Below are 112549 nucleotides of genomic sequence, written 5' to 3' on the forward strand. Positions count from 1 at the left end.
GTAACGCCATGACACAATTGCAGCCATGCCTTCCGCTTCGGACACCCCACCCCCTGCGCTCGCCCCTGCCCGCCAGGAACCTGTGCTGGACCAGCCTCTGCGCTCGGACGCCAGCCCCCTGCCTGCCTCCATTGCCGGAGCCTTTGCAGCAGCAGCCTATTCCATGCAGCACAGTCTTCAACACGAGGCCGAGCAGACCGCTGCGCCCGAAGAAGAGGACAGCGGTCTGCTGCCTCAGCTCTATGCCAGCCGCCTGAGCCCACGTTCACGCGACTTTTACCTGGCCCAGTTCAAGCGCTTCGATGCACTGGACCGCAGCCTGCCCAGCTGGAACATGGCGGCCGCCTTGCTGACCCTGGCCTGGTGCAGCCTGCATGGTTTATGGCGCGAGGCTGCGAAATACCTGGCAGCCGTCACGGCAACCGCGTTGATCTGGTGGTTTGGCCTGCGCCCGGCTCTGCCCGAGGCCATGGCCCTGGGCCTGGGCATTGCTCTGTGGCTGGTCGCCGTGGCCGTACCCGGCTTGCTGGGCAATGGCTGGTACTGGCGCAAGATCAGGGCCCAGACGCTGCAGGCGATTACGGACGCGCCCAATATGGCCGCCGCCCATGCAGCCTTGCAGGCGCAGGTCGACGCTCCTCGCAACAGAACCGCAGCCATGCTGGTGCTGGCCCTGCCTGTTGCAGCGGCCGCAGGCGCGGGCCTGGCCTTGCTGCCCGCCGAAAATACGGCGCCGCAGCCAAGTGCGGCACCCGCAGCCATCGCCCGGCCCGCTGCCGACAGCGCCACCGGCGCCGCCGCTCCTCGCCCCATGACAAGCCCGGCGCCGGCAGATCCTGCGGCCACCCAGCCCGAAACCCGACCGCCGGAGCCAGTGCCCCCCCCCGCAGCCGGGACGGGCAGCAGCGCCGGCAAAGCGGCGCCCCAGGCCCCTGCCCCGGTGCCAGACAAGACAGCAGTCCTAGCCGAGCCCAGCGACAAGCCGCCGGCAACACAGGCTGACCGGCCTGCGGCAGAGACCAAAGAGCAGCCCGTAAAAGAGGCCTCGAAGGCGGCGCCGCAAGCCAGCTCGGATCTGGTTCCTGGCAAGTTCTATCTGAATCTGGGCGTCTATTCCGAGGCCGGCAATGCCGACAAGGTACTGGCGCAGCTGCAAAAGTCCAGATTGCCTGCGCTGACGCAGAAGATGGCCAGCAACAAGGGAGAAGTCACCCGAGTACGCAGCGGCCCCTTCGAGAGCCGAAAGCGCGCTGAAAAGGCTGCGCGCAAGCTGCAGGCCGCAAATATCGATGCCGGCATCTTTCAAAGTGCAGAAGGCGCCCACAAGCCATAGACCCTGGCGCCGAAATTGACAATCAAAGTGCAATCATTCCCTTTATGGAATTGCGCATGAAGCTATCAAATTTGCGCATTGCTTTGTTGCACCCGCTTGCACATCAAGGCTTGGTCTGGCATGCGCGAGCACCTGGGGGCGCTATGGTGTGGGGCATGAAGCATCGAACACCCACTCTGCATGTCTCCACCCGCCCTTTGCTGGGTATGGCTGCTGCCAGCATGGCTCTGCTGATGGCTGGCTGCGCCAGCAACGGCATGGTCGCAGGCGGCACGGCCGCCCCGGCTGCGCGTCAGCTGCAGGTATGCCACGCGGAACCGGTACAGATCTATATCGGCCACAACACGGTGGCATCGACGCTGGAAACCATCCGCCAGAAATCCGGCTCCTACCTGCTGCGCGTGCTGCGCGAGGGGCAGCCCACAACCATGGAATACAACCAGGAGCGCCTGAACGTCATCACCAATGACGCAGGCAAGATCACGGCGCTGCGCTGCGGCTGAGCACCCACCAGGACTTACAGGAACATTTCCTGCAGGTCGCTCAGAAAGTCAAAGCCGCGTTCGGTAGGAACCACCCGGCCCAGATCGCGGCTGATCAGGCCCTTGGCCTGGGCCTGATCGAGCCCCTTGGCGATGGCCGACATGGGCAGACCCGTGCGCTCCATGAACTCCTGCAAGGCAAAGCCGCCGCGCAGGCGCAGCGCGTTGAGCATGTATTCGAACGGCAGATCGGCACGCTTGACCTCGTTGTCCTGTGCCAGCGGCGTGCCGGCCAGCGCCATGTCCATATAGCGGGCCGGATCGCGAAAACGCACCTGGCGCACGATTCGGTGGGCAAAACTCAGCTTGCTGTGCGCTCCGGCGCCAATGCCCAGATAGTCGCCGAACTGCCAGTAGTTGCTGTTGTGAAAACACTGGTGGCCGTCCTTGGCATAGGCCGAGACTTCATAGCGCTGCATGCCGGCTCTCCGGGTGCTGGCCGTGATCAGGTCCAGCATCTCATAGGCCGTATCGTCCTCGGGCACCAGGGGCGGGTATTTGGCGAAATAGGTGTTTGGCTCGATGGTAAGGTGATAAATCGACAGATGTGGCGGCGCAAACGACAGTGCCGTGTCCACATCGCGCTGCAGATCGAGCAGGCTCTGGCCGGGCAGCGCATACATGAGATCGATATTGAAGGTCTCGAAATTGTCCGCCGCCTCGCGCACCGCAGCCTGGGCCTGCGCCGCGTCGTGCACACGGCCCACAGCCTGCAGATAGCGGTCGTCAAAGCTCTGCACCCCGATTGACAGGCGGTTCACACCGGCCGCACGGAAGGCCTTGAAACGGTCCTTCTCGAAGGTGCCGGGGTTGGCTTCCATGGTGATTTCGCAATCGGGCTCCATGCGCAGGCGCGCGCGCAAACCGGCAATCAGCTTGTCTATGGACTCGGGCGAAAACAGGCTGGGCGTGCCCCCGCCCATGAAGACGCTGTGCACCGTACGTCCCCAGATCAGCGGCAGTGCGCTCTCCAGATCGGCCATCAGCGCATCGATATAGCGATCCTCGGGCAGCGCCCCCCCCTTGGCCCAGGCATGCGAGTTGAAGTCGCAATACGGGCATTTCTTGAGACACCATGGCAGGTGCACATACAGCGACAGCGGCGGCAAACTTCCCAGCTGCAGCGTGCCGGGACGCATGTAGTGCTGAATGTCGCGCTGCACCGCAGCTTCGGCAGTCTCTGTTTGAGGCTGAATGGGGATCATGGGAAATATGCTTTTCTAGCGTAAACAAAACCGACGCCGCTAAAACTAGCACACCCCAACCAGGGGACAGCAAGCAAGGGCCTAGGCAGCCCCGCCGCCCCGCCTCGAGGGCATCGTCCCCTTCCATAGCGCGCAGCGCGTAGAGAGAGGGGCGCCCGGCTAGGGAAGGCGCGGGACCGCCTAGGCAAAGCGCCTCAGGGGGAGTGCGGTCAAAAACCGCTGGTTATAACCATCTCTCTTTCACCATCGCAATCATCTTCCGAGAAGACAGTCCACGATGGCTGTGCGCATGCTTGAGCTCGGGCTCCATCTCGGCAAAGGTCAAGCCCAGCTCGGGGATCAGCAGTACCGGGTCAAAGCCGAAGCCATTGCTGCCACGGCGCTCGGTCGTGAGCAAGGCCTGCACGCGACCTACTGCAATCAGCGGCTCGGGGTCCTTGGGCGAGCGCACGCCCACCAGGGTGCTGACCATGGCGGCACGGCGGTTGGCCACGCCCTGCATCTGCTCGAGCAGCGCACGCACATTGTTGTCGTCGCTTTTCTCGTAGCCGAACTGGGTGCAATAGTAGGCCGTGTCCACACCGGGCAGACCGCCGAAATGATCCACACACATGCCGGCGTCATCCGCAATGGCGGGCAAGCCGGTCTTCTCGGCCGCAAAGCGCGCCTTGGACAGAGCATTCTCTACAAAGGTGCCATAGGGCTCGGGAGCTTCTCCCTCGAACAGATCGCCCTGGCGGATCAGCTCCACGCCCAGCGGGGCAAACATGGCCTGCAACTCGACGAGCTTTCCGCGGTTGTTGGATGCCAGCACAATTTTCATAATAAAAACCCATGGAAGCGCTTATGGCGCTTGCGCAATCAGCTATTGATTCAGTATTTTCAAGCCAGCGCCTATTGCAGCGCGCAACCGTGTTCAGGTCTTGGCTCTCTGGCGCTGCGCCGAACGGCGTATGGCCTCGTTGATTTCGGCAATCGATCGCTCGATGGCCTCGTCGTCGAGTTCATCCTCGCATTCATTGATCGGCCCCACCTGTATCGTGGACTCGAAGCCCTGATCCTCGATCTCCTGTGTGGAGATGGAAGACGGTTCGAAATTATTCGGTGTTTCCCATACCAGTGCCAGCACGGTGACATTGTCGCTGCCGTCTCCGGCTCGCTTGAGTGCCGTATCGACCAGCATGGGCACGAAATGGGCCACTGCCTTGCCATTCATGATCTGGAGAATTTCCGGCGTCGGCACCGCCCCCCAGAGGCCATCGGAGCACAGCATCAGCTGATCGCCCTCCTCAAGCCGCCTTGTCTCGCTCACATCGAAGATGGGCTTGGAAGGCGAGCCCAGGCAGGTGAACAGCACATTGCGGCTGGCCGGCACCAGCGCACCGGAGACCTTGCGCATCTCGCTATAGGAATGATCACGTGTTCGCTCCACGAGCTGCCCGTCGCGCACCCAGTACAGGCGCGAGTCGCCGCAGTGTATCCAGGTCACCTTGCCGTCCTGCAGCACGGCCGCAACCAGCGTGGTGCGCGGCGTGTCCATCATGCCCTTGGTGCTGGCATAGCGCAGGATCTGGCGATGGGCCTGCAGCAGCGCCTCTTCCAGAAACAGGACAGGCTCTTCCAGCATGGGCTTGGCCTTTTGCTGAAAAAGCGTGGAAACCACCTGCAATGCTATCTGGGCGGCCACTTCGCCATCCGGATGCCCGCCCATGCCGTCCGCCAGCACGAACAATGCCGCCTCCCGCGTATAGCAGTAGCCCATGCGGTCTTCATTGAGGGCACGGCCTCCGCGGCGGCTGAGCTGGAAGACGGAAAATTTCATGGTTTGCGATTGCTGTCGGTCACCGCTCCACGTTCGGAGCCGCCGAGTTTCTGAAGATTCTTCCTGGCGTCATGCACCATGTTGTCAAACTGCATGCGCATGCGCTCCTGCATGCTGAGCTTGGTATAGCGACGCTCGCCTTCGCGGCTCAGCTCTTTTTGCAGCGCAAACACCGACTGCGGCCGCGAGAGCGGATCCATGGCCATGCACCACTCCACCACCTCGATCAGATTGTCCGAATACACGCCGCGCAGCTTGTTCAAGGCAAGGGCCAGTCGGTCCTTGTCCTGACGCTGCGGAGCTTCATTGGGCGGTATGCCCTGCATGCAGGCATAGATGCAGGCGCCAATGGCATAGATATCGGTCCAGGGACCCAGCTGGGAATCGCGCCGGTACATCTCAGGGGCAGCAAAGCCCGGCGTGTACATGGGACGAATGAAGTTGCCCTCCTTGGACAGCACTTCACGCGCCGCGCCGAAATCGATCAGCACGGCCTTGTCGTCATTGGTGATGAAGATATTGGCGGGCTTGATGTCCAGATGCAGCATCTTGTGCTGATGCACGATGCGCAGGCCGCGCAGCACCTCGTCAAACAGAGAGCGGATGGTCGACTCCCTGAACACCTTGTCGGCCTTGAGCTCGCGCGCCGTAACGATGAACTCCTGCAGGGTCGCCCCTTCCAGGTAGTTCATCACCATGTAGACGGTTTCGTTTTCGCGAAAGAAGTTCAGCACGCTCACCACGGAGGCGTGGGAAATCTGCGCCAGCGAGCGCCCTTCCTCGAAAAAGCTCTTGAGCCCGAGGCGATACAGGGACAGTTTTTCTGGCGCCACCATGGGCTGCAGTTCGGCAGGCGCCCGAGTGGCAAGCGAAGCCGGCAGGTACTCCTTGATCGCAACCTGCTGGCCATCGGCGTCCAGAGCCAAGTAGACAATCCCGAACCCCCCCGAGGAAATCCTGCGCACCACCCGGTATCCACCTATTGTGCTGCCCGACGGTAGGGGCGCTGGCTTGGTTTTTGTAGACATTTTTTACCGGTAAACCTCAAGGATGATACGAAACCCGGATAATCGGGAAATTGCAAGCATCCATCAAAAGTCCAATGCCAGTTTACAGCATGACCGGATACGCCAGTGCCCAGCACAGCGCATCCGTTGAGGGTGGTCAAGAGTCCCAGTCCAACAGCCGTCTGGGCCTTGAGATCCGCGCGGTCAATAGCCGCTTTCTGGATTTGTCCTTCCGCCTTCCCGACGAACTGCGCGCCCTTGAACCGGCACTGCGCACCTTGCTCACCGCGCGCCTCAAGCGCGGCAAGGTGGAAGTACGAGCCGCCATCGACGTCTCCAGCAACCAATCCCTGCCCATTCCCTCGGCCACCCAGCTGCAACGCCTGGTGACGCTGCAGGACTCGGTTCAGGCCTGGCTGCCCAAGGCACGCGACCTTTCCGTGGCCGATGTGCTGCGCCTGTGCAGCGGCACAGCCACCGCCGACACGGACTGGAGCGAGATCGCTCCGGCCCTGGCCGAACAGGCCATCACCGAGCTGCTCGCGGCTCGCGCCCGCGAGGGTGAGCGCCTGGCCGACATGCTGCTCGACCGCATCAAGCAGCTGCGCGCGCTGGCCAAGACCGCCGTGCCGCTGGTGCCGCAACTGGTGGAACAGCAGCGTCAGAAGTTCCTTGAGCGCTGGAAAGAGGCCATGGCCCTCGGTGAAGGCTCGGTGGCCCCCGAAGCCGCCCAGGACCGTGCCCTGGCCGAAGCCACGGCCTTTGCCATCCGCATCGACGTGGCTGAAGAAGTCACGCGCCTGGGCTCTCACCTCGACGAAATCGAGCGTCTGCTCAAAAAGGGTGGCGACATCGGCAAGCGTCTGGACTTTCTGATCCAGGAATTGCACCGCGAAGCCAACACCCTAGGCTCCAAATCAGCCACGCTGGAGCTGACCCGCATCAGCGTCGACATGAAGGTGCTGATCGAGCAAATGCGCGAACAAGTGCAGAACATCGAGTAAGCAAGCCCTGAGCGTACCTACCCCGTACGCTCGATTCATGCCCAAAGTCATGCCCAAAGTCATGGACCATCCCGGAAATCTATTTGTCGTGTCGGCACCCAGCGGTGCCGGCAAATCCTCTCTGGTACGCGCTCTGCGCGAATTCGACGCACGCGTCTACCCCTCCGTCTCTCACACCACGCGCGCGCCGCGCGGCCAGGAAAAACATGGCCGTGAGTATTACTTCGTCTCGGACGCCGAATTCGACGCCATGGTCGCCAACAACGGCTTTGTCGAATGGGCCAATGTGCACAGCCGCCGCTACGGCACGGCCAAGAGGTCTCTGGAAGAGCGCATCCAGAGCGGCACCGACGTGCTGCTCGAAATCGACTACCAGGGTGCATTGCAGGTCAAACAGGCGTTTCCCAATGCCGTGCTGATCTTCATCCTGCCGCCCAGCTGGGACGAGTTGCGCGCCCGCCTGGAAAATCGCGGCGAGGACGCCCCCGAAGTCATCGAGCTGCGCCTGAAAAACGCCGAAGAGGAAATGGCGCAGGTCGCAAAATTCGACTTCGTTATAATCAACGAACTGTTTGAGAGTGCGCTCTTTGATCTCAAGGCGATCATCCACGCGCAACGCCTCAAATATGCGGCCCAGCGGCGCCTTCGCGCCGACACCTTCGAGTCGCTCAATATCCCTGAATCCAACTGACCGTTCCCGGAGTTCCTGATGGCACGCATTACTGTTGAAGATAGCCTGGAGCAGATCCCCAACCGCTTCCAGCTCGTTTTGGCCGCGACTTATCGCGCCCGCATGCTCAATCAAGGCCATACCCCCAAGATTGAAACCAAGAACAAGGCCAGCGTCACTGCCCTGCGTGAAATCGCAGACGGCAAGGTAGGCCTGGAAATGCTGAAGAAGGTGCCGGGTTGAGCTGTTGCATCGCAGCACCAAAATAGACAATTAAGCACCGCTCGTCGGTGCTTTTTTGTGCCTATCAGCTTGCACTACATACTTGCAGGCTACATTTAAGGAATATGACAGCGGCCCAGAACTCGACGATTGCTCCTTCCTCTACGGCACCGGCCAAGCCTCAGCGCATGCCCGCTGAACAGGCTGCACGTGTGTCGGCTGCTGCTTTTGAGGGCTTGATGGAGCATCTCGGCTACCTGGATGCCGACAGCGCCGAGCGTGTGCGCCAGGCGTATGTCTACGCAGATCAAGCACATACGGATCAGTGGCGCAGCAGTGGAGACCCCTATATCACCCACCCCATCGCGGTCACGGGAATCTGCGCCAACTGGAAGCTCGATGCCCCTGCCCTGATGGCGGCCCTGCTGCATGACTCCATGGAGGATTGCGGCATCACCAAGCTGGATCTGAAGGAGCGCTTTGGCGAGGATGTGGCCGAGCTGGTGGACGGGCTGACCAAGCTGGACAAGCTGCAGTTCAATACCCGCGAGGAAAACCAGGCCGAGTCCTTTCGCAAGATGCTGCTGGCCATGGCACGCGATGTGCGCGTCATCCTGATCAAGCTGGCCGACCGCACCCACAATATGCGCACCATGAGCGACATGCCGCGCAGCAAGTGGGGCCGCATCTCGTCCGAAACGCTGGAGATCTACGCCCCCATCGCTCACCGCCTGGGTCTGAACCAGACCTATCGCGAGCTTCAGGACCTGTCGTTCAAGCATCTGCACCCCTGGCGCTATGCCACGCTGGAAAAAGCCATCGGCCGCTCGCGTACACGCCGCCGTGATCTGGTCCATCGTGTGCAGGATGAAGTCAGCACCGCTTTTGCCACGCACAGCCTGCCGGTTCGCCTGCTGGGCCGCGAGAGCACGCTGTATTCGCTGTACCAGCGCATGCAGAAGAACCAGCTGAGCTTTGCCAAGGTCACCGACATCTACGGCTTTCGCATCATCGTCCCCAAGACGCTGGACTGCTACACGGCCCTCGGGGTGCTGCACCAGAAGTACAAGCCCATGCCGGGCCGCTTCAAGGACTACATCGCCATCGCCAAGAGCAATGGCTACCAGTCGCTGCACACCACGCTGGTCGGCCCCTCCAGCGTCAGCATCGAATTCCAGATTCGAACGGAAGAGATGAACATCGTGGCCGAGGCCGGCGTCGCGGCCCACTGGCTGTACAAGGCGCAGCAAGGTCATGACTCCGAGCATCTGTCCACCCAGTGGCTGCAGTCCCTGCTCGACATCCAGAACGAGACCCGTGACGCGGCGGAGTTCTGGGATCACGTCAAGGTCGATCTCTTTCCCGATGCCGTGTACGTCTTCACGCCCAAGAGCGAGATCATGGCCATGCCGCGCGGCGCCACGGTGGTGGACTTTGCCTATGCCATCCACAGCAAGATCGGGCATCGCACCACGGCAGCCAAGATCAATGACGAAGAAGTGCCGCTGCGCACCGAACTCAAGAGCGGCGATGTGGTGCAGATCATCACCTCCGAGACCTCCACGCCCAATCCGGCCTGGCTGAGCTTTGTGAAAACCGGTCGCGCGCGATCCAAGATCCGCTCCTACCTCAAGAATGCAGCCCAGACCGAAGCCGGTCAGCTCGGAGAAACGCTGCTGGCCCAGGCTCTGCGTGCCGAAGGCATTGACAGCGTACCGTCGCAGGACGATGCCAACAAGAGCGTCTGGGACGAGATTTTGCGCATCACGGGCAACCGCACGCCCGCAGACCTCATGGTCGATATCGGCATGGGCCGCCGCATCGCCTCGCTGGTGGCGGCGCGCATGACCGCCTTCATGACCAAGCAGGGCGTGCGCCCGGATGCCCTGCTCATCACGCAGGAGCGCTTCAACACGCACAACCGCCCCTTCCAGGGCGCGGTCACGCTCAACGGCGACGAGAGCAGTTCGGTCTATTACTCGCACTGCTGCCGCCCCGTGCCGGGCGACCCGATTCTGGGCTACCTGGGCGGTCAGGGCCTGGTCGTGCACCACGCCCACTGCAACAATGCCATCAAGCTGCGCGAAAAGGATGCCGACCGTTTCATCACGGTGGACTGGTCAGACGACATCACGCGCCTGTTCGAAGCGGGAATCGTGGTCACTGTGCAGAACAACAAGGGCGTGCTGGCCCGTGTGGCGGCCGAGCTATCAAACGCCGAAGCCGATATCGTGCGCGTCGAGATGACCGACGAAGCCGCGATCGGCACCACCGATCTGCGCTTTGTCATCTCCGTGCAAAACAGCGTTCAGCTGGAGAATGCGCTGCGCAATCTGCGTCGCCTGCACTCGGTCATTCGCGCCAGCCGCGTCATGGCCTGACTTCTCTCATGCTCCGCAGGGCCGCCGCGGGCGGCCTTTTTCATGGGCGAAAGATTTTGTTGCATTCTGCGGGCGCTATCCCGTCATGCAACAGCCCCCAGGCCACGACAGCAAGCGACAATGGCATTCATGCTCCAAACCGCACCTTCGCTTCTGAATGTCCGTCAGCCGTTGCTGATCACCGCCGTCGCAGCAGCCCTGCTCGCAGGCTGCGCCACCCGGCCCGAACCTCCAGCAGCGGCGGCGTCCGAACCGGTACAGCCTGCCAAAGCAGAGCAAGCCACCGACGAAGCGGCGATGGAAAGCCCCATACAGGCCAGCAACTTCGCGCACTGGAAGCAGGAATTTGCCCCACGCGCACGCGCAGCAGGCATTTCGGAGCGCACGCTGCGCAGCGCATTGGCCGGAGCCAAGCTGCAGCCCAGCATCGTCAAGCTCGACCGCTCACAGCCCGAGTTCACGCGCACGCCCTGGCAGTATCTGGATAGCGCCGTCTCCGCACAGCGCATCAGGACCGGCAAGCTCAAGATGCAGGAATACGCACCCAGTCTGCAAGCGGCCAGCCAGCGATATGGCGTGCCTGCGCCCGTGATTGCAGCCATCTGGGGCATGGAGAGCAATTACGGCAGCAACTTCGGCAGCTTCTCGGCCGTGGATGCACTGGCCACTCTCGCCTTCGACGGCCGCCGTGCCGAATGGGCGCAGAAGGAGCTGATTGCCGCGCTGCGCATCATCGACAACGGCGACATCGACGCCGCCCATATGATCAGCTCCTGGGCCGGCGCCATGGGCAACACCCAGTTTCTGCCCTCGGTCTTCCTGCAATATGCAGTCGATGCCGATGGAGACGGCCGCCGCGACATCTGGGGCTCCATGGCCGATGTGGCCGCATCCACGGCCAACTATCTTGCAAGCTCGGGCTGGAACCCCGGCGAACCCTGGGGTGTGGAAGTGCGCCTGCCAGCCGATTTCGATTACGCGCGCACCGAGCTTTCCACGCGCCAGAACAGCACTGCCTGGGCTGCAGAAGGCGTGCAAAGCGTGAACGGCCAGGCCTTGCCCGCGATGGCAGGAGCCAGCATCATTGCACCGGCCGGTGCCCGTGGTCCGGCCTTCATGGTGGGCAGCAACTTCCGCGCCATCCTGCGCTACAACAACTCCACCAACTATGCACTCGCCGTGGGCCTGCTCGCATCGCAGCTGGCAGGCAATGGAGGCGTCAGCGCCGAATGGCCGCGCGATCTCGGCGCTCTGACGCGTGAGCAGACACGGGCGCTGCAGACCGCCCTGACGCAGCTCGGCTTTGCCACCGGAGCGGCCGACGGCGTGATGGGTCCGGCCACCCGTGCCGGGCTTCGTCAGTACCAGCAGAGCCAGGGTCTGGCGGCAGACGGCTACCCCACGCTGGAGCTGCTGCAGCGCCTGCAGGCTGGCAATCAGTCTCAAAAACAATAGCTTTTAGCGCTTGTTAATCAATGATTTCAATACTGAAGCTATCCGAAATCATTGAAAACCAGGCGAGTACAGCTCACAAAATAAAAGCGCGGCTTCCACACGGAAGCCGCGCTTTTTTGTTGCTCCTGAACTCAGGATCGCGTTGTGGGCTGAGGATAGCTGACGTCCAGAATCTCCAGCATGCGCACGCCGGCCGGCGTGGCCAAGGCCACCTCGTCGCCCACGCGCGCCTTGAGCAGCGCGCGCGAAACCGGGGCAATCCAGCTGACCTGGTTCTGCGAGCTGTCCGCCTCGTCAATGCCCATGATGGTGATGGTGCGCTCCACGCCCTCGTCATCCACGTAGCTGACCGTGGCGCCGAAAAAGACCTGGTCGCTGCCTGAGTGCACGGCAGGGTCGACGACCTCTGCGATTTCCAGTCTCTTGGTAAGAAAGCGAATGCGGCGGTCAATCTCGCGCAGGCGCTTCTTACCATAGAGATAGTCGCCGTTTTCGGAGCGGTCGCCGTTGCTGGCCGCCCAATGCACGATCTCCACGATCTTGGGGCGCTCGTTGTCGATCAGATCCAGCAGCTCGTCCTTGATGCGCTGGTAGCCCTGTGGCGTGATGTAGTTCTTGCCGCCGGCGGGCAATGGCGGCAGAGCTCCGACGTCTTCATCGTCGTCGCCATCCGATTCTTTGGTGAAAGCCTTGCTCATGAGACCGATCTTCACACAGATCCTGGCCTGATCAGGCCAGGGCTCGTCAAAGCCCGGAAACGAAAAAGCCTCAGAACCTTGCAGTTCTGAGGCTTGTCGTTTGGTGCGGCTGGCAGGAATCGAACCCACGACCCCTTGGTTCGTAGCCAAGTACTCTATCCAGCTGAGCTACAGCCGCTAAGCCTCGAATTATATACAGTTTTTGAAGCTCCTCGGTGAAAACCCGGATTTTTCTTCAAATGCACTAAACCACCATCAGTCCGTCAACAGCACACCTGGCAGAAACGAAAAAGCCTCAGAACTTTTCAGTTCTGAGGCTTGTCGTTTGGTGCGGCTGGCAGGAATCGAACCCACGACCCCTTGGTTCGTAGCCAAGTACTCTATCCAGCTGAGCTACAGCCGCTAAGCCTCAAATTATATACATATTCTGGGGCTTGCAGAAAAGTCTCCCAGGATTTTCAAGTTCCGGACGCCGCTGCACGCGTGCAACCACATGAAAAGCCTGATTCCAAGCACATGCATATGCGCTAATCTCGAGCGCTGAAACCGGTCCGCCAGCAAGCTGCTGGCGGCCTCTGCGATGCCTCGGTCATGGACCCCAAGGAACCAGACCCCGCGCGTCAGGGCAGCCGGTCGCTCCAGGCCACCACGGGCTGCGGCAGTGCATTCAGAACCATCAATGACGACAGACAGAAAACAGGCCTCGCCTTCGATTCCTCCATCCGTGGCCATGTGGGAGCAGTTGTTTCGCCGCAGCGCCAGGCCCTCGCTGAGCCTGCAGGGCCAGATTCGCGAAATGCTGGTCGATGCCATCCTCACCGGCATTCTCGCGCCCGGTGATGCCATCCCCTCAAGTCGAGAGCTGGCCAAGCTGCTGGGCGTGGGCCGCATCACCGTGGTCATGGCCTACCAGCAGTTGACCGAAGAGGCCTTTTTGCTGAGCCGCGAGAGAAAAGGCCATTTCATCCACCCCGATGTGCTGCAGGGCCGCACCGCAGAGCGCAACCCCGGCAATGTCAGGAATGCGGACGCCGAGGTGCACACGGACTGGTCTCGCCGCCTGTGGCTGCGCCCCAGCCTGCAGCGCAGCATCGTCAAGGAAGACGACTGGCAGCAGTTCCCCTATCCGTTTCTCTACGGCCAGTTCGACAAGGAGCTGTTTCCCACGGCCGCCTGGCGCGAATGCTGCCTCAAGTCCCTGGGCGTGGTGGACATCCGCATGTGGGCACCCGATCACATCACCCGCGACGACGACAGCCTCATCCAGCAGGTCCAGACCAAGATCCTGCCGCGCCGCGGCGTCTGGGCCTCACCCGACGAAATCATCATCACCGTCGGAGCCCAGCATGCGCTGTACATGGTGGCCGATTTGCTGATGCGCGAGGGCACCTCCATCGGCATCGAAAACCCCTGCTACCCCGATGCGCGCAATATCTTCAGCAGCCGTACCTCTCAGGTCATCCCCATTGGCGTGGATGGCGATGGGCTGCCTATCGTCAATGCCATGCGCAAGCTCGAGTACCTCTACGTCACGCCCAGCCATCAGTGTCCCACCGGCGTCACCATGCCGCTGGAGCGGCGCGAAGCCTTGCTCGAGGCCGCACAGAAGCACGATCTCATCATCATCGAGGACGACTACGAAAGCGAAAGCAGCTTCGACGAACAACCCATCCCGGCACTCAAAAGCCTGGACCGCAACAACCGCGTAATCTATATCGGCAGTCTCTCCAAGAGTCTGGCACCCGGCCTTCGCGTGGGCTATATCGTGGCCCCGCCCGAGCTGATCAAGGAGCTGCGTGCCCTGCGCCGTCTGATGATCCGCCATCCGTCCACCTTCATCCAGCGCACATTGGCCATGTTCATCTCGCTGGGCCACTACGAAGCCCAGTTGCGCCGCCTCGGCCAGGCCCAGAAAGAGCGTCATGCCGAGCTGACGGCAGCCATGGCTCGCTACCTGCCCCAATGCCGCATCACGCCGGTACGCGGCGGCGGCTCGTGCTGGGTGCAACTGCCCGACCATGTGCCCGCGCAGGCACTGGCTCGCCAGGCCGCCGAGCACGGAGTGCTGATCGAGCCCGGCGATGTGTTCTTCACTTCCACTCGCAACACGGGCAACTTCATTCGCCTGGGCTACCAGTCCATTCCTGCGGGACAAATCGCCCAGGGCATCAAGGCCCTGGCAGAAGCCATGCACTGCATGTAGAGGTGCCAAACAAAAAGCCCCGGACTCAGGGTCCGGGGCTTTTGCTGGTCTCATCAATTCTTGCGCAGCTTGGGCGGTGCCAGCTCGTCTAGCAGGCCCTCGGGACTCATTCCGCGCCGCAACGCCTGGCGCACGCGATAGGCAATCAGCAAGATGCACAGGCTGGCCACACCCAGGGCAAGCGGAGTGCGCTGTTCGGGAATGAAGCCCATGGCCACCACGATGGACAGCATGCCCACAATCGCCAGCCAGGTCAGATAAGGGAAGCACCACATGCGCACCTTGAGCAGATGCGGCGCTTCGCGCTCCAGACGCGAGCGCAGGCGCAGCTGGGAGATCGCAATCAGGATATAGACAAAGATGGCAACCGTTCCGTAGGAGTTCACGAGAAAGGCGAACACCTTGTCGGGAGACAGATAGGACATGACGATGGCACCGTAGCCGAACAATGTGGCCACCAGAATCGCGTACACGGGCACGCCATTGCGGCTGACCTGGGCCAGCACCTTCGGTGCATCGCCGCGTCGCGTCAGCGCAAACAGCATGCGCGACGAAGCATAAAGCCCGGAGTTGAGCGCCGACAGCACGGCGGTCAGCACCACTGCATTCATGATCTGGGCAGCGGCCGGCACGCCCATGGCATCGAGAGCGCTGACATAGGGCATGGACATGCCCGTGGAGTTCCATGGCACCAGGCAGGCCACCAGCAGCACCGATCCCACGTAGAACACCAGCACGCGCAGGATGACCGAATTCGTGGCCTTGGCCACGGCCTTCTGAGGCTCGGCGGTTTCAGCCGCCGCAATCGTCACGATCTCCGCGCCGAAATAGAAGCCGGTCGCGGCCACGGCCCCCGTGAGCACCGGAACAATGCCGTTGGGCATGAAGCCGCCGTTCTGGCTCAGATTGGCGACATGCATTCCGCCACTCCCCGGAGTCAGGCCCAGCACATAGACACCGGCGATGAACAGAAACACCACGATGGCCGCCACCTTCACGGAAGCCAGCCAGAACTCGCATTCGCCAAAGGACTTGACCGAGACCAGATTGGTCAGCGTCATCATGACCAGCAGGACCAGGCTGATGCTCCAGGCCGGTACGTCGGGCAGCCAGTAGCGCACCAGCTCTGCCCCCGCCACCGCTTCGATCGCCACGACGATGACCCAGAAATACCAGTACATCCAGCCCGTCAGAAATCCCGCCAGCTGACCCACGGCGGGCCGGTCGCGCCATGCTTCCCGGGCGTACTCGTAAAAGGAGCCCCCTGTCATGGAGCAGGCCATCTCGCCCAGCATGCGCATGACCAGCACCACCAGCAGGCCGGTGATCAGAAAAGAGATGACAGCCGCCGGCCCGGCCGACTTGATGACCACGCCGCTGCCGACGAAGAGCCCGGCACCGATGACGCCGCCCAGGGCAATCATGGTCATGTGCCGCTGCTTGAGACTGTGCGACAGCCCGTCCGGCGACGAATGCGGATTTCCAATCATTTTTGTCTCCTGTCTTGCCGGCCTGGAAATGCCGGTCGCCACGGCTTTATGTATCGGATCGCGCCTTGCTGTTCATGCAGGCCGTTGCCGTGGTCGTTCAGTTATCTGCTTGAAAATTGTCGTGTGAAGCCCTGCGTGCAACACCTCCCACCGTAAGGCAGGAAGGTGTGCACGCAGGCCTGGCGTGTGTCAGGAAAGCGCCACTGGAGGACGATCCTTGCGGTAGGCGTTCTTGACGGCGATCTTGCCGTCGCGGAAGGTGAACACATCGACCATGCGAGCTTCCACACGCAGGCCGTCGGCCTTGGTGCCTTTGAAGGTGCTTTCAGAAACACCGCGCGCGCCCTGGACAAAATGCTCTCCATCCACCCAGGCGGCATCGGGGAAGGCCTGCCAGGCCAGCTGAAAGCCTTCGCGCACGGCCTCGCGGCCCACGAAGCTGCGCCCCATCAGATCAGGGCCGGCAACGGCGTGAAACTCGCATTCGTCGGCCATGAAGTCCATCAATGCGTCAATGTCATGCCGATTCCACGCGTCGGAGAAACGCGCCAGGAACTGGACATCGGGTTGGGATTCTTGCTTGCTCATATGCTCTCCAGATTGCTGTCATGTCATGGGGGCCGACCATCGCAAAAGCGACCCCTTTCGATCGAAAAATGCCTGAAATTCCGATGGCTCATGGTAGGTAGCACTGGCTCCATTTCGTAGGGCCAGTTGCCGGCTATCGTTAAGTCCAAGACCTTGCCGCGCAAGGCGCGGATACCTCGCGAAATGACGGCGGCGCGCACCGAAAAATGCCTTGAGAAAGTCCGCTTCTCCTCTGAGCGCGACGCTCTGCTGCAGCTCTTGCGGATGCAGACCGAAGCCCGTCGGCAAACGCCTCTTCTGCCGCTTCCTTTAGGTGAAAACGATAGGAGAGCATCAACACGCTCAATGCGGTCATCGCCGCCACAGGCGCAGGGAAAGTTCACGGCCACGCCCGCTGGCTGCACGGGTTTCGGTGGGCTCCAATGCATTCCCTGAGGTTGCGACCGACACAGCCAGGTCATTCCGGCCTGAAGCAGGCCTGCCCGACGAGCGCGACTCTATGGGTCGCCCGGTTGGCAAGAGACTCGCCGCAGCCCACCTGCGGCAATCCCGAGATTCGGATGGCCAGGTTTGCATGCTGGCTCCATCAAAACCTGTGCCGTGGCCCTAACCAGCGACACAGGGGGCTGGCTATGCTGCTCTCGACATCGCAAGCAGTGCATCTGCATTGACTTTGCGTCCATCAATTCCATAGCAATAGAGCGCCGCTTCAAACGCAGCCACACCAGGAGACGACCGCCATGAAAGCCGAGGACATCCGCCCCAGCCATCTGAATCCATACGACCCGCAGTACGACCCCCTGGTTGCAAGAAACCCCGGACATGGCGCCGGCTACGCTCCGACCTACTGGGTAGGGACGGCAGGCCGGCCACCCGAGGACGATGGTCCGGTCTGCGGCGACATGGAGGCCGATGTAGTCATCGTGGGCTCGGGCTTCACGGGCCTGTCCACGGCCCTGTTCCTGGCCCGCGAACACGGCATTCGCGCCGTGGTTCTCGAAGCCAACCAGAGCGCCTGGGGCTGCACCAGCCGCAACGGCGGCCAGGGCCAGAATGCCAGCGGCCGCCTCTATCGCTCGCAGTGGATAGAGCGCTGGGGCAAGGACACAGCCCTGAAACTTGATGCGGAAATCCGCGAAGGATTCGACACGTTCAAAAAACTGGTTGCGGAGTTTCCAGAATGCGAGCCGCAGCCGGGAGGGCATTTGTATATTGCCCACCGCGACAGAAAAATGGATTTTCTGCGCAACGAGACCCGCGTCATGCGCGAAGTCTTCGGCTACGACGCCCGCATACTCAGCGTCGACGCAGTGCGCCGCGACTATGTCGACGACGCCGACTGCCGTGGCGCGATGCATGAGCCCGACGGCATTGGCGTGCATCCGCTCAAGCTGGCATTCGGCTATCTGCGCAAGGCCCGCGAGCTGGGAGTGAAGGTGCATCCCGCCAGTCCCGTGCTGGGCATGGAGACACGCAACGGCGTGCATTACCTCCAGACACCGGGCGGCACGGTCAAGGCACGCGCCGTCGGCTTTGCCACCGGCGGCTATACCAGCAACGGCCTGCACCCCAGCCTGCGCTCCAAAATCATGCCGATTCTCTCGAACTCGCTGGTCACCAGGCCCTTGACGCAAGAAGAGCTGGCCGCCACCAATTTCAAGACCACGCAGGTCATCACCGACACCCGTACCCTGCGCTTTTACTACCGCAAGCTGCCCGACAACCGCGTGCAGATCGGCAGCCGCAGCTCGATCACCGGAGCCGATGCGCCCAATCCGGTCCATATGGCCAAGCTGGTCGAGGGCCTGCACCACAAGTTCCCGGCCCTCAAGGGAATCCAGGTGGACTACTCCTGGTGGGGCTGGGTCGATGTAAGCCACGACATGATGCCGCGCATCACCCAGCCCGATCCAAGGGAAAGCGTCTTCTATGCGGTCGGCTATGGCGGCAACGGCGTGTCGTTCTCTGCGCATGCAGGCCGTCGCATGGCCCAGCGCATCGCAGGTCAGAACCTCAAGGCCTTCGAGTTGCCAATCTACAACTCATCGCTCGAATATCCGAATGTGTTCAATATGGTGCGCTCGGAGGCGTTTGCACCATTTCGCCGCATGGGCCAGCGCTTTCTCTACCACTGGTATCACATGAACGACGAGAAGAGCTGACCCTGCCAGCCGCCGTTCGGGCTTCACGCAACGAAAAGCACCTTCCTCGAGGAAGGTGCTTTTTTTCATCCTATCTGCGGATGCGGTACAGCGCACACCCCGGCGCCCCGGCCACAGGAAAACCGCCTCTCTGGCATGCATATTGCGCAAGCATTCATGCCTCTCGGACAGCCCGATCCTCCCGCATCTGTCTGCGATCAGTGAAACCACCTAAGCCCATGCAGACGTCGCAAAAATGCCCTCCACCAGAACCGAGATATCCCGCGCAAGCCGCGCCATGCAAGGCTTTGCAATGCACGGTCGCGGTGCACGCCAATCCATGCTGCACGCACCATCCGGGACCATGCGCGACTGGACCTAACGATTCACATCAACTGGCCCTACTGGCTTCACAAGGTTGCTCACTACGATCCGCTGAGAAAGCTCTTTGAGCCTCGCGATGCGGCTTTCAACCGGTTCAGCCAGAAGCGGGAATGGGAAAACAGTCAGCAAGAGTGAGCACAGCAAGGGTTCTCTGGTCTAAGTCTTCAACCGATATCGCTCTAACCATGGAGAAATTGGCAATGAAAATGCAAAAACGATGGATGCTGAAAGCGGGTGTTGCGACGGCGGCACTGGCCATGACAGGCTTCGCGCTGGCGCAGCAGAAAACCGTGACCTTCGCCAACCAGGACATGCTGGTGCCTCTGCGCCTGGTCATGGAATCGGGTGAAGTGGAAAAGGAGACGGGCTACAAGATCAACTGGCGCATGTTCTCGGGTGGCGGCGACGTGATACGGGCGATGGCCTCGGGCGACGTGCAGATGGGAGAGGTGGGCTCCAGCCCGCTGACCGCAGCGGCCAGCCAGGGGCAGGACATCAAGCTGCTCTGGATCTCTGCAGACATCGCCAGTGCCGAAGCCCTGGTGGCACGCGATGGCGGCGGCATCAGCAGTTTCAAGAGCATGGAGGGCAAGCGCATAGGCGTGCCGTTCGTCTCCACCGCGCACTACCAGCTGGTCGCTGCCCTGGGCAAGGAAGGCGTTGACGCACGCAAGGTCAACATCATGAACATGCGCCCGCCAGAGATTGCCGCAGCCTGGGAGCGCGGCGATATCGACGGCACCTTTGTCTGGGATCCGGTACTGGCCAAGGTCAAGCAAAAGGGCAAGGTGATTGCCACCTCCGGCTCCATTGCGCAGATGGGCTATCCCACCTTCGAGGGCATTGCCGTGAGCAGCAAGTTCGCCCAGGAAAACCCCCAGTTCATGGTGGCGTTCATCAAGGCCCTGAATCGGGCCAGCGCCCAGGTGCGCGACAACCTGGCCACGTGGACTCCCGATTCGCCCGAGATCAAGGCCATTGCCAAATGGAGCAAGGCCGACCCCAAGGACGTGCCCGCAGCCATGGCGCTTTACCGCTTCCCCAGCGCTGAAGAGCAGCTCGGCGTGCAGTGGCTGGAAGGCGGTGCGGCCAAGGCCATGACCAATACCGCAACGTTTCTGAAGTCACAAGGTCGGATTCAGGAGGTCAAGCCCGACTACGCTGCGTACGTGACCAGCAGCTATGTCAAGCAGGCAATCGGCCGCTGACTGCCCGCCCACGACGGCCAGCGCCGTCGTGGCTCCCAGCTTTGTTTCACATAGGAGGGCAATGTCATGCCGACTCTGGATATACGTGACCTGACCGTCAATTACGAGGTCAAGGGCGGACACTTGCAAGCCCTGGCGCCCGTCAACCTGACCATGAACGAAGGCGACTTCGTGGTCGCTCTGGGTGCATCGGGCTGCGGCAAGACAACACTGCTCAACTGCATGGCTGGCTTTCTGGCACCGTCCAGCGGCCAGATCCTGCTGGACGGCAAACCCATTCAGGGCCCCGGAGCCAATCAAGGGGTGGTGTTTCAGAAGCATGCGCTGATGCCATGGCTCAATGTGATCGACAACGTCGCACTGGGATTGCGCATGCGCGGCATGGATCTGAAGGCGCGCACACAGATCGCCGAAGAGAAGCTGGCCCTCGTGGGCTTGCAGAGCTACGCCAGGCGTGCCGTCTATGAACTGTCTGGAGGCATGCAGCAGCGTGTCGGCATTGCCCGTGCGCTGGCCAACGATCCCGCACTGCTGCTGATGGACGAGCCCATGGGTGCACTGGATGCCTTCACGCGCGAGCAGGTTCAGGAAATCCTGCTGCGCGTATGGCATGCCACCCACAAGATGGTGTTCTTCATCACCCACTCGGTGGAAGAGGCGCTGTTTCTCGCCAGCCGGCTGATCGTCATGAGCCCCAGCCCGGGCCGCATCTCCCATGTCTACGACGACATGCCCTTCTGCCATGAGTTTCTGCGCACCGGCGATGCGCGTGCCGTCAAGTCGCGCCCCGACTTCATCAGGATGCGCGAAGAAGTTCTGAGTCTGATTCACCACCGGGAGCCTGCCAATGTCTGAAGCAGTCCAAATCAACCATCTGCCCACCGCGACAGCGCGCGTGCAGCCCAAGGCCACTGCCCCGCAGGCGTCAGGACCGGTGAAGACCAGTCGCTTCAAGACCCCTGGTGAAGGCTCCAGCCTCTCTATCAGCATCGTCACCGTGGCCGTGCTGCTGGCACTGTGGTTCGCCGCCACCAATCTCGGCTGGATCAAGCCCTTGTTCCTGCCCAGCCCGCAGGCGGTGTTCCAGCAGTTCTATGAGTACCTGACCGGGCAGGCCAACGACAAACCGCTGTGGCAGCACTTCTCGGCAAGTCTGCTGCGCGTGACCGTGGCGTTCTGGCTGGCCTTCCTGATTGCGGTTCCGCTGGGCATTGCGATGGGGATGTCACGCATCGCACGCGGCATCTTCGACCCACCCATCGAGTTCTACCGCCCTCTGCCGCCACTGGCCTATCTGCCGCTGATCATCATCTGGTTCGGCATCGATGAAACGCCGAAGATTCTGCTGATCTTCCTGAGCTGCTTTGCGCCCTTGGCCCTGGCGGCCCGCTCGGGCATGCGCAGCGCAGCACAGGAGCAGATCAATGCCGCCTATTCGATGGGTGCGAGCTACTTCCAGGTGATCCGCCATGTGATCTTGCCGGCGGCCCTGCCCGACATTCTGGTGGGCATGCGCATTGCCATCGGCTTTGGCTGGACAACTCTGGTTGCCGCCGAAATGGTGGCAGCGAACGTGGGTCTGGGTCAGATGGTGCTCAACGCCTCGAACTTCCTGCGCACCGACATCGTGATCATGGGCATCATCGTCATCGGTGTGATCGCCTATGTCTTCGACCTGTTCATGCGCTGGGTCGAAAAGCGCCTGGTTCCATGGAAGGGGCGCATGTAAGTCCGGCCGATTCCCCGACGGGGATGTCTGCGGCAAGCAGACAGCGGGCAGGCATTGCGCCTTCCCGCTTTTCTGTTTTCCGTTTTTTCGGCTTTTCGGCTTTTCGGTTTGTTGCCTGGGCTTGCCCGGCCTTGTGCGATACCTGTCGCACCCTCCGTCCGGGTCATCGCCGGCACAGCATCTCGGCCACCGAAAACAGCAAGGCCTCGTCGACATCGTGCTGCAGATCGACAGCAAGCCTTTGACGGTAGAAGACCCCCAGATCCAGCCCGACGCCCAGGGCGCAGACCTTCACGCCGCCCATGCGCTCCTGGGCGGCAAGAACCTGCCGCAGATGCTGATCCAGATAATGCTCGTCATTGGCCTGATGGGTCGCCGTGTCCATGGGACAGCCATCGGAGACCACCAGCAGGATGCGACGCTGCGCGGTCTGGGCGCGCAGTCTCTGGCACGCCCATTCCACGGCCTCGCCGTCTATGCCCTCTCGAAAGATGTCGGGCTTGCGCAGTGCCGCAATGCCATGCCGGGCGTGACGCCAGGGCCTGGCCCCGTCCTTGAAGACAATGTGCAGGCGCTCGTTGAGACGCCCCGGAAACTGGGGCTGGCCCGCGCGCTGCCAAAGGCGGCGCGTTCTGCCGCCATTCCAGGCGTGGGTGGAAAAACCCAGTATCTCCACGCTCGCACCGGCCATCTCCAGCGCCCGCCCCAGCACGTCGAGCAACAGCGACAGGGGCCTGGCAAAGGTTTTCATGGAGCCCGAGCAGTCCATGAGAATGGTGACTGCGGTCTCGTTGACGGGGCGCTGCATCTCGTCCTTGAAAATCGCACGCTGCTGCGGGTCCGTTACCAACAGGGACAGGCGGCTGCCGTCCAGATGGCCTTCCTCCAGTCCGAAGTTCCAGCCATTGCGCTGCGTGCTGGCCAGGCGCTGCTGCAGATAGCGCGCCAGCCTCCCGGCCTGCTGCAATCCCGAGCGCGCCAGCTCCTCGTCCATCTGCTCCCGGAACTGGGCCAGCTGCAACGCGCGGATCAACTCAGCGGCCTGCACTTCCCTATCGAACTCGCGCGTGAAAACCCGGTAGCTTTGCGCGGTGCCGGCCCAGGCCCGGCTGTCGCCGCTTTGCGCCACGGGCATGCCGTCCTGACTCTGGGACTCAAAGTGCAGAGGCAGGGCAAAGCTGCTGCGCCGCCTGGGGCCACCGGCACCGCGCGGCGCATCGTCCTGCGCCGCACGCACCGCCATTCCAACCCAGCGGCTGACGGCCAGGGCAGGCTCGACAAACTGCTGCTGCCGGTCTCTGAAGCGCCGCAGCCCATCCCAGTGCCGGCCCAGCGGGGAAGCCAGGGACATCCGCGTGGACTCCACCAGATCGGCCATGCGCTCAGGTATCTCATGCCCGGTCAGCCGGCTCCAGGCCGTGATGGCCACCGCAAACAGCAAGATGCCCAGGCTGCTTTCCGTGAGGCCGGAATCCATGAAGGCCTGGCACCAGTTCACAAAGCGCTGGCGCATGTTCTCGCGCGCTCCGGGCCAGGCCTCGGGCACCAGGCTCTCCACACGCAATTGCTCGAGCAGCTCGAACACCATGCGCTCCACCGGGTCCTGGGGCAGATGCGACTGGAACAGGGCCTGGTCGCTCCACTGCAGACGCAGTCCCATGCTGTCGAGCAGGCCGCGCTGATCCGTCTGCTGCACCGGCACCTGGCTATGGTGGGCCGCCGCCTGGGGTATGGGCGTGGTGCCGCGATACAGCGTCTGACCGCTCCATTGCAGGCCGGCGTCGCCCGTGATGGCGCGCAGCATGGCTCCGCCCCAGGCCTCCATGCGGGACAGAGACAAGGAGGTGGGCGTCTGCGTGCTCATGCAAGAAACGCCAGCGCTGGTTCTTCGGGCTGCGTCAGCTCCTGGGCAAAGCAGCGCTGGAAATACTCGCTCACGATGGCGCGCTCGGCAGGCTCGCATTTGTTGAGGAAGGACAGCTCGAAGGCCAGCTTCAGGTCATGGAAGATGGAAATGTTCTCAGCCCAGGTGATCACCGTACGCGGAGACATCAGCAAGGACAGATCCCCCACGGCAAAGCCCTTGCGCGTCAGCCCGGCCAGCGCCACCATGGCGTCCACCTTGCGGCGCCCGTCGGCAGTGGCCAGCTGCGGCACGCGCGCCAGCACGATGGCCGCTTCCTCCTGCGGGGGAAGATAGTTCAGGCTGGTGACAAGATTCCAGCGATCGAGCTGGGCATGGTTGAGCTGCTGGGTACCGTGATAGAGCCCGTTGAGATTGCCCTGCCCCAGGGTGTTCATGGTGGCAAACAGCCGAAAGCAGGGATGCGGCTGGATCACCCGCTTCTGATCGAGCAAGGTAAAGCTGCCTTCACGCTCCAGAACCCGCTGGATGACGAACATCACATCGGGGCGTCCGGCGTCGTACTCGTCAAACACCATGGCCACGGGCCGCTGCAGCGCCCAGGGCAGGATGCCCTCCTGAAACTGGGTCACCTGCTTGCCATCCTGCAGCACGATGCTGTCCTTGCCCACCAGATCCAGGCGGCTGATATGGCCGTCCAGATTCACGCGCATGCAGGGCCAGTTCAACCTCGCCGCCACCTGCTCTATATGCGTGGATTTGCCCGTGCCGTGCAGGCCCTGAACGACCACGCGCCGGTTGTGCGCAAAGCCCGCCAGAATGGCTTGCGTCACCCGCGGATTCAGCCGGTAGGCCTTGTCAATGGCGGGAACATGTTCGCCCGGCTCGGCAAAAGCCGGCACGGTCATGTCCGTGTCGATGCCAAATACATCGCGCACGCTGACGGTGCGGGTGGGCTGCAGCTGGCTCAGGTCAGTCATCATCGGCTTCCGGTGGAACGTCATCGTTAATGCGGGCGATCGCCTCGACGGCCGCCTGCAGCTTGGGAAGAAAGGACAGGGCCTTCTCCTTGGAAAAACGCATGATGGGGGCCTGCACGGCAAGCCCCATATTGGAGTTGCCCTGGGGCGCGGGCACCAGCACGCCAAGGCACAGCAAACCGGGCAGGAACTCCTCGTTGTCGAAAGCGTAGCCCTGCGCCCGCACCTGATCGAGCTCCTGGTCCAGCGCCTCGAAGGTCGTCAACGTATTGCCGGTAAACGCTTCCAGCGGCACATTGGCCAGCAGCCGGCGGCGCTGGGCGGGCGACATCTGGCTCAGGAACAGCTTGCCCGTGGCCGAACAGTGTGCAGGCACGCGCGAGCCCGGATGCAGATAAAAGCGCAGCGGCGCCGGCGTCTCCACACGGTCCAGATACAGGACCTCGCTGCCCGAAAAAGCCGTGATGTTGCAGCTCTCTCCGAGCTCGCGCACCAGCTGGGTCAGCACCGCATGCCTTGCACCATGCGTGGTGTTGTTGAGCAACACGTTCTCCGCCAGTCGCATCAGCCGCTGGCCCGTGCCGTAGTGGCGACCGTTGCCATCTCTTTGCAGGATTCCGGCGCTTTCCAGCTGCGCAAGCATGCGGTGCATGGTCGGCTTGGGCAGCCCTGTCTCTTCCACCATGGTCTGCAGGGTGAAGGGCTGGCTCTTCTGCGCCACGGCTTCCAGCAGCGCAAACAAACGCAGATTGGGCGTGTCTCCGTCCAGGCGAGCCGAGGGGGTGTCTTCGCTGTGCTTCATATCGTTGTCGATCATATTAATTTCCATTTTTCGAGTCAATTTATTCCATAAAAAGAAATTTATTTGCACGAAAACAAAAAAATGCCATAGACTGACATCGTTATTTCTTTTTTCGGAACCATAGGTTTCAAATTTTCAAGGAGACAGAGATGGCTGCAACGGACAATCGTAAAGTGGTTGAAGGCGTTCACAAGATGACCCCTTCGGAAGCATTCGTGGAAACCTGCGTCGCCAATGGCGTCAGCGAGATGTTCGGCATCATGGGTTCCGCCTTCATGGATGCCATGGACATCTTCGCCCCCGCAGGCATTCGCCTGATCCCGGTGGTGCATGAACAAGGTGCGGCCCATATGGCCGACGGCTATGCCCGCGTCTCGGGCCGCCACGGCGTGGTGATTGGCCAGAACGGCCCCGGCATCAGCAACTGCGTGACCGGGATTGCCGCAGCCTACTGGGCGCACAGCCCGGTGGTGATCGTGACCCCCGAGACCGGCACCATGGGCATGGGCCTGGGCGGCTTCCAGGAGGCCAATCAGCTGCCCATGTTCCAGGAGTTCACCAAGTACCAGGGCCATGTCTGCAACCCCAAGCGCATGGCCGAGTTCACGGGCCGCGTCTTCGACCGCGCCATGTCCGAGATGGGCCCGACCCAGCTCAATATTCCGCGTGACTACTTCTACGGCGAGATCGAGTGCGAGATTCCCAAGCCCATGCGCGTGGACCGCGGCCATGGCGGCGAAGCCAGCCTGCAAGCCGCCGTGGATCTGCTCAAGACCGCCAAGTTCCCGGTGATCCTGGCCGGCGGTGGCGTGGTCATGGGCGATGCGGTGGAAGAAGCCAGGCAGCTGGCCGAGCGCCTGGGCGCACCCGTGGCCACCGGCTATCTGCGCAACGACGCCTTCCCTGCCAAGCACCCGCTGTGGGCCGGCCCTCTGGGCTACCAGGGCTCCAAGGCCGCCATGAAGCTGATCGCCCAGGCCGACGTGGTGATTGCGCTGGGCTCGCGCATGGGTCCCTTCGGCACCCTGCCCCAGCACGGCATGGACTACTGGCCCAAGACCGCCAAGATCATCCAGATCGAGGCCGATCACACCAATCTGGGCCTGGTCAAGAAGATCGCCGTGGGTATCAACGGCGATGCCAAGGCCGTAGCGGCCGAGCTGAGCAGGCGTCTGGCCGATGTGACGCTGGGCTGTGACGCCACCAAGGCTGCGCGCGCCGACACCATCGCCACGGAAAAGGCCGCCTGGGAGAAGGAGCTCGACGGCTGGACCCACGAGCGCGACCCCTACAGCCTGGACATGATCGAAGAGGCCAAGGGCGAACGCACGCCGACCGGCGGCAGCTATCTGCATCCCCGCCAGGTGCTGCGAGAACTCGAAAAAGCCATGCCGGCGCGCGTCATGGTGTCCACCGACATCGGCAATATCAATTCGGTGGCCAACAGCTATCTGCGCTTCGACGAGCCGCGCAGCTTCTTCGCTCCCATGAGCTTCGGCAACTGCGGCTATGCCCTGCCCACCATCATCGGTGCCAAGTGTGCAGCCCCCGATCGCCCGGCCATTGCCTATGCAGGTGACGGTGCCTGGGGCATGAGCATGATGGAAATCATGACCGCCGTGCGCCACGACATCCCCGTGACCGCCGTGGTGTTCCACAACCGCCAGTGGGGCGCGGAAAAGAAGAACCAGGTGGACTTCTACAACCGCCGCTTCGTGGCCGGCGAGCTGGAGAGCGAAAGCTTCTCCGACATCGCCAAGGCCATGGGTGCCGAAGGCATCGTGGTGGACCATATCGAGGACGTGGGCCCGGCACTGCAAAAGGCCATCGACATGCAGATGAAGGAAGGCAAGACCTGCGTGATCGAGATCATGTGCACACGCGAGCTCGGCGACCCCTTCCGCCGCGACGCCTTGTCCAAGCCCGTGCGCATGCTGGACAAGTACAAAGACTTTGTCTGACACCCCCTGAGGCGCTGCGCGCCTTCCCCCTCGTTGCACGGCGCCTCTCTACCCGCTTCGCGGGGGAGGGGGACGACACCCTCGGTGCGGGGCGGCGCGGCCAGCCCAGGCCCTTCCTCGGTGTCCCTGGGTTGGGCCGCGCCGGTTTCATGCACCTGAGTGAAGCGCAAGGCCCTCGAAAGCCGACTCCCAGACCCCCTGCGTTGCTCACGCCGGGCCCCGTACTTCCCGCAGGAGCGTTCATGACTCCCCCACTCTCACATGCCGTGGCCGCCGACGATGCACCCGCCACGCCGCGTCCCCATCTCCAGCAATTGATCGACCAGGCCCGGGCCCGCGGCCCGATTCCCGTGGCCGTGGCCTACCCCTGCGATGCAGGCTCTGTGCAGGCAGCCATGCAGGCAGCGGAGGCCGGCCTGATCAAGCCCCTGCTGGTAGGGCCGCAGCAGCGCATCGAGGCTGCGGCTCGCTCTGCCGGTCTGGATCTGTCTGCCGCCGAGATCCACTCCACAGCGGACGACGCCCGCATCGCCGCGGCCCAGGCCGCAGCACTGTGCCGCGATGGCCAGGCCCTGGCCCTGATGAAGGGCAGCCTGCACAGCGACGATCTGCTGGGTGCGGCCGTGGCGCGTGAAGCCGGTCTGCGCGGCAGCCGCCGGGCCAGCCATGTCTTCATCATGGACGTCCCCGGCTACGACCGCCCGCTGCTGATGACCGACTGCGTGGTCAACATCTTCCCCAGCCTGATGGAAAAGCGCGACATCGCCCAGAACGCAGTCGATCTGGCCCATGCCATCGGCATAGTCCAGCCACGCGTGGCCCTGCTGTCGGCGGTGGAGACCGTCAACCCGGCCATTCCCGGCACCATCGATGCGGCAGCCCTGTGCAAGATGGCCGACCGCGGCCAGATCACAGGCGGCATATTTGACGGTCCGCTGGCTTACGACAACGCCATCTCCCTGCACTCGGCGCACAACAAGGGCATAGTCTCCGATGTCGCCGGTCGCCCCGATATCTTGCTGGCCCCCAACCTGGAAGCCGGCAACATGATCTACAAGCAACTGGTCTACATGGCCAACGCCGAATGTGCGGGCCTGGTGCTGGGCATGCGCGTGCCCATCGTGCTGACCAGCCGCTCCGACTCGGTGGCCAGCCGCATCGCTTCCTGCGCCCTGGCCGTGCTGGCCAGCTCAGGGATGCAGCCATAGAGCGAGACCTGAGCAAGGCCCGGCCGGACACCACGGTGTCCGGGCCTTTCTGCCAAGCGCATATCTCCCGCAGACGCCAGAAACGAAAAAGCCTCAGAGTATTTCTACTCTGAGGCTTAACGTTTGGTGCGGCTGGCAGGAATCGAACCCACGACCCCTTGGTTCGTAGCCAAGTACTCTATCCAGCTGAGCTACAGCCGCATTGGCGGAGAGGGTGGGATTCGAACCCACGGTACGTTTGCACGTACGCCTGATTTCGAGTCAGGTACATTCGACCACTCTGCCACCTCTCCTGTGTCGAAGCATCTATTGTAGCCTAAAAAATCAGGCCTTCAGCAAAGTTTTGCCGCCCATATACGAAACCAGTGCTTCGGGCACGGTGATCGAGCCGTCGGCGTTCTGATAGTTCTCCAGCACGGCGACCAGCGTACGGCCCACGGCCAGGCCGGAGCCGTTGAGCGTGTGCACCAGCTCGTTCTTGCCCTGCGCATTCTTGAAGCGGGCCTGCATGCGGCGCGCCTGGAAGGCTTCGCAGTTGGAGACCGAGCTGATTTCGCGGTACGTTCCCTGTGCCGGCACCCAGACTTCCAGGTCGTAGGTCTTGGCAGCGCCAAAGCCCATGTCGCCCGTGCACAGGCTCATCACGCGGTATGGCAGGCCGAGCTTCTGCAGCACGGCTTCGGCATGGCCGGTCATTTCTTCCAGCGCTTCATAGCTCTTTTCGGGATGCACGATCTGCACCATCTCGACCTTGTCGAACTGGTGCTGACGGATCAGACCGCGCGTGTCGCGACCGCCGGAGCCGGCTTCGGAACGGAAGCAGGGGCTGTGTGCGGTCAGCTTGATGGGCAGGCGGTCTTCGGCCAGCACTTCATCGCGCACCAGATTCGTCAGGGGCACTTCGGCTGTGGGAATCAGGTACAGAGCCGCGGTATCGGGCAGGGGCTCGGCATCCTGGCCGCCCTTCTGGGCAGCAAACAGATCGCCTTCGAACTTGGGCAGCTGGCCCGTGCCCTTGAGCGAATCGCTGTTGACAATGTATGGCACATAGCATTCGGTGTAGCCATGCTGCTCGGTCTGCAGGTCCAGCATGAACTGGGCCAGCGCACGGTGCAGGCGCGCGATCTGGCCCTGCATCACGGTAAAGCGGGCACCGGAGAGCTTGACGCCGGCTTCGAAGTCCAGGCCGATCGGCGCGCCCAGATCCACGTGATCCTTGATATCGAAGTCGAAATTCCTGGGCGTGCCGAAGCGGCGCACTTCCACATTGCCTTCTTCGTCGGCGCCCACGGGCACGGACTCATGAGGCAGATTGGGCACGGCCGCCAGCATGGCCTGCAGCTCGGTCTGGATCTGGTCCAGGCGTGTGGCCGATTGTTCCAGCTCGGTCTTCATGGCGGCCACTTCGGCCTTGGCGGCTTCGGCGGCATCCTTTTCGCCCTTGCCCATCAACATGCCGATCTGCTTGGACAGCTGGTTGCGCTTGGACTGCAGCTCCTCCGTGCGCGTCTGGATGGACTTGCGTTCGGATTCCAGCGCCTTGAAGGCTTCCACGTTCAGGAAGGCTTGGGGGTTTTTGCGGGTTTGCAGTCGGGCGACGACTGAATCCAGGTCTTTGCGGAGAAGTTGAATGTCGAGCATAGATGGGGATTTTAGAGCGACTGGCCGCACCCGGCCGGTACACGGGGGATGGCAGCAGTCAGCTATCAAAAGCAAAGCGCCTTACGCACGCTATTCATAGATTTTCAGATAAAAATCATCTGAAGTCATTGAATACCATGCGCAAGGCGCTATGAAGTTACAAGCAGTCAGCTTGTCAGAGCTCAATGTCCGGTCTCGGGCGCCTTGCGCACTTCGATCTCCAGGCCCGTGGCCGCATCGATCTTAAGCCCCTTGGGCAGCGGGAACTTGATGGTTTCCTCGATACCGTCCATCTTGCGCACGGCGACGGCCCCCAGCTGCCGGATGCGGGCGATGACCTCGTCGACCAGCACTTCGGGCGCCGAGGCACCGGCCGTCAGGCCCACGCGGGCTGCATCGGCAAACCACTCTTCCCTGAGCTCGAGCGCGTTGTCCACCATATAGGCGGGCGTGCCCAGGCGATCGGCCAGCTCGCGCAGGCGGTTGCTGTTGGAGCTGGTCGGACTGCCGACGACGATGACCAGATCCACCTGAGGTGCCAGCACCTTCACGGCGTCCTGGCGGTTTTGCGTGGCATAGCAGATGTCCTGCTGCTTGGGCTCGCGCACCATTGGAAAGCGCGCCTTGATGGCGGCCTTGATGCCTGCGGCATCATCGACCGACAGCGTGGTCTGCGTCACCACGGCCAGCTTTTCGGTCTGGCGCGGCGCCACCTTGGCCACATCGCCCTCGTCCTCGACCAGGTGAATGCCTTCGGAGAGCTGGCCCATGGTGCCTTCGACCTCGGGATGGCCCTTGTGGCCGATCATGAGAAACTCGTAGCCTTCCTTGGCCAGCTTGGCGACTTCCACATGCACCTTGGTGACCAGCGGGCAGGTCGCATCGAAGATGGCAAAGCCGCGGCGCTCGGCCTCCTGCTGCACGGCCTTGGAGACGCCGTGGGCCGAGAAGATCAGCGTGGCGCCGGGCGGCACTTCGTCCAGCTCCTCGATGAAGATGGCGCCCTTGGCCTTGAGGTCGTTGACCACAAAAGTGTTGTGCACGATCTCGTGGCGCACATAGATGGGCGCACCGAACTTGGCCAGCGCCCGCTCCACGATCTCGATGGCGCGATCCACCCCGGCACAAAAGCCGCGCGGTTCGGCCAGCAGGACTTCCTTGGCTCCCACCATTTCAATACCCCCTGGCGCTACGCACCACTCGCACGGCATGACACTGGCGCGCTTGAAGCGCGGGACGGCGGCACGGGCCGACCGCAGCAAGGGCCGCCCCGCAGCAAAGGCCGTCGTCCCCCTTGAAGGGGGAAGCTGCGCAGCAGCTCAGGGGGTGTGTCATTTCAGAGCACCCCGATCAGCTTCACTTCAAACGTCACGGGCTGGCCGGCCAGCGGGTGGTTGAAGTCGAACAGCACGGCGCCGTCCTCGCGCACCTGCACCACGGCGCCGGCGTAGCTGCCGCTGCCATCGGGCGTGGGGAACTGCACCACATCGCCTGCGGTGTATTGCTCATGCGGGTCGCCGAGCTCGTTCATGAGCTTGCGGGCCACCCACTGCATCATGTCGGGGTTGCGCTCGCCAAAAGCCTCGCCTGCGGGCAGCTCGAAAGTCGTGTGCGTGCCCTCGGCCAGGCCGATCAGCTTGTCTTCCATGGCCGGCGACAGCTCGCCCGCACCCAGCGACAGCGTCGCCGGCTTTTCGTTGAAGGTATTGATCACATCGCCCGCAGGGCCCGCCAGGCGGTAATGCAGCGTGAGAAAAGAGCCTGCCTGCACGACGGGCAGATCCGAAGGGGTTGCGCTTGTGGTCATGAAAGTCCCGATAAACTGGGCTGCATTGTAAGAGCGAGCCTATAACCTCTTCGCCTCTGCGTTGAGATGGCCGGCCCGCCCCTTCCCCGCCTTGTGCAAGCGAGCACTGACACCCATGCCCATCAAAGACCTGCCCCTGGATGCCCAGCCGCGCGAAAAGCTCGCGCAGCGGGGCGCGGCTGCGCTCTCGGATGCCGAGCTGCTGGCGGTCATTCTGCGCACCGGCATGGCCGGCAAGACGGTGCTGCAGATGGCACAGGAGCTGCTGGAGCTGCCCGGTGATCGCCAGGGAGCAGGCGGTCTGGCCGGACTGCTGGCCGCCGACTACCAGGCTTTGACCGCCGTCAAAGGCCTGGGGCCTGCCAAGCGCGCCGAGCTGATGGCCGTGCTGGAGCTGGCCCGGCGAGCCACGGCACAGCAGCTGCGCGAGCGGGAAGTCTTTTCCTCCCCCGAAGCCGTCAAGCACTATCTGCAGCTGCATCTGGCGGCCAGGCCTCACGAGGTGTTTGCCGTGCTGTTTCTGGACAGCCAGAACCGCTTGCTGGCTCTTGAAGAAATGTTTCGCGGTACCTTGACGCAAACTTCCGTCTACCCTCGTGAAGTCGTGCTGCGCGCCCTGCACCATCAGGCCGGCGCGGTGATCCTCGCGCACAATCACCCCAGCGGCAACGTGCAGCCCAGCAGTGCCGACAGCTCTCTGACCACCACGCTCAAGGCCGCCCTGGCCTTGATCGATGTACGCGTGCTCGACCACATCATCGTCGGGCCGGGCGCTGCCTGCTCCATGGCCGAGGAGGGTCTGCTATGAGCCACGCACACCGCTCGCTGCAGGATCTGGCCGGCATCTCCCGCCATCTCAAGCAGCTGCGCGAACAGGCCGAAGCCCTGGCCCTCGCGCAGGCCGAAGCGCGTGCAGCGCGCGAGCGTGAACGCAATCTGTTTGCGCTCAGCGTCGGCAAGGTCACGCCGCTGCGCTCGCGCAACGAAGTCAGCTTTCTGGAGCCGGCGCCCTCGCCGCTGCCGCTGCAGATGGTGCTGGACGAACAGAATGTGCTGCGCGAAGCCATGAGCGACGAGTTCGATGTCAGCACCCTGCTGGACGTGGACGATCAGCTGAGCTTTCGCCGCCCCGGCATCGGTCTGGACGTGACGCGCAAGCTGCGTGGCGGCCACTGGAGCATTCAGCGCCAGCTGGACCTGCACGGCCTGCGCTCGGACGAAGCCCGCGAGGCGCTGGGCCAGTTCATCCGGCTGTCGCACCGCACGGGCGTGCGCTGCGTGCGCATCGTGCACGGCAAGGGCCTGGGCTCGCCGGGCCGCACCCCCGTGCTCAAGGGCAAGGTGCAGCGCTGGCTGGTGCAGAAGAAAGAGGTGCTGGCCTTTGTCCAGGCCCGCCCGGCCGACGGAGGCGCGGGCGCGCTGGTGGTGCTGCTGCAGCCGGGCAAGCGCAAGCTGTTCTAACAGTTTCAGCATCCAATCTGATAGCCACCTGCACCTATGTGCATTGGGTTTCAGACCTGAAACAGCTTATCTTCCCTGCGGCACGGTGTTGAGCGGCAAGGGCAGCGGTCGCATGTCGCGGCCGTAGATGCGACGTATGCGTTCGGGCACCGTGGGGTGGGACTCCAGCCAGTGTTCGAGCCGGCTGGCATGGGGTGTTTCGGCCAGCAGCATGTGCTGCACGATGCGCTTGTCCAGCCCCTGGTGGCTGCGCGTGTCCTGCTGCCAGCTGCCGTACTGCTGCTCGGCCAGCTCACGCTGCGTGAGCACCTTGCGCAGCACACCGCCCAGGCCGTCCTTGCTGCGCGTCCACTGCACGGCACGGGCATCTGCCAGATACTCGCGCTGGCGCGATACGGCAGCCTTGAGCAACTGGCCGCCGAGCCAGCCGACAAAGCCCGCAGCCTGGATGAAGACGCCGAACCATTGCGCAAGGATGCTGTCGCGCTCGCGCAGGGTCTGGCCGAAGTTGTGAATCAGCTCCAGTCCGTAGACCATGCCGGCCAGCTGCATGTTCAGCCGCGTGTCGCCCTCACGCAGATGGGACAGCTCATGCGCTACCAGGCCTTGCATTTCCTCGCGGCTGAGCTGGTCCAGCGCCCCCTGGGTCACGGCAATGACGGCGTCCTGCGCATCCCAGCCCGCCGCAAAGGCATTGATGGCCTCGGCTCGCGCCAGCACCGCGACCTGGGGCGCAGGCCAGTGTGCCGCAATGCACATTTCATGGACGATATTGCACAGTTGCTGCTCGGCCAGCGAGCTGCCGGGTCTGGCCTCGCGCGCTCCTACGCGCTGGGCCAGTTTGCGACCGCCATGGCGCAGCTGGTCCAGCTCTATCCAGCAGCCGCCCAGCACCAGCAGCAAGGTCACGCCGATATTCACCGTCGCAAAGCCCGTGGGGTAGTCCCAGCCGCCGAATACCAGAGTGCCCAGCCACCAGGCCAGCATCAGGCCCAAGTGCACCGATGCCACCACGGCCAGCACGCACAGGCCGAACACCAGCAGCAACCAGCGCGTGCTGCGCCTGGCTTCGCGCTGTCGCTCCCAGAAACGCATGCGCTCAGAACCTGACCTGAGGGACGGCGCGTTCCTGCTCGCTCTGGGTCGAAGCCAGCATGTCCATATGCACAAAACCCACCAACCGCGCCACGATCAGATCAGGGAACTGTCCGGCCTGGTTGTTGAATTCCAGTACCTCGTCGTTATAGGACTGACGCGCAAAACCGATACGGTTCTCGGTGCTGGTGATCTCTTCGCTGAGCTGCTGCATGCGGGCATCGGCCTTGAGCGTGGGATAGGCCTCGGCCAGCGCCATCAGACGGCCTACCTGACCTCCCAGCACCTGCTCCGCAGCCATCAGTGCCCCCATGGCCTGCGCCTTGCCCGGCGACCGACGGGCCTTGTCGGCCGCGCTGACGGCCTCGCCTCGCGCGCGAATCACGGCCTCCAGCGTCTGGGCTTCGTGCTGCATGTAGCCACGGGCGACTTCCACCAGATTGGGTATCAGGTCATGACGGCGCTTGAGCTGCACATCGATCTGCGCAAACGCGTTCTCCACCTGGTTCTTGTGCGTGCGCAAGCGGTTGTAGAGGGCAATTGCCCAGATCACGATCACCACAACCACTGCCAGCGCGATATATGCCGTCATACCCTCTCCCTGAAAATTTCCTCGCATCATAGCCAGTCCCAGAAAAAAGCCGCCGTGGCCTCTGGAGCCACGGCGGCAGCAATTGCGGCAACGCCGCCTACTTGGACAGATCGAGCTGATATTTGCTCATGCCCTTGCCTGAGCCGTCATCGGCCGCGAGAACAGACACTCCCGACAGGCCTGCGGCCTGGGCCACGCTCAAGGCATTGGCTCCGGAGCTGAACACCACCGGACCGGCCGTCGTCACCTTGGCAAAGCGCCAGCTCTTGGCTGCGCCATTGGCCGCCCTGGTGATCTGCGGGTTCTTGCGCACATACTCGATCACCACATCGCGGTTCGCATCGGGCGATGCCCAGATGGCCGACGAGCCGTCGAGCTTGGGGATGAAGCTGGCACCGCTGGTGGCACGGTAGTTGTTGGTGGCGATCACAAACTCCTGCGCCGTATCCATGGGCTTGCCCAGATAGCTCAGGTTCCTGATGCGGCTGCCCAGCGGCTGGGTCACATCGATCTCGTACTGCACGTCGGCAGTGGTGAACATGTCGAAGTTGTAGCCCGGGAAGCTGCTGATCAAGGGCTGCTCGCTCGTCTTGTTCACATCGATCTGGTTGAAGCGCTTGGCTGCAGCTTCCAGCCAGCTCTTGATGTCGGCGCCGTTGACCTTCACCGCGTACACGGTGTTGGGGTAGAGATACAGGTCAGCCGCGTTGTTGATGGCGAGCGAGCCGGCAGCCACATCGGTGAAGTCCTTGCCGCCCTGGAAGCCGGACTTGAACGGCGCACTCACCGACAGCACGGGCAGGCTGGCGTACTGGGGCAGATTGGCCTTGATGTAGCTGGCCACATAGGCCTGCTGTGCCTGGTTGACGATCTGGATCGCACCGGGGTCGCCCACATCGGCAAACAGCGTGCTCATGCGGAAGTCGGTGCTGCCGATGGGCGTCTTCACATAGCTGATGGCCGCCTGGTGCTGTGTCTCGATCAGCGGCGCCACGGCCGGGTCGGCATCCGCAAACACCGCGGCACCTGCGGCATCCTTGTTCTGGATGTTGCGCAGCTCGCTCTTGCTGCCGGTCTTGGCCACACTCCACTTCTTGCCGTCCCATTGCAGCGGCAACTGGATCACGCCCAGAGCCTTGCCCCAGGAGCTGGCCATGACCGCAGGCACGCCGTTGATGGTGCCAGCCTGGTTGTCCACACCGCTCTGGCTGTAGGCCGGCTTGGCCGACAGATCTGGGAACACGCTGTGCTGATGGCCCATGACCATGGCATCTATGCCCGCCACCTTGGACAGATACAGGCCGGGGTTCTCCATGGTGGCCGAATAGGCCGAGCCGTCCAGACCGCCATGCAGCAGCGCCACCACCACATCGGCGCCCTTGGCGCGCAACTCTGGCACGTATTTGCCGGCAGCTTCCACCGCGCCCTCGGTGTAGACCTTGCCTTCGAGATAGCGCTTGTCCCAGTTCATGATGCCCGGCGTGGTGAAGCCGATCACGCCGATCTTGATGGGCAGCCTGACTTCCTTGCCATCGCTGCCCTTGGCCACCATGGTCCGCTCCAACACGGCATAGGGCTGAACCAGCGGCTTCTTGGTCTTGCTGCTGTAGACATTGGCCAGTACGGCCGGATAGCCGTTGCCCGCGCATTTCTGGCTGGCATCCACGCCGTCCACATCCAGGCCTCCGCCCAGCACCTGGTTGAGAAAGGGCAAGCCGTAGTTGAATTCGTGATTGCCCAGCGTGCCCGCGTCAAAGCTCAGCGCACTCATGGCCTTGTACATGGACAGCTGCTGCGTGCAGGGTATGGGCTTTACCTCGGCCTCGTAGTCGGCCAGGGCCGTGCCCTGGATGGTGTCGCCGTTGTCCACCAGCAGCGTGTTGGCAAATTCCTTGCGCGCTGCACGGATCAGCGTGGCCGTGCGCTCGAAGCCATAGGTCTTGTCTTCGGCCAGCTTGAAATAGTCATAGCTGCGCACATTGAAGTGCAGATCCGTGGTCTCCAGAACGGCCAGCGTCGCCGTGGCAGGCTGCGCGCTGACAGGCGTTGTGCTGCTGTCGTCGCTGCCGCCGCAGGCAGCCAGCAATGCTGCACAGCCCACTGCCGTCAGCACATGGCGGCGTTGCTGCAATGCCGAGAAGAAACCGCCCGAGCGCAGCTTTGCGCCAGGCAAATCGAAATCCTGCATGGTTGACCCTGCTTGTTGAAAAACAGGCAGTGTCTACAGGGCTTTTTACAGCGTCATGAAGGAAATTTGACGCTTTGAAGCCAAGGGCAAGAACTCAGGCGCCGCGATTGCGCATCCAGTCCGCCGTGTTCATGAAGCTGGCCTTGAGACGCGTGCGCAAGGCCTCGGGTACTTCGGTCTCGCCCATGGCCTGATCCATGCAGGCCACCCACTGGTCGCGCTCCTGGATGCCAATGGAAAACGGCATATGGCGCATGCGCAGACGCGGATGACCGAAACGATCCTGGTAATAGTCGGGGCCGCCCAGCCAGCCGCAGAGAAACCAGAACAGCTTCTGGCGCGCGTCATCAAGCGTGCTGCCATGGGCGGCGCGCAGCTCCTTGTAGCCAGGCTCCAGATCCATGAGGTCATAGAAACGGGCGACCAGCTGCTGGACTTTGTCTTCGCCACCTATCCATTCGTAGGGGGTCTCAAACGGGGGCTTTTCTTCAATCTGCATGTGTAGCGGCTTTGCGAGTCAGTCCCGATTGTCGGACATGCGGCATGTCCGTACCCGAGCGCAGGAATGCGAAAACCCCAATGGCCGTCAGCACCGTCACGCCGGCCAACACATCGAGCAAGCTGGAAAAGGCCAGGCCATAGGCCTTGAGCAGCTCTGCGGCTGATGCGCCTTGCATCAGCCCCAGTGCTGCCTGCATATTGCCGGTGACCAGCATCTGGGCCACGGCCGAGCCATGCTGCATGGACGGCCAGATGGCCGTCAGCTCCCGCGCCAGCAGCGCTGCCAGCACCGCCCCGACCACGGCCAGGGCAATGCCTTCGCCTGCCACACGCACGGTGCTGAAGATGCCCGTGGCCATGCCGGCACGCTCGCGCGGAACCACCGTCACGGCCAGCCCGTCCATCAGCCCCCAGGGCAGGCCTATGCCCAGACCGATCAGCAGCAGCGGCGCGGCCATCTGCGTCAGGTCCGAGCCGGGGACGCAGCGGCCCAGCCACAGCAAGCCCATGGCACAGACCAGCAGCCCCGCCCCACAGAGCAAGGCAGCCGACAGCCAGCGCGAGAGCCAGCCCGCCAGCAGTGGTACGAACAGCATGGGCAGCGACAGCACGAACATGCGCTGCCCGGCCGCGAGCGGCGCCAGACCTTCCACGCCGATGAAGCGAAGCGGCAGCAACACCAACAGCACCACGAAGGCATAGGCAGGTGCTGTGGCCAGCAGTTGCACGCCGACAAAGCGCGGATAACGGAACAGCGACAGGTCCAGCATGGGGTGGGCGCTGCGGCGCTCGATCAGTACAAAGGCCGCTGCCGCCAGCAGGGCAGCCGCCAGGGGCAGCCATGTGCGGCCATGCGACCAGCCCGTTTCCGGGACTTGCAGCATGCCCCAGGTCAACAGAGCCAGCGCCAGCGTGAACGACAGCGCGCCCGGCAGGTCCAGCCGCTGTGCCTGCGGATTGCGCGATTCCGGCATATGGCGCAGACCCAGCAGCAGCGCCGCGAATGCTGCTGCAGCCGCGCTGAGCATCACGCTGCGCCAGCCCCAGCTCTGCAGCAACCAACCCGACAGCAAGGGTCCGAAGGCGAGTCCCACACCAAAGGAGGTTCCCACGAAACTGAAGGCCCGGGTACGCCAGGCACCATCGTAGGCCTGGGCCAGGCCGGCCGTGCCTGCCGCCAGTGCAGCGGCCGCGCCCAGTCCCTGCAGCGCCCGCAGCAGATTGAAGCCGATGATGGCCTCCCTGCCTTGCAGGCAGACCTGCAGCAGCACGCTGCCCACCACGACGGCCAGCCCCGCAAGAAACACGCGCCGCCGCCCGTAGACATCGGCCAAGGCTCCTGCCGCCATCAGTGTGGCGCCGAAGCTCAGCATGAAGGCATTGGTGACCCAGTTCAGCGCCAGAGGGCTGCCGCCCAGCGCCTCGCGCAGCGCCGGAAGCGCCACGGCCGGCCCGGTAAAGCTCAGCGGCATGGCCAGAGCAGCCAGGCAGACTGATAGCAGCACCCAGGCAGGCGATGCACGGCGAGCGCAAACCGGAAGATCCGCCTGTGGGCAGGATGGAGAAGTGGAGCAGGACATGGAGGACTGGCTTCGTGAATCAATCAGACATGAACGATAAAAGCGCTCCAATCAAACGAAAATAGCGGTAAAACTCCCAACAATCCCAACCCAAGGTTGCCAATCACCATGGACAGCTTCAGCGGACTTGAGTCCTTTGTACGTGCCGCCGATCTTCTGAGCTTTGCCGAGGCAGGCCGCGCGCTTGGCATCTCGGCCTCGGCCGTGGGCAAGAACGTGGCGCGCCTGGAGCAGCAACTGGGCCTGCGCCTGTTCCATCGCACCACACGCCAGGTGCGCCTGACGCAGGAAGGCACTCTGTTTCACGAACGCTGCCGGCGCATTCTCGACGAGCTGCATGATGCACGCGCGGCCATGCAGGCCGCCGCCCAAGCGCCACGCGGCCGGCTGCGTGTGAGCCTGCCCACCATCGGCTACCGTTTTCTGCTGCCCGTGCTGCCCGAATTCCAGGCCCGCTATCCCGAAGTCGAGCTGGATCTGGACTTCAACGACCATCTGGTCGATGTCGTCGAAGCCGGCCTCGATGTGGTCATCCGTAGCGGCGAGCTGGCCGATTCGCGGCTGGTGGCGCGCCGACTCGGACCGTTTCGCTTCATTCTCGCGGCCTCGCCGGCCTATCTGGCCGAACGCGGTCTGCCGCTGACGCCGGCCGACCTTGCCCGACACTCCAGCCTGCGCTATCGCTTTCTGAACAGCGGCAAGCTCGAGGAGTGGACGCTGCCCGGGCTGCCGGCCATGCCCATCTCCCTGGTCTGCAACAACATGGAAGCCATGCTGGGCGCAGCCGTCTCAGGCCTGGGCCTGGCCTATATGCCCGACTTCCTGGCCCGCGACGCACTGGCGCGCGGCGAACTCAGGCAAGTGCTGGCCGAGCAGCTCACGCATAGCGGGCAGTTCTCGGCACTCTGGCCCTCCAGCCGCCAGCTCTCGCCCAAGGTCCGGGCCTTTGTGGACTTTGCGAGCGAGCGGCTGTTCAAGGGCTAGCCTTAGAACGTGCTTACGATCTCTACGCAGCCGCGTTGGTGCGCAATCGGGATGAGTTCGAAGCGATGGCTCGCCGCTTGCACCGGTGTGCAAGCAAGAGTCAGCGCGCAGAAATCGCCCGATTTCGCTCCAACCCTCCGGGACAGTGTCTTTGCGGACGCCCGGTCAGGGACGCCCGGTCAGGGACGCCCGGTCAGGGGCAGTCTGCGGCGTTGCCTCGCCGGCCGCGCGAATCCTCGCAATAGCACGGCTATTGCTGCGGTATCGCGCGCGGGGGGCCGCCCCCTTCCATCCCATCCCGCAAAGCCTCTGTCGCGGCGCGAGGAGATCGTAGGCACGTTCTTATTCCGCCGCCTGGCGCAGCGTGATCATCACGGGGCGGCTGACCACCTCGCGCAACGCCCACCAACCGGCCAGCCAGGCCAGCAATGCGCCCACCAGCGCGCCCGCCAGAGGTACCCACCAGAGCACATTCCATTCGAAATCGAACACCCAGCGCGCCAACGCCCAGCCCACGGCCAGGGCCACGCAGCTGGCCAGAAAGCCGGCCATCAGGCCCACTCCGGCGAGCTCGGCGCTTTGCACCTGCTGCAGCAGGCCCGATCTGGCGCCCACGGCGCGCATGATGGCGTACTCGCGCGCTCTTTCCTCACGGGTGCCGGTGACGGAAGCAAACAGCACGACCAGACCCGCCACCAGCGTGAAGCCGAACAGAAACTCCACGGCGCGTATGACCTGGTCCATCACCTGCTGCACCTGGGCCAGCGTGCTGCTCAGGTCGACATTGGTGATGTTCGGAAACTCATTGACCAGCGCATTGTCAAAGCCCTTGACGTCGGGCGCGCGATAGGCCGCCAGGTAGGTCACGGCCACGTTGTCCAGATGTTGCACGGGATAGATCACAAAGAAGTTGGCGCGCATGGAACTCCAGTCCACCTTGCGCAGACTGGTGATACGGGCTTCGCTCTCCTCGCCGCCGATATCGAAGCGCAGCGTGTCGCCCAGCTTCAGATCCAGGGTCTTGGCAATGCCTTCTTCCATGCTGATCGCGCCCTGCTCGCCCGCCTGCCAGCGGCCTCCCACGATCTGGTTGTGATCGGGCATGGTTTCGGCAGTGGAGATATTGAACTCCCGGTCCACCAGGCGCTTGGCACGGTCCTCCTCATAGTCATCGGGGCTGACGGCCTTGCCGTTGACGGCGATCAGCCGGCCGCGAATCATGGGATACCAGTCATAGCTGTGCACGCCGGCCTTCTTCAGCGCGGCCTGAAAGTCCTGCGCCTGATCGGGCTGGACATTGATGACAAAGCGATCCGGCGCATTCGCCGGCGTGGCCTTGCGCCAGCTGGCAATCAGATCGGTACGCAGCAGCACCAGCAGCACCAGGGCCAGCAGCCCCACGGCCAGCGAGCTGACCTGTACCACGGCATACACGGGTTTGGCCGATACCTGGCGCGTGGCCATGACGAGCCAGCGCGGCGCCGTGCTCTCATTGACCACCTGTCGCAGCAGCTTGACGGCCAGCCAGGCCAGGCCCGCGAACAAGAGCACGGCTACGGCAAAGCCGCCCACTGCAATCAGGCCCAGCTTGATGTCGCGGCTGGCCACCATCAGCAAGGCCGCAAAACCCGTAACGCCCACACCCAGCACCAGCCAAGATGCTGGCTTGAGCGCCCCCAGATCGCGCCGCATCACGCGCAGCGGCGGCACCTGAGCCAGCTGCAGCACGGGCGGCAGGCCAAAAGCCAGCAGCAGGGTCAGCCCCATGCCCATGCCGAACAATGCGGGCCACAGGCTCGCCGCAGGCAGAGCAGACTCGACCAGTCCGGCCAGCAGCCAGACAAACACATGGTGCACGGCCCAGCCCAGCAGCACGCCGGCCGCGCTGGCGGCCAGGGCAATGCTCACGAACTCCACCACATAGGCCAGAGCGATCCGGCGCTGACTCTGGCCGAGCACGCGCAGCATGGCCGACGCATCGAGATGGCTGTTGGCAAAGGCACGCGCGGCCAGTGCCACGGCCACGGCCGAGAGCAGCGCCGAGAGCAGCGCCACCAGACTCAGGAACTTCTCGGCCCTGTCAAGGGTCTGGCGCATCTCCGGGCGGCCGCTTTCCAGCGATTCCACACGCACGCCGTGCAGGCTCTTGGCCAGTTCCTGCGCCCAGTCCAGATAGTCCTGCGCGCCGCGCCCGGCGTCTGCCTGCGCCGCCACGGCCAGCCGGTAGGTGATGCGGCTGGCCGGCTGCACCAGGCGCGTTGCGGGCAGGTCGGCGCTGTTGATCATTACGCGCGGGGCAAAGCTCATGAAGCCCGCGCCGCGATCGGGTTCGATGGCAATGATGTGCGAGATATGAAAGCTCGCATCGCCCAGCAGCAGCCGGTCGCCGAGCTTCAGGCCCAGCGCCTCCAGCAGCGGCGCATCGACCCAGGCATGGCCGCGTTCAGGAATCGCCCGCACTTCCAGGTCTGGCTGGCCCGGTCCCTGATTCAGGTGCAGCATGCCGCGCAACGGGTAGCCGGGGTCCACGCTTTTGAGCGCCACCAGCCGGCTGGCTCCGCCCTGCTCCTGGCTGGAGCGCGCCATGGTCGGAAAGCTGGCCGTGGCCACGGTCTGCAGCCCCTGCTGCTGTGCCTGCTGCACAAAAACCGCGGGGGCAGGATTGTCGCTGACCACCACCACATCGCCGCCCAGCAGCTGACGGGCGTCGCGCTGCAGGCCGGCTTGCAGGCGGTCGGCAAAAAAGCCCACCGAGCTCAGTGCCGCCACGGCCAGCAGCACGGCCACGATGATCAGGCGCAGCTCGCCAGCGCGCAGATCGCGCCAGAGATTGCGCAGTCCCAGAATCCAGACAGATGATGCTTGCATGGTCTACACGATAGCGCAGCGGCCTGGCGCCATGCCAGAACTGCATGGCAATGCCCTGCTTGAGCGGGACGATAATCGATGCCTTCAGACGGAGACCAGAGCGTGGAAGTGATCTTGGTGGTGGCCCTGGGGGCTGCAGTGGCAGGCTTTGTGCAGGGACTGTCGGGCTTTGCCTTCGGCATGGTGGCCATGTCGTTCTGGGCCTGGGTGCTGGAGCCGCAACTGGCAGCCGTACTCTCGGTATTTGGCTCGCTGACGGGACAGATCATTGCGGCCTTCACCGTGCGCCGCGAATTTCACTGGAAGTCGCTGCTGCCGTTTATCGCCGGCGGTCTGGCCGGCATTCCCATGGGCGTGGCCGTGATGCCGCATCTCAATATGGACTGGTTCAAGTTCGGCCTGGGCTGTCTGCTGGTGCTGTGGTGCCCCACCATTCTGCTCAGCGCCCACCTGCCCCGGCTGACGCTGGGCGGTGGCCTGATGGCCCGCCTGAGCGATGTGCTTGCGGGCCTGATCGGTGGCGCCATGGGCGGGCTGGGCGGCTTCAGCGGTACCGTGCCCACACTGTGGTGCACGCTGCGCGGCTTTGAGCGCCATGTGCAGCGCACGGTGATCCAGAATTTCAACCTCTCGGTGCTGGCCGTCACCATGGCCAGCTATCTGGCCACCGGCCTGGTCAAGCCAGCCATGTGGCAATCGTTTGCCGTGGTGCTGCCCGCAGTGCTGGTGCCTGTGATCTTCGGAACCCGCGTCTACAAAGGCGTCAGCGATGCCCGCTTTCGCCAGATCGTGCTGAGCCTGCTGACCTGCTCGGGCATCGCCATGCTGGCGGCGTCCGTGCCGCGGCTGCTCCTTGCACCCTAACGTAAAACTGCCTACGGCAAGGCTGATCACAAGCCACTACCATCTGCGGCATGAATGCCGCGCCTACCGCCCCCACACCTGAACTGACCGCCTTTGCCCACGCCATCCCCAAGATGGAGTTGCACTGCCACCTGCTGGGCACGGTCAGAAAAAACACCTTCATCGAACTGGTGCAGCGCGCCAAGGCGCCGCTGACTGCCGAAGAGATCGAGGCCTTCTACACGCGCGGCGAGAAGCCCGTGGGCGTGCTGCGCGTGCTGCGTGCTCTCGACGAGTGGCTGTTGCAGACGCCGGCCGATCTGGAGCGCATTACCTATGAATATCTGCAGGATGCCGCCGCCCACCATGTGCGCTATGCCGAATTCTTCTGGAACCCCACGGGCACGGTGCAATGCTCTGGCATGAGCTATGCCGCCGCCCAGCAAGCCATCCTGGCCGGTGCCGCAGCTGCGCAAAAGGATTGCGGCATACGCGGCCGCCTGGTGCCGTCGATCGACCGCGAAGCCCCGGCCGAGGCCGCTGTACAGATGGTGCAATGGATGCTGGAAAACCGCCATGACGATGTACCCGGCATCGGCATCGACTACCGCGAAAACGAGCGCCCGCCCGAGCTGTTCGCCGAGGCCTATGCACTGGCGCGTCGCAACGGCCTCAAGACCACGGCCCATGCCAGCGAATTCGGCCTGCCCTGGAACAACCTGCAAACATCCATTGAGACGCTCAAGGTGGACCGCGTCGACCATGGCTACACGGTCATAGACAACCCCGAACTGGCCAAGCGCTGCGCTGATCTGGGCATTGTGTTCACCGTGGTGCCAACCAACTCCTACTATCTGCGCACGCTGGCACCCGAGCGCTGGGCGCTGGACCACCCGATCCGCCAGATGCCTTCCATGGGCATTCGCATCCACCCCAACACCGACGACCCCACGCTGCACCATGTGGACCCCACAGGGGCCTGGACCAAGATGGTCAGCGACTTTGGTTTTTCGAAGGCCGACCTCAGGGACTTCATGCTCAACGGCATCGATGCGGCCTGGGTAGACGAGAGCGAAAAGCGCAGCCTGCGCCGGCAGTGGAGCGACGAGTTCGATGCATTGAGCGGCACACACCACTTCTAACCAAACATCGCCGCATCACTTGTCCATCAAGCGCTCTCAGCTATCAAAATAGATTCAGGCCGGTGTAACACCGGCCTCCTCTCTTAACAACCACCTGCCCTATGCCGTCAGACAAGCCAGCCAGCCTTGAAGAGATTCAGGCTTCCATTGCCAAGCTCAGAGTCACCGAACAGCAGCTCGAAGCCACCGCGCAGAAGTACGAAAGCAAGATGCAGAGCTCAAGGAAGTGGAACTATCTCGCCGTCGCCATGGCCGTGGTGGTCTGCGCCGTGGCCTGGATCAACCAGGCATCGCCCTGGCTGCGCTGGGGCGTGCTGCCCGTGGTGCTCTTCATGGTGCTGTTCTTCGAAGGCATGCGTCGCCTGCTGGGCGTGACCATGCAAAGCAGCATGCGCCAGCTCAAGACCCAGATCCGTACACTGGAAGCCAGGATGGCCGAAGTACAAGCCGCTGCGACAGATCAGCCATGACTGCCGCCAGACCCGTTCGCGTCCTGATGGTCTGCACCGGCAACATCTGCCGCAGCCCCACTGCCCATGGCGTGCTGGAAAAAATGGTGGCCGATGCGGGCCTGCAGGATCTGGTTCAGGTCGACTCGGCCGGCACGCACGGCTATCACGTTGGCGAGGCCCCCGATGCCCGCAGCCAGCAGCATGCACGCCGCCGGGGCTATGACCTCAGCGGGCAGCGTGCGCGGCAGCTGACAAAGCAGGATTTCGACGCTTTCGATCTGGTGCTGGTGATGGACAGCGCCAATGAGGTGGCGGCGCGCCGCCTTGCCACGCCCGCCCAGCAGCAGCGCATGAAGCGGCTGACCGATTACTGCCAGCGCTTTGACGAGCCCGAAGTGCCCGACCCCTACTATGGCGGCGACCGAGGCTTTGAGCATGTGCTCGATCTGATCGAGGACGCCTGCCAGAACCTGCTGCATACCATCGCAAAGAAAAGTCCACGCTAAAAGGAGCATTCCATGGATTTGCCGAAATTTCGTCTCAGCCCCAATGCCTATGCGCTGGATCTGTTTGTGGCCGAAAGCGGTATCTGCTCCTGTTGCGGCCAGGCGCGTGAGCTCAAGTACAACAGCTCTTTTTACAGCCGCGAAGAGCCGGACTATCTCTGCCCCTGGTGCATTGCCGACGGCAGCGCGGCCAAGCGCTATGAGGGCGAATTCAACGACTACCTGGGCATTGAAGGCGTGAGCGCCGAGCCCGACGAACCTGACAGCATCGTCATGGATCGTGTGCTGCTGCTGGAAGTCTGCGAACGCACGCCCAGCTATCACAGCTGGCAGCAGGAGCAATGGCTGGTGCATTGCAACCAGCCCTGTGCCTTTCTCGGCTATACCGACTACGCCGAAATCCAGACCCTGCAGGCCGAGCTGCAAGGTGATATCGCCGACATGCCCGAGCGTTATCTGCAGGCCATCAGCAAGACCGGTGATCCCGTGGGTGGCTATCTGTTTCGCTGTATGGAGTGCGGCACGCACCGGCTGCATACCGATTGCACCTGAGGCATGAACACAGACATCATGCGGGTGGAGTGCAGCCACCATATCGACGCCAGCGAAGCTGATGCCGAAGGCTTTTACGAGTACTACTACGAGTACGACATCTACCGCTTTACGCTGGGCGGCCTGAGCCTGGTGGTGCGCAGCTATAGCGATACCTGCGAGCAAGCCAGCGTGCTGCGACTGGAAGAAGCTGGCAAGTCACGCCCGCTGCAGCCCAAGGATCTGAAAAGGCCTCTTGTCCAACAGGCGCGGGAGCATCTCCAAGGCCTGGGCAAGCAGGAACTGCGCTGGCTCAACCCCAGGCACGCGCGTTACAACCCGCTTTGAGCAAGCCGCTGAAGCGCTCGGGCTACGACACCCCCGCCTCCAGCTCATGACGGCCGCAGACCCCCTGCACCTTGGCGTCCGGGAAACACCAGGCCATGAAGACGCACATCCAAGCAGATCTGGCTGCTGCATGTGCAAGGCTCCAGGTCCATAAATGCATATGGGCTTGCACAAACAAGGGTGCTCCAAGATGGTTTCCCTGAGGCAAAGCGCTTGCTTGGGCCTCGTTTACGCAAGTCGTGATTTGCAAGCTCAGCCTTCCGTTCGGGCTGGCAGCACCGTGCCCCGGCATTCGCCGAAGCCGATGCGGCGCGCGCCTGCACCTTCGCAGTAGGCGCGCAGCACGACGGTATCGCCGTCTTCCAGAAAGCCCCGCGTTTCGCCGTTCGACAGCGTGATGCGGTTCTTGCCGCCCGTGGTCAACTCCAGCAGGGAGCCGCTCTGCGCCAGGGTCGGCCCCGACAGCGTGCCCGACCCCAACAGGTCACCCGCGCGCAGTGCGCAGCCGTTGACGGTGTGGTGGGCCACGAGCTGCGCCACGGTCCAGTACGCGGCCTCGGCGAAGTTGGAGCGGCTGATCACGTCACCCGCATGTCCCTCTATGGCCATGCGCGCCGTCTGCAGCACCACTTCCATCTGGATGGCGATGGCACCGCGCGTGCGGTTGTCGGCAGAGTCCAGGTATGGCAGCGGATCGGGGTCGCCTTCGGGGCGGCTGAACGGCTGGCGGAACGGCTCCAGTGCCTCCATCGTCACCATCCAGGGCGAGACCGTGCTGGCGAAGTTCTTGGACAGGAAAGGACCCAGCGGCTGGTATTCCCAGGCCTGGATGTCGCGTGCGCTCCAGTCGTTGAACAGCGTGATGCCAAAGACATGCTGCTCGGCCTCCCTCATGGACACGGGCACGCCCTGGGCGTTGGGCTGGCCGATGAAGATGCCCAGCTCCAGCTCGATGTCCAGCCGCGCACAGGGTGCCAGCACGGGCTGAGCCGCGTCGGGCGCCTTGGACTGCCCCATTGGACGATGGAAGGACGAGCCGCTGGCCTGCAGCGTGGAGGCTCGGCCGTGGTAGCCGATGGGCACCCATTTGTAATTGGGCAGCAGCGGGTTGTCAGGGCGGAACTGGCGGCCGATTTCGGATGCGTGGTGGATGCCGACGTAGAAGTCGGTGTAGTCACCCACCTCGCAAGGCAGGCCCAGCTCCACGGCAGACTGGGGCAGCAGCGCTGGCTCCCATGCCGACTGCTTGGTGCTGCCCGCGCGCAAGCCTTCGGAAAGCGCCTGGCGCAGGGCCTGGCGCTCTTGCCGCGTGGCCTGCATCAAGCGGTGCATGTCCGCATGGTCGATCAGGCCGGCGGTGCGCAGATCCAGCACCTGGTTGCCGATGGCGACGCCGATACGCCAGCCGCTGGCGCCCGGCGTGCGGAAACGGCCGAAGGGCAGGTTCTGGATGGGGAAGTCGCAACCCGCAGCGTTGGCCGAGACCACCCAGCTCTGGAGCTGGGGGTTCAAGGTTTCATTCAGGACCGCGCTCATTGCCGGAACTCCCTCTCGTGCAGGAAAGCCGCATGCTTGGGCGCACGCTTGGTCTTGCTCCAGTCTTCGAGCATGTCCCATTTCACGGCATCAAGCCTCTTGATCATGGCTTCCTCGTCCGGGTCGGGGCAGGCCAGTTCGACGCGGTGGCCATTGGGGTCGAAGAAGTAGATGGAGTGGAATGCACCATGGTCCGTCACGCCCAGCACATCGACACCATTGGCCTCCAGGTGAGCCTTGAACTCCAGCAGCTCGGCTCGATCCTTCACACGGAAGGCGATGTGTTGCACCCAGGCCGGCGTGTTCGGGTCGCGGCCCATGGGCGGCTGGGTGGGCAGCTCGAAAAAGGCCAGCACATTGCCGTTGCCCGCATCCATGAAGATGTGCATATATGGGTCGGGCGCCTTGGTCGATGGCACCTGGTCCTCGGCAATGGCCAGCACGAAGTCCATCTTCAGCATCTGGTTGTACCAGAGCACGGTTTCCTTGGCGTCCCTGCAGCGGTAGGCCACGTGATGGAAGCGGTCGATCTTCATGGTGCTCACTCCTTGGCGGTGTCGAGCACGCCGCGGTTGATCTGGTCGCGTTCCATGGACTCGAACAGCGCCTTGAAATTGCCCTCGCCGAAGCCTTCGCGGTAGTTGCCCTTGCGCTCGATGAACTCGAAGAACACGGGGCCCAACAGCGGCTCGGAGAAAATCTGCAACAGCAGGCGTGGCTGGCCGCCTTCGGTGGTGCCATCCAGCAAGATGCCACGCGACTGCAGCTCGCCCACGGCCTGGCCGTGGCCGGGCAGGCGCTTGGCGAGGTTCTCGTAATAGATGTCGTTGGGAGCGGTCAGCAGCGGAATGCCGGCCATCTGCAGGCTGTCGATGGCCGTGGGCAGGTCTTCGCACAACAGCGCAATGTGCTGTATGCCCTCGCCGTTGAACTTCATCAGGAATTCCTCGATCTGGCCACCGCCCTGCTTGGCTTCTTCATTCAGAGGAATGCGGATCAGGCCATCAGGCGCAGTCATGGCCTTGGAGGTCAGGCCCGTGTACTCGCCCTGGATGTCGAAGTAGCGGATCTCCTGGAAGTTGAACAGCTTGTTGTAGAAGTCGGCCCAGTAGGCCATGCGGCCGCGGTAGACGTTGTGCGTGAGGTGATCGACGACCTGGAAGCCGTGGCCCTTGGGATTGCGGTCCACACCGGGTAGAAACTCGAAGTCGATGTCGTAGATGGACTTGCCGTCTTCGTAGCGGTCGATCAGGTACAGCGGCGCACCACCGATGCCCTTGATGGCGGGCAGGCGCAGCTCCATGGGGCCGGTGGGAATGTCCACGGGCTGCGCGCCCAGCTCCAGCGCGCGCTTGTAGGCCTTGTGCGCATCCTTGACACGGAAGGCCAGGCCACAGGCACTGGGACCGTGCTCGGCCGTGAAATAGGCCGCCTGGCTCTTGGGCTCGCGGTTGATGATGAAATTGATGCCACCCTGGCGATACAGCACCACGTCCTTGGAGCGATGCTTGGCCACCAGCGTGAAGCCCAGCTTCTCGAACAACGGCTCCAGCACGCCGTCGGCAGGCGAGGCGAACTCGACGAACTCAAAGCCGCACAGGCCCATGGGGTTTTCGAACAAATCGGTCATGACGAGGTTTCCTGCAAAAAAATGAAATTGATGATGGCGCGATCAGGCGGTTTTATCCAGTGCCTGGACTTCGATCTCAACGCCAACGCCGAAAACCAGCTGGGCCTGCACCAGGCTGCGCACGGGATAACTGCCTTCCTTGAAATAGCTGGCGTAGACCTTGTTGAAGGCATCGAAATGAGCCAGGTCGCTGAGCCAGATATTGGCCTTCACCACGTCGTCCAGCGAGCTGCCCACGGCCTCCAGCCGCGCCGCGATAGCCTTGAGCACGGCATGAGTCTGCTCTTCGATGGGGCCGGTAAGCGGGCGCTTGTCCTCGCCGAAGGGGATCTGCCCCGACAGCATCAGAAAGCCGCCTGCGCGGACTGCGGAAGAGAAGGGCATGCCGCCGGGCGCGGGATAAAAGGTTGCAGTGGAGTTCATCGAAGGGCTCTCATGGTTCAGGGGTTACAACAGGCTGGCGCAAAGGTCTGCGCAAGTCCTCATTCACACGACTTACGCAAATCAGGTTCAGGCAAGCGCTTTTCCTCAAAAAAACAGTCCTGGCGCATCCTTGTTTGCGTAAGTCCTCTTTCAATCAAACCGCAGTCTGCACCAGCCGAACGGGCTGGCGAAAAACCATGCGGTACATGGCATAGACCGCCAGCACCCACACCGGAATGGCATAGGCGGAGGCACGTACTCCGGGCGTGAGCAGCATCACGACCACCACCAGCACCATGGCTGCCAGACAGATGTAGTTGGTCAGCGGGAACAGCGGCGCCTTGAAGCTGCGCGGCGTGCCCTTGGCATCATGCAGCTTGCGATAGTTCAGGTGCGAAATGATGATGATGGTCCAGATGATCACCAACGCCGCCGTGATCAACGAGATCAGCAGCTCGATCACGCCGGCAGGCGCCACATAGTTCAGCACCACGCAGAAGGCAGTGACGATGCCGGGGTAGACGATGGCCTTCACGGGCACACCGCGTTTGTTGACTTCACCCAGCGACTTGGGAGCGTTGCCTTCCTGGGCCATGCCATACAGCAGACGGCTGGAGCTGTAGACCATGCTGTTGTAGACCGACAGCGTAGCGGTGAGGATCACGAAATTCAGCATATGCGCAGCCAGGTGCTCGCCCATACCCGAGAACACCAGCACAAAGGGACTGCTGCTGTAGGTGCCGCCACCGGCCTTGAGCTGGGCCACCAGGTCAGTCCAGGGCGTCAGCGACAGCAGCACGGCCATCGAGCCCACATAGAACAGCAGCACGCGCACCATGAGCTGGTTGATCGCCTTGGGAATGACCTTGCGCGGCTCTTCGGTTTCTGCAGCGGCAAAGCCCAGCATTTCCACGCCGCCGAAGGCGAACATGATGAAGGCAAAGGCCATGAACAGCCCCTTGAAGCCGTTCGGCAGGAAACCGCCTTGCGTCCACAGATTGCTGATCGTCTGCGTGGGATTGTGCGTGGTGGACAGCAGGTAGATGCCGGTGGCGATCATCGCCACCACGGCCACGATCTTGATCAGCGCGAACCAGAACTCAAACTCGCCATAGGCCTTGACGTTGATGAAGTTCACGCCGTTGATAAGCACAAAGCAAACGGCTGCCGTCACCCAGACCGGGATATCGGGCCACCAGAACTGGATGAACTTGCCCACCGCGGTCAGCTCCAGCATGCCCACCAGCACATAGAGGGCCACGCAGTTCCAGCCCGACAGGAAACCGGCAAAGCGCCCCACGTAGCGGTTGGCGAAATAGCTGAACGAACCGGCAGAGGGCTCCTCGACCAGCATCTCGCCCAGGAAACGCATGATGAAGAAGATCAGCAGGCCGCCGATGGCATAGCCCAGCAACACGCCAGGGCCGGCCAGCTCGATGATGCCGGCCGATCCCAGAAACAGCCCGGTGCCTATGGTGCCACCCAGCGCAATCAGCTGGATATGGCGGTTCTTGAGCTTGCGCTCCAGATGCCCGTTGGAAGAAGGGGTATGCATGGTTTGTCTCCTGTTATCTATATCTACCTATGCGGATCCGAAAAGCGCTTACTGCTCGGCCCGGCCACGCCACATATCCCATGCCAGCGTGAGTCCCACGCCGACGTCGCGCAGCGGGCGCGGCGGGATGTAGTTGGCAGTGCCCTCGATGAGGAAGTCGTCGATCAGCGGGTTCTTGCGGCCCAGCGCCAGGTCGGCGATGAGCATGCCGGCAGCGGTGTGGCGCACGATGCCCGAGCCGTTGCAGCAGGACGCTGCCCAGGCGTTGTCGCCAATCCGGCCAAAGGCGGGCGCGTGGTTGTGCGAAACCGCCAGCCAGCCCATCCAGAAATGCTCAAGCTCGATGGCCCCGAGTTGTGGAAAGCGGCGGCGCAGCAGCGCCTGATTCATGGCCCTGGCCTTGGCGCGGCGCCCGTCAGTGGTGCGCAAGCTGGGTGAATACTCGAACCCCTGGCGGATCATCAGCCGCCGGTCGTGCGTCAGACGTACCGTGGAACCCGCCACGCCATGCGCGGGTGTCACACCCCAGGCTGCATCCGTTCCCAGCTGGGCGATCTGGGCATCGCTGAGCGGGTGAGTGAGGCTGGCGAACAGCAGAATCGGTACCTGGCGCTCCTGGTAGACGCCGAATGACTGCGAGAAAGCATTGACTGCCAGAATGGCCTTGCGCGCACGGATGCTGCCCTGGGCCGTGCGGACAAAGGGAGCCTCGCCTTCGAGCTTCGCCTCGATGACCGGCGAGTTCTCGAACAGCTGCACCTGGGACGGCAGGCTGTCGGCCAGACCACGCACCAGCGCCGCAGGATTCATGAGGCGCGTGCCCGGCGTGTAGACGGCTGCCGCGTAGTAATCGGAGCCTATGCGCTGGCGCAGCGCATCACGGTCCAGATATTCATGGGACTCCTGCCAGGCATCCAGATTGCGTGCATAAGGCTTGAGCGACTTCTGCGCCACCTCCTCCGTCACCGCCACGTGGTAGCGGCCGCGCTTTTGCCAGCCACAGGAGATGCTGTGCTCAGCCACCGCCCGCTCCAAGGCATCCACGGCAAAGCGGTTGACGCGGATCACGCGGCGGCCCGCCTCCACCGCGGCGTCCGATGGCGCCGAGCTGTGCGGCAGATCGATCGCGAAGCCCGAGTTGCGGCCCGAGGCGTTCTCCCCCACCACGCCCGCATCCACCACGGCGATGGAAGCATCAGGTTGCTGTTGCGCCAGCTGGCGTGCTGCCGCCAGCCCTGCATAGCCGGCGCCCACAATGACCCAGTCCACCGCCACATCGCCCTGCAGCGGCGCCTTCGGCTGACGAGTTCCCAGCAGCGCGCTCCATCCATTGGTGCGGTCGTCGGCGGGAAGGCGGTAAACAGAGCGTGACATGGCGGTTTCCAATAAGAGCCCTCGGAAGCTGACTCGCTCTCCAAGGTCGCTGATGAACAACAATGGAGGCGGAGTCTAAAACATAAAACATTAAACGTTTAATCTTTATTTATCATGGATTACCCGAGGGTGAAATTACCCAGACAGGCCCATCCAGCCATCAGAGCCGGAGCGTGTAGCATCTGGTGTGGTGCGTCATCGACGCCTTATGAATCACACACGCAGCCCATGAATCAAACAGGAAGCAAAACCGCCCCCCGCCGTACCCAGGCAGAACGCAGTCAGACCACCCAGCGCAAGATCATCAAATCCGCCATACGGCTGCTACAGAAAGTTGGGTTTCAGCAGACCAATCTGCAGGAAATTGCGCGTGGCGCCAAAGTCACGCTGGGGGCGGTGCAGCACCAGTTCGGCAGCCGCCAGGCGCTGATGGAGCAGGTGGTCGATGAAATCATGGCGCCGCTGGCGGCTGCGGGCGCAGGCTGGCCCGAAGATGCCGCGCAGCTGCCGCTGGAGCCGCGCGCTCGCGAATTCGTGCGCAGGGCCTGGCAAAGCGTCTATGCCCAACCCAGCTATGTGGCAACCTGGAGCATGTTTTTCGGCTGCAAGAGCACGCCGCTATTCGAGCGCATCAACGCGCACCGCTCCCAGCATGACCCCGCCTCCTTTGAGCACTTCGTGAAGGTTTTCCCGGAAATCGCCGAGCGCCATCCTCAGCCCAGCCACTTTGCATCTGTGGTGTTTGCTGCGCTGCGAGGCCTGGCCGTCATGCGCCTCTTCGAGATCGACGATGCAGCAGCCGAACATCAGTTGGAGGTGATCTCCCAGATGATCGTGAACGCAGGCACGATCAATCAGGCTTGAGCCGCAGGCAGCAGCGGCTTTCGTCCCCTGAACAAGCCAGGCCCATATTCAGCCAAAGCAAATTGAAACGCTTTCTGCAAAAGCGCTTCATGCCATCAAATATGAAGACCGACCTCAGGCTGTTGACCGACGCCCCCAGTTCATCACGGCCGTGCCCAGCACCGCCATGGCACCGCCGAGCACCATGGAGCCTTCAATGCTCTCGCCCAGCAGCAGGGCTGAAAGCAGAACGCCGATCACCGGCACCAGCGTGATATAGCCCGAGGCGGCACCCGCGCCCAGCGATTTGACGCCCGCGAAGTACCAGGCATAGGCCAGGGCCGTGGAGCCATAGGCCATGAAGACCATGGCAGTCCAGGCCGTGCCACTGGCCTGAAATGCCGAAACCAGCCCCTGCAGGCCTTCCAGCACCAGACTGGTGGCCAGAAGCAGCAAGGCACCGAAAATGGAAGTCACGGTGGTCGCAGCCAGCGCATCCACGCCTGCCAGCATGGCACGGCCGATCAGCGTGTAGCAAACCCAGCAGGCCACGCAGCCCAGAATCAGCATCTCGCCCACCCCTACCGTTCCGTTGAGCAATTGCATGGGATCGCCATGCGAGATGACCACCACGGCACCGCAGGCCGCCAACAACATGCCCAGCGCAATGGTGGCGTTGATGCGCTCCTTGAAGAGCCACACGGCGAACGCCAGCGTGACCACCGGATTGAGCGTGATGAGCAGCGCCGCCTTGCCCGCGGGCAGATGCTGCAGACCCGTGAGGAAAAAGCTGGCGTAGCCGAACACCCCGGTCGCGCCTGCGGCAAACATGCCCAGCCAGGTCTTGGCAGACCAGTGCCGGAGAGCCCCCAGCCCGCCCGAGAAATACAGCCAGGGCAGCAACAGGGTCGCGGCCAGCAAAAAGCGCAGCGCCGATGCTGCCAACGGCGGCATATTGAGCGCCAGAATGCGGCCTGCCGGCCAGGAAGCTCCCCACATCAGGGCCATGCCGAGCAGGCGCAGATGTGCGCTCATCAAAGAGCTCTTGACGGATTCGGAAGTCATGAAGATGGCCAATAAAAAAGCCGCGGCCATTCGATCGCGGGCAGCGGCTCAGATCAGGGATCTGAAGACCCAATATACCCGCAACGGGCGCAGAGGCTGCTCTTTTTCAGTGCGCAGCGCTATGTCTGCACATGCCCCAGCATTGCCGCATGCTTGTGCAGCGCGTCGCGCACCAGAGGCCGCAGCTGCGCAGCCTCGGAAGGCTCATTCAAGGCCGCCAGAATCCGAAGCCGCATGCGCGGTTCCCAGAACTTCTGAATATGCTGGGCAACACCGTCGAGCGCTTCCTCATGTTCGGGCATGGCCTCGAAGAACTCGGCTATGCGATTGGCCATGCGGATCAGGTTGCTCACATCCATCACTGACTCCCCATCTCCAGCTGCGCCGCGGCCAGATGACCGAGCTGCTGGTCGTTGAAACGCTTGTAGCCTTGCTGCCAGCTTGAAGGCTGTGCCACGGGCAATACCTGCACGGCCGTCACCTTGTACTCGGGACAGTTGGTGGCCCAGTCCGAGCTGTCGGTGGTGATCACGTTCGCGCCCGACTCGGGGAAATGGAAGGTGGTGTAGACCACACCGGGCTGTATGCGCTCGGTCACCGTGGCGCGCAGCACCGTCTGGCCGGAGCGGCTTTCAATGCCCACCCAGTCGCCATCGCGGATGCCGCGATCCTGTGCGTCATGCGGATGAATCTCGAGTCTGTCTTCACCGTGCCACTGGCTGTTGGCCGTGCGCCGCGTCTGCGCGCCCACGTTGTACTGCGAGAGAATGCGCCCCGTGGTCAGCAGCAGCGGAAAGCGCTGCGTGACCTTTTCATCGGTGGCCACGTACTGCGTGATGATGAAGCGGCCCTTGCCACGCACGAACTGCTCCTTGTGCATGATGGCCGTTCCCGCCTCTTCGGTGCTGTCGTTGCACGGCCACTGCACGCTGCCCAGGCGCTCGATCTTCTCGTAGCTCACGCCTGCGAAAGTGGGGGTCAGCTCCGCAATCTCGGCCATGATTTCGCGCGGATGGCCGTAGTTCATGGGATAACCCAGCGCCTTGGACAGGAGCTGCGTCACCTCCCAGTCGGCATAGCCGGCCAGCGGCTGCATGAGCTGGGTCACGCGCGAGATGCGGCGCTCGGCATTGGTGAAGGTGCCGTCCTTTTCCATGAAGGACGATCCGGGCAGGAACACATGGGCGTACTTGGCGGTTTCGTTGAGGAAGATGTCCTGCACCACCACGCACTCCATGGCCGACAGCGCTGCCGTCACATGCTGGGTGTTCGGGTCGGACTGCACGATGTCCTCGCCCTCGCAGTACAGACCCATGAAGCTGCCTTCCAGCGCGGCCTCGAACATATTGGGAATGCGCAAGCCCGGCTCGGGACTGAGCTTCACACCCCAGGCGCCTTCAAACTCGGCGCGTGTGATGCTGTCCGAGATATGGCGATAGCCCGGCAGCTCATGCGGAAAGCTGCCCATGTCGCAGGAGCCCTGGACATTGTTCTGCCCGCGCAAGGGATTCACGCCCACACCTTCGCGCCCCACATTGCCCGTGGCCATGGCCAGATTGGCAATGCCCATGACCATGGTCGAGCCCTGCGCATGTTCGGTCACGCCCAGGCCGTAGTAGATGGCCGAGTTGACCTGCCTTCCCTGCGGATGATCCATCGCCCCTCGCGCATACAGCCGCGCCGCGCCGCGTACCAGCTCGGGAGCCACGCCGGTGATGTCGGCCGTGGCCTCGGGCGAGTTCTCCGGCCTGGCAACGAACTCCTTCCATTGCGCAAAGGACTTGGCATCGCAGCGCTCGTCAATATAGGCATCGGCCAGCCAGCCCTCAGTGACGATCACATGGGCCAGCGCCGTGATCATGGCCACATTGGTGCCGGGCTTCAGCTGCAGGTGGTAGTCGGCCTTGACATGGGGCGAGTTGACGAGTTCGATCTCGCGCGGGTCGATCACGATCAACCCGGCGCCGGCACGCCGGGCGTCGCCACGCAGCCGCTTTTTCATGCGCGAGCCAAACACAGGGTGCGCCGCCGTGGGATTGGCGCCGATCACCATGATCACATCGGAGTGCTCGACCGACTTGAAGGTCTGCGTGCCTGCCGACGTGCCATAGGTCTGGCCCAGGCCATAGCCCGTTGGCGAGTGACAGACACGCGCACAGGTATCGACATTGTTGTTGCCGAAGGCGGCGCGGATCAGCTTCTGCACCAGATAGGTTTCCTCGTTGGTGCAGCGCGACGAGGTGATGCCGCCAATCGAGTCCCTGCCATGCTTGGCCTGGATGCGGCGGAATTCGCTGGCGGCATGACCAATGGCCTCCTCCCAGCTCACTTCGCGCCAGGGGTCGGTGATCTTTGCGCGGATCATGGGTTGGGTGATGCGGTCCTTGTGCGTGGCATAGCCCCAGGCAAAACGCCCCTTGACGCAGGCATGGCCTTCGTTGGCCTTGCCGTCCTTCCAGGGCACCATGCGCACCACCTGCTCGCCCTTCATCTCGGCCTTGAAGCCGCAGCCCACGCCGCAGTATGCGCAGGTGGTGATCTCGCTGTGCTCGCTCTGGCCCAGCTCGACCACGGTCTTTTCCTGCAAGGTGGCCGTGGGGCAGGCCTGCACGCAGGCACCGCAGCTCACGCAGTCGCTGGCCATGAAGCCGTCGCCCTGGCCTGCCGTGATGCGTGACTCGAAACCGCGCCCGCTGATCGTCAGCGCAAACGTGCCCTGCGTTTCCTCGCAGGCGCGCACGCAGCGATTGCAGACAATGCACTTGCTGGGGTCGTAGTTGAAATAGGGATTGGAGGTATCGACCTCGGCCCTGGCTTCGCCCTTGAAGTGGTTGGCTCCATCCATGCCATAGCGCACCTCGCGCAGACCGACCACTCCGGCCATGTCCTGCAGCTCGCAGTCGCCGTTGGACGAGCAGGTCAGGCAATCGAGCGGGTGGTCGGAGATATAGAGCTCCATCACGCCCTTGCGCAGCTCCTGCAGCTGCGGGCTCTGGGTGCACACCTTCATGCCTGCTTCGGCAGGCGTGGTGCAGGACGCAGGAAAGCCCTTGCGCCCCTCGATCTGCACCAGACACAACCGGCAGGAACCAAAGGGCTCCAGCGAATCCGTGGCACAGAGCCTGGGCACCTTGATGCCGCCATCGACAGCGGCACGCATCAGCGATGTGCCCTTGGGCACGGTGACCTCGCGGCCGTCGATATGCAGCGTGACCAGTTCCTCGGACAGGCTGGCAGGCGTTCCGCAATCGGTGTTCTTCAGATGTTCCAGCATGGCTCTCTCCTCAGGCGGGGTTCACGGTCTGCACGGGCTCGATACCGAAGTCCTGCGGATAATGCTGCAGCGCAGAGCGCACCGGATAGGGGGTCATGCCGCCCATGGCGCACAGGCTGCCGTGCTGCATGGTGTCGCACAGGCTCTCGAGCAGCGCCACATTGGCCGCATGCTCGGCGCCGCCTTGACGCGTGATGCGGTCTATCACCTCCACTCCCCGCGTGGAGCCAATGCGGCAGGGCGTGCATTTGCCGCAGGACTCGATGGCGCAGAACTCCATGGCGTAGCGCGCCAGCTGGGCCATATCGGCGCCGTCGTCATGCACGACCAGACCGCCATGGCCGACCACATTGCCTTTTGCGGCATAGGCTTCATAGTCCAGCGGATCGTCCCAGTCCTCGGGCGCCACATAGCTGCCCAACGGTCCGCCCACCTGAATGGCCTTGACGGGCCGGCCGCTGGCCGTGCCGCAGCCAAAATCCTGCACCAGCTCGCGCAGCGTAAGACCGAAGGCCTTTTCCACCAGGCCGCCTTGCGCAATATTGCCTGCCAGCTGGAACGGCAGCGTGCCACGCGAGCGACCCATGCCATAGCCCTGATAGAAGGCCGCGCCCCTGGCCAGGATGATGGGCACGGTCGCCAGCGTGATCACATTGTTGATCACCGTGGGCTTGCCGAACAGGCCTTCGATCGCGGGCAGCGGCGGCTTGGCACGCACAATGCCGCGCTTGCCTTCGATGCTCTCCAGCATGGCGGTCTCCTCGCCGCAGACATAGCTGCCCGCACCCTTGCGCACCTGCAGATAGAACGCCTTGCCGCTGCCGGCCACATTGCTGCCCAGCCAGCCCGCGGCACTGGCACGTGCAATCGCCTCGTTCAGCACCTCAATCGCATGCGGATATTCGCTGCGTACATAGATATAGCCCTGCGTCGCGCCGGCGGCCAGACCAGCGATCGCCATGCCCTCGATCAGGCAGAACGGGTCGCCCTCCATCAGCAAACGGTCGGCGAACGTGCCCGAATCGCCTTCGTCGGCATTGCAGGCAATGTATTTCTGCGGCTCGGGTGTAGCCGCAACGGTCTTCCATTTGATCCCCGCCGGAAATGCCGCCCCGCCGCGACCGCGCAGGCCGGAGTCCAGCACCTGCTGGACGATGGCTTCTGGCGCCATGGCCGCAGCGGCCCTGAGGCCTTGCCAGCCGCCATGGGCCTCGTAGTCCCGCAGGCTCAGCGGATCGACGATGCCCACGCGCGCAAAAGTCAGGCGCTCCTGGCGTGCCAGATAAGGGATTTGTTCGGTCAGCCCATGGCATAGCGCATGGGGCCGTCCCTGCAGCATGCCGGCATCCAGCAGACCCGACACATCAGCCACCTGAACCGGGCCGTAGGCCACGCGGCCCTGTGCAGTCTCGACCTCGACCAGGGTCTCCAGCCACAGCAAGCCGCGCGAGCCATTGCGTACCAGCTCCACCGCCAGGCCTCGCGCCGCGCACTCATGCTGCAGCGCCTGGGCCACGGCATCCGCGCCCACGGCCAGGGCTGCGGCATCGCGCGGCACATAGATGCGCGTGGCAGGAACAGCTTCACTTTCGATAGCTGGCTGCGTTTCATCGGCCTTGGTTTCAAGTTGGTTCTGCTGAATTTCCTCCAGCAGGGCATCAAACCGGTCCGCAGTCATTTGCGCATGGACTTTGCTCTCGTCGACCATCACGGCCGGCGACTGGGCACACAGCCCCAGGCAGTAAACCGGCTCAAGCGTCACGCTGCCATCGGCGCTCGTTCCATGGGCCTGGCAGCCCAGTGCCTCTTGCGCATGGGCGAACAGTGCATCGCCGCCACGCGACTTGCAGGCTTCGGCCCGGCAGATCTGGATCAGCGTCCTGCCGTGCGGCTGCTCGCGCAAATGCGGGTAATAGCTGACAACACCATGGACCTCGGCACGCGAAAGATTCAGGGCCTCGGCAATGACTGGCACAGCGGCACGCGGGATAAAGCCCAGCGCATTCTGCAGAGAGTGCAGCAGCTCGATCAGTGAACCGGGGCGCGATGCATGCTCGGCAATGGCGTGCTCGAGGGCTTCGCGTTCATGGCCACCGAGTGCAGAACCGGCACTGGCGGCTCCGTCGAAGGTGATGGGAATGATCTTCCCTTGAATGGCTGGCATGGGTGTCCCAACTGGCTTTCATTGTGGAAGCGAGGCGGCCTGTTCCGCAGACGCTTTGTCTCTCCTGCCATTTCAAGCCCTGACCGGCAAGCCGTCAAATTCATATTCCTGATTGCACCATTCAATGCGCGAATGAGCTGGCACCCTGCGCCGATGTACTCTCAAGCCCCGCTGCTCCTCCTTGCTGCACGTGCTGCTTTGACGCGGTTTTGCAGCGTCTCGCCCATAGACCTGGCTTGTCGCAAATCACGGTAATTGGCGTGATTTTTGGTAAGCTCCAACGCATCATGATTCACCAGCCATCAGCCATGACGTCACAGGATGGCTATCACTTCTCGGACCAGATCGGCCATCTGCTGCGACGCGTCTATCAAAGGCATGCCGCGCTTTTCCAGCAGTACATTCCTGACTCTCAGCTCACGGCGGCGCAATTCGTGGTGCTGTGCTCCGTGCGTGACAACAAAGGCAGCTCGCTGGCCGACATCGTCAAGGCCACGGTGATCGACCAGGCCACCATACGCGGCGTGGTGGACCGGCTCAAGCAGCGCGAACTGGTGCAGGTGGAGCATGACCGCATAGACCGGCGCAAGGTCGTCATCAACCTCACCGAAGCCGGTCAGGATCTGGTGCACGACATGGAGCCCTTTGCCAAGCAGATCACCGAAAGCACATACGGCAAGCTCAATCCTGCGGAGCGTCTGGCGCTGGATTTCCTGCTCAGGAAGATGCTGGAAGGCAGCGACTCCGAATGAGCTGCTGCGGCCCCAAAAAAGCAAAGGCCAGAAGGAGCAATCCTTCTGGCCTTTTTGCTGAGCCGGCCGCTCAGACCGTCATCAGTCCAGCGCCCGGTTGCGCGACTCCACGTCCACCGCCCAGATCGACAGCGCACCACCGACCAGCATCGCCGACAGCACGGCCAGAGCCATGGTGAAGTGGGTGGCCATGATGGGCGCAATGATGGCCGGGGCGAACAGGCCACCGAAACGCGCCACGGCCCCCGCCATGCCCATGCCGCTGGCGCGCAGGTCGGTCGGGTAGACCTCGGGCGTGAAGGCATACAACGCGCCCCAGGTGCCCAGCAGCGAGAAGCTCATCAGCAGCGTCGATCCGATCACCACGAAGGGCGAGGAGCCCAGGCTGTAGAGCATGCAGCCCACGGCACTGAGCAGCAGAAACCCGATCAGCGTAGGCTTGCGGCCCCAGCGTTCCACGCCATAAGCCGACAGCGCAAATCCGGGCAGTTGCACCAGCGCCAGCACCACCAGGAAGACCTGGCCACGCATGAAGGCAAAGCCTTCGCTGCTGAGCTTGACGGGCAGGTAGACAAAGACGCCGTAGTAGGCGATGGAGATCAGCGCCCAGGCCAGGAACAGCGAGAAGCTGCGACGGCGCAGATCCTGCGAGAACAGGGCGAAAAGAGACTTGCGCTCCTGCTTTTCAGGCTGCAGGGCCGGGATGTCGACCGTGTTTCCGTTGACCTTGGCCACCCGTTGCAGCACCTTGCGCGCCTCTTCGGACTTGCCGTTGCGGTTCAGGTACATGGGCGATTCGGGGATGTAGAAGCGCAGCACCACGCCGATCAGCGCCGGCAGTCCGGTCACGAAAAAGATCACGCGCCAGGCATCCTCGCCCCAATATACGGCCACCAGCGCCAGGATGGCCAGGAAGATGGTGCCCACGGCCCAGAACGACTCCAGCAGCACCAGCCAGCGGCCACGGCGGTCGCTGGGCAGGAACTCGGCCATCATGGTGTAGTCCACGGGCAGCGTGCCGCCCACGCCGATGCCTGTGATGAAGCGAAGCACCAGCAGCCAGGCGAACTCTGGCGCAAAGGCCGAAGCCACCCCCGCAAGGGCGTCGATCACCACGGCCATCATCAGCACCGGGCGGCGGCCTATGCGGTCTGCCAGTCTGCCGAAGACGAAGGCACCGATCAGCATGCCGATGAAGAAGAAGGTGCCGGTCTGCAGCGCCTCGGGCACAGTCTTGCCGAAAGTCTTGGCAATGGACGGCGCACTGAAACCAATGGACAGCACCTGCATGGCGTCCGCCAGCCAGACCAGGCCGAAGATCACGAACAGCCGATACTGAAACTTGCCCACACCCGCAGTCTGGATGCCTTTTTCCACTGAAATATATGTAGATGACATGCAGGAACTCCTTTTTTAGCCATCGCAATTGTTGAATCTGTCTTTCTTGCAAGCACCGCCATTCGGCCCCGGCCTATTCGTGCAGTGCTTTCCACCCATCACACATCCAGAGCGAACCACTCCCTCGGCGCCATTTCCATGGACCGATGAAAAAGATTCCAGATGTCGGTATCTGCATTCAGGCGATGGGCACAGTCCACACGGTCGGCATATCGATAGCTCCGTCCGTGGCTGTCCATCCCCTGTCCCCAGCATCAGATGTCCGGACCCAGACCCTGGAGAGATTCCAGGGCAAGAGATCCATATCCGCGGCATCGCCCGTGCCGCCGCCCATTGCAGCCCCTAGGGCGCATGCGCCTGCACCTGCGCGCGCAGCCGCTTAATCGTCTTCGTATCGTCTGGCCAAGCTTTCTCCTCCGGTGCAAATCGTTGACGCAAATATCCGAGCAGGTCCGCAATCTGCCTGTCGTCCAGGCTGTCCCTGAAGCCGGGCATATAGCCCAGCGCGTCGTCGGCTGGTGTCTGGATGCCGTTCAGGATGACCTGGAGCAGGTTGTCCGGGCTTGCTGCATGCAGGTTGGTGTTCAGCCCCAGCAGCGGCTTGACGCCGAACAATGTGGGACCGCTGCCCGCCTCATGGCAGACCGCGCAGGCGTTCTGGTAGATACGCTCGCCATTGACCTGACGCTCCATCGCCGGGGCCGGCGTGGCCACGGGGGCGGCCACCGTTGTAGCAAGAGGAGCGACGGGCGCGGCCTGGGCCGGTGCGGACTGCGCATCCTGGCCCGGCAGCTCCATCAGATAAGTGGTCATGGCGCGCACATCGGCTTCAGGCAACTGGGCCAGGCCGTGGATGACGGGCGCCATGGGGCCTGCCGCCACGCCATGGCGGGCCGAGAAGCCGGTGCGCAGGTACTGGTAAAGCTCCTCACGGCTCCAGGGCAGCTTGCCGCCGGCCAGATGGTTGAGCGCGGGGGCGCTCCAGCCTTCGGCCTCGCCACCGCCCAGGTAGTGAATGCCGCTTTTTTCGGCACCCAGCGCATTGCGCGGCGAGTGGCAGGCCGCGCAATGCCCCGCGCCTTCGACCAGGTAGGCGCCCCGGTTCCATTCGGCACTGCGCGCGAGATCGGCCTTGAAAGGCGTGGCGTCGTGGAACAGCAGGTTCCAGCCCGCCATGGCCGGGCGCAGCTTGTAGGGGAAGGCCAGCTGCGTCTCGGGCGCCTTGGCCTTCACGGCGGGCTGGGACATCAGGTAGCCGTAGAGGGCCTGCAGATCGCCATCGCTGAGCTTGGCGAAGGCCGTGTACGGGAAGGCCGGATACAGCTGACGCCCATCCTGGTGGATGCCGTGACGCATGGCGCGCTCGAAGGCCGCGTAGGACCAGCGGCCGATGCCGGTTTCCTTGTCGGGTGTGATGTTGGTGGAGTAGATGGTGCCGAACGGCGTCTCCAGCCCCAAGCCGCCGGCATTGGCCGCGCCGCCCGGGGCGGTGTGGCAGACCACGCAGTCGCCCGCAGCGGCCACCAGGCGGCCTCGCTCCAGGGCCTGCGGCGAGTACAGGGAAACGTCGGGCCCGTCGGTCAGCGGCAGGGCTGGCTTCAGTGGCCAGGCCATGGCGGCCATGCCGGCAAGGCCTGCGGCGCCTGCGGCCAGCCAGCCCCAGCCGCGCCCGGGCTTTGCCATGGAGGGCCTGCCCGCCACATCGCCCGCCAGCGCCAGGCGCAGCTGCTCGGGCTGGAAGGGCACTTCGCGCAGGCGTACGCCTGTTGCATGGCGGATGGCATTGGCAATGGCGGCGGCGGCGGGCAGCGTGGCCACGCCATCCAGCGCCAGATCGCCCTGGCGGATGACCGAGACATCGCCGGGCGCATGCTGCGCCAGGTCGGAGCCGGGCTTGGCGATCACATCGAAAGAAGCAGCAGAAGCTGTGGACCCTGCCCAGTCGTCAAAAGCGGGCACCGTGCCCAGCAGCCGGCGCGCATCGGCCAGCAATTGCGGGTCCTGCTGGACGATCTCGGGCCGCGTGCTGGCGGCCTGTACCGCCTGCAGGCTGCGACTGTCATGGCCGGCCACGACACGGATCACTTCGATCTCGCCCGTTTGCGGGTGCACGGCCACCTCGGCCACCCAGGCGCTCCAGGCATGCAGGTCGGCGCCTTGAGCATCCAGAGTCTGCAGCTGGGCAGTGGCGAAGCCCCGCCCCAGCAGGCGGCCACCGGCGTCCGGCTCGCAGGTGTCTTGCCGCGACGCCTGCGCACGATCGGCCACCTGCTGCGCCAGATCGCGCACCGGGCCTTCGGGCAGGTGCTGCAGACGCCATTGCAGCGGATCATGTCCCTGGGCCAGGGCCTGCTCATGCCAATCGCTTTCGCTCACGAAGATCTGGGCCGCATTCAGATCCTCAACACCGGCATGCCGCAGGCTGGCCAAGCCCTTGCGCTCGCGCACTTCGCCGGCATCGAGCACAGTGGCCAGCGCGACGGCATGCGTCAGATCGGGCTGACTCAACAGGCGCGCCATGCTGGGGCGCACAGCCCAGGGGGTGTCGGACAGCAGGTAGGGATGCGGCGATGCATTGCCTGCATGGGCCTGCACTGTCGTGCCGGCTTCAAGCGCCTGCGAAGACCGCAACTCCACGCGCAGCACGAGATCGCGGCTTTCGCCGATCCCCGCAGCCCCGACCTCGCAGGCCACGCTGACGGGCCGACCCACGGCATGTGACAACAGCACCGCGTCGGCGGCCGCATCCATGAGATCCAGCGGGTGCAGGCTGCCAGCCCCCGTCGTCGGCAGACTGAACAGCCGCAACGCGGATTCGGGCCATTGCAGCAGCGCGGCCAGTTCGCGGCCAATCATCTGCTGCACGTCGGCGCCGCAGGGCGGCAACCAGATGCTGGCATGGCCCTCCAGGCACCACGCGACCACGCGCGCAGGGCCTGCAGATCCGGCGTCCGCAGCGGCCATGCGCCAGACATAGCGGCCCGCATCCGGAGACTCGGAGGAATGAGGGACGGGGCGGGCCGCCAAGGCCGCATGCGCGTCAAGCCAGACCGGTGCCAGGCCGGCAAGCGCCTGCCGCGCATGGACGGGTGCCACGGCCACCACGCCCAGAAAATGTTCACGCTGCACGGCGGCCACCACGCCAGCCATGGCCTGCGCCTGGTCCAGCCTCGCATGGGTGGGCACGCTGCCCTGGTAGCGCAGCCCGTCCCAGGCCGCGACAGGCGGGCGCAGCGTCAGGCCGTGCAGCAGGTCGGAAGGCAGGGCTGGGATGTTGTCGGCCGCGTTCATGGCTGGACCTCGCCCGTGCCGGAAGACGGAAAGCTCCGGGGTGCCTGCAGCGCGGCCCGTTCCGCACGCAGCTGCACGGCGCGCAGGGCTGCCTGCATGATTTCCACATGCGTTCCGCAGCGGCACAGGTTGTGGTGCAGCTCGTTGCGCAGTTCCTGCTCGGTGGGGTTCGGGTTGCGACGCAGCAAGGCCTCCACCGTCATGATCATGCCGCTCAGGCAGTAGCCACACTGGGCGGCCTGGCAGTCGATGAAGGCCTGCTGCGTGGGGCCAGGGCACTGGCGCGAGCCCAGACCTTCCAGCGTGGTCACTTCTCGGCCCACAACCGCCTTCACGGGAATCACACAGGAACGTGCGGCCACGCCGTCGATCAGCACCGTGCAGGCGCCGCACTCGCCCAGGCCGCAGCCGTACTTGGGCCCGTTCAGCTCCAGATCATTGCGCAGCACATGCAGCAGCGCCGTCCCGGGAGCTGCCGGTACCTCGCATGCGCGAGCGTTGACCTGCAGGGGAATGCGGTGGGTAAGACTGCTTGAGTGGACTGGGATTTCCATGGGACGAGGCTCTTGCAACTGCGGTTCAGGATGTCGGCGTTCTGCCGCCGGACAGGAGAGGGAGTCTCCCCTGCCCAGCTGGGCTGCGAGTATCAGGCAGTTGCCCTGACCTTGGGCTCGACCAGGGGCGCGTTGAACACGTCATAGCCGAAGCACCAGGACGGATCTTCGTTGGTTCGCAGCCAGGTGTTGTCGTGCGAGATGCGCTGCACCTTGCTGGCCCGCTCGGCGCGGTTGGCTTCATACAGCGCGAAGGCCAGTTCATGGTTGTGCGCGCCAACTTCCTTGAGGCAGCGCGCCAGCATGGCGCCGTCCTCGATGGCCATGGCCGCGCCCTGGGCCATGTGGGGCTTCATGGGATGGCAGGCATCGCCCAGCAGCACCAGGCGGCCACGGCTCCACAGCGGCAGCGGATCGCGTTCGAGCAGCGACCACTTGGTCACTTCCACGGTGGCGTCAATCAGCGCCTGAACTGTAGGGTGCCAGCCCGAGAAGGCCTCGCGCATCTCTTCCTTGCTGCTTTCCAGCCAGCGGTCGTTGAGGTCCCACTTCTCGACAGGCACGCCGGTCACGTAGTACAGCTCGTCGGCCTTGCCGGTAACGAAGTAGGTCATCATGTGGCGGTCATCGCTCCACCACTTCACGCAGGCGTCGAAGGGCAGCATGCCGGCCTTGACCTCGGGCGTGGGGAATACGGCACGGTGGGCCAGGTAGCCCGCGTACTTGGGCAGCTCGGGGCCCAGGAGTTCCTCGCGGATGCGGGAGTTCACGCCGTCGGCGCCGATAACGATGTCGGCCTCTTCGGTCGTGCCGTCGGCGAAGTGCATGACCACCACGTTGCCGCGGTCCTCCACCTTGGTGAGGAACTTGCCGTAGGCCATCACGCTGTCGGGCAGGGCCTCGACCAGCAGCGCATGGAAGTCGCCACGGTGCACGGTCAGGTAGCTGGCGCCGTATTCCTTGACGGCGTAGTCGCCCAGAGGGATCTGGGCCAGCACGTCGCCGGTCTGCCAGTGGCGGCTGTACCAGTAGTCAGGGTGGGAGCCCTGCTCGTTGAGCGCGTCCTCGATGCCAATGCGGCGCAGGATCTTCATCACATTGGGTCCGACGTGGATGCCGGCTCCCAGGCGAGAGAAGCTGGGCGCCTGCTCATAGACGCGGACATTGAAGCCTTCCTGGAGCAGCAGCTTGGCAGCAGCGGCCCCGCCGAGACCGGCACCGACAACGGCGATTCGAGGGGATTGAGACACAGTTTTTCTCCTTGCAGGAATGTTGAAAGCCAGACGGGGCAACCGTTGCTTCGGCGCGTCCATGAATGCTTAAAAGCAGGAAGCGTGCCAGGCAACAAAACGCTTAATTCAGGCGTATACACTTAAATTTTCAAAAATCATGCATGCACCATGGAGCGGCAGAATAAATTGGAATTCACCATTTTTGGTGCAATTTCCGCACCAAATAAGTACAAACACCGAGAAAACTCTCATTTGCAAGTCGGCATATCTTTTGCAAGAATAAAGCGTACACACTCAGTTGATTCTGATCAGAAACCCTCAAAACTCTGCAAAGGCAAGTCATGACCAAAACGTTCCGCATCGGCCAGATCGTCCCCAGCTCCAACACCACCATGGAGACCGAAGTGCCGGCCATGCTGCAGGCCCACTCCGCACTGCGCCCACAGGACCGCTTCACCTTCCACTCCAGCCGCATGCGCATGAAGAAGGTACAAAAGGAAGAGCTGGCTGCCATGGACGCCGAGAGCGACCGCTGCGCGCTGGAGCTGAGCGATGCGCGGGTCGACGTACTGGGCTATGCCTGCCTGGTGGCCATCATGGCCATGGGCAAGGGCTACCACCGTGTCTCGCAGCAGCGCCTGACCGAGCGCACGGCCAGCAATGGCGCCATCGCCCCGGTGATCACCAGCGCCGGCGCGCTGGTGGAGGCGCTCAAGGTCATGGGCGCCAAGAAGATTGCATTGGTGGCGCCCTACATGATTCCGCTGACCCGGCTGGTCATGGACTACGTGGCCGCCGAAGGCTTCGAAATCGTGGACTGGCGTGCGCTGGAGATCCCCGACAACCTGGACGTGGGTCGCCATGACCCCGCCAAGCTGCCCGGCATCGTGGCCGACATGAACTACGCCGATGCCGATGTGATCGTGCTATCCGCCTGCGTGCAGATGCCCTCGCTGCCAGCCGTGGCCCAGGTCGAGGCCGAAACCGGCAAGCCCGTGCTGACCGCCTCCATCGCCACCACCTACGCCATCCTCAAGGAACTGGGTCTGGACCCCGTGGTGCCGGGCGCGGGCGCGCTGCTGTCGGGCGCCTATCCCTACGACAGCGGCACCAGCGCAGCCAAGGCCTGAGGAACACACGCATGACCAGCCACTCCAGCACCCCCAGCACATTCCGCTACGGCGGCAACGTCCACGCCAACGGCATCCGCCAGCACTACCTGCGCTACGGCGGCGCCGAGGACGAACGCGCACAGCGCGACGCCGTCATCCTGATCCCCGGCATCACCAGCCCGGCCGTGACCTGGGGCTTCGTGGCCGAGCACCTGGGCCGCCAGTTCGACACCTATGTGCTCGATGTGCGCGGGCGCGGCCTGTCCTCGTCCGGCCCGGGCCTGGACTACAGCCTCGATGCCCAGGCCGCAGACGTGGCCGCCTTCGCCCAGGCCCTGGGCCTGCAGCGCTGGGCGCTGGTCGGCCACTCCATGGGCGGGCGCATCGCCGTGCGCGCCGCACGCAGCCAGCCGGCCGGGCTCACGCGCCTGGTCATCGTCGATCCGCCGGTCTCCGGCCCAGGCCGCCGCGCCTACCCGGCCGCCCTGCCCTGGTATGTGGACTCCATCCGCCAGGCCACGCTGGGCATGGATGCCGAGGCCATGCGCGCCTTCTGCCCCACCTGGACCGAAGAGCAGCGCCAGCTGCGCGCCCAGTGGCTGCACACCTGCCACGAGCCCGCCATCGTGCAAAGCTTCGAGGACTTCGGCCGTGACGACATCCATGCCGATCTGCCCCGCATCCAGCACCCGCTGCTGCTGGTCACGGCCGAGCGCGGCGACGTGGTGCGCAGCAAGGACGTGGCCGAGTGGCAGGGCCTGGCCCCCCAGACCGAGCATGTACGCGTGCCCAATGCCGGCCACATGATTCCCTGGGACAACGAGGCCGGGTTCTACGTGGCCTTGGGCGATTTCCTCGGCGCGCGGGTGGACTGAATGTCCAACCGCAGCCCACTCCCATCCATCGCGACACCAAGGAGCCGACCATGTCCGTCAGCGATATCGATCTGATCCACGCCTGGAAGCAGGTGCTCACGCTGTCCCGGCTCGAAGCCGGCCAGACCGTCACCGTGCTCACGGGCGCCGACACGCACCCACAGACGCTGCGCTGCGCCATTGCCGCCTCCAGCGAAATGGGGGCGCGCGTCAACCGCCTGGACCTGCCGCCCGTCAATGCCGAAAAATCACTGAGCCGGGACTCGCTGGCCTACCTGGGGACGACGCCGCTGACCGGCAATCCCGCCGCCATCGCCGCGCTCAAGGCCAGCGACCTGGTGCTGGACCTGATGACGCTGCTGTTCTCGCCCGAGCAGCACGAGATCCTGCAGACCGGCACCAAGATCCTGCTGGCCGTGGAGCCGCCCGAGGTGCTGTGCCGCCTGGTACCCACCGAAGGCGACCGCGCGCGCGTTCAGGCCGCGGCAAAGCTGATCGAGGCGGCCGGGCAGATGCACATCACATCCGCGGCGGGCACCGACCTGCGCTGCCGCCTGGGCAGCTTCCCGGCCATCTGCGAATACGGCTTCGTGGACCAGCCCGGCCGCTGGGACCACTGGCCCAGCGGCTTCGTGCTGACCTGGCCCGACGAGGGCGAGAGCAACGGCCGCGTGATCCTGGACCGGGGCGACATCCTGCTGCCCATGAAGGACTACGTGACCGAGCCCATCGAACTCGTCATCGAAAAGGGCTACGTCACGCGCATCAGCGGCGGCCTGCAGGCCGACATCCTCAAGGAGTACATGGCCTCCTACGAGGACCCCGAGGCCTACGCCGTCTCCCACATCGGCTGGGGCCTGCAGCCGCGCGCCCACTGGTCCATGCTGGCCCACTACAACAAGGAAACCCACATCGGCATGGACGCCCGCGCCTTCGAGGGCAACTTCCTGTGGTCCATGGGTCCCAACAACGAGGCCGGCGGCAGCCGCACCACGGCCTGCCACATCGACATCCCCATGCGCCACTGCTCGGTGGCGCTGGACGGCAAGCCCACCGTCATCGACGGCGTGGTGCAGGACGAGGAAGGACTGGCGCGCGCCGCCAAAAGGTCCAAGCAAGGAAAGGACATCGCATGACTACGGCAACCACCAACGCGCAGAGCATCCCCACCAAGGGCGTGCAGGGCGACATCTCCGCCTACGCACGCCAGGGCTTCGGCACGCCGCTGCCGCTCAAGGCCCCCTTCGGCCTGCTCATCATCGACTTCGTCAACGGCTTTGCCGACCCGGCCGTCTTCGGCGGCGGCAACATCCACGAAGCCATAGTCCAGACGCAGCACCTGCTGGCCCATGCGCGCGAGCGTGGCTGGCCCGTGGCGCACAGCCGCATCGTGTTCTCGGACGACGATGCCGACCACAACATCTTCTGCCTGAAGGTGCCCGGCATGCTGACGCTGAAGGAAGACAGCCACCACAGCGCCATCGTGCCCGAGCTGGCCCCGGCCGCTGGCGAATACGTGGTGCGCAAGAGCACGCCCTCGGCCTTCTTCGGCACCATGCTCGCCCCCTGGCTGGCCCAGCGCGGCGTGCAGACCCTGCTGGTGGCAGGCTGCGTGACCAGCGGCTGCGTGCGCGCCAGCGTGGTCGATGCCATGCAGTCGGGCTTTCGCCCGCTGGTGGTGGCCGACTGCTGCGGCGACCGCGCCCTGGGCCCGCACGAGGCCAACCTGTTCGACATGGCCCAGAAGTACGCGGCCGTGATGCCGCTGAGCCAGGCCATCGCCGACACCGACGCCCTCTGCGCAGGCTGATCCCACCGCGCCAACGCGCCTATGGGGCCGGCCCTGCGCAGCCGGCCCCGGAGTGCATAACATGCACAGGGCACGCCTGAAAGCGTGCCTGCGAAGAACACTACCCCATGAACCTGCCCCAGCCCCAAGCCCTGCATGCGCAGTTGCTCACGCGCGCCGACACCCTGCTCGTGGTGCGCCAGCCCGTGGCGCCGCCGCTCCCTGCACCCGGCCAGCCCGGCACGGCCACCGACTATGTACAGTCCACGCCCGAAATCTTCGTCGCCGTACTGGCCGACGACAGTGCCCCGCAGGGCTGGCGCGCCCTGGCCTTCAACGGCCATGTGGACCTGGGTACGGGCATACGCACGGCGCTGGCGCAGGTCGTGGCGGAAGAACTCGAAGTGCCTTTGGCGCGCCTGGACATGGTGCTGGGCCACACGGCCGCCGCCCCCAACCAGGGCCCGACCATTGCCAGCGCCAGCATCCAGATCTCGGCCGTGCCGCTGCGCCGCGCCGCCGCCCAGGCGCGCGAGCAGCTGCTGGAGCTGGCCGCGCAGCAATGGAACGTGGCGGCGGACCGGCTCCAGGCACGGGATGGCACGGTGCGCTTTGCCGATGGCAGCGATGCCCGCGAACTCGGCTATGGCGATCTGCTGCGCGGCCAGCAATTGCAGCTGACGCTGGCCCCGCCCGATCAGGAAGTGAAGCTCAAGCCCGCCAGCGAATACCGGCTCGTCGGCCGTGGCGCGGCGCGCGTGGACATTCCCGCCAAGGCCACGGGCGAACTGAGCTTTGTCCATGATGTGCGCGTGCCCGGCATGCGCCATGGCCGCGTAATCCGCCCTCCGCACCCGGGCCGCGACGGCGGCAGCTTCATCGGCCGCTGCCTGGTAGCCGTGGAGCGGGACTCCGTGGCCCACCTGCCCGGCAACGTACAGGTGGTCACCGAAGGTGACTTCGTCGGCGTGGTCGCCGACCGCGAGGAACAGGCCATTGCCGCCATGCGCGCGCTGCGCGTGCAATGGCAGGCCGTGCCGCCGGCGCCCGATCTGTCTGACCTGGCAAGCCTGGTAGGTGCCATCCGCGCCAACCCTGCCCAGCACCGCTCCCTGGTAGAGCAAGGACCCGTGGATGACGCCTTCACTGGCGCAGCCACCGTGCTGCGCCGCAGCTATGTCTGGCCCTACCAGATGCATGCCTCCATCGGCCCATCCTGCGCCGTGGCTGATTTCAGCGAGGGCCGCCTCAAGCTCTGGGCCGGCACGCAGAACCCCCACATGCTGCGCACCGACCTGGATCGCCTGCTGCAACTGGGCGAGGAGCGGATCGAGATCGTGCGCCTGGAAGCCGCGGGCTGCTATGGCCGAAACTGCGCCGACGACGTCTGCGCCGACGCCGCCCTGCTGTCCATGGCCGTGGGCGCGCCCGTGCGCGTGCAGCTCACGCGCGAGCAGGAGCACCAGTGGGAGCCCAAGGGCACGGCCCAGCTCATGGATGTGAGTGCTGCCATCGACGCCCGGGGCGAGCTGCTGGCCTACGACTTTGCCGTACGTTACCCCTCCAACGACGCGCCACTGCTGGCCCTGCTGCTCACGGGCCGCATACCGGGCCAGCCACGCACGCTGGAGATGGGCGACCGCACGGCCGTGCCGCCCTACCGCTATGCCAGCCAGCGCATCGCCTGCCATGACATGGCACCCATCGTGCGTTCGTCCTGGCTACGCGGCGTCTCGGCCCTGCCCAACTCCTTTGCCCACGACTGCATGATCGACGAGCTGGCCCACGCGGCCGGCGCCGACCCCGTGGACTACCGCGTTCGCCATCTGGACGATCCGCGCGCCGTCGAGCTGATCAATGCCACAGCCCGCCGTGCGCAATGGCAGCAAGGCCATCGCGGAAACCGGGGACAGCCCGGCGCCGACGGCCTGCTGCACGGGCGCGGCATAGCCTATGCGCGCTACATCCACAGCCGCTTTCCCGGCTTCGGCGCGGCCTGGGCGGCCTGGGTCATCGACATCACCGTAGACCCCGCCAGCGGACGCATAGCTGTGCGGCGACTGGTCGTGGGCCAGGACACGGGAATGATGGTCAACCCCGACGGCGTGCGCCACCAGATCCACGGCAACGTCATACAAACGCTGAGCCGCAGCCTGATGGAGAAGGTCGCCTTCAACGAGCAAGGCGTGGCCAGCCGCGAATGGGGTGGCTACCCCATCATCGGCTTCCGCGATCTGCCGCCCATCGAGGTCGTGCTGATGCCCCGCCAGGAGGAGCCGCCCATGGGCGCGGGCGAATCGGCCTCGGTGCCAGGACCCGCCGCCCTGGCCAATGCCTTGTTCGATGCCACGGGCCGGCGATTCTATGCAGCCCCGTTCACACCCGATGCGGTGCGTGCCGTGCTGCATTCCACGCCCCCACGCGGGCAAGGCCAGCCCGCCTGACCGCACTCACTCCTTCAGCGCACCCGCATGCCGCAGGCACTGCACGCGCCAATCGGCATCGTCCTGCAGCTCCAGCGCGGCCAACAGAGCCCGCGTGGGCGCCATGCCCTGCTGAGTCATGAAGCCTATAGGCGTGACCAACTCGGGCGATCGCAGCGGCCGTGCAATCAGGCCCGGCATGTGGCGCACAGTGGCCACCATGGCACCTGGCAGCACCGTAACCATGGCACTTCCATCCCCGGGGATGCTTTCGGCCACGGCCATGACCAGGCTCAGCACGGAATTCGTTTCCATGGCGGGCTGCACTTCGCGCTGCACGGCAGCGAAGGCCTCGTCGATCACCGCACGGTTGTGCATATCGGGCGTGAGCAGACACAGCGGCAGGGCTGCCACCTCGCTCCAGCCGATGTCGGCCCCAAAAGCAAAGGGGCGGCTGTCGCACTGCGTATCCCGGCACAGCAGATAGTAGTGCTCCTGGTACTGCAGCCAGGACTGCAGGCGCGGGCCACGCCTCGGCAGTCTGGCGCTGTAGCCCAGAGCCAGGTCAAGGGACAGATCCTCGAGCCCGGTTTCTATCTCGGCCGAGCTCATGGACAGCACCACGGGCGTGATGCCGGGGTGGCGCTGGCGCAGCATGGCTGCAAAGCGCGTGAGCATGGGAATCGCCGTAGGCACCGCAGCCATGCGCAACAGCCCTTTGAGCTGGCCCGCCGCAGCACTCAGATCCTGCCTCAGCGCCTCCTCGGCCCTGAGCATGGACAGCGCCGTGGCCAGCACCTGCTCGCCCTCCGGAGTCAGCCCGCCAAACAGGCGGCCGCGCCTGACGATGACGGCACCGAACTCATCCTCCAGCGCCTTGAGCGCATTGGACAGTGCGGGCTGCGTGATATGGCAGGCCTGCGCCGCCCTTGCGAAATGGCGGTGCTCATTGAGCGCCACCAGATAACGCATGGAGGTCAGAAGGTTCATCAGGTATTGCTGCTAACCGTGATCGTGGGGAACTTGCTGGAGAAGTCCTTGGCCTTGAGAGCCACCTTCACAGCCAGATCGCGCGCCACCTTTTTGTAGACCTGGGCGGCTTCGCTGTCGGGCTCGGCCACTACCGTGGGCTTGCCGCTGTCGGCCTGCAGGCGGATCTGCAGAGACAGGGGCAGCGCCCCCAGATAGTCGATGTTCTGCTCGCCGGCCATCTTCTTGCCGCCGTCGGCGCCAAAGATATGCTCGACATGGCCGCAGTTGGTGCAGACATGGGCGGCCATGTTTTCGACCAGACCGAGAATCGGCACGCCGACCTTCTCGAACATCTGAATGCCCTTCTTGGCATCGATCAGGGCGATGTCCTGTGGCGTGGTCACCACCACGGCGCCCGTCATGGGCACGCGCTGGGACAGCGTCAGCTGGATGTCGCCGGTTCCGGGCGGCATGTCGACCAGCAGATAGTCCAGATCCTTCCAGTTGGTCTGGCGCAGCATCTGCTCCAGCGCCTGGGTGGCCATGGGTCCGCGCCAGATCATGGCCTGGTCGTTGTTGACCAGCAGACCGATGGACATGACCTGCACGCCATGGTTCTCCAGGGGCTCCATGGTCTTGCCGTCATGGCTTTCGGGCTTGCCCGAAACGCCCATCATCATGGGCTGGCTGGGGCCGTAGATGTCGGCGTCCAGAATGCCCACTCGGGCACCTTCGGCGGCCAGCGCCAGCGCCAGATTGGCCGTGGTCGTGCTCTTGCCCACGCCGCCCTTGCCGGAGGAGATGGCGATGATGTTCTTCACGCCGGGCAGCAGTTGCACGCCGCGCTGCACGGCATGCGAGGCCACCTTGGTGGTGATGTTGACCGAGATATTGCCCACGCCCGCCACGGTCCTGGCTGCAGCGATGAACTGGCTGCGCAGGGCAGGCTGCAGGCTCTGGGCCGGATAGCCCATCTCCACATCGAACGAGACATCGTCGCCGGCAATCTGCAGATTGCGCAGGGCGCGCGTGCTCACAAAGTCCTTGCCAGTGTGCGGATCAAGCACGGTGGCCAGCGCGCTCAGAAGCGCTTGTTCTGTAACAGCCATTGGATTTAGTTTTCCAGAGGTTTCTTCAATGATGGATAGTCTAGCGAAGCTGTCCAACCCCTGTGCACAGGAGACAATGCAGCCCTTTGCCCAAGATTTGAGAGACAGCCCGTGAAATTGAAGATGGCCGAAAATTCCCTGTTTGCAGTCCTGATGCGCTCGCGCTGGTGGATCAGCTTTGCGATCTGCGCTGCGGTGGTACTGGTGTCGCTGGCTGTGTTCCCCAAGGACATTTCGCCTTTTGCCGCTCTGGGAGCCTTCCCGTTCTTCGTCGTCGGCTGCATTGCCTGCTACAGGCAGCTGCGGGCCCCCAGCCCGGCAAGGCTGGAACAGATTCAACAGGTGATCGCAGAGCAGTCCTGGGCCGACTTCAGCGCACAGTTGCAGACGGCCTGGCAATCCGAAGGCTATGAGGTTCAGCGCCTGAACCAGGCCGGCGCCGACCTGCTGCTGACGCGCAACGGCCAGACCAGCGTGGTCGGTGCGCGCCGCTGGAAAGCCGCCGCCCATGGCGTGGAGCCGCTGCGCGAGCTGCAGGCCGCACAACACAAGCTGAAAGCCGATCTCTGCGTTTACGTGGCTCTGCAGCCTCTGGGCGAGAATGCCGCCAGCTGGGCCGCGCAGAATCAGTTGGTGGTGCTGGATGCCAAGTCCATCGCCACGCTGATTGCCAAGAACCAGAAAAAGAGCTGACAGCCACCGAAGTCGTCATCAGGATCGCCCGCGCCCCCAGGCACTATCCCTTGCCTTGAGCACCTACCGCCTGCGGTCCAATCCGGGCACACTGCTGCCATGGCGGCAGTGCAGTTCTCTCCCACCCTCCCCCCCAGTCTTGCCGAAGCAGAGCGGCAGAACTCCGTAGGCCCGAGCTCCAGCATCGGGCAGACCGGCCTGCTGCTCAGCGGCGGCGGCGCCCGGGCTGCCTATCAGGTCGGCGTGCTGGCCGCCATCGCCGAGCTGCGCCGCGCTCGCGGTCTGCAGCATGGCCCCAATCCCTTTCCAGTGCTTGCAGGCACATCGGCAGGCGCCATCAATGTCGCAGCCCTGGCTTGCCATGCCGATGCCTTTGACAGCGCAGTGCGGCGCATGCTGCATGTCTGGGGCCATATGCATACCGAGCAAATCTACAAGGCCGACTCGCTCAGCGTGCTGCGCAGCGGAGCACGCTGGCTGACGCTGTTGTCGCTGGGCTGGGCGCTGGCCCGCTGGAGCCGCATGCGCCCGCGCTCGCTGCTGGACAATACTCCGCTGAAAACCCTGATGAACAGCGGCCTCATGCCTTTCGAGCGCATTCCACAGCTCATCGACAGCGGTCATCTGCACGCCCTTGCCATCACCGCATCCAGCTACAGCAGCGGTCAGCACATCACTTTCTTTCAGACCCGCGAGGCCCTGAGCCCCTGGGTGCGCGACCAGCGCAAGGCCGTGCAGACCCTGCTGACCGCCGACCACCTGCTGGCCTCGTCGGCCCTGCCCTTCATCTTTCCAGCCATACCGCTGCCCATGGACGGACATCTCGAGCATTTCGGCGACGGCTCCATGCGCCAGACTGCGCCCCTGGCCCCGGCCATCCATCTGGGCGCCAGCAAACTGCTGGTCGTCGGCGCGGGCAGACGCCACGAGCCTGTGAGCAGTCAGCCGCAGGTCGATGCCAGCTATCCCACTCTGGCCCAGGTGGCCGGGCACGCGCTGTCCAGCATTTTTCTGGACACGCTGGCTGTGGACATAGAGCGTGCCGAACGCATCAATCACACACTGAGCCTGATTTCACCGGCAGAGCGCATTCACAGCCGGCTGCGCCCTATCGAGGTACTGGCCATCACCCCCAGCGAGCGCATCGACGATATTGCCACGCGCCACATCGACAAGCTGCCGCGGCCGGTGCGCACCCTGCTGGCCACGCTGGGCGTGCGCGCCGGCACGGGCAACCCCATGCGCGATGGCGCGCTGGCGAGCTACCTGCTGTTTGAGCAAGGCTATACCCGTGAACTGATAGCACTGGGCCGCAAAGACGCGCTGGCCCGAAGTGAGGAGCTGTGCGCCTTCCTGGGTTGGCCTCAAGAATGTAACAAATGTTAATGATGCGAAAGAAACCAGGCAAATGATGCGTGAGACACTTTGCATGATCTGCATCATCTTTTCTACAGCCGCCTAGTGACTCCATCCCCACAGCCCATCCGCGCTTCCAAATCGCTCAAGCTTTCGCTGATCCTGCCTTTTGTTGCCCTGATTGCGCTGCTGACATCGGCCCTGGGCATGCTCTGGTACTGGACAGGCAGCAACACGGTGTCCGCCTTGTCCGAGCAGGTGATGGAAGAGAAAGCAGAGCGTATCGCGCTGATCGTGGATCGCCACCTGTACCCGTCCAGCGCCGTGCTGGAGGCTGCGTTTCCCAGCGGCCAGCCCGTAGCTGCCGATATCCGCGAACATATTCCCGACCTGATCTCCCGGCTGTGGGTGGCGACCTCGCTGCATACCCGGCCCAATGACTATGTCTACTACGCCAATATCGCGGGCCAGGGCATTGCTCTCAAGCGAGTGGCTCCAGAGCTGGGCCAGTTGCGCCTCAAGACTCAACCCGGCGTGCACCGCAGCTACTTCAAGGTCGCCGGCATGCATGCCGAGCCGATCTACGAATCCACCGAAACCAATCTGTTCGAGCCGCGCCAGCGCCCCTGGTTCAAGCTTGCGGCGGAGTCGGCCGATGTGATCTGGACTCCTGCCTATATCGACTTCAGTGCCAAGGACCTGGTGCTCACGCGCGCACGCCGCATTATCTCCAGCAAGGGCAGTCTCGAGGGTGTGGTTGCCACTGATATTTCGCTTCGCGCGCTCAACGAATTCGTCAACCGATTGCACCTGAGCGAACATGGCCGAGCCTTCATCATCGAGGCCGACGGCTCCCTGATCGCCGCCACCGGCATGCCCAACATCCACCGGCGCGAGGACGGCAAGCTGGAGCGCATGAGCGTCGCCAACAGCCAGGACCCGCTGATTCAGGCGGTGTACGACAGAATCCAGGGTGCCTTCCAGTCCTCGCCGTCCAGCGGCGCCCCCGGCACGGCCCTGCTCGAGGATGACAGGCACAACCATATTCGCATTGCCTACCGGCGTCTGAGCAATGGAGCCGGTCAGGACTGGATGGCCGTGGTGGCCGTACCGCACAAGGACATGCTGGCCGGCGTCTACCGCCATATGGCCCTGGTGGGCAGTCTGGGCTTGCTGGCCCTGGTCGTGGCAGTCGTCATCGGAACCCGCATCTTCGGTGCCGTGGCCAACGATATGCGCTCGCTGACCCGCGCCGTGCGCAGCGTGGGCCAGGGCGAGATCGACACGCCGATCGAAGTGCAGCGCCGCGATGAAATTGGCGAGCTGGCCCACAATTTCCACCGCATGCGTCACAGCCTGTTTACCGATCCACTGACCGGAGCCAGCAACCGCAGCGCACTGCAGCATATTCTGACCACACTCACCCGCCCCCTGCCCGGCCAGAACATGGCCGCCCCATTCGCCCTGCTGTTTGTGGACCTGGACCGTTTCAAGCCGCTCAATGACCGCTGGGGCCATGACAACGGCGATCTGGCACTGGCCGAGATCAGCCTGCGCCTGCGCAATCTGCTGCGCCCCGACGATGTCGTTGCCCGCCTGGGCGGTGACGAGTTCATCCTCATCCTGCGCGGCGTCAGCGACGAGGAGCAGGTACAGGCCGTGCGCCTGAAGATAGAGCATGCGCTGCAACAGCCGCTGGGCACGCTGCAAGGCATTCCCGAGGGCGAAGCCGTGACCGTGGGCGCATCCGTGGGGCAGGCTCTGTATCCCAGAGATGCCCAGGATGCGCAAAGCCTGCTCAAGGTGGCCGACCAGGACATGTATCGCAACAAAAGGCCTTCGGTGGGCTGAACGCAGCCGAAGGCTATCGCTCCCAATATTGAAGCTGACAACGCTTTGTATACATAGAATTTTTATAGTTTTAATATAGAAAACTATAAAAATAATGCGAAATTAGCTATAAAAAACAAAGCAACCGCCGTTCCCGAACGATCTCGGCGGGCGCCGCAGCAAAACCCGCGCCCGCAGCCTGGAGCCAAGCCCTTCTAGAATGACGGGTTCTCTGTGAAAGCTGTTTCCTCATGACCGCACGCAAACTATTCGTCACCACCGCCCTGCCGTACGCCAACGGCAACTTCCACATCGGCCACATCATGGAATACATCCAGGCCGACACCTGGGTGCGTGCGCAGCGAATGCAGGGCAATGCGGTCAACTTCGTGGGCGCCGACGACGCCCACGGCGCGCCCATCATGATTGCCGCCGAAAAGGCCGGCAAGACGCCCCAGCAGTTCGTGGCCGACATCGCCGCCGGCCGCAAGCAGTACCTCGACGGCTTCCACATCGCCTTCGACAACTGGAGCAACACCGACAGCGCCGAAAACCACGAGCTGTCCAAGCAGATCTATCTGGACCTGAAGAAGGCCGGCTTCATCGAAACCCGCACCATCGAGCAGTTCTTCGATCCAGAGAAGAACATGTTCCTGCCCGACCGCTTCATCAAGGGCGAATGCCCGCGCTGCCACGCCAAGGATCAGTACGGCGACAACTGCGAAGTCTGCAGCTCGGTCTACGCACCCACCGACCTCATCAACCCGTTCTCGGCCCTGTCTGGCGCCACGCCGGTGATGAAGTCATCCGAGCATTTCTTCTTCAAGCTCTCCGACCCACGCGCCGTGGAATTCCTGACCGAATGGACGCAGAACGGCAAGCATGTGCAGCCCGAAGTGGCAGCCAAGATCAAGGAATGGTTCGGCGTGCGCACCAACCCCGACGGCTCGACCAGCGAAGGCCTGGACGACTGGGACATCAGCCGCGACGCGCCCTATTTCGGCATCGAGATTCCCGATGCGCCGGGCAAGTACTTCTATGTCTGGCTGGATGCGCCCGTGGGCTATCTGGCATCGCTCAAGGAACTGCTCAACCGACGCGGCGAAGACTACGACGCCTACATGGCCGACCCCGACCTGGAGCAGTACCACTTCATCGGCAAGGACATCATCACCTTCCACACGCTGTTCTGGCCCGCCATGCTCAAGTTCAGCGGCCGCAAGACGCCGACCAGGATCTGCGTGCACGGCTTCATGACCGTGAACAACGGCGAGAAAATGAGCAAGAGCCGCGGCACCGGCCTCGATCCGCTCAAGTACCTGTCGCTCAAGATGAACCCCGAGTGGCTGCGCTACTACCTGGGCGCCAAGCTCAATGGCAAGAACGAAGACATCGACTTCAATCCCGAAGACTTCATGCTGCGCGTCAACTCCGACCTGATCGGCAAGTACGTCAACATCGCTTCGCGCGCTGCAGGCTTTATCAGCAAGCGCTTTGACGGCAGGCTGGGTCAGGTAAGCGAAGACGGCCAGGCCCTGCTGGCCGCGCTGCGCGAACAGCAAGCCGCCATCGTCGCCGCCTACGAAGGCCGCGACTCGGCCCGCGCTGCGCGCGAGATCATGCTGCTGTGCGACAAGGTCAACAGCTATGTGGACGCCAACAAGCCCTGGGAACTGGCCAAGAAGGAAGGCATGGATGCCCGCCTGCACGATGTGTGCACGACCTGCATCGAAGCCTTCCGCATCCTGACCATCTACCTGAGCCCCATCCTGCCCGGCGTGGCCGCAGAAGTGGCACGATTCCTCATCGTGCCGCCCGAGAGCTTTGCCGACGTGGTCAAGCCCCTGGGCGCGGGCCACCAGATCGGCATCTACCAGCATCTGATGCAGCGCGTCGATCCCAAGCAGCTCGAAGCCCTGTTTGAAGCGCCATCTTCTGCAGGCTCGGGCCAGGCAGCCCCCGCAGCCGAACCCGCCAAGGCCGAGAAAAAGGCCGCCAAGAAGGCCGAGCCCGTGATCGACCCCAATGCCCCCGGCGGTGAGCCGCTGGCCGAGACCATCAGCATCGACGATTTTGCCAAGGTCGATCTGCGCATCGCCAGGATTCTGGAATGCAGGGCGGTTGAAGGCTCGACCAAGCTGCTGCAGCTGACGCTGGATGTGGGCGAGAAGGACGAGAACGGCCAGCCCAGGACCCGCAATGTGTTCAGCGGCATCAGCAGCATGTACCAGCCCGAGCAGTTGCAGGGCAAGCTGACGGTGATGGTGGCCAATCTGGCACCACGCAAGATGAAGTTCGGCCTGTCCGAAGGCATGGTGCTGGCCGCCAGCCACGCCGACGAGAAGGCCCACCCCGGCATCTATGTGCTGGAACCCTTCCCCGGCGCCATGCCCGGCATGCGGATTCATTGATCTCATGATCCCCCCTGAGTCGCCTTCGGCTCCGTCCCCCCGGGGGGACGACAGCCTCGCCGCGAGGCGGCGGGGCCGCCTCAGGCCCTTGCTCGCAGCCCCCGAGCTGGGCTCTTCCCTTTGCATGCCCCGCAAGCTCCCGCGCTTCCTGGCCCTGGGGGCTTTTTGCTTCAGCCTGGCGCTCCCGGGCTGCACCGTGATCGCCGTCACCGGCACCGCCATCAGCGTGACGGCCGGGGCCGTGGGTCTGGCCGCCGATGCCGCCATCGGCACGGCCAAGATCGTGGGCAAGGGCGTGGGCAAGGCTGCCGATGCCATGATGGATGACGACCCACCCGATACCAGCGGCGTGAATATTCGCTACCGCGATCCCTCGGCCACCGCTCCCGCAGCAGCAGAAATGCCGGCAGCGACCGCCAACACCACGCCCTCCGCGCCCTCTGACGGACTGCCGCAGCAATACTGAAGAACCGCCTGCAACCTTTCACAGGAAACCGCATCGTGCTACATATAAGATAGCGAAATGCGGTTTTTTTCATGACCTCGCGCGCCCTCGCAAGCACAAGCGCAGTGCATAACTAAATAACCAATAACTTCCTGTTACACCACCGGGATATTGAGCTTGTCAGAGCTGGCCCGCTTCCTAGAATCCGACTCCATCAGCTCTGCCTGCGCCGCCCCTGCCCAGAAGAATGCCCGACATTCGCCACACATAACAAAGGCCGCGCACATTCAGGCATCGAGGTCATAAATCCCCCACGCGGCCTTGCGTGGGGACAACGGGAGGCCCCATGCGATCGAAACCCTTGCTCACTTCGGCGCGCTCTGCGCTATGGCTGGCTTTTGCCCTGGCAGCGCCGCTGCCCGGCCTGGCCAGCTCTGCCGCCACCTCCTTGCGTGTGCAGGATGTGGCCGTGCTGGCTGCCAGCTGCGCCAACTGCCACGGCCCGGACGGCCGCTCCACGGGCGTCATTCCTCCGCTGCGCGGTCTACCTGAGGCTCATCTGCTGCAGCGCCTGCAGGCCTTCAAGGCCGGCACCGCCAAGGACGCCACCGTCATGACCCGTCTGGCCAAGGGCTACGACGATGAGCAACTCAAAGCGCTGGCCCAGTGGTTCAGCAAGAAGGGCCAGTAAATGCAGATCAATCGTCGTCAAATTCTCGGTGGTGCCGCCGCCGGCGCAGCCAGCTTCGCCGTGCCCGCCATCGTGCAGGCCAAGGCAGCTTCGGCCCATGTGGTCGTGATCGGCGGCGGCTTTGGCGGAGCCACGGCTGCGCGCTATCTGCGCCATTTCGCGCCGCATATCCAGGTCACGCTGGTGGAGCCGGCCGAGCGCTTCCATACCTGCCCCTTCTCCAATCTGTACCTGGCCGGCCTGCGCAGCTGGGACAGCATAGGCCACGGATACGGCGGTCTGCGCAAGGCCGGCGTGAACGTGGTCCATGCAAGTGCCGACCAGGTCCTGACCGACTCCAGGCGCGTGCTGCTGTCCAACGGTCAGGCGCTGAGCTATGACAAGCTGGTGCTCTCGCCCGGCATCGACATGCGCTGGAATGCATTGGAGGGCTATGACGAGGCGGCCGCGCAGCTCGCCCCCCATGCCTGGAAGGCCGGAGCGCAGACCCAGCTGCTCAAGAAGCAGCTCGAAGCCATGCCCGACGGCGGCAAGTTCGTGATGGTCATCCCTGCCAACCCTTTCCGCTGCCCGCCCGGCCCCTACGAGCGCGCGGCCATGGTGGCCCACTACCTCAAGCAGCACAAACCAAAGTCCAAGATTCTGCTGCTGGACGACAAGGATGCCTTCTCCAAGCAAGGTCTGTTCATCCAGGGCTGGAAGGCGCTTTATGGCGACATGATCGAATGGGTCAAGCAGGCCGATGACGGCAAGGTCACACGCGTGGATGCCAAGAACCTGGAAGTGGAAACCGCGTTCGGCACCAGGCACAAGGCCGATGTGCTCAACGTCATCCCGCCCCAGAAGGCCGGCTTTATCGCCGACCGCGCCGGCGTGACCAACGCCAGCGGCTGGGTGCCCGTCAAGCCAGAGTCCTTTGAATCCACCCAGGTCCAGCATGTCTATGTGCTGGGCGACGCCACGATTGCGGCGCCCATGCCCAAGTCCGGCTTTGCCGCCAATACGCAAGGCAAGGTGGCTGCTGCCGCGATTGCCGCCGAGCTGAGCGGCAGCCCCCTGCCTGCAGCGGCCTTTGCCAACACCTGCTACAGCCTGATCGGCACCGACTACGGCATCTCCGTGGCCGGCGTCTACCGCACGGCAGCGGGCAAGCTGATTGAAGTGCCCGACTCCGGCGGCGTGAGCCCCATGAACGGCGATGCCGCCTTCCGCAAGGCCGAGGCCGACTACGGCGCAGCCTGGTACAAGGCGATCAGCGCGGATATCTGGGGTGGGTGAATAGAGGCTTCCCCCTGAGGCGCTGACGCACCTTCCCCCTTCTCTCGTGGCGCTTCGCTTGCGGGAAGGGGGACGCCGGCTTTGCTGCGGGGCGGCCCTTGCTCGCCAGCCCGAGCGAAGGTTCACGCTTCATGCGTCTGGTGCCAATCTCTGCCACCCGCCCTCATCTGCTTTATTGAACGACTGATATGTTGTTGTGGTCTGTTTGTTTGCTGGCCCTGAGGCGCTGACGCGCCCTCCCCAGCGCGTCCCAAGCCGGCAGCAGCCGTATTTCAAGGCGGCGCTGCCGCTTGCCTTGCTTGAGTCATCGATATGTTGTTGTGGTCTGTTTTTCTGCTGGGCATGGCCTTCGGCGTCGCCGCGCGGCTGGGGCGTTTCTGTCTGCTGCGCGGGCTGCGCCAGCAAATGGGGCGAGATACCGAAGTCGCTGCGGGCCAGGCACCTGCATTGCAGGCCTTTGCCCTGGCATTGGCCGTGGCCTTGCTGGCCTCCCAGGGGCTGCAGGCTCTGGGAATGCTCGATCTGAGCCAGGCCGCCATTGCGCGGCCCAGCTTCTCCATGGCTGGCGTGCTGATAGGTGGTTTGCTGTTTGGCGTCGGCATGGTGCTGGCCCGCGCCTGCGGGGCGCGCTCTCTGGTACTGCTGGCGGGCGGCAATCTGCGCTCTCTGATCACCCTGGTGTTTCTGGCGCTGGGCGCGCAACTGGCCATGACCGGTGTGCTGACGCCTCTGCGCCTGTGGCTGCAGGCCCTCGCCCCCCTCACGCTGGCCCAGGCCACCCTGCCCGCCTATCTGTCTTCCCTGAATAGATGGCTGCTGACGCTTGGGCTGGCCTTGCTGCTGCTGGCCTACGCCCTGCTGCGTCCCGGCCTGCGCCAAAGCCGCTTGCAGTGGGGCAGCGCGTTGCTCATAGGCCTGCTGGTGGCTGCCGGCTGGTGGCTGACTGCGCATATCGGGGTCGATGAGTTCGAGCCGGCCCGCCTCACCTCGCTGAGCTTCATCGGCCCGATTGCCGAGGCCCTGCTCTATCTGCAACTGTCCGTGGGACGCGAGCCCGGCATAGGCCTGGCGCTGACGGCGGGCGTGCTCTCCGGTGCCTTTCTCGCAGCCCTTGGCAGCCGCACTGCGCGCTGGGAGGGCTTTGACAGCACCAGCCGCCTGGCAGCCAGCGCCGGTGGCGGCCTGCTGATGGGAGTTGGCGGCGTGCTGGCCGCAGGCTGCTCCATTGGTCAGGGGCTGAGCGGGCTGTCCACGCTGTCGCTGGCCAGTTTTGCGGCCGTTGCCGGCATCCTGCTCGGAGCGCTTCTCAGCCTGCGCCTGCTGCGCCAGCAATAGCGCTGGCTTCGCTTGGGTATTCGCCGATTCCGGATCAGGGCCTGCTCCTAGAATCTCCAGCCACCAGCTCTGCTTGTGCCGCGTGTCGGCTGAGAGGCAATCCCATCGCGCTGCGCCCAAGCTTGCTTCCCTCCCCCGAATCCCGGGCCTCGATCAGGCCCCATTCTCATTAAAGGAGCAATGCTCATGCAACGTCGCCATTTCCTCTGGACTCCGCCCGCACTCGCCCTGGGCGCCGCTGCCGGCCCGGCAATGGCTGGACCCGCCATCATCAGCAGCCAGTCGCCCATCCTGCCGCGCAAGGGCAAAGGTCCGCGCATCGTGATCTGCGGCGGTGGCTGGGGTGGCCTCACGGCGGCACGCTATCTGCGCGAGCTGATTCCTGCTTCCGACGTCGTGCTGCTGGAGCGCAATCCGACCTTCTGGTCCGGCCCCATGAGCAACAAGTGGCTGGTGGACATCGTAGGCACGGACTTCGTGAACCGCGACATGCTGCACCCGGCCAACAAATACGGCTACACGCTGCTGCAGACCGAGGTCACGGGCTTCGAGCGCGACAAAAAGCTGGTGCGCACGGCCCATGGCCTGATCGAGTACGACTTCCTGATTCTCTCGGGCGGCATTCGCAATGATTACGAGGCCTGGTTCGGCAACGACCAGCGCGCCATCGAGTACACGCGCACCCATTTCCCCAACGCCTACATCCCCAACCAGGAAATGCTCTCGCTCAAGAGCAAGGTCAAAAACTTCAAGGGCGGCACGCTGGTGATGACACTGCCGCCTCCGCCGCATCGCTGCCCGCCCTCGCCCTATGAGCGCGCCTGCCTGATTGCCTGGCATATCAAGAAGAACAAGATTCCCGGCAAGATCCTGATTCTCGACCCCAAGCCCAAGATTGCACCTATCGGCGTGGGCTACAAGCAGGCTTTCGAAGAGCTGTACGCAGACATCATCACCCATGTGCCCAATGCCGGCGTCAAGGAAGTGGACCCCTTCAACAAGCAGATCAAGACCGCTGCGGGTGACTTCAGGTTCGACGACGCCATCCTCATGCCGCCCCACCAGGCCGCCGACATGGTCTGGAAGGCCGACCTGATAGGCAAGGATGCCGCCACCGGCAAGCCCACGAGCTGGGCCGACATGCACAATCGTCTGTTTCATGCCAGAAGCGATGACCGCGTGTATTTTGTCGGCGATCTGATGGGCGCGATCTCGCCTCAGTTCGGCCACTACCCCAAGAGCGGCCATGTGGCCAATTACATCGGCAAGATCGTCGCCCGGAACATTGCCGAGCGTGTGGCCGGCAAGGAGGTCGTTGCCCGGCTGCCCGACAACCTCTGCTACATGATGGTCAACGGCGACCCTCAGGAGGAAATTTCGGTGAAGTTCGAATACGAGGTGGACGCCAGCGGCCAGGTCAACCAGACCCAGATCGACATGGACGTGCGCACCTCCGAGCTGGTCAAGGAAGACTTTGCCTGGATCAACGGCAAGTTCGGTGATTTCCTGGGCACTTAAGTCTCCCCCTGAGCGGCTTTGCCGCTTCCCCCTCTCTCTTCGGGAGGGGGACGACGCCCTCGCCGCGAGGCGGCTCTTGCTTGGCGTCTCTCACTTGGAGCCGGTGTGAGTTTTGAAGTTTTGTTAATTGGATTGAAGAGAAGCAATGTTCAAGAACACCACCCGTAGAAGCATGGTGCTGAGCGCGGCGGCAGCCGGGGCCAGTCTGGCTCTGCCCGCATCGGCTCTGGCGCAAGCCAGCAGCGCGGCCAAGACTCCGCTGGTCGGGCCACTGGCGCCGAACCCGGCCGAGTTCAGGAAAGCCATGGAGCAGTTCACGGGCGGCAAGCCAGGCCTGGCCGAAGGCCTGCAGCTGGAGGTGCCCGTGCTGGCCGACAACCCCAGTGCCGTGCCCGTCAAGGTCAAGGTGACGCTGCCCGTCACCGATCAGGACTGGTGCGAGGAGGTCATTGTGCTGGCCGAACTCAACCCCTCGCCGCTGGCCTGCCGCATGCAGTTCACCGCAGCGGCCGGAGTGGCCGAGGCGGCGGTGCGCATACGCCTGTCCCAGTCGCAGACCGTTCACGCACTGGCGCGCATGAAGAGCGGCAAGATACTGGTCGCCAAACAGGCGACGACCGTGGCCGCCAGCGGCTGCGGCATGTGAATCTAGGAATCCCCCTGAGTCGCTTCGCGCCTTCTCCCACAGGGGCACAGCGCCAGCGCCGCAGGGCGGCCTTTGCGCGGCGCTTGCTGGACTCAGGCCCCCTGCTAATTCGGGCATAGCGGCTTCCAGATTCACCCTGGATGCGTGAACTGAAAGGAATTTTGATGAATAAACCACCCCGCGTCTGGGTCAGCAACGCCAACCCCAAGAAAGGCGAAGTGCTGCGCGTGCGCGCGCAGATGGAACATGTCATGGAAAGCGGTCTGCGCACCGACCCGGCCACGGGCAAGGTGCGCCCGCGCAATATCGTGAGCCGTTTCGAAGCCCGGCTGGGCAATACCTTGCTGTTCAGCTGGGAGCCCGGCATTTCGATTGCCCAAAACCCCTATATCGAGTTCACCTTTGTCGCCCGGGAAAGTGGCGAGCTCAATATGCAGTGGAAGGACGAGCAGGGCCAGACGCTGAGTGCGCAGAAGACGATCAGCGTCGCCTGATGACAAGCCCCATGAAAAATGGCTCCCCGCACTTGCCCACTATGTGGGGCCGTGGTCCCTCCAAGAGGGCCTAGGCGGCCCCGGCGTTTTCATCTTGGGGCGGCCCTGCGATGAAAAGCCCCGCCCGGCTTGCACCGGGGCGGGGCTTTTTCATGGATGGCAGGCCTCAGTTGCCCTGATAGCGACCTGGGCGATGGCTGATCCACAGGAACATGCTCATGATCACCGCCGCAAGCACCGAATACGCCGCACGCTCCAGCGGCACGATGGCCAGCGCCAGCAGCACAACAGTGCAGTCGATCATCATCTGCACCTTGCCGGCGCGAATGCCGTAGCGGTCCTGCAGATAGAGCGAGACGATCGTGGCCCCGCCCAGGCTGGAATGGTGCCGCGCCAGGAACAGGCAACCCGACCCCATGAGCAAGCCTCCAGCCACGGCCGCATAGAGCGGATTCAGGTAGTCGATATGGATGAAGCGCGGGCCCACATCGGCCATCAGCGCCAGCATGGCAACCGAGACAAAGGTCTTGATCGTGAACTCCGCGCCCATGCGCTTCCAGGCAAACCAGTAAAACGGCAGATTGATGACGAAGAAGATGGCGCCGAAAGGCAGTCCCGTCACATAGTGCAGCAAAAAGGCAATGCCCGCCGTGCTGCCCGTGAGCAGTCCCGCCTGCGCAAACAGCATCATGGTGATGGAGACAAACAGCGAGCCCGTGAACAGGGCCTGCGCGTCCTCGAAGCGACCATGGCGCAGGCCCGGGCTGACAGACCCGGAAGCAGCGGCGGCATCGATGCTGCCGACCAGAGCAGAGCTGGCGGAAGAAGATAGCGGTGTGGACATGTCGGGTAAGACAGCAAGATTGATGCCCATGATCTCGATAAAGATCGGGGCGAGCCGGCGCGGATAACACCGGGAAACCCCTTAATTTTACGGATGGACTCATGCTGTATGCACATGATTTGCTGCAACGCAACAAATCTCGAAGGGGTATATCAGGCGCAGTTCCGTCGTAGGCTTCAAGCTTTTCGACTTCCATCACTTACAGGACAAGCACTAAAAGCTATCAATTCGGAAGCACCTCAACGCCCTCCGCCACTACAGCACTCATGCCCTCTTCCGACCGAAGGGAAAAAAGCCCTGTCTGCATCATCACAAACAGGGCTTTGAACAAATCAATCGGCTTTGCTGGCGATCAGCCTCGCGACTCGTCGGGCAGGCGTTCGCGGTTGAGTGTGCGCAGCACCCGGCCATCGGAGCCGAAGGTCACTGTGAACTGCATCTCGCGTGTGGGTGGATCGATGTAGTTCCAGTCCCAGTCTGTTTCCTGCTTGAGCTTGTAAGTCATCATCTTGGCGGGCCTGCCCAGCATGCGGCGCACCTCGTTCTCCTCCATGCCGGGCACGACCCTCGCAAACACATGCGGAGCCAGCACCTGACGCAGCGCGCTCATCTTGCCGTCCGTACCTATGGTGATCATGTAGTTCCTGGCACCGGCCGGCTGACGGTTGTACTCAAAGGTGCGCGAGCCATCCTCTTCGTTCCAGATGCGCTCGGGCTCGCCAAACTTCGCGCGCACATCGGCCTCGGTGGACAGGCCTTCCTCCAGCTCCTTGATCTTCTGATCGTCGCAGCCCAGCAGTGCCAGGGTGCTGATCGCCGCCGCCGCCAGGGCCGCCGTCACACGGGAAAAAATATTCATGGGCTTGAATCACAATGCTTGCCAGACAGAATGCGAATTCTGACAGCAAGCCACCCGCGCACGCGCGCCACTTTTGCAAACGCTTGTTAAAACGGAGCTACCCCTCGTGAACACAACCCTTGAGCAACTGTTCTTCCAATTCACCAACGCCGCGCAGGCGGCCCGGGACCAGCAGGACAAATGGCTGATCATCGATCCCGTCTACGAACACCTGGAGACACTGCAGGACGCCGCACTGGAGCAGGTTCTGCCGCATATCCTGACGCTGATTGAAACCTATCCCGAACTGGACTACGGTGGCCCCGGCCCGTTCGGCAGCCTGATCGAGGAGCACCCCATGGCCGCCTACACCCCGGCCTTGCTGGCATCGCTGGAGCGCCAACCCAGCGTGCAGGTGATAGGCTGGCTGGACCGCACCATGCGCGTGGATGAAGACTTTCAGCGCGGCGACCCGAACCCGGTCGGAGCCGCCGAATTTGCAGCCGTGCTGCGCAAGATCGTCGATTCGCCCCTGGCCTCGGACGACTGCAAGGAGTTCGCGCAGATCTGTCTCAAGGATCTATAAGAACGAGCTTGCAATTTCCTCGCGCCGCGACAGAGGCTTTGCGGGATGGGATGCAAGGGGGCGGCCCCCCGCGCGATACCGCAGCAATAGCCGTGCTATTCGAGGATTGGCGCGGCCGGCGAGGCAACGCCGCATACCGCCCCTGACCGGGCGTCCCTGACCGGGCGTCCCTGACCGGGCGTCCGCAAAGACACGGTCCCGCAGGGTTGGCGCGAAATCGGGCGATTTCTGCGCGCAGTCTCTTGCTTGCACGCCGGTGCAAGCGGCGAGCCATCGCTTCGAACTCATCCCGATTGCGCTCCAACGCGGCCGCGTAGAGATCGCAAGCACGTTCTAATAGCCCAGAGCGGGCCTGGCGTCCGCGACGGGCTAAAATCCGCTGTTCTGAGAGGTTTTACACATATGTCTTTCTTCCGTCGCCCCGACTACCGTTCCGACACCACCAACTTCATCAACGACCTGAAGCAGCAAAAGCCCGAGCTGGACAAGCAACAGCAAGCCGGTCGCGCCCTGCTGTGGGACAAGGACGTGAACTATGAAGTCTGGGAAGATCTGCGCGCCGGCCGCGTGGAACAACAGCCCTACGTGTACCAGACCAACCACTCCTGATCTTTTCGATGAAATCAGCCTCCAGCGCTTACTCATCAAGCGCGCTCAGCTCTGCAATCCATAGCAGACCATGAGCGAGGCTGAAGAACAGACCCTGTTGCCGGGCCAGAGCCCGGACGCTCCTGACCCGTCGCCTTCGGTTGTCGATCAGGTGGCTCTTGCACGCCTGTATGGCGAGCCGCTGTTTGCGCTGCCCCAGGATCTCTATATCCCGCCCGATGCGCTGGAAGTCTTTCTCGAAGCCTTTGAAGGCCCGCTGGACTTGCTGCTCTACCTGATCCGCAAGCAGAACTTCAACATCCTCGACATCCCCATGCTGGACGTGACGCGCCAGTACATGACCTATGTGGACGAGGTGCGCAGCCGCAATCTGGAGCTGGCAGCCGAATATCTGCTGATGGCGGCCATGCTCATCGAGATCAAGTCGCGCATGCTGCTTCCGCCCAAGAAGCAGGAGGACGGCGAGGAAGCCGAGGATCCGCGCGCCGAGCTGGTGCGCCGCCTGCTCGAATACGAGCAGATGAAGCTGGCCGCCCAGCAACTGGGACAGCTGCCCACCTACGGGCGTGACTTTCTCAAGGCCACGGTCTATATCGAGCAAAGCCTGCAACCACGCTTTCCGGATGTGGAAATCGGCGAGCTGCAAGCCGCCTGGCGCGACATCCTCAAGCGCGCCAAGCTGGTGCAAAGCCACAAGATCACGCGCGAAGAGCTGTCGGTGCGCGAGTACATGAGCCAGATCCTCAAGCAGCTACAGGGTCAGCGCTTTGTGGAGTTCGAGCGCATCTTCAATCCGGAAAAAGGCTCGACTGTGCTGGTGGTGACCTTTATCGCCATGCTGGAGCTGGCCAAGGAAACGCTGATCGAAATCACCCAGGCCGAAGCCTATGCGCCCATTTATGTGCGTCTGGCCTATACCCCGGTGTGAGGCTTGAAACCGGTTGCAAGGCAACAGTCCTGTAACCCTATGGCCTACCAGAAGTTCAGCAAGGGCTTACATTCACATCCAGGGCTGCTGCGTAGCGGCCCCTTGTTCCACCGCGCTTTGACGCGACACATTCGACATGACATACAGCGTCAAAGAAATCTTCTACACCTTGCAAGGCGAAGGCGGCCAGGCTGGCATGCCCGCAGTGTTCTGCCGCTTTGCGGGCTGCAATCTGTGGACCGGCCGTGAACAGGACAGGCCCAACGCCATCTGCCAATTCTGCGATACCGATTTTGTCGGCACCGACGGCACCCTTGGCGGCAAGTTCTCCACGGCCGACGAACTGGCCGAGCGCATTCTGAGCCAGTGGCCTGCCGACGACAGCCAGCACCGCATGGTGGTGTTGACGGGCGGCGAGCCTTTGCTGCAGGTCGACCAGGCCCTGATCGCAGCCCTGCATGCGCGCGGTTTTCGTATCTCGGTGGAAAGCAATGGCACGGTGGCAGCGCCGGATGGCATTGACTGGCTGTGTATCAGTCCCAAGGCCGGTGCCGACTGGATTCAACGCAGCGGCCAGGAGCTCAAGCTGGTCTGGCCTCAGCCCACGTTCGATCTGGAAGCCATTGAAGCCAGCACCAGGTTCCAGCATTATTTTCTGCAGCCCATGGACAATGCCCAGCAGAGCAGCAATATTGGCGCCTGTATCGAGCAATGCATGCAGCGCCCCGGCTGGCGTCTGAGCCTGCAAACCCATAAGCTCACGGGAATTAGATGACCCCCCTGAGTCGCTTTGCGCCTTCCCCCCAGGGGGACGACGGCCTTTGCTGCGGGGCGGCCCTTGCTGGCCGTCCGCCATGGGGTCCGCTCCCAGCTCAAAGGCCGAAGGCAATGCTCAGCGTCACCGATCACTGATATGCAGTTCACCGTTCACCAGCGTTTTTTCTTCGATGCCGCCCATACCCTGGAGCGCGCTATCGAGACCGAGAGCAGCCGCCGCATTCACGGCCATACTTACTGGGCGGAAGTCAGCGTGAGAGGCCCGCGCAATCCGGACAACGGCATGGTCATCGACCTCGGCCACCTGCGCGCGCGCCTGGAGCTGCTGCGCGATCAGCTCGACCATCACTTTCTCGATGAAGTGCCGGGCCTGGGCAAGCCTACGCTGGAAAACCTCTGTCTCTTCATCGCCAATGCCCTGGCCGACCTCGAGCCTGCGCCCAGCCGCATCCGCGTCTGGCGCGACAGCATTGGCGACGGTTGCGTGCTCGATCTGTCCTGAATACAGCCCCGCATAGACCCCAAAACAAATCCCAAAAAAAGGCCCCGCTATTGCGGGGCCAGCTTGCTGAGAGTCAGAAGGCTTCCCCACCAGGAGGCCTAACTCGGCAAGATCATCAGGCAGGAGAGCGCGGCAGCCGCCGCAGCTCCCTGATGCCTATGCTCTTAGAAATTGTGGCGCAGGCCGATTTCGTAACCCGTCAGGCTCTTGCCCACAGCGGGTGTAGGGCTCAGCGACGAACCCAGCTTGCGGGCAGCCTTGTCGTCGTTGCTCATGCGTGCCACAGCAGCATAGATTTCGGTTCGCTTGGACAGCTTGTAGCCATAGCCCAGGGCCAGGCGCTGGGAGTCCGCATCGTTTTGCTTCTTGTCCTTGTACCAGGTGTAGGCAGCGCGCAGTTCGCCGGCTCCCAGAGGCATCTTCACACCCAGGCTGTACAGGTCTACGCGCTTGCCGTTGCCGCGATCGGAAGCGATCAGCAGCATGGGAGTGACAACGCCGAAGTTGTAGGAGGCGCCCAGATTCATGGTCTTGTAGTCCACGCCAGCAGCAGCCGTACCGCCGCGTGCGATACCGTAGGCTGCAGCAACGTTCAGAGGACCGTTGGCATAGCCCAGTCGCAGGCCGGTGGAGCTGGCCAGGCTGTGGTCGTCGGCCTGCTCGCCAAAGCTGTGGGTCAGCTGACCATAGACGCCGCCCAGCTTGGGCAGCAGATAGCTGATGGCGTTGGAGTTGCGCTTGGGGTTGGAGCCTTCGGAGGTGCCTGCAGCCGAACCGCTGATCAGGTTATGGCCGTTGATGGCCCCCATGCCGGTGTCACCGAAGGCGTGGAAGGTCTCCAGGTTCTGGTAGGCGGGGGTCTTGTCGCGACCCAGGCGGACTTCACCGAAGTTGCCCAGCAGGCTGACGGTGGAGCGGCGATCGAACTTGAAGCCGGAAGCCGTGCCGTCATCCACGCTCAGGCTGCCTTCCAGCCAGAAATCGGCCTTCAAGCCGCCGCCCAGATCTTCCACGCCGCGAAAGCCCAGACGGCTGCTGGAGTTGCCGCCGTTGGCCAGGCCGGAAACGCTTTTACCGGTCGTGGAGATGTGGGCCACCGACACGTCGGCCACGCCGAAGACGGTAACGCTGGATTGAGCCAGGGCACCGGCGGAGACGGTCAGGGCGGCAAGGGCGAGAAGAGTTCGTTTCATGCTGTTCACTGTGTTTGTAGAAATGAGAAAGCCCATGCAGTACGGCTACGGCCTGCCTTGGACGGGCCCCGTCTGGGACTAAAGTCATTAAACAAAGTGAAAATGAAACATTAGTTACAACCCTTAAAATCGCAACAAAACAACAATCACAACGACAATCGTCACATCGTCCTACATGAGCGGCTGGCAGAGCTATCGACATCGGGAATGCGCTGGCGCCGCATTTCCCTGTCAATGCCCTCAATGAACTACATGGGTTTTGCCGATCGCATTTAGACTTGCGTGATTTTTCGCAAGCACAGGCCTGCCCCATTCCAGCAACGCGCAAAGCGCCCCAGAGAGACAACCATGTTCCGCACCCTGCTCAAATCCAAGATCCACCGCGTCAAGACCACGCAATGCGAGCTGCACTACGAAGGCTCCTGCGCCATCGACGAGGATCTGCTGGATGCCGCCAACATTGCTGAAAACGAACAAGTCCATATCTGGAATATCGACAACGGCGAGCGCTTTGTGACCTACGCCATCAAGGGTGAGCGCGGCACGGGCATGATTTCCGTCAACGGTTCGGCCGCTCGCCGCGCCAGCGTGGGCGACCTGCTCATCATTGCCGCCTTCGCCCAGGTTCATGAAAGCGATGTGGCCGAGCACCAGCCCCAGCTGGTCTTTGTGGACGACAGCAACAAACAGGTCGAGCTGCGCCACAAAGTGCCCACCCAGATGCTGTAAAAACGGCTTTTGCCTCCAACACCGAGCGAGAGAACTCCATGCCTCATCTGCATATTGAATACACCGACAACCTGACCGGCCTGAACGAGCGCGCACTGATGCGCGATATCAACGCAGTGGTCTGTTCCCATCCCACCGTTCTCGATGAAGCCGATGTGAAGGCCCGTATTGCCCGCCTGAACATGGACCATGTCTATATCGGTACCCAGCCCGAAAAGCGCGGCTTTGTCCATGTGCACCTGCAGCTGATGGCAGGCCGCAGCACTGAAGCCAAGAAGCAGATGTCGGACGGCATCGCCGAAGTCCTGCGCCGCCTGGTGCCCCAGCCTGCCGATGTGGTGGTGCAACTGAGCGTGGACGTATCCGATATGGACAAGGCCACCTACTTCAAGGGTCGCCTCTAAGTCCTTCACGACTCCCGCAACAGCGCCCGCAGCCCATGCTTGCGGGCGTTGTTGTATCAGGGACGTCGGCTTGAATAGAAATCACCTGCACCAAAGACGCAAACAGCTCTTGAATCATGAGCAGACCTGACCCTCGTCCCCGCTGCCCCCACTGTCACCGGGCGCTGCGCACCTGCATCTGCTCGCTGGCCCAGGCGGTTGCGCACCAGGTGGAGGTGCTGATCCTCATGCATCCCATGGAAGTGCATGAGGCCAAGGGCACGGGGCATTTGCTGCATCTGTGTCTGCCGCACAGCCGGGTCATGGTGGGCGAGGAATTCGATGCCGCCGAGCTGGAAGCGGCTCTCCATGGCAGCTGGGCCAGCTGGGCCGATACCGATGGTGCGCCACGCCACAGCCTGCTGCTCTACCCCGATACCTCAGAGCAGGATGCCGCCCTGGGGCTGGCTGCGGCCAGCCCCCTGCCTTTGCCCTGGCCGCAGCCGCCAGAGCGCCTTCGGCTGGTGGTCATCGACGGCACCTGGCGCAAAAGCCGCAAGATGCTCTATCTCAATCCCGCACTGCAGGCCCTGCCGCGCCTGCCCCTGCGCGACGTGCAGGACTCCGGCTACGCCATCCGCAAGGCCCATCTGCCCGGGCAGCTCTCCAGCTTCGAGGCTGCGGCCCTGGCCCTGGCACAGCTGCACAACTGGACCGCAGATGGGCCAGTCAATGCAACACTGCATGCAGTCTTCAAGCAGTTTGTGGCGCAGCAGCTGCAGCTGCGCCAATGCAATCAGCCGCCCCAAAGGAGCGCCTGAGATTCAGCGGTCAACCCGTTTTCCGGCTCAGCGGTTATTGACCACCTGCTCGGGCAGATCGGCGGACTTGGCGGGATCGGTCACTACCAGGGCAGGGCCGCTGCGCTCACTCTTGCTGCGCTTGCGCTCTGCTGTTCCATCGTCGGCGCTCAGGCTGTCGCGGGTATTTTTCTGCACGGCAATCGCACCGAACAGGGCCAGTGCAAAAGCCATGGCATAGAAACCTTTTTCGCTGAGCTGCAACGTGGCGTTGAAGAGACCTGCGCCCAGAAGCAGCACCGCAATGATCAGCGCCACCCAGCTGATGCCGTAGTAAATGCCGGTCACGGCAACGCCCTCGAGCTTGTCTCGCACGGTTTTTTGCAGCGAGATGGCCGAGTACAGGCCCAGCACCAGCACGGCAAAGTAAAAGCCTTTTTCGTTGAGCTGCATGGCTGCATTCCACAACCCGACCAGGAAGGCGGCGATGCCCAGCAGCAAGGCGGCCCAGGATGCACCGACAAAGGCGGCTGAAGGCTTGTGGCTGGTGACGGCTTGAGAGTTCATGAGCTTGTCTCGGAAGTTGTGGTGAACGGATAGTAGAAAATCCATTCTCTCAAGCCAAGAGATTCTTCACAAGGTATCGCCAGAAGATACCCACAGAGCTGTTTCACTCATCAGCCACTGGCTTGCCTGAACGGGCCCAGCTACGCCCCCGGCGGCAGCGGCTTCATCCGGAGCACGGCCATCTGCCGTTTCATGCGCCACAGCGCCCATGCAGAGGCTTGCGTGAACGCGGCAACCGGGCGCGCAGGCGCTAATCCTCATCCTCGACTTCATCTCCATCCATGGCGGCATTGAGCTCCTCCTGGACATGGGGCGGCATGCCGTCTTCCCAGCCATGCTCGTCGACATAGGCATAGATATCGGGTTGCTCGCCGGGCACGGCCTGCAGCATGATGGCCGGAATCTGCCATTTGGCTTCATCGCCCTTGACGGCTTCGCTGGTCCAGTCATAGCCTGGGTGCTTTTCATTGCCCGTGGGCGAGGCCAGATCGTTGGCCGGATCCCAGCCGATGGTGGCGGGAGCAAGATTGCCCTGTTCAAAGCGCTGGCTCAGCGCCTGCACACGGGCCCAGCCTGAGCGGTTGATGCTGGGTACCTTGTCCTGCGAAGCATAGTGCTGGAAATAGCCCGGCTGCTGATACCAGTACAAGGCCTTGGCAACGGCCGGCTCCAGCTTGGGATGCTTGCTGATCCAGTCCGGCAGCGCGCTGCCGTTGTCGTAGTTCATGGTGGTGACCACGGCCAGCCACTGAAGGGGCGTGGCAGTGTCCAGGAATTCCTTCATCAGGTCCAGATACAGGGCATCAAAGTCGTCGTCATCCATGGCTGAGACTCCTCCAGGTTGCATACATCCGCACGATAACAAACCAGGCCTAGACGATCAAACGAGCATCCAGCCAGCCACGCAGGCTATTGATGAAGGCCCATCCGCTGGCATGGTTTGCCTCTTGCAGCGTCACCACCTGCTCTGTCAGCCTGCCCTGGGACAGGGCCAGTGCCCGCCCCACGCCAGGCAGCAGCCCGCATTGCAGCGGCGGGGTGACCCAGCGCCCATCCAGCTGCACGGCAATATTGCCGCGCGTGCCTTCGGTGATCTGACCGTCCTCGTTGAAAAGCACGATATCGAAAATGCCGGTGCCCTGGGGCTTGAAAGCGTCGTAATGCTGACGTACCGAGGTTTTGAAACGCACCACATCGCTATGCGCCACCGCGTTCGCAATGGGTTGATGTGCCAGCTGCAATGCCACCGGCTGGACCGTGGGCGGCAAGGGCTCGGCCGTGATCTGCACTTCACCCGTGATCGAAAGCGCCAGCCGCACGCGCCAGTCGCCCATGGCATGAGTCTGTCTGGCCATGCACTCCATATCGGACTCCAGCTGCCTCTGCATCAAGGGATAGCGAAAATGCTGCGCCGTGATCTGCAGGCGCGCCCAATGCAAGGCCCAGTTCTGCCAGTGGCCATCCTTGAGCGCCAGGGTTTCGAGAATCTCAAGATTCGTGTTCATGCTCCAGCACCTTCAGAAAAGCCTGCTTGTGTTGCCATTCCATCCATTCATCGGCCGCATTGGCGCTGGCCGTGATGCCGCTGCCTATGCCGCAGCTCAGGCGCCCGTTCCTGAGCACCACTGTGCGAATGGGAACATTGAAAGTTGCGTGAATACTCCCCGGCTTGGCCCCGGGTCGTACCATGCCCAGCGCACCGCAGTAGACGCCACGAGGCGCGGGCTCCAGTTCGCGAATCAGGCGCATGGCCTGGCGTTTGGGCGCCCCGGTAATCGAGCCGCAAGGGAACAGCGCCCCGAATACATCCACCAGCCGCACATCCGAGCGCGTGCGTGCCACCACATCCGAGGTCATCTGCCAGACGGCCGGCAGCGCCTGGACCTGAAACAGCTGCGGCACTTTCACGCTATGCGGCACGGCTATACGCGACAGATCGTTGCGCAGCAAATCCACAATCATCACGTTCTCTGCTCGCTCCTTGGCCGACTCGCGCATGGTTTGCGCAGCCCTCGCATCGGCTTCAGGGGTCTTGCCGCGCGCCGCCGTGCCCTTCATGGGGCGGGTCAGAATCCGCTCGCCGTCCCAGTCGAAAAACAACTCCGGGGACAGCGACAGCACCTGCATGTCACCGCTGTCGACCAGCGCCGCATAGCCTCCGGGCTGGGCCTGCTGCAGCCTTGCAAACAGCTCTTGGGCCAGTGCGGCAGTGTCGGACTCTTTCTCACCCGAAAGCTCTGCAGTCAAGGGGGCTGTGTAATTGATCTGATAGCAGTCGCCCGCCGCAATGGCCGCATGAATGCACGCCACATGGGCATCGAACTGTTCGCGGCTCAGAGCCGTCTGCCAATGTATTGCCGAAGAAGGCACGGGCGGGTTCTGCCCACAGGCAGCCAGCGGCGCGCGATGCAGGCCGAACCAGACCAGCGGCTGACCCGGTGGGGAGGCATGTACGGCATCGGCATAGGCACGGTCAAAAGCTGCAGCCGCCTCGTAGGCCAGCCACCCCACGCACCACAGGCCTTGCTCCGCAGCCTGCTGCACGGCTTCCAGCACGGCTGGCACGTCCTCGGGCCGATGCGCTTGCAAGACCTGCTCGGGCTGGCCAAAGCCATGCTGCAGACGGGCTGCACCCGCCTGCCAGGGAGCGGTGAAATCAAGAACGGTTTTCAAGTCAGATCACCTGCAAGCACACTATCGATATGCGCCGAATGCTATCAAACTTGCTATATCCATCAGCCTGGCATTGCCGGCATAAAAAAACGCGCTGAAGGAATCCCTCAGCGCGCATCCACCAATAGGCCACCTCTGTCGGATGGCTAAGAGAGAACTCTGTTACTTGCCGCCCAGTTGCGACTGGTACTTGGCCACGGCAGCCGTGTAGGCGGGGCTGGCCAGCAGACGCTGGTATTCGGCATAGGCCTTGCGGTACTCGTTGCTGAATTCTGTTTCGACATAAGCCGCAGGCGTGGGCATATAGCCCAGACCTGCACGCTGGTACATCTCAAGGTCGGCCATCACTTCGGCACGACTTTTGCTGGAGGTTACGGAAGTTTGGGGGAGGTCTTGAGCCATGGCAACCGCGGCGCTGGCGGTCAGCACAGCTGCGGTCAACAAACGGGTGAGGGAGCGCATTTTCAATCCTTTCAACGGCGCAGCGGCGGAAAAAGACCTGCCGCGCGGTGCACGACTGAACTATGCGCCCGGCCTCCATGGGCCGTCTGTGCGTTTTCTCACGTAAAAACTCATTTCACATTGCGAGAAATCAATGCGCTTCTTCGAGCAGCAATCGCAGGCCATCGACGCGGCAAAGACGCAGATTGCGCCCCTCACGTCTGAGCAGGCCCAGGCGCGTGAGCCGCGACATCTCGCGTGCGACCTCTTCGCGGCTGGTGCCCAGCATCAGGGCCAGATCGTTCTGGCGCGGAGCCGGCGACAGCAGGGCCTCGTCGTTCTCGATTCCCGCCATCTCGGCCCGCTCCAGCAACTGGGCATGCAGGCGGCCGCGCACCGTGAGGGTTCCCAGGCTGACCACACGCCGCGCCAGCACCCCGGCCAGCTCGCTGAGCCGCTGGACCACGGCCCGCATGACCAGAACATCGCTCATGATCAATGCTTCGAGCTCTGCACTGGAAAGCGATGCCACCAGGCTTTCATGCGTGGCCTGCACCTGCACGGACACATGCCTGACCAGGGACTTGGGCGCGAAAGCACCAAAAAAGAAACCGGGCTCCAGATAACCCAGAATCATGGCCCGCCCGCTGGTGCTGTAGCTGCCGACACTGAGCTGGCCATTGATCAGCATGTATATGCGCTCATCGGTATAGGCCCCGTGCAGCACCTGTCCCGACTCCAGCCGGTGCCAAAGGCATTGCCCCGCCAGCACGGACAGCCTCTCGTCGGACAGCGACTCCAGCCAGCTCACGCTGCGCAATCCCTGCCAGGCAACGGCTGACACAGGCGCTGAAACCGAGGGCTGCGGGAACTCGAGCATGGACATGAACAACCTTGTGCAAAAAGAAATGGAAGGCCGCAGAACGCAGGGCCATGCAATGCATGGCCACACAGCATATTAAGGTGGCTGACAGCAGCCATACCCTTTTTCAACGTGGCGCTGCAGCGCAGCATCGCATAGACTCGCGGGCAAATTTGCCTGCAGGCTTTTCTGCGGGGCCCAGCCATAGACAAGACCAGGAGACACCCCATGACCGCTACCGGCACGCCTTACGGAACCATCCCCCCCTCTTCTCCCCAGCCCCAGCGCCGCCCCGTCAGCCTGCCGCGCCTGGCTCAGATGCGCGCGGCCGGTGAAAAAATCACCATGCTGACGGCCTATGACGCCACGTTTGCCGCGGTGGCCGACGCGGCCGGGGTGGAGTGCATCCTGGTCGGCGACTCGCTGGGCATGGTCTGCCAGGGCCTGCACAGCACCGTAGGCGTGACGCTTCAGGATATGGCCTATCACACGGCCAGCGTCACACGCGGCCTGCACCGCGCCCAGGCCACGGCCTGGGTGATTGCCGACATGCCCTACGGCAGCTATGCCGAAAGTCCCGAGCAGGCCATGCGCAGCGCCTGCCAGCTGATGCAGGCCGGCGCCCATATGGTCAAGCTCGAAGGCGGTGGCTGGACCGCGCCCACCGTGCGCTTTCTCGTCGATCGCGGCGTGCCCGTGTGCGCCCACCTGGGACTGACGCCGCAGACCGTGCATGCACTGGGCGGCTACCGCGTCCAGGGCAAGGACGAAGAGGCCGCCGCTACGCTGCGCCAGCATGCGCTGGAGCTTCAGGACGCAGGGGCCTCCATGCTGGTGCTGGAGATGGTGCCCGCAGCCCTGTCCGCCCAGCTGACCGAGGAGCTGCCGCTGTGCCACACCATAGGCATTGGCGCGGGCAATGGCACGGCCGGCCAGGTTCTGGTGCTGCACGACATGCTGGGCGTGAACCTGGGCAAGATGGCCAGGTTCGTGCACAACTTCATGGCCGATGCCGGCAGCGTCAAGGGCGCCATGGAAGCCTATGTGCAGGCCGTCAAGAATGGCAGCTTCCCCGACAATGCCCTGCACGCCTGGTGAGCCCGGGCTTTTGTTTTTGTTTTCCCCCACTGTTTGAGTCATGCAAATCGTTCACACCATCGCCGACCTGCGCGCCGCACTGGCCGGTCGCGGCCGCCCTGCTTTCGTGCCCACCATGGGCAATCTGCACGAGGGCCATCTCTCCCTGGTGCGCCACGCCCGCCAGCATGGCGATGTGACCGTGGCCAGCATCTTCGTGAACCGCCTGCAGTTTCTGCCTCACGAAGACTTCGACAGCTACCCGCGTACCTTCGATGCCGACTGCGCCAAGCTGCAAGCTGAAGGCTGCGACATCGTCTTCGCCCCCAGGGAGAAAGACCTCTACCCCGAGCCGCAGACCTTCAAGATCCAGCCTGATGCGCAGCTGGCCGACATTCTGGAAGGCCACTTCCGCCCCGGTTTCTTCACCGGCGTCTGCACCGTGGTCATGAAGCTGTTCCAGGCCGTGTTTGCCACCACTGGCGGCGGCACGGCCGTTTTCGGGCAGAAGGACTATCAGCAGCTGATGGTGATCCGCCGCATGGTGCAGCAGTTCGCCCTGCCCATAGAGATCATCGGCTGCGCCACGGCGCGCGCCGACAGCGGCCTGGCCCTGAGCTCACGCAACAGCTACCTCAGCGATGAACAGCGTGTGCAGGCCATGGCGCTGTCCGAGGCGCTCAAGGCCCTGGCAGATGCCGCGCGCCGGGGCGGCAATCTGGCCGATCTCGAAGCGCAGGCCATGGCCGCGCTGCGCGCCAAGGGCTGGGAGCCCGACTATCTGAGCGTGCGCCAGCGCAGCGATCTGCAGACACCGGCCGATGCGCGTGGCGGCGAACTGGTGGCCCTGGGCGCGGCGCGCCTGGGCAGCACCCGGCTCATAGACAACCTGGAGTTCTAGGATTGCGCATCCCTCTTGGCGCTGTACGGCAAGGGCAGCCGGCCCTTGCCCGGCGCCTCTGATTCAGGCCGCGCCAGTGCCCAGTATCAAGAACAATGCAAAGGCGAGGAGCGCCATCAGCACTGGTAGGAGTCCACCGGCGACTGGCTGGGCAGGGCCTGCAGCGCAAGCCCCTGCCCCTTGAGCCGGCAGAACAGGCCGTCGCCCATTTCCAGCTCCAGCACAAAATCCGCATCGCTGGCAAAAGGCAGAGGCAGACCGCGCAGCCGCTGCCCGGCGATATGCAGCTGCGCTTGCCGAACACGGCCTGCGGCGGCCAGGACCAGGGTCAAATCCGCCTCCGAAGCTTTGTCAGTATGCGCGATGCGCCTGCATATCAATAGCAACGGCTGCCACAGGCCCTCGCCGGCCCCGGCTCGTTCACCGTCAAGCACACGGGCAGCGGAAAAGCGGATCTGCAACGCGCCGTTCTGCAGGCTGATTGCCGCGATCTCGGAATCTTCAAGCTCGAAATTCATGCGTCCAAGCATAGCGCTATGGCACCTTGGCAACAGCAGCCAGTGCCGCCGCCGCGCATACTGTCGAGCACCCTATACACCGCCATGAAAGAGGACGCCAATGAGCGAGAAACTGTATCTGGATGATCTGTACGTAGGCCAGAAGTTCGTCAGCGAGGGCTACCCGCTGGATGAGGCGCAAATCATTGCCTATGCCAGGCAGTTCGATCCCCAGGTCTTTCACCTCGACCCCGAAGCCGCCAAGCACACCTTCTTCCAGGGCCTGGCCGCCAGCGGCTGGCATACGGCCTCCATCAGCATGCTGCTGGTGACGCAGAGCATCCCCCTGGCCGACGGGGTGATCGGCGGCGGCATGGAAGAGCTGGCCTGGCCCCAGCCCACGCGCCCCGGCGACGTGCTGCAGGTCGAGTCGGAAATCGTGGAGATCATTCCCTCCCAGTCCAAACCCAACCGCGCCCTGGTGCGCGTGCTCTCCCACACCAAAAACCAGCGCGGCGAGGTGCTGCAGCGCTTCAGGCCCAAGATGGTGTGCTTCAAGCGCCCGGCCTGACCCTTGCGCAGCAAAAGTCCTGGGCACTGCTTAATATCGCCCACCGGCGCTGCCTGCTCTGCACAGGCAGCGCATCACTTGCTGCTGCGATATGAATCCCCATTTTTCCCTGAGCCGATGGCGCGCCGAATGGGCGCCCAGCGTGCCGCGTGAGCTGCTGGCCGGCGCCGTCGCCACGTTTGCACTGATCCCCGAGGTCATTGCCTTTTCCTTTGTCGCGGGCGTGGACCCGGCCGTGGGGCTGTATGCCTCCTTCATCATCAGCATCGTGATTGCCGTGTTCGGCGCACGTCCGGCCATGGTTTCGGCAGCGGCCGGCTCGGTGGCCCTGGTGGCGGCTCCGCTGGTCGCATCGCATGGTCTGCAATATCTGCTGGCCGCAGGCTTGCTGGCGGGTGCCATGCAGATCGTCTTCGGCCTGTGCAGGATGGGCAGCCTGGTGCGCTTTGTCTCCAGCTCGGTGCGCACGGGTTTTGTCAACGCGCTGGCCATTCTGATCTTTTCAGCCCAGCTGCCGCATCTGCATGGCGCCAACACCGCCACCTGGGCCATGCTGGCCCTGGGCCTGGCCCTGATCTACGGCCTGCCCTGGCTGGGACAGAGACTGCAGCTCAAGGCGCTGACCGCCATTCCCTCACCACTGATCTGCGTGCTGGTGCTGACGCTGCTGGGCAGCTTCATGGGTCTGCCGCTCAAGACCGTGGCCGATCTGGGCCATCTGCCGGACAGCCTGCCGCTGCTTGCACTGCCCGAAATCCCCGCGAGCCTCGAGACGCTGCGCATCATCGCCCTGCCAGCCCTGGCCATTGCCATGGTGGGCCTGCTGGAGTCGGTGCTCACGGCGGCGGTGGTGGACGACCTGACGGGTACGCCCAGCAACAAGAGCCGCGAGTGCACGGGCCTGGGCCTGGCCAATGTCTCGGCCAGCCTGTTCGGCGGCATTGCGGGCTGCGGCATGATAGGCCAGGCCGTGGGCAATGTGAAATACGGTGGCCGCGGCCGCCTGTCCACCCTGTTTGCCGGGGTGTTCCTGCTGATTCTCATGGTCGCCCTCAAGCCCTGGGTGTCCCGGGTGCCGGTGATTGCTCTGGTGGCCATCATGGTCATGGTGTCGGTCTCGACCTTCGACTGGAAATCGCTGGGCAATCTGGTGCGTCACCCGCGTCTGTCCAGCTCGGTGATGCTGGTGACGGTGATCATCACCATCGCCACCCACAATCTGGCCGCCGGCGTGGTGGCCGGCGTGCTGCTCTCGGGCGTGTTCTTCACCTTCAAGGTGGCCAATATGCTGCAGGTCCGGGGCAGTCTGAACGAGGCTGGCGATCTCTATACCTGGACGGTGAGCGGCCAGGTGTTTTTTGCCTCGGCCGATGCGCTGATCGAGGCCTTCGATGTGCGTGCCGCGGCCGGCAGGCAGGCCCGCATCGATGTCAGCGGCGCGCATTTCTGGGACATCACCGCCGTGGGCGCGCTGGACAAGGTCCTGGAGCGTCTGCGCCAGCATGGCTGCCGCGTGGAGCTGACGGGGCTGGACGAGGCCAGTCAGCGGCTGATAGAACGCATCAGGGTCTAGGTCCGGCTGCTGAGGAGCGCTTATTTCAGGCGGGTCTGCGACAGGCGCTTGGCATTGGCCACGGCCTTGCGGCGAATCGGCGCCAGGCTTCTGGCCGCCACCTTGTCGGCCGCCACGGGCAGCTTCTGGCCCATGGTCCAGGGGTTGCGCATCCAGGCCAGACACAGTTGCTGCTGCACCTTGAACATTTCAGCCCCCATGGTCAGCCAGGCCTGGCTGAAGGCGACCTGCTTTTCCACCACCATGCGCGTGAACTCCTTCTGATCGCGCGCAGAGAGCACCGGACCGCTGAGCGCCATGCGCGTGAGCCGGTGGTTGATGACCTGAGGCGCGGCCATGCTGATGTCCAGCAGCTCGCTGGCAGTGCGGTGGGGGATGGCGGATTCAGGCATGTGTAACTCCTTGCATTCAGGCGTTTTATTGTGCACCGCAACATAGAAGTTTGCGCAAGCTCACCTGCGAAAGCCCTATCGCCGAATTCAGCGCCTGTGCCCAAGCAGGCTGAGTGCTTCCTGCTCCAGTGCCGCGGTCAGCCAGGGCAGGCCCGCATCGGCGGGCCGGTGCAGCGGCAGCAGCATATGCACCTGAAACGCTATCGAAAACGCCAGCGGCCGCACCACCAGTTGCGGGCCGGCGCAGGCCCGCGCCGTCAGCGGGTTGACGACGGCCAGACCCAGGCCATGCTGCACCATGGCGCAGACCGCAACGGCGCTGGCGGTTTCCAGGCTCAGCTTGCGCTGCACGCCGGCGCGGGCAAACACCGCATCGATCTGGGCCCGGTAGGGATCGTCCCTCGCCAGGCTGATGAAGGATTCGCCTTCAAAGTCCCGCTCGCTCAGCAGCGCCTTCTGCGCCAGTGGGTGGCTGGCTGGCAGCACGGCCACTTCGTCCATGGGCGGCAAGGGCTGGCTGCGCGTGCCCGGAGGTGCATCGGCAAGCTCGGACAGGCCCAGATCGAAGCGCTGGGCCGCCATCCACTCCTGCAGCAGCGGTGCCTCCTGGGTGCTCACGCTCACGGCCACTGCGCCGTGACTGGCATGCAGACGTGCCAGCGCGCCCGGCAGCAAGGCGTGGCTGAGTGCCGGCAGGCACAGCACGCTGAGGCTCGCCCCTTGCGGACGCCCCAGCTCCACGGCGCGGTCGATCACGCGCTCCAGACCCTGCCAGCTGCGCCGCACCTCGTCCCAGAGCAGCAAGGCCCGCGCATTGGCACGCAGCCGGCCCTGCACACGCTCGAACAGCGCATAGCCCAGCAGTTGCTCCATGCGCGCCAGCTCGCGACTCACTGTGGGCTGGGAGGTATAGAGCAGCTGCGCCGCGCCGGTGACGCTGCCGGCCGTCATGACGGCACGGAACACCTCGATATGGCGATGGGTGATGCGCTGCGAAGCTTCTGAATCGATCATGCGCAGAGCATATCAAGATTGAATGATCTTCAAAAATCAAGCTATTGGACTGAATAGGCAGCCGCATGCATGATGCGCGGAACTATTCCCTTTCAAGAGACCGCCATGGCAAACCCCTTCTCTCCCGCACAGCTCTGGAATCTGGCCGATCAGTTCGGCACGCCGCTGTGGGTATATGACGCCGCCACCATCCGCGAGCGCATTGCCCAGCTCAAGGCTTTCGACACCGTGCGCTTTGCCCAGAAGGCCTGCTCCAACATTCACATCCTCAAGCTCATGCGCGAGCAGGGCGTGAAGGTGGATGCGGTCTCGCGCGGCGAAGTCCTGCGTGCGCTGGCAGCGGGCTTCAAGCCCGGCTTCGGCGAGCCTGCCGACATCGTCTTCACGGCCGATGTGATGGATGAAGCGACACTGGCCACCGTGCTGGAGCACAAGGTTCCCGTGAATGCGGGCTCCATCGACATGCTGCACCAGCTGGCCGCCGTGTCCAGGGGCCACCATGTCTGGCTGCGCATCAACCCCGGCTTCGGCCACGGCCACAGCAACAAGACCAACACCGGCGGCGAGCACAGCAAGCACGGCATCTGGCACAGCGAACTCGAGGCAGCGCTGGACGCCATCAAGGCCGGCGGCCTGGTGCTGGCCGGCCTGCATATGCACATCGGCTCGGGCGTGGACTACGGCCATCTGCAGGAAGTCTGCGGCGCCATGGTCAAGCTGCTCGAGCGCACCAAGGCGGCTGGCGTGGACCTGCATGCGATTTCGGCCGGCGGCGGCCTGTCCATCCCCTATCGTGCTGGCGATGCCACCATCGATACCAACCATTACCACGGCCTGTGGGATGCGGCGCGCCAGCAGGCCGAGGCCATCGTCGGCCACAAGCTGGGCCTGGAGCTGGAGCCCGGCCGCTTCCTGGTGGCCGAGTCCGGGGTGCTGCTGGGCACCGTGCGCGCCACCAAGAATGCGGGCAGCAACCACTTCGTGCTGGTCGATACCGGCTTCAACGAGCTGATGCGCCCCAGCATGTATGGCAGCTACCACGGCATGGAAGTGCTGCGCCGCGACGGCCAGAGCCTGCCCGCGCAGGACAGTGTGGTGGCCGGCCCGCTGTGCGAGTCGGGCGATGTCTTCACCCAGGGCGACGGCGGCGTGGTGCTGCCGCGCTCGCTGGCCGGTGCCAGCGTGGGCGACCTGCTGGTGATTCATGACACGGGCGCCTACGGCAGCTCCATGTCCAGCAACTACAACACCCGCCCGCTGGCCGCCGAAGTACTGGTCGATGGCGCACAGACCCAGCTGATTCGCCGTCGCCAGACGGTGGAAGAACTGCTGGCTCTGGAGATTGGTTTGTAACTCCCCCTGAGCCGCTTGCCTGGGCGGCCCCGCGGCTTCCCCTGGCCGGGCGCCCTCTCGCCGGGCGCCCCTCTCTCTACGCGCTGCGCGCTAAGGGAGGGGGACGACAGCATCGCTGGGGCAGCCCTGGCTGCGGGGCGGCGCGGCCGGCTAGGCCCTTGCTTGCTGTCTCTCTCTCTTGCGTCACGCCCCATGATTGAGTTCACGCCATGAATTCAATAGCAGCTAACGTTTAGTCATCGGGGGCTTCAGGCCAAAATCACCTGAAATCTTTTCTCTCGGCACCGCGCAGTGCCCGGCAAGTTCTTTCATGTCACAGCACTCCGCCTCCTCGGTCCATCGCCATACGCTGACGGGCATCGGCTTCACGGTGCTGGCTTGCGCCTGTTTTTCGATACTCGACACGGGCTCCAAATATGCGGGTGCCCTGCTGCCGTTGCTGATGGCGCTATGGCTGCGCTATGCACTGCAGTCGGTGCTGACCGTGGGCTTTGGCGTGGCAAGACACGGGCTGGAGATTTTCCGTACCCGGCGCCCGGGCTTTCAGTGTCTGCGCGCCATCTTGTTTTGCCTGAGCAATGCGCTGGCCATGCTCAGTCTGCGCTATCTGCCGCTGGCGGAGTTCACGGCCATCGTGGCGCTGACGCCGCTGGCCCTGACCTTGCTGGCCGCTCTCTGGCTGGGTCAGCAGGTCAGCCCCTTTCGCTGGGTACTGGTGGCACTGGGCTTTGCGGGTACGCTGGTCATCCTGCGGCCGGGAGGCGACCAGTTCAGCGGCTGGGCTCTGGTCTGGCCTGCGCTGCAGCTGCTGGCCAACACGGCCTATCAGATCCTGAGCAGCCGCATGGCGGGCAAGGAGCGCCCGCTGACCACGCAGATCTACACCAGCCTGCTGGCCCTGAGCCTGAGCTGCATGGCCCTGCCCTGGGTCTGGCAGTTGCCGGACAGCGCCGCGCTCTGGCTGGCCGCGATTGCCATGGGCGCAGGCAGCGCAGTCGGGCACCTGATGCTGCTCAAGGCCTATGAAAAAGCCAGGCCCGCGACCATCACGCCGTTTCTCTACAGCCAGATTCCCTGCGCGCTGCTGGCAGGCTGGCTGGTCTATGGCCATATCCCCGACCAATGGGCCGTGCTGGGCATGGTCGTCATTGCGCTGTGCGGGGCAGCGAGTGCCTGGCTCAGCATCAGGGAGACAAAGTAGCGCCGCCCAGCGTCATAGAAAAAATAGCTGCTACCGCTTGTATCCATTGAATTTCAGATACGAAAGCACCTGAAATCTATAAATATCAAGCGCTTGAAGCTATCATTCTTTTGGACTTATTCGCCACGCGGATCGCGTGCCATCAGGTGCTGCACGGCTTCGGTGACCGGTAGCTGGCCGTCCAGCAGGGCAACCACGGTTTCGGTGATGGGCATTTCCACGCCGACCTGGCGTGCCCGGGCGAGCACGGTGCGGGCGCTGTACACGCCCTCGGCCACATGACCCAGCGAAGTCACGGCCTGCTCCAGGCTCTTGCCTTCGGCCAGCAACAGGCCCACCTTGCGGTTGCGCGAGAGATCGCCGGTGGCGGTCAGCACCAGGTCTCCGAGGCCGGACAGGCCCATGAAGGTCTCGGCGCGCGCACCCAGCGCCACGCCCAGGCGCGTCATCTCGGCCAGGCCACGCGTGACCAGGGCCGCACGCGCGTTCAGCCCCAGCTGCAGGCCGTCGCAAAGACCCGTGGCAATGGCCAGCACATTCTTGACGGCTCCGCCCACTTCCACGCCCACGATGTCCTGATTGGCATAGACGCGCATGGCCTCGCCATGAAAGGCCGACACCAGCAGCTCGCTCACGCCTTCGTGGGCGCTGGCGGCCACCAGAGCCGTAGGCTGCTGGCGCGCCACCTCGGCCGCAAAGCTGGGGCCGCTGAGCGCACCGCTTTGCAGCTGCGGCGCCACCTGCTGGCAGACTTCATGCGCCATCAGTCCATAACTGCCGGCAGGGGCATCGGCTGCCACGGCCTCGAAGCCCTTGCACAGCCAGACCACGGGCCGGCGGCAATCCTTGAGCTGGCTCAGCCACTGTCGCAGCGCCGCCATGGGCGTGCCCAGCACAATCAGATCGGCATCCGCCACATGGGCCATCACATCGCCGCTGACCACCGTGAGCGCCTCCGGGAAATGGATGCCGGGCAGATAGCGGCTGTTGGCACGATCGGCCTGCATGAGCTGCGCCTGCGCCGGGTCACGCGCCCAGAGACTGACACGGCCCTGCTCCGGATGGGTGGCCGCACTGATGGCCATAGCCGTACCCCAGGCGCCAGCGCCGATGACAAGAATTTTCATACCTGAATTTTGATAGCAGTTTGCGCACAACCCACAAGAAAAAGAGGCCGCTAGGGCCTCTTTTTGCCTGGCTGCCGATTCTTGCACATCGCAGGAATCAGCATTTGCCATCAGCTTACTGGGGCAGCTGGCCTTCGGCCTGTGCTGCGGCAGCCGCTTGCTGCTGCTCGTACATGGCCTGGAAGTTGATTTCGGCCAGGTGCACGGGAGGGAAGCCGGCGCGGGTCACCACGTCGGCCACGTTGCCGCGCAGATAGGGATAGATGATCTGGGGGCAGGCAATACCGATCACGCCACCCATCTGGTCTTCGGGCACGTTGCGGATTTCGAAGATGCCGGCTTGCTTGGCTTCGACCAGGAACACGGTCTTGTCCTGAATCTTAGTCTGAACCGTGGCGGTCACGGCCACTTCGTACACGCCTTCAGCCACGGGAGTGGCTTCCACGCCCAGCTGGATGTCCACGCTGGGCTGCTCCTGCTCCAGCAGGATGGCGGGAGAGTTGGGCTGCTCCAGCGACAGATCCTTCAGATACACGCGCTGGATCTGGAACACGGGGCTGTTGTCTTGTTCGGCCATGATGAGCTAGGTCTTTCAGAAAATCTTGAG

At 63.5% G+C, this 112549-nt stretch carries 104 protein-coding genes and 4 tRNA genes; 55 read left to right on the forward strand and 53 right to left on the reverse strand.

The window, feature by feature from the left end; all coding sequences use genetic code 11:
- Positions 1-25: 25 nt before the first annotated feature.
- Positions 26-1333, forward strand: coding sequence for an SPOR domain-containing protein (locus NOX35_RS21295; RefSeq protein ID WP_182284191.1), 1308 nt, complete (start codon positions 26-28; stop codon positions 1331-1333).
- A gap of 143 nt (positions 1334-1476) precedes the next feature.
- On the forward strand, positions 1477-1836 hold the full coding sequence (locus NOX35_RS21300; protein WP_371878556.1) for an I78 family peptidase inhibitor: 360 nt from the start codon (positions 1477-1479) through the stop codon (positions 1834-1836).
- A 14-nt stretch (positions 1837-1850) separates the two neighbouring features.
- On the opposite strand, the gene hemW is transcribed toward NOX35_RS21300, so the two are convergent.
- The 4 genes from hemW to NOX35_RS21320 form a co-directional block, all read right to left on the reverse strand.
- The gene (hemW, locus tag NOX35_RS21305) at positions 1851-3080 is read right to left on the reverse strand and encodes a radical SAM family heme chaperone HemW (RefSeq protein WP_182284193.1); all 1230 of its coding nucleotides are present in this window, start codon (positions 3078-3080) and stop codon (positions 1851-1853) included.
- Positions 3081-3303: 223 nt separating this feature from the next.
- On the reverse strand, positions 3304-3903 hold the full coding sequence (locus NOX35_RS21310) for a non-canonical purine NTP pyrophosphatase (RefSeq protein WP_034368809.1): 600 nt from the start codon (positions 3901-3903) through the stop codon (positions 3304-3306).
- A 93-nt stretch (positions 3904-3996) separates the two neighbouring features.
- The gene (locus NOX35_RS21315; RefSeq protein WP_256494649.1) at positions 3997-4902 is read right to left on the reverse strand and encodes a PP2C family serine/threonine-protein phosphatase; all 906 of its coding nucleotides are present in this window, start codon (positions 4900-4902) and stop codon (positions 3997-3999) included.
- Positions 4899-5930: a serine/threonine-protein kinase gene (locus NOX35_RS21320; protein ID WP_034358139.1), complete on the reverse strand. Its 1032-nt coding sequence runs from the start codon at positions 5928-5930 to the stop codon at positions 4899-4901. The genes NOX35_RS21315 and NOX35_RS21320 overlap by 4 nt, the downstream gene beginning before the upstream one ends.
- Positions 5931-6019: 89 nt before the next feature.
- On the opposite strand from NOX35_RS21320, the gene NOX35_RS21325 reads away from it, so the two are divergent.
- The 5 genes from NOX35_RS21325 to NOX35_RS21345 all read left to right on the forward strand — a co-directional run bounded on the left by NOX35_RS21325 (position 6020) and on the right by NOX35_RS21345 (position 11641).
- On the forward strand, positions 6020-6913 hold the full coding sequence (locus NOX35_RS21325) for a YicC/YloC family endoribonuclease (RefSeq protein WP_305881703.1): 894 nt from the start codon (positions 6020-6022) through the stop codon (positions 6911-6913).
- Between the two features lie 61 nt (positions 6914-6974).
- Positions 6975-7604: a guanylate kinase gene (gene gmk / locus NOX35_RS21330; protein ID WP_087084466.1), complete on the forward strand. Its 630-nt coding sequence runs from the start codon at positions 6975-6977 to the stop codon at positions 7602-7604.
- 18 nt (positions 7605-7622) lie between these two features.
- Positions 7623-7826, forward strand: a complete 204-nt coding sequence (gene rpoZ, locus NOX35_RS21335; protein WP_003052081.1) for a DNA-directed RNA polymerase subunit omega — start codon at positions 7623-7625, stop codon at positions 7824-7826.
- Between the two features lie 104 nt (positions 7827-7930).
- Positions 7931-10186, forward strand: coding sequence for a bifunctional (p)ppGpp synthetase/guanosine-3',5'-bis(diphosphate) 3'-pyrophosphohydrolase (locus NOX35_RS21340; protein ID WP_182284199.1), 2256 nt, complete (start codon positions 7931-7933; stop codon positions 10184-10186).
- Positions 10187-10306: 120 nt separating this feature from the next.
- Positions 10307-11641: a lytic murein transglycosylase gene (locus NOX35_RS21345; RefSeq protein ID WP_256494654.1), complete on the forward strand. Its 1335-nt coding sequence runs from the start codon at positions 10307-10309 to the stop codon at positions 11639-11641.
- Positions 11642-11772: 131 nt separating this feature from the next.
- Here NOX35_RS21345 and greB read toward each other — a convergent pair whose 3' ends face one another.
- The 3 genes from greB to NOX35_RS21360 all read right to left on the reverse strand — a co-directional run bounded on the left by greB (position 11773) and on the right by NOX35_RS21360 (position 12742).
- On the reverse strand, positions 11773-12339 hold the full coding sequence (gene greB / locus NOX35_RS21350) for a transcription elongation factor GreB (protein WP_256494655.1): 567 nt from the start codon (positions 12337-12339) through the stop codon (positions 11773-11775).
- A gap of 101 nt (positions 12340-12440) precedes the next feature.
- Positions 12441-12517, reverse strand: a tRNA-Arg gene (locus NOX35_RS21355).
- Positions 12518-12665: 148 nt separating this feature from the next.
- A tRNA-Arg gene (locus tag NOX35_RS21360) sits at positions 12666-12742 on the reverse strand.
- 276 nt (positions 12743-13018) lie between these two features.
- On the opposite strand from NOX35_RS21360, the gene NOX35_RS21365 reads away from it, so the two are divergent.
- The gene (locus NOX35_RS21365) at positions 13019-14542 is read left to right on the forward strand and encodes a PLP-dependent aminotransferase family protein (RefSeq protein WP_256494656.1); all 1524 of its coding nucleotides are present in this window, start codon (positions 13019-13021) and stop codon (positions 14540-14542) included.
- 53 nt (positions 14543-14595) lie between these two features.
- Here the strand turns inward: NOX35_RS21365 and NOX35_RS21370 are convergent, their stop codons facing one another.
- The gene (locus NOX35_RS21370; RefSeq protein ID WP_256494657.1) at positions 14596-16032 is read right to left on the reverse strand and encodes an amino acid permease; all 1437 of its coding nucleotides are present in this window, start codon (positions 16030-16032) and stop codon (positions 14596-14598) included.
- A 189-nt stretch (positions 16033-16221) separates the two neighbouring features.
- Positions 16222-16620, reverse strand: coding sequence for a nuclear transport factor 2 family protein (locus NOX35_RS21375; RefSeq protein WP_003072832.1), 399 nt, complete (start codon positions 16618-16620; stop codon positions 16222-16224).
- A 740-nt stretch (positions 16621-17360) separates the two neighbouring features.
- Between NOX35_RS21375 and NOX35_RS21380 the strand changes: the two genes are divergently transcribed.
- The 4 genes from NOX35_RS21380 (at position 17361) to NOX35_RS21395 (ending at position 22082) form a co-directional block, all read left to right on the forward strand.
- Complete coding sequence (locus NOX35_RS21380) at positions 17361-18782, forward strand: FAD-binding oxidoreductase (RefSeq protein WP_182284211.1); 1422 nt, start codon at positions 17361-17363, stop codon at positions 18780-18782.
- 563 nt (positions 18783-19345) lie between these two features.
- Complete coding sequence (gene tauA, locus NOX35_RS21385) at positions 19346-20353, forward strand: taurine ABC transporter substrate-binding protein (RefSeq protein ID WP_182284213.1); 1008 nt, start codon at positions 19346-19348, stop codon at positions 20351-20353.
- Positions 20354-20419: 66 nt separating this feature from the next.
- Positions 20420-21208, forward strand: coding sequence for a taurine ABC transporter ATP-binding protein (locus NOX35_RS21390; RefSeq protein ID WP_256494658.1), 789 nt, complete (start codon positions 20420-20422; stop codon positions 21206-21208).
- Entirely contained in the window at positions 21201-22082 is an 882-nt protein-coding gene (locus NOX35_RS21395) for an ABC transporter permease subunit (protein ID WP_182284217.1), read from the forward strand. The genes NOX35_RS21390 and NOX35_RS21395 overlap by 8 nt, the downstream gene beginning before the upstream one ends.
- 163 nt (positions 22083-22245) lie before the next feature.
- Here the strand turns inward: NOX35_RS21395 and NOX35_RS21400 are convergent, their stop codons facing one another.
- The 3 genes from NOX35_RS21400 to NOX35_RS21410 are packed head-to-tail and all read right to left on the reverse strand — an operon-like array spanning position 22246 to position 25743.
- The gene (locus NOX35_RS21400; RefSeq protein WP_182284219.1) at positions 22246-23946 is read right to left on the reverse strand and encodes a cobalt chelatase; all 1701 of its coding nucleotides are present in this window, start codon (positions 23944-23946) and stop codon (positions 22246-22248) included.
- Positions 23943-24926 carry an AAA family ATPase gene (locus tag NOX35_RS21405; RefSeq protein ID WP_182284221.1) on the reverse strand — a complete coding sequence of 328 codons (984 nt, stop codon included), beginning with the start codon at positions 24924-24926 and terminating at the stop codon, positions 23943-23945. Before NOX35_RS21405 ends, NOX35_RS21400 begins: the two co-directional genes overlap by 4 nt.
- Complete coding sequence (locus tag NOX35_RS21410; protein ID WP_256494659.1) at positions 24919-25743, reverse strand: IclR family transcriptional regulator; 825 nt, start codon at positions 25741-25743, stop codon at positions 24919-24921. Before NOX35_RS21410 ends, NOX35_RS21405 begins: the two co-directional genes overlap by 8 nt.
- A 134-nt stretch (positions 25744-25877) precedes the next feature.
- Between NOX35_RS21410 and xsc the strand changes: the two genes are divergently transcribed.
- Together xsc and NOX35_RS21420 are read left to right on the forward strand one after the other, a co-directional pair.
- Positions 25878-27689 (forward strand): sulfoacetaldehyde acetyltransferase, encoded by a 1812-nt coding sequence (xsc, locus tag NOX35_RS21415; protein WP_182284225.1) that lies wholly within the window; start codon positions 25878-25880, stop codon positions 27687-27689.
- 242 nt (positions 27690-27931) lie between these two features.
- Positions 27932-28897: a bifunctional enoyl-CoA hydratase/phosphate acetyltransferase gene (locus NOX35_RS21420; protein WP_256494661.1), complete on the forward strand. Its 966-nt coding sequence runs from the start codon at positions 27932-27934 to the stop codon at positions 28895-28897.
- Between the two features lie 124 nt (positions 28898-29021).
- Here NOX35_RS21420 and NOX35_RS21425 read toward each other — a convergent pair.
- From NOX35_RS21425 to NOX35_RS21445, 5 genes are all read right to left on the reverse strand, one after another.
- A tRNA-Arg gene (locus tag NOX35_RS21425) sits at positions 29022-29098 on the reverse strand.
- 2 nt (positions 29099-29100) lie between these two features.
- Positions 29101-29190: transfer RNA gene (locus NOX35_RS21430), tRNA-Ser, on the reverse strand.
- A gap of 31 nt (positions 29191-29221) precedes the next feature.
- On the reverse strand, positions 29222-30538 hold the full coding sequence (gene serS / locus NOX35_RS21435; RefSeq protein WP_256494662.1) for a serine--tRNA ligase: 1317 nt from the start codon (positions 30536-30538) through the stop codon (positions 29222-29224).
- Positions 30539-30720: 182 nt separating this feature from the next.
- On the reverse strand, positions 30721-31710 hold the full coding sequence (gene ispH / locus NOX35_RS21440; RefSeq protein WP_182284231.1) for a 4-hydroxy-3-methylbut-2-enyl diphosphate reductase: 990 nt from the start codon (positions 31708-31710) through the stop codon (positions 30721-30723).
- 164 nt (positions 31711-31874) lie between these two features.
- Positions 31875-32345 (reverse strand): peptidylprolyl isomerase, encoded by a 471-nt coding sequence (locus NOX35_RS21445; RefSeq protein WP_003052041.1) that lies wholly within the window; start codon positions 32343-32345, stop codon positions 31875-31877.
- A gap of 115 nt (positions 32346-32460) precedes the next feature.
- On the opposite strand from NOX35_RS21445, the gene radC reads away from it, so the two are divergent.
- Positions 32461-33153 carry a DNA repair protein RadC gene (radC, locus tag NOX35_RS21450; RefSeq protein WP_182284233.1) on the forward strand — a complete coding sequence of 231 codons (693 nt, stop codon included), beginning with the start codon at positions 32461-32463 and terminating at the stop codon, positions 33151-33153.
- On the forward strand, positions 33150-33806 hold the full coding sequence (locus NOX35_RS21455; protein WP_182284235.1) for a Smr/MutS family protein: 657 nt from the start codon (positions 33150-33152) through the stop codon (positions 33804-33806). Before radC ends, NOX35_RS21455 begins: the two co-directional genes overlap by 4 nt.
- Before the next feature lie 66 nt (positions 33807-33872).
- Here NOX35_RS21455 and NOX35_RS21460 read toward each other — a convergent pair whose 3' ends face one another.
- From NOX35_RS21460 to NOX35_RS21480, 5 genes are all read right to left on the reverse strand, one after another.
- Positions 33873-34901, reverse strand: a complete 1029-nt coding sequence (locus NOX35_RS21460; RefSeq protein WP_182284237.1) for a M48 family metalloprotease — start codon at positions 34899-34901, stop codon at positions 33873-33875.
- Between the two features lie 4 nt (positions 34902-34905).
- Positions 34906-35493: a LemA family protein gene (locus NOX35_RS21465; RefSeq protein ID WP_182284239.1), complete on the reverse strand. Its 588-nt coding sequence runs from the start codon at positions 35491-35493 to the stop codon at positions 34906-34908.
- Between the two features lie 97 nt (positions 35494-35590).
- Positions 35591-37681 carry a bifunctional 2',3'-cyclic-nucleotide 2'-phosphodiesterase/3'-nucleotidase gene (locus NOX35_RS21470; protein WP_256494663.1) on the reverse strand — a complete coding sequence of 697 codons (2091 nt, stop codon included), beginning with the start codon at positions 37679-37681 and terminating at the stop codon, positions 35591-35593.
- A 94-nt stretch (positions 37682-37775) separates the two neighbouring features.
- Positions 37776-38180: a group II truncated hemoglobin gene (locus NOX35_RS21475; protein ID WP_182284243.1), complete on the reverse strand. Its 405-nt coding sequence runs from the start codon at positions 38178-38180 to the stop codon at positions 37776-37778.
- Complete coding sequence (locus NOX35_RS21480) at positions 38170-39654, reverse strand: MFS transporter (protein ID WP_256496955.1); 1485 nt, start codon at positions 39652-39654, stop codon at positions 38170-38172. Before NOX35_RS21480 ends, NOX35_RS21475 begins: the two co-directional genes overlap by 11 nt.
- 216 nt (positions 39655-39870) lie before the next feature.
- On the opposite strand from NOX35_RS21480, the gene NOX35_RS21485 reads away from it, so the two are divergent.
- Positions 39871-40746 (forward strand): LysR family transcriptional regulator, encoded by an 876-nt coding sequence (locus NOX35_RS21485; RefSeq protein ID WP_182284245.1) that lies wholly within the window; start codon positions 39871-39873, stop codon positions 40744-40746.
- 342 nt (positions 40747-41088) lie between these two features.
- Here NOX35_RS21485 and NOX35_RS21490 read toward each other — a convergent pair whose 3' ends face one another.
- Complete coding sequence (locus tag NOX35_RS21490; protein ID WP_256494664.1) at positions 41089-43614, reverse strand: ABC transporter permease; 2526 nt, start codon at positions 43612-43614, stop codon at positions 41089-41091.
- 78 nt (positions 43615-43692) lie between these two features.
- On the opposite strand from NOX35_RS21490, the gene NOX35_RS21495 reads away from it, so the two are divergent.
- From NOX35_RS21495 to NOX35_RS21520, 6 genes are all read left to right on the forward strand, one after another.
- Positions 43693-44478 carry a sulfite exporter TauE/SafE family protein gene (locus NOX35_RS21495; protein ID WP_256494665.1) on the forward strand — a complete coding sequence of 262 codons (786 nt, stop codon included), beginning with the start codon at positions 43693-43695 and terminating at the stop codon, positions 44476-44478.
- 50 nt (positions 44479-44528) lie between these two features.
- Positions 44529-45599 carry an adenosine deaminase gene (locus tag NOX35_RS21500; RefSeq protein ID WP_256494666.1) on the forward strand — a complete coding sequence of 357 codons (1071 nt, stop codon included), beginning with the start codon at positions 44529-44531 and terminating at the stop codon, positions 45597-45599.
- Positions 45600-45700: 101 nt separating this feature from the next.
- On the forward strand, positions 45701-46069 hold the full coding sequence (locus NOX35_RS21505; RefSeq protein ID WP_256494667.1) for a hypothetical protein: 369 nt from the start codon (positions 45701-45703) through the stop codon (positions 46067-46069).
- The gene (locus NOX35_RS21510) at positions 46066-46557 is read left to right on the forward strand and encodes a low molecular weight protein-tyrosine-phosphatase (protein WP_182284255.1); all 492 of its coding nucleotides are present in this window, start codon (positions 46066-46068) and stop codon (positions 46555-46557) included. Before NOX35_RS21505 ends, NOX35_RS21510 begins: the two co-directional genes overlap by 4 nt.
- A 12-nt stretch (positions 46558-46569) precedes the next feature.
- On the forward strand, positions 46570-47109 hold the full coding sequence (locus NOX35_RS21515; RefSeq protein WP_256494668.1) for a CbrC family protein: 540 nt from the start codon (positions 46570-46572) through the stop codon (positions 47107-47109).
- A gap of 3 nt (positions 47110-47112) precedes the next feature.
- Positions 47113-47436, forward strand: coding sequence for a hypothetical protein (locus NOX35_RS21520; protein WP_256494669.1), 324 nt, complete (start codon positions 47113-47115; stop codon positions 47434-47436).
- Positions 47437-47688: 252 nt separating this feature from the next.
- Here the strand turns inward: NOX35_RS21520 and fahA are convergent, their stop codons facing one another.
- The 6 genes from fahA to NOX35_RS21550 form a co-directional block, all read right to left on the reverse strand.
- On the reverse strand, positions 47689-48972 hold the full coding sequence (gene fahA / locus NOX35_RS21525) for a fumarylacetoacetase (RefSeq protein ID WP_256494671.1): 1284 nt from the start codon (positions 48970-48972) through the stop codon (positions 47689-47691).
- Complete coding sequence (locus NOX35_RS21530) at positions 48969-49508, reverse strand: VOC family protein (protein ID WP_256494673.1); 540 nt, start codon at positions 49506-49508, stop codon at positions 48969-48971. Before NOX35_RS21530 ends, fahA begins: the two co-directional genes overlap by 4 nt.
- Positions 49509-49513: 5 nt before the next feature.
- Positions 49514-50602 (reverse strand): 4-hydroxyphenylpyruvate dioxygenase, encoded by a 1089-nt coding sequence (hppD, locus tag NOX35_RS21535; RefSeq protein WP_003072755.1) that lies wholly within the window; start codon positions 50600-50602, stop codon positions 49514-49516.
- A gap of 42 nt (positions 50603-50644) precedes the next feature.
- Positions 50645-51025: a RidA family protein gene (locus NOX35_RS21540; RefSeq protein ID WP_182284261.1), complete on the reverse strand. Its 381-nt coding sequence runs from the start codon at positions 51023-51025 to the stop codon at positions 50645-50647.
- A gap of 154 nt (positions 51026-51179) precedes the next feature.
- Positions 51180-52580, reverse strand: a complete 1401-nt coding sequence (locus tag NOX35_RS21545) for an amino acid permease (RefSeq protein WP_182284263.1) — start codon at positions 52578-52580, stop codon at positions 51180-51182.
- Between the two features lie 48 nt (positions 52581-52628).
- Positions 52629-53954 carry an FAD-binding oxidoreductase gene (locus tag NOX35_RS21550; protein WP_182284265.1) on the reverse strand — a complete coding sequence of 442 codons (1326 nt, stop codon included), beginning with the start codon at positions 53952-53954 and terminating at the stop codon, positions 52629-52631.
- A gap of 228 nt (positions 53955-54182) precedes the next feature.
- Between NOX35_RS21550 and NOX35_RS21555 the strand changes: the two genes are divergently transcribed.
- Positions 54183-54818, forward strand: coding sequence for a TetR/AcrR family transcriptional regulator (locus NOX35_RS21555; protein ID WP_034355669.1), 636 nt, complete (start codon positions 54183-54185; stop codon positions 54816-54818).
- A gap of 114 nt (positions 54819-54932) precedes the next feature.
- Here the strand turns inward: NOX35_RS21555 and NOX35_RS21560 are convergent, their stop codons facing one another.
- The 4 genes from NOX35_RS21560 to NOX35_RS21575 all read right to left on the reverse strand — a co-directional run bounded on the left by NOX35_RS21560 (position 54933) and on the right by NOX35_RS21575 (position 61300).
- A complete protein-coding gene (locus tag NOX35_RS21560) occupies positions 54933-55862 on the reverse strand; it encodes a DMT family transporter (protein ID WP_232538016.1) in 930 nt (309 codons plus the stop codon).
- Between the two features lie 119 nt (positions 55863-55981).
- Positions 55982-56221 carry a formate dehydrogenase subunit delta gene (locus NOX35_RS21565; protein WP_182284269.1) on the reverse strand — a complete coding sequence of 80 codons (240 nt, stop codon included), beginning with the start codon at positions 56219-56221 and terminating at the stop codon, positions 55982-55984.
- Complete coding sequence (gene fdhF / locus NOX35_RS21570; protein WP_182284271.1) at positions 56221-59136, reverse strand: formate dehydrogenase subunit alpha; 2916 nt, start codon at positions 59134-59136, stop codon at positions 56221-56223. Before fdhF ends, NOX35_RS21565 begins: the two co-directional genes overlap by 1 nt.
- A 10-nt stretch (positions 59137-59146) precedes the next feature.
- On the reverse strand, positions 59147-61300 hold the full coding sequence (locus NOX35_RS21575) for a formate dehydrogenase subunit gamma (RefSeq protein ID WP_182284273.1): 2154 nt from the start codon (positions 61298-61300) through the stop codon (positions 59147-59149).
- A 308-nt stretch (positions 61301-61608) separates the two neighbouring features.
- On the opposite strand from NOX35_RS21575, the gene NOX35_RS21580 reads away from it, so the two are divergent.
- A complete protein-coding gene (locus NOX35_RS21580; protein ID WP_182284275.1) occupies positions 61609-62052 on the forward strand; it encodes a MarR family winged helix-turn-helix transcriptional regulator in 444 nt (147 codons plus the stop codon).
- 81 nt (positions 62053-62133) lie between these two features.
- Here the strand turns inward: NOX35_RS21580 and NOX35_RS21585 are convergent, their stop codons facing one another.
- The 4 genes from NOX35_RS21585 to NOX35_RS21600 all read right to left on the reverse strand — a co-directional run bounded on the left by NOX35_RS21585 (position 62134) and on the right by NOX35_RS21600 (position 68545).
- Positions 62134-63450 (reverse strand): MFS transporter, encoded by a 1317-nt coding sequence (locus NOX35_RS21585; protein WP_148748156.1) that lies wholly within the window; start codon positions 63448-63450, stop codon positions 62134-62136.
- A 342-nt stretch (positions 63451-63792) separates the two neighbouring features.
- Positions 63793-66741 (reverse strand): c-type cytochrome, encoded by a 2949-nt coding sequence (locus tag NOX35_RS21590; RefSeq protein ID WP_256494680.1) that lies wholly within the window; start codon positions 66739-66741, stop codon positions 63793-63795.
- Positions 66738-67295 (reverse strand): (2Fe-2S)-binding protein, encoded by a 558-nt coding sequence (locus NOX35_RS21595; protein ID WP_232538017.1) that lies wholly within the window; start codon positions 67293-67295, stop codon positions 66738-66740. The genes NOX35_RS21590 and NOX35_RS21595 overlap by 4 nt, the downstream gene beginning before the upstream one ends.
- Before the next feature lie 92 nt (positions 67296-67387).
- Positions 67388-68545, reverse strand: a complete 1158-nt coding sequence (locus NOX35_RS21600; protein WP_182284279.1) for an FAD-dependent monooxygenase — start codon at positions 68543-68545, stop codon at positions 67388-67390.
- Positions 68546-68868: 323 nt separating this feature from the next.
- On the opposite strand from NOX35_RS21600, the gene NOX35_RS21605 reads away from it, so the two are divergent.
- The 5 genes from NOX35_RS21605 to NOX35_RS21625 all read left to right on the forward strand — a co-directional run bounded on the left by NOX35_RS21605 (position 68869) and on the right by NOX35_RS21625 (position 74747).
- Positions 68869-69657: an Asp/Glu racemase gene (locus NOX35_RS21605; protein WP_269780064.1), complete on the forward strand. Its 789-nt coding sequence runs from the start codon at positions 68869-68871 to the stop codon at positions 69655-69657.
- Between the two features lie 11 nt (positions 69658-69668).
- Positions 69669-70514: an alpha/beta fold hydrolase gene (locus NOX35_RS21610; protein WP_256494682.1), complete on the forward strand. Its 846-nt coding sequence runs from the start codon at positions 69669-69671 to the stop codon at positions 70512-70514.
- A gap of 50 nt (positions 70515-70564) precedes the next feature.
- Positions 70565-71650, forward strand: coding sequence for a 2,5-dihydroxypyridine 5,6-dioxygenase (locus NOX35_RS21615; RefSeq protein ID WP_256494683.1), 1086 nt, complete (start codon positions 70565-70567; stop codon positions 71648-71650).
- A complete protein-coding gene (locus NOX35_RS21620; protein WP_182284285.1) occupies positions 71647-72324 on the forward strand; it encodes an N-carbamoylsarcosine amidohydrolase in 678 nt (225 codons plus the stop codon). Before NOX35_RS21615 ends, NOX35_RS21620 begins: the two co-directional genes overlap by 4 nt.
- Before the next feature lie 107 nt (positions 72325-72431).
- Positions 72432-74747: a molybdopterin cofactor-binding domain-containing protein gene (locus NOX35_RS21625; RefSeq protein ID WP_256494684.1), complete on the forward strand. Its 2316-nt coding sequence runs from the start codon at positions 72432-72434 to the stop codon at positions 74745-74747.
- A 6-nt stretch (positions 74748-74753) separates the two neighbouring features.
- Here NOX35_RS21625 and NOX35_RS21630 read toward each other — a convergent pair whose 3' ends face one another.
- Positions 74754-75716, reverse strand: a complete 963-nt coding sequence (locus tag NOX35_RS21630) for a LysR family transcriptional regulator (RefSeq protein ID WP_182284289.1) — start codon at positions 75714-75716, stop codon at positions 74754-74756.
- Positions 75716-76807, reverse strand: a complete 1092-nt coding sequence (apbC, locus tag NOX35_RS21635) for an iron-sulfur cluster carrier protein ApbC (RefSeq protein WP_256494685.1) — start codon at positions 76805-76807, stop codon at positions 75716-75718. Before apbC ends, NOX35_RS21630 begins: the two co-directional genes overlap by 1 nt.
- 123 nt (positions 76808-76930) lie before the next feature.
- Between apbC and NOX35_RS21640 the strand changes: the two genes are divergently transcribed.
- From NOX35_RS21640 to soxZ, 11 genes are all read left to right on the forward strand, one after another.
- On the forward strand, positions 76931-77500 hold the full coding sequence (locus NOX35_RS21640) for a restriction endonuclease (protein WP_003072730.1): 570 nt from the start codon (positions 76931-76933) through the stop codon (positions 77498-77500).
- 99 nt (positions 77501-77599) lie between these two features.
- A complete protein-coding gene (locus tag NOX35_RS21645; RefSeq protein WP_182284293.1) occupies positions 77600-78886 on the forward strand; it encodes a patatin-like phospholipase family protein in 1287 nt (428 codons plus the stop codon).
- A 75-nt stretch (positions 78887-78961) separates the two neighbouring features.
- Positions 78962-80707 carry a diguanylate cyclase gene (locus NOX35_RS21650; RefSeq protein ID WP_256494689.1) on the forward strand — a complete coding sequence of 582 codons (1746 nt, stop codon included), beginning with the start codon at positions 78962-78964 and terminating at the stop codon, positions 80705-80707.
- 230 nt (positions 80708-80937) lie between these two features.
- Positions 80938-83097, forward strand: coding sequence for a methionine--tRNA ligase (metG, locus tag NOX35_RS21655; RefSeq protein WP_256494690.1), 2160 nt, complete (start codon positions 80938-80940; stop codon positions 83095-83097).
- Between the two features lie 124 nt (positions 83098-83221).
- Positions 83222-83563 carry a hypothetical protein gene (locus NOX35_RS21660; RefSeq protein WP_256494691.1) on the forward strand — a complete coding sequence of 114 codons (342 nt, stop codon included), beginning with the start codon at positions 83222-83224 and terminating at the stop codon, positions 83561-83563.
- A 325-nt stretch (positions 83564-83888) separates the two neighbouring features.
- A complete protein-coding gene (locus NOX35_RS21665; RefSeq protein ID WP_232538018.1) occupies positions 83889-84233 on the forward strand; it encodes a c-type cytochrome in 345 nt (114 codons plus the stop codon).
- Positions 84234-85511 (forward strand): NAD(P)/FAD-dependent oxidoreductase, encoded by a 1278-nt coding sequence (locus tag NOX35_RS21670; protein WP_256494692.1) that lies wholly within the window; start codon positions 84234-84236, stop codon positions 85509-85511. It abuts the gene before it with no gap.
- A 312-nt stretch (positions 85512-85823) separates the two neighbouring features.
- On the forward strand, positions 85824-86846 hold the full coding sequence (locus NOX35_RS21675; RefSeq protein ID WP_182284303.1) for a YeeE/YedE family protein: 1023 nt from the start codon (positions 85824-85826) through the stop codon (positions 86844-86846).
- A 186-nt stretch (positions 86847-87032) separates the two neighbouring features.
- Positions 87033-88364 carry an FAD/NAD(P)-binding oxidoreductase gene (locus tag NOX35_RS21680; protein ID WP_256494693.1) on the forward strand — a complete coding sequence of 444 codons (1332 nt, stop codon included), beginning with the start codon at positions 87033-87035 and terminating at the stop codon, positions 88362-88364.
- Positions 88365-88509: 145 nt separating this feature from the next.
- Positions 88510-89010, forward strand: coding sequence for a thiosulfate oxidation carrier protein SoxY (locus NOX35_RS21685; protein WP_182284307.1), 501 nt, complete (start codon positions 88510-88512; stop codon positions 89008-89010).
- A gap of 164 nt (positions 89011-89174) precedes the next feature.
- Complete coding sequence (soxZ, locus tag NOX35_RS21690; protein WP_182284309.1) at positions 89175-89504, forward strand: thiosulfate oxidation carrier complex protein SoxZ; 330 nt, start codon at positions 89175-89177, stop codon at positions 89502-89504.
- A 166-nt stretch (positions 89505-89670) separates the two neighbouring features.
- On the opposite strand, the gene NOX35_RS21695 is transcribed toward soxZ, so the two are convergent.
- On the reverse strand, positions 89671-90378 hold the full coding sequence (locus tag NOX35_RS21695) for a YitT family protein (protein WP_256494694.1): 708 nt from the start codon (positions 90376-90378) through the stop codon (positions 89671-89673).
- Positions 90379-90700: 322 nt separating this feature from the next.
- Positions 90701-91207: an outer membrane protein assembly factor BamE gene (locus tag NOX35_RS21700; protein WP_182284313.1), complete on the reverse strand. Its 507-nt coding sequence runs from the start codon at positions 91205-91207 to the stop codon at positions 90701-90703.
- Positions 91208-91313: 106 nt separating this feature from the next.
- Here NOX35_RS21700 and NOX35_RS21705 point away from each other — a divergent pair, with 106 nt between their 5' ends.
- The 5 genes from NOX35_RS21705 (at position 91314) to NOX35_RS21725 (ending at position 94588) form a co-directional block, all read left to right on the forward strand.
- Positions 91314-91772: a hypothetical protein gene (locus NOX35_RS21705; protein WP_182284315.1), complete on the forward strand. Its 459-nt coding sequence runs from the start codon at positions 91314-91316 to the stop codon at positions 91770-91772.
- Between the two features lie 402 nt (positions 91773-92174).
- Positions 92175-92381 carry a DUF3460 family protein gene (locus NOX35_RS21710; RefSeq protein WP_003051953.1) on the forward strand — a complete coding sequence of 69 codons (207 nt, stop codon included), beginning with the start codon at positions 92175-92177 and terminating at the stop codon, positions 92379-92381.
- Between the two features lie 70 nt (positions 92382-92451).
- On the forward strand, positions 92452-93309 hold the full coding sequence (locus tag NOX35_RS21715; protein ID WP_256494695.1) for a ScpA family protein: 858 nt from the start codon (positions 92452-92454) through the stop codon (positions 93307-93309).
- A gap of 136 nt (positions 93310-93445) precedes the next feature.
- Positions 93446-94084, forward strand: coding sequence for a 7-carboxy-7-deazaguanine synthase (queE, locus tag NOX35_RS21720; protein ID WP_256494696.1), 639 nt, complete (start codon positions 93446-93448; stop codon positions 94082-94084).
- A gap of 138 nt (positions 94085-94222) precedes the next feature.
- A complete protein-coding gene (locus tag NOX35_RS21725) occupies positions 94223-94588 on the forward strand; it encodes a 6-carboxytetrahydropterin synthase (RefSeq protein ID WP_003065792.1) in 366 nt (121 codons plus the stop codon).
- A gap of 164 nt (positions 94589-94752) precedes the next feature.
- Here the strand turns inward: NOX35_RS21725 and NOX35_RS21730 are convergent, their stop codons facing one another.
- Entirely contained in the window at positions 94753-95781 is a 1029-nt protein-coding gene (locus tag NOX35_RS21730; RefSeq protein WP_182284321.1) for a porin, read from the reverse strand.
- Positions 95782-96129: 348 nt separating this feature from the next.
- Between NOX35_RS21730 and panD the strand changes: the two genes are divergently transcribed.
- From panD to NOX35_RS21745, 3 genes are all read left to right on the forward strand, one after another.
- Complete coding sequence (gene panD / locus NOX35_RS21735) at positions 96130-96510, forward strand: aspartate 1-decarboxylase (protein ID WP_003051941.1); 381 nt, start codon at positions 96130-96132, stop codon at positions 96508-96510.
- A 38-nt stretch (positions 96511-96548) separates the two neighbouring features.
- A complete protein-coding gene (locus NOX35_RS21740) occupies positions 96549-96914 on the forward strand; it encodes a 5-carboxymethyl-2-hydroxymuconate Delta-isomerase (RefSeq protein ID WP_182284323.1) in 366 nt (121 codons plus the stop codon).
- Positions 96915-97030: 116 nt separating this feature from the next.
- Positions 97031-97714, forward strand: coding sequence for a tRNA-uridine aminocarboxypropyltransferase (locus tag NOX35_RS21745; protein ID WP_256494697.1), 684 nt, complete (start codon positions 97031-97033; stop codon positions 97712-97714).
- 27 nt (positions 97715-97741) lie between these two features.
- On the opposite strand, the gene yiaA is transcribed toward NOX35_RS21745, so the two are convergent.
- From yiaA to NOX35_RS21775, 6 genes are all read right to left on the reverse strand, one after another.
- Positions 97742-98260, reverse strand: a complete 519-nt coding sequence (gene yiaA, locus NOX35_RS21750; protein WP_182284326.1) for an inner membrane protein YiaA — start codon at positions 98258-98260, stop codon at positions 97742-97744.
- Between the two features lie 250 nt (positions 98261-98510).
- Positions 98511-99083 (reverse strand): DUF4274 domain-containing protein, encoded by a 573-nt coding sequence (locus tag NOX35_RS21755; protein ID WP_256494700.1) that lies wholly within the window; start codon positions 99081-99083, stop codon positions 98511-98513.
- Positions 99084-99132: 49 nt separating this feature from the next.
- A complete protein-coding gene (locus NOX35_RS21760) occupies positions 99133-99765 on the reverse strand; it encodes an aminotransferase class IV (protein ID WP_182284330.1) in 633 nt (210 codons plus the stop codon).
- A complete protein-coding gene (pabB, locus tag NOX35_RS21765; RefSeq protein WP_256494701.1) occupies positions 99749-100933 on the reverse strand; it encodes an aminodeoxychorismate synthase component I in 1185 nt (394 codons plus the stop codon). The genes NOX35_RS21760 and pabB overlap by 17 nt, the downstream gene beginning before the upstream one ends.
- 162 nt (positions 100934-101095) lie before the next feature.
- Entirely contained in the window at positions 101096-101395 is a 300-nt protein-coding gene (locus tag NOX35_RS21770; RefSeq protein ID WP_182284334.1) for a DUF4148 domain-containing protein, read from the reverse strand.
- Positions 101396-101525: 130 nt separating this feature from the next.
- Entirely contained in the window at positions 101526-102260 is a 735-nt protein-coding gene (locus NOX35_RS21775) for a Crp/Fnr family transcriptional regulator (protein WP_182284336.1), read from the reverse strand.
- Positions 102261-102464: 204 nt separating this feature from the next.
- Here NOX35_RS21775 and panB point away from each other — a divergent pair, with 204 nt between their 5' ends.
- A complete protein-coding gene (gene panB, locus NOX35_RS21780) occupies positions 102465-103334 on the forward strand; it encodes a 3-methyl-2-oxobutanoate hydroxymethyltransferase (protein WP_256494703.1) in 870 nt (289 codons plus the stop codon).
- Between the two features lie 40 nt (positions 103335-103374).
- On the forward strand, positions 103375-104214 hold the full coding sequence (gene panC, locus NOX35_RS21785; RefSeq protein ID WP_182284340.1) for a pantoate--beta-alanine ligase: 840 nt from the start codon (positions 103375-103377) through the stop codon (positions 104212-104214).
- Positions 104215-104330: 116 nt separating this feature from the next.
- On the opposite strand, the gene NOX35_RS21790 is transcribed toward panC, so the two are convergent.
- The gene (locus NOX35_RS21790) at positions 104331-104732 is read right to left on the reverse strand and encodes a hypothetical protein (RefSeq protein ID WP_182284342.1); all 402 of its coding nucleotides are present in this window, start codon (positions 104730-104732) and stop codon (positions 104331-104333) included.
- 100 nt (positions 104733-104832) lie between these two features.
- Here NOX35_RS21790 and NOX35_RS21795 point away from each other — a divergent pair, with 100 nt between their 5' ends.
- Complete coding sequence (locus tag NOX35_RS21795; RefSeq protein ID WP_012839648.1) at positions 104833-105282, forward strand: MaoC family dehydratase; 450 nt, start codon at positions 104833-104835, stop codon at positions 105280-105282.
- A gap of 91 nt (positions 105283-105373) precedes the next feature.
- Complete coding sequence (locus NOX35_RS21800; RefSeq protein WP_256494704.1) at positions 105374-106855, forward strand: SulP family inorganic anion transporter; 1482 nt, start codon at positions 105374-105376, stop codon at positions 106853-106855.
- Between the two features lie 20 nt (positions 106856-106875).
- Here NOX35_RS21800 and NOX35_RS21805 read toward each other — a convergent pair whose 3' ends face one another.
- Both NOX35_RS21805 and NOX35_RS21810 read right to left on the reverse strand, forming a co-directional pair.
- Complete coding sequence (locus NOX35_RS21805; RefSeq protein WP_003051911.1) at positions 106876-107247, reverse strand: polyhydroxyalkanoate granule-associated phasin; 372 nt, start codon at positions 107245-107247, stop codon at positions 106876-106878.
- Between the two features lie 87 nt (positions 107248-107334).
- On the reverse strand, positions 107335-108261 hold the full coding sequence (locus NOX35_RS21810) for a LysR family transcriptional regulator (RefSeq protein WP_256494705.1): 927 nt from the start codon (positions 108259-108261) through the stop codon (positions 107335-107337).
- Positions 108262-108366: 105 nt separating this feature from the next.
- Here NOX35_RS21810 and lysA point away from each other — a divergent pair, with 105 nt between their 5' ends.
- Both lysA and NOX35_RS21820 read left to right on the forward strand, forming a co-directional pair.
- A complete protein-coding gene (gene lysA, locus NOX35_RS21815; protein ID WP_256494706.1) occupies positions 108367-109614 on the forward strand; it encodes a diaminopimelate decarboxylase in 1248 nt (415 codons plus the stop codon).
- 310 nt (positions 109615-109924) lie between these two features.
- A complete protein-coding gene (locus NOX35_RS21820) occupies positions 109925-110815 on the forward strand; it encodes a DMT family transporter (RefSeq protein WP_182284350.1) in 891 nt (296 codons plus the stop codon).
- A 116-nt stretch (positions 110816-110931) separates the two neighbouring features.
- On the opposite strand, the gene NOX35_RS21825 is transcribed toward NOX35_RS21820, so the two are convergent.
- Positions 110932-111942 carry an NAD(P)H-dependent glycerol-3-phosphate dehydrogenase gene (locus NOX35_RS21825; RefSeq protein ID WP_256494707.1) on the reverse strand — a complete coding sequence of 337 codons (1011 nt, stop codon included), beginning with the start codon at positions 111940-111942 and terminating at the stop codon, positions 110932-110934.
- A gap of 115 nt (positions 111943-112057) precedes the next feature.
- Complete coding sequence (secB, locus tag NOX35_RS21830; protein WP_003066740.1) at positions 112058-112519, reverse strand: protein-export chaperone SecB; 462 nt, start codon at positions 112517-112519, stop codon at positions 112058-112060.
- Positions 112520-112549 lie beyond the last annotated feature (30 nt).

This window comes from Comamonas sp. C11, assembly GCF_024496285.1.
GTDB classification, from domain to species: Bacteria; Pseudomonadota; Gammaproteobacteria; order Burkholderiales; family Burkholderiaceae_C; genus Comamonas; species Comamonas testosteroni_F.

Coding starts and splice junctions, on each gene's coding strand:
- NOX35_RS21480 (WP_256496955.1), bottom strand. CDS start 39,654: ATGCCGCTGAGCTTTACCGGGCCGGCCGTGGCGCTTCCGGCGCTGCGC.
- NOX35_RS21405 (WP_182284221.1), bottom strand. CDS start 24,926: ATGACTGACCTGAGCCAGCTGCAGCCCACCCGCACCGTCAGCGTGCGC.
- panD (WP_003051941.1), top strand. CDS start 96,130: ATGTTCCGCACCCTGCTCAAATCCAAGATCCACCGCGTCAAGACCACG.
- lysA (WP_256494706.1), top strand. CDS start 108,367: ATGGCAAACCCCTTCTCTCCCGCACAGCTCTGGAATCTGGCCGATCAG.
- NOX35_RS21595 (WP_232538017.1), bottom strand. CDS start 67,295: ATGGAAATCCCAGTCCACTCAAGCAGTCTTACCCACCGCATTCCCCTG.
- NOX35_RS21580 (WP_182284275.1), top strand. CDS start 61,609: ATGACGTCACAGGATGGCTATCACTTCTCGGACCAGATCGGCCATCTG.
- xsc (WP_182284225.1), top strand. CDS start 25,878: ATGGCTGCAACGGACAATCGTAAAGTGGTTGAAGGCGTTCACAAGATG.
- NOX35_RS21805 (WP_003051911.1), bottom strand. CDS start 107,247: ATGCCTGAATCCGCCATCCCCCACCGCACTGCCAGCGAGCTGCTGGAC.
- NOX35_RS21380 (WP_182284211.1), top strand. CDS start 17,361: ATGAAAGCCGAGGACATCCGCCCCAGCCATCTGAATCCATACGACCCG.
- NOX35_RS21400 (WP_182284219.1), bottom strand. CDS start 23,946: ATGAGCACGCAGACGCCCACCTCCTTGTCTCTGTCCCGCATGGAGGCC.
- hemW (WP_182284193.1), bottom strand. CDS start 3,080: ATGATCCCCATTCAGCCTCAAACAGAGACTGCCGAAGCTGCGGTGCAG.
- NOX35_RS21505 (WP_256494667.1), top strand. CDS start 45,701: ATGCCGTCAGACAAGCCAGCCAGCCTTGAAGAGATTCAGGCTTCCATT.
- NOX35_RS21310 (WP_034368809.1), bottom strand. CDS start 3,903: ATGAAAATTGTGCTGGCATCCAACAACCGCGGAAAGCTCGTCGAGTTG.
- soxZ (WP_182284309.1), top strand. CDS start 89,175: ATGAATAAACCACCCCGCGTCTGGGTCAGCAACGCCAACCCCAAGAAA.
- NOX35_RS21395 (WP_182284217.1), top strand. CDS start 21,201: ATGTCTGAAGCAGTCCAAATCAACCATCTGCCCACCGCGACAGCGCGC.
- NOX35_RS21630 (WP_182284289.1), bottom strand. CDS start 75,716: ATGAACCTTCTGACCTCCATGCGTTATCTGGTGGCGCTCAATGAGCAC.
- NOX35_RS21470 (WP_256494663.1), bottom strand. CDS start 37,681: ATGCAGGATTTCGATTTGCCTGGCGCAAAGCTGCGCTCGGGCGGTTTC.
- NOX35_RS21495 (WP_256494665.1), top strand. CDS start 43,693: ATGCCTTCAGACGGAGACCAGAGCGTGGAAGTGATCTTGGTGGTGGCC.
- NOX35_RS21825 (WP_256494707.1), bottom strand. CDS start 111,942: ATGAAAATTCTTGTCATCGGCGCTGGCGCCTGGGGTACGGCTATGGCC.
- NOX35_RS21745 (WP_256494697.1), top strand. CDS start 97,031: ATGAGCAGACCTGACCCTCGTCCCCGCTGCCCCCACTGTCACCGGGCG.
- NOX35_RS21370 (WP_256494657.1), bottom strand. CDS start 16,032: ATGATTGGAAATCCGCATTCGTCGCCGGACGGGCTGTCGCACAGTCTC.
- NOX35_RS21665 (WP_232538018.1), top strand. CDS start 83,889: ATGCGATCGAAACCCTTGCTCACTTCGGCGCGCTCTGCGCTATGGCTG.
- NOX35_RS21540 (WP_182284261.1), bottom strand. CDS start 51,025: ATGAACTCCACTGCAACCTTTTATCCCGCGCCCGGCGGCATGCCCTTC.
- NOX35_RS21730 (WP_182284321.1), bottom strand. CDS start 95,781: ATGAAACGAACTCTTCTCGCCCTTGCCGCCCTGACCGTCTCCGCCGGT.
- NOX35_RS21740 (WP_182284323.1), top strand. CDS start 96,549: ATGCCTCATCTGCATATTGAATACACCGACAACCTGACCGGCCTGAAC.
- NOX35_RS21460 (WP_182284237.1), bottom strand. CDS start 34,901: ATGCGTTTCTGGGAGCGACAGCGCGAAGCCAGGCGCAGCACGCGCTGG.
- NOX35_RS21790 (WP_182284342.1), bottom strand. CDS start 104,732: ATGAATTTCGAGCTTGAAGATTCCGAGATCGCGGCAATCAGCCTGCAG.
- NOX35_RS21585 (WP_148748156.1), bottom strand. CDS start 63,450: ATGTCATCTACATATATTTCAGTGGAAAAAGGCATCCAGACTGCGGGT.
- NOX35_RS21345 (WP_256494654.1), top strand. CDS start 10,307: ATGGCATTCATGCTCCAAACCGCACCTTCGCTTCTGAATGTCCGTCAG.
- NOX35_RS21575 (WP_182284273.1), bottom strand. CDS start 61,300: ATGCCAGCCATTCAAGGGAAGATCATTCCCATCACCTTCGACGGAGCC.
- NOX35_RS21820 (WP_182284350.1), top strand. CDS start 109,925: ATGTCACAGCACTCCGCCTCCTCGGTCCATCGCCATACGCTGACGGGC.
- NOX35_RS21685 (WP_182284307.1), top strand. CDS start 88,510: ATGTTCAAGAACACCACCCGTAGAAGCATGGTGCTGAGCGCGGCGGCA.
- apbC (WP_256494685.1), bottom strand. CDS start 76,807: ATGGCTGTTACAGAACAAGCGCTTCTGAGCGCGCTGGCCACCGTGCTT.
- NOX35_RS21340 (WP_182284199.1), top strand. CDS start 7,931: ATGACAGCGGCCCAGAACTCGACGATTGCTCCTTCCTCTACGGCACCG.
- NOX35_RS21420 (WP_256494661.1), top strand. CDS start 27,932: ATGACTCCCCCACTCTCACATGCCGTGGCCGCCGACGATGCACCCGCC.
- fahA (WP_256494671.1), bottom strand. CDS start 48,972: ATGAGCGCGGTCCTGAATGAAACCTTGAACCCCCAGCTCCAGAGCTGG.
- NOX35_RS21560 (WP_232538016.1), bottom strand. CDS start 55,862: ATGACTTCCGAATCCGTCAAGAGCTCTTTGATGAGCGCACATCTGCGC.
- NOX35_RS21680 (WP_256494693.1), top strand. CDS start 87,033: ATGCAACGTCGCCATTTCCTCTGGACTCCGCCCGCACTCGCCCTGGGC.
- NOX35_RS21645 (WP_182284293.1), top strand. CDS start 77,600: ATGGCGGCAGTGCAGTTCTCTCCCACCCTCCCCCCCAGTCTTGCCGAA.
- NOX35_RS21565 (WP_182284269.1), bottom strand. CDS start 56,221: ATGGATGTGAGCAACCTGATCCGCATGGCCAATCGCATAGCCGAGTTC.
- radC (WP_182284233.1), top strand. CDS start 32,461: ATGCCCATCAAAGACCTGCCCCTGGATGCCCAGCCGCGCGAAAAGCTC.
- NOX35_RS21590 (WP_256494680.1), bottom strand. CDS start 66,741: ATGAACGCGGCCGACAACATCCCAGCCCTGCCTTCCGACCTGCTGCAC.
- NOX35_RS21610 (WP_256494682.1), top strand. CDS start 69,669: ATGACCAGCCACTCCAGCACCCCCAGCACATTCCGCTACGGCGGCAAC.
- NOX35_RS21375 (WP_003072832.1), bottom strand. CDS start 16,620: ATGAGCAAGCAAGAATCCCAACCCGATGTCCAGTTCCTGGCGCGTTTC.
- greB (WP_256494655.1), bottom strand. CDS start 12,339: ATGAGCAAGGCTTTCACCAAAGAATCGGATGGCGACGACGATGAAGAC.
- NOX35_RS21625 (WP_256494684.1), top strand. CDS start 72,432: ATGAACCTGCCCCAGCCCCAAGCCCTGCATGCGCAGTTGCTCACGCGC.
- NOX35_RS21365 (WP_256494656.1), top strand. CDS start 13,019: ATGACGACAGACAGAAAACAGGCCTCGCCTTCGATTCCTCCATCCGTG.
- NOX35_RS21475 (WP_182284243.1), bottom strand. CDS start 38,180: ATGCAGATTGAAGAAAAGCCCCCGTTTGAGACCCCCTACGAATGGATA.
- metG (WP_256494690.1), top strand. CDS start 80,938: ATGACCGCACGCAAACTATTCGTCACCACCGCCCTGCCGTACGCCAAC.
- NOX35_RS21300 (WP_371878556.1), top strand. CDS start 1,477: ATGGTGTGGGGCATGAAGCATCGAACACCCACTCTGCATGTCTCCACC.
- NOX35_RS21325 (WP_305881703.1), top strand. CDS start 6,020: ATGACCGGATACGCCAGTGCCCAGCACAGCGCATCCGTTGAGGGTGGT.
- NOX35_RS21770 (WP_182284334.1), bottom strand. CDS start 101,395: ATGCGCTCCCTCACCCGTTTGTTGACCGCAGCTGTGCTGACCGCCAGC.
- tauA (WP_182284213.1), top strand. CDS start 19,346: ATGAAAATGCAAAAACGATGGATGCTGAAAGCGGGTGTTGCGACGGCG.
- panC (WP_182284340.1), top strand. CDS start 103,375: ATGCAAATCGTTCACACCATCGCCGACCTGCGCGCCGCACTGGCCGGT.
- gmk (WP_087084466.1), top strand. CDS start 6,975: ATGGACCATCCCGGAAATCTATTTGTCGTGTCGGCACCCAGCGGTGCC.
- NOX35_RS21295 (WP_182284191.1), top strand. CDS start 26: ATGCCTTCCGCTTCGGACACCCCACCCCCTGCGCTCGCCCCTGCCCGC.
- NOX35_RS21715 (WP_256494695.1), top strand. CDS start 92,452: ATGAGCGAGGCTGAAGAACAGACCCTGTTGCCGGGCCAGAGCCCGGAC.
- NOX35_RS21800 (WP_256494704.1), top strand. CDS start 105,374: ATGAATCCCCATTTTTCCCTGAGCCGATGGCGCGCCGAATGGGCGCCC.
- rpoZ (WP_003052081.1), top strand. CDS start 7,623: ATGGCACGCATTACTGTTGAAGATAGCCTGGAGCAGATCCCCAACCGC.
- NOX35_RS21675 (WP_182284303.1), top strand. CDS start 85,824: ATGTTGTTGTGGTCTGTTTTTCTGCTGGGCATGGCCTTCGGCGTCGCC.
- NOX35_RS21315 (WP_256494649.1), bottom strand. CDS start 4,902: ATGAAATTTTCCGTCTTCCAGCTCAGCCGCCGCGGAGGCCGTGCCCTC.
- serS (WP_256494662.1), bottom strand. CDS start 30,538: ATGCTCGACATTCAACTTCTCCGCAAAGACCTGGATTCAGTCGTCGCC.
- NOX35_RS21670 (WP_256494692.1), top strand. CDS start 84,234: ATGCAGATCAATCGTCGTCAAATTCTCGGTGGTGCCGCCGCCGGCGCA.
- NOX35_RS21550 (WP_182284265.1), bottom strand. CDS start 53,954: ATGTCACGCTCTGTTTACCGCCTTCCCGCCGACGACCGCACCAATGGA.
- NOX35_RS21465 (WP_182284239.1), bottom strand. CDS start 35,493: ATGACGGCATATATCGCGCTGGCAGTGGTTGTGGTGATCGTGATCTGG.
- NOX35_RS21660 (WP_256494691.1), top strand. CDS start 83,222: ATGCCCCGCAAGCTCCCGCGCTTCCTGGCCCTGGGGGCTTTTTGCTTC.
- NOX35_RS21455 (WP_182284235.1), top strand. CDS start 33,150: ATGAGCCACGCACACCGCTCGCTGCAGGATCTGGCCGGCATCTCCCGC.
- NOX35_RS21725 (WP_003065792.1), top strand. CDS start 94,223: ATGCAGTTCACCGTTCACCAGCGTTTTTTCTTCGATGCCGCCCATACC.
- fdhF (WP_182284271.1), bottom strand. CDS start 59,136: ATGCTGGAACATCTGAAGAACACCGATTGCGGAACGCCTGCCAGCCTG.
- secB (WP_003066740.1), bottom strand. CDS start 112,519: ATGGCCGAACAAGACAACAGCCCCGTGTTCCAGATCCAGCGCGTGTAT.
- NOX35_RS21520 (WP_256494669.1), top strand. CDS start 47,113: ATGAACACAGACATCATGCGGGTGGAGTGCAGCCACCATATCGACGCC.
- NOX35_RS21530 (WP_256494673.1), bottom strand. CDS start 49,508: ATGAAGATCGACCGCTTCCATCACGTGGCCTACCGCTGCAGGGACGCC.
- NOX35_RS21695 (WP_256494694.1), bottom strand. CDS start 90,378: ATGGGCATCAATCTTGCTGTCTTACCCGACATGTCCACACCGCTATCT.
- NOX35_RS21700 (WP_182284313.1), bottom strand. CDS start 91,207: ATGAATATTTTTTCCCGTGTGACGGCGGCCCTGGCGGCGGCGGCGATC.
- NOX35_RS21510 (WP_182284255.1), top strand. CDS start 46,066: ATGACTGCCGCCAGACCCGTTCGCGTCCTGATGGTCTGCACCGGCAAC.
- queE (WP_256494696.1), top strand. CDS start 93,446: ATGACATACAGCGTCAAAGAAATCTTCTACACCTTGCAAGGCGAAGGC.
- NOX35_RS21755 (WP_256494700.1), bottom strand. CDS start 99,083: ATGGATGACGACGACTTTGATGCCCTGTATCTGGACCTGATGAAGGAA.
- NOX35_RS21640 (WP_003072730.1), top strand. CDS start 76,931: ATGGCCGAAAATTCCCTGTTTGCAGTCCTGATGCGCTCGCGCTGGTGG.
- NOX35_RS21445 (WP_003052041.1), bottom strand. CDS start 32,345: ATGACCACAAGCGCAACCCCTTCGGATCTGCCCGTCGTGCAGGCAGGC.
- NOX35_RS21320 (WP_034358139.1), bottom strand. CDS start 5,930: ATGTCTACAAAAACCAAGCCAGCGCCCCTACCGTCGGGCAGCACAATA.
- NOX35_RS21515 (WP_256494668.1), top strand. CDS start 46,570: ATGGATTTGCCGAAATTTCGTCTCAGCCCCAATGCCTATGCGCTGGAT.
- NOX35_RS21390 (WP_256494658.1), top strand. CDS start 20,420: ATGCCGACTCTGGATATACGTGACCTGACCGTCAATTACGAGGTCAAG.
- NOX35_RS21810 (WP_256494705.1), bottom strand. CDS start 108,261: ATGATCGATTCAGAAGCTTCGCAGCGCATCACCCATCGCCATATCGAG.
- ispH (WP_182284231.1), bottom strand. CDS start 31,710: ATGGTGGGAGCCAAGGAAGTCCTGCTGGCCGAACCGCGCGGCTTTTGT.
- NOX35_RS21490 (WP_256494664.1), bottom strand. CDS start 43,614: ATGCAAGCATCATCTGTCTGGATTCTGGGACTGCGCAATCTCTGGCGC.
- NOX35_RS21555 (WP_034355669.1), top strand. CDS start 54,183: ATGAATCAAACAGGAAGCAAAACCGCCCCCCGCCGTACCCAGGCAGAA.
- NOX35_RS21545 (WP_182284263.1), bottom strand. CDS start 52,580: ATGCATACCCCTTCTTCCAACGGGCATCTGGAGCGCAAGCTCAAGAAC.
- NOX35_RS21410 (WP_256494659.1), bottom strand. CDS start 25,743: ATGATCGACAACGATATGAAGCACAGCGAAGACACCCCCTCGGCTCGC.
- yiaA (WP_182284326.1), bottom strand. CDS start 98,260: ATGAACTCTCAAGCCGTCACCAGCCACAAGCCTTCAGCCGCCTTTGTC.
- NOX35_RS21795 (WP_012839648.1), top strand. CDS start 104,833: ATGAGCGAGAAACTGTATCTGGATGATCTGTACGTAGGCCAGAAGTTC.
- NOX35_RS21710 (WP_003051953.1), top strand. CDS start 92,175: ATGTCTTTCTTCCGTCGCCCCGACTACCGTTCCGACACCACCAACTTC.
- NOX35_RS21760 (WP_182284330.1), bottom strand. CDS start 99,765: ATGAACACGAATCTTGAGATTCTCGAAACCCTGGCGCTCAAGGATGGC.
- NOX35_RS21500 (WP_256494666.1), top strand. CDS start 44,529: ATGAATGCCGCGCCTACCGCCCCCACACCTGAACTGACCGCCTTTGCC.
- NOX35_RS21775 (WP_182284336.1), bottom strand. CDS start 102,260: ATGTCCATGCTCGAGTTCCCGCAGCCCTCGGTTTCAGCGCCTGTGTCA.
- NOX35_RS21615 (WP_256494683.1), top strand. CDS start 70,565: ATGTCCGTCAGCGATATCGATCTGATCCACGCCTGGAAGCAGGTGCTC.
- panB (WP_256494703.1), top strand. CDS start 102,465: ATGACCGCTACCGGCACGCCTTACGGAACCATCCCCCCCTCTTCTCCC.
- NOX35_RS21605 (WP_269780064.1), top strand. CDS start 68,869: ATGACCAAAACGTTCCGCATCGGCCAGATCGTCCCCAGCTCCAACACC.
- NOX35_RS21485 (WP_182284245.1), top strand. CDS start 39,871: ATGGACAGCTTCAGCGGACTTGAGTCCTTTGTACGTGCCGCCGATCTT.
- hppD (WP_003072755.1), bottom strand. CDS start 50,602: ATGACCGATTTGTTCGAAAACCCCATGGGCCTGTGCGGCTTTGAGTTC.
- NOX35_RS21620 (WP_182284285.1), top strand. CDS start 71,647: ATGACTACGGCAACCACCAACGCGCAGAGCATCCCCACCAAGGGCGTG.